The sequence below is a fragment of the Acinetobacter towneri genome (assembly GCF_001758345.1).
In the GTDB taxonomy this organism is placed as follows: Bacteria; Pseudomonadota; Gammaproteobacteria; order Pseudomonadales; family Moraxellaceae; genus Acinetobacter; species Acinetobacter towneri_A.
Genome location: NZ_MKQS01000002.1, coordinates 1 through 91856 on the forward strand (window position 1 = coordinate 1; position 91856 = coordinate 91856).

Sequence of the window (91856 nt, forward strand, 5' to 3'; positions counted from 1 at the left end):
TGATGGTTGAACGATTATGGCGGAGCGTTAAATATGAAGAGTTGTATCTGGCAGTTAATGATATTGATCACACGAAGACAAAAGCAGCTTCCCCGCAAACAAATGGTATATGTGAGCGTTTCCATAAGACGATTTTGCAGGAGTTCTATCAAATTACGTTTAGGAAGAAGCTTTATAGCTCATTGGAAGAATTACAAGTTGATCTAGACGATTGGCTGAAATTCTATAATACTGAACGGACTCATCAAGGAAAAATGTGCTGTGGTCGTACACCACTTGAAACTTTACTTGATGGAAAACGGATTTGGGCTGAGAAAAATTTAGCTCAAATTTAACCTGACAGGCACAATAAAAAATGGGTAACTGTCAGATCAGGTTTGAGCTAGTACATTTGAACAACTAAAAGCGTATTTATAAGTGATATTCCGCTCTAGTTAAGCCACCTTGTTTTGTTGGGGTAGCTGATCATAGTAAAACTCATTTGGTGTCATTTTGTCTAGACTCGAATGAGGTCGTTTCAAATTATAAAACTCAAAATATGCACTTAATTGCTTTTTCGCATCTGTGACACTGCTATAAGCTTTGAGATACACCTCTTCATATTTAACGCTCCGCCATAATCGTTCAACCATCACATTATCTACCCATCGACCTTTACCATCCATACTGATTTGAATGCCATTTGATTTCAATACATCAATAAATGCATCACTGGTAAACTGGCTGCCTTGGTCTGTATTAAATATTTCAGGTCGACCATATTTTTCAATCGCTTCATTTAAAGCCGAAATACAAAAATCCACCTCCATACTAATCGATACCCTATGCGCAAGTACCTTGCGGCTATGCCAATCAATCACAGCACATAAATAAACAAAGCCTTTTGCCATAGGGATATACGTTATATCCGTAGACCACACTTGATTACTGCGCTGAATAGCCAACCCTTTGAGCAGATATGGATATTTACGGTGAGCTTGATTAGCCTGGCTTAAATTTGGTTTGCAATATAACGCCTGAATACCCATTTTCTTCATTAAAGTACGTGTATGACGTCGTCCTATATGATGTCCTTGACGATTCAACAAATCACGCATCATACGACTGCCTGCAAAAGGATATTGCATATGTAATTCATCAATACATCGCATCAGCTTCAGATCTGATGCACTCACAGGTTTTGGGCGATAGTAATAACAACCACGGGAGACTTTCAGCAGCTTAGCTTGCTTAGATACTGAAATCTGAAGTGAGTCGTCGATTAACTTTTGTGGTTGAAGCGGCCCAGTTTCTTCAACACACCTTCTAAAAAATCAATTTCTAATGCCTGCTCACCGATTTTTGCATGTAGTTTTTTTAGATCGATGGGTGGTTCTGTTGGAGCTTTTGATTGATCGAAAGCTTGCGAGGAAGCTGAGATCAATTGATTTTTCCAGTCAATAATTTGGTTTTGATGAACATCAAACTCAGCACTCAATTCAGCAAGTGTTTTTTCTGCTTTAATCGCAGCAAGTGCTACCTTAGCTTTAAAATCATTTGAATGATTTCTTCTTGGTCTACGTGCCATAAAATACTCCATATATTGATGTTTATAACATCATTTGAGGAGCAGAATATCACTTATAGGAGTTGTTCAAATTTACGGATCCATCTCTGTTAGATCGATGGGTGGTTCTGTTGGAGCTTTTGATTGATCGAAAGCTTGCGAGGAAGCTGAGATCAATTGATTTTTCCAGTCAATAATTTGGTTTTGATGAACATCAAACTCAGCACTCAATTCAGCAAGTGTTTTTTCTGCTTTAATCGCAGCAAGTGCTACCTTAGCTTTAAAATCATTTGAATGATTTCTTCTTGGTCTACGTGCCATAAAATACTCCATATATTGATGTTTATAACATCATTTGAGGAGCAGAATATCACTTATAGGAGTTGTTCAAATTTACGGATCCATCTCTCGGTTTCGTGAGAATGATCGCCGTGTTGTTCTACTTGTCCAGTTAAATCAATTTTTTGCTGACTATACTGTGTACCAAACACCCCTTCCCAACCCGCAATAGGTTGATGAACCAACTCTAATCGAGCATCGTAGCCTTTACTTCTAAAGTTACTGATGACTTTATTTTCTTCTAATTCATCATGCTCATAATCGGTAAAGCTAGCATGCGCACGAAGTTTCTCAAAGCCTGCAAAGGGCTGATCAAGTTCAGTACGCAAATCATAACGGTGTGATTCCAAATCAATCCACGGGCCACCATGTGTATGTTCGTGTTCGTCATGTGGATCTGGTTGTGGTGCAGGGTCATGACTTCCGCAATGCAATTTATTTCCATGTGGATGGCAATCATGATACTCATGACTATGCCCTGGCAAACCATATTTGTCCTGACGGTTACTGTACGACAACCCCACAAAACCACGGTCATGAATCCATGATCCACCAATATTCACCGTTTGCCCTTCAGCAAAGGTATTGTCTACACGACGTGCTTTATCAAAATGTGTGCCTTCATCATCATGATCATGACCTGGATCATTATGTCCGTGATCATGGTCGTCATGTCCTGCTTCATCATTATGATGTTCTACCCAATAGTTTGAGGTAATGTAATCATTAGCCTTACGCTTAGAACCTTCTATACGCAGCGCAAACTGATCACCAATTGCTGCGGTCACACCCGCGCTCGCTAGCTTTTCATCGCTACACGTGTTGTAACGTAAACCTACCTGCCCTTCTAAACCATTATTTGGCATTTGAGTTGGGATTTTTTGATCGGTCACATTGACTAAACCACCAACCGTTCCCGCACCATAAAGTAATGTTGATGGGCCACGAATAATTTCAACTTGCTTGGCTAAAATTGGATCGACAGTGATGGCATGGTCAGGTGACAGTGTAGAAACATCGGCAGTTTCTGAAGCATGTTGCRGCACTTTAACTCGTGGGCCATCTTGTCCACGAATTACTGGACGGCTAGAGCCTGAGCCATATTGATTGGAATATACACCTAGCTCATCTGCCATCGCATCACCAATGGTGGTACTGCGCTCTGCCAACGTTTTCTGATCAATCACATGATCTGCCACTGCAAAGTCTGCAGCAGTTTGCACCAAAGGGTGTGCTTGTAACTGAATGGTTTCCAATTGTGTACTACTGCTTTCAGTATTGGCGAATGCTGCAGGTGCCAGCACTGAAAAAATGGAAAGTGTTATTAAATTTTTATGGAACGACATGACCCATGCTCAAATTAGCAAAAATAATTAATGTTATAATATAACATTTCATTAACATTGCAATAAAAAACATTGTTATTCTGTATTCTCAATTAAGCTATTCACCACAATTTATTTTGATTTTTTATATTCTTTACTTTGAATTGGTATGCCCTTTACGCTCTCACATGCGGTACTTGCCCCACCACTCGCCAAGCTTTCAGGACAACGTCTGCCCATCGCTGCACTCGCTATAGGTACGATGTTGCCAGATTTACACCGTCTGTTTACTTTGCGTCATGATCCCACTCCACATTTATGGTCAGCATTGCTGTATCCAAATTTATTATTGGGTCTTGTCTTTTGTGCGCTGTGGTATTTACTCTATCGCCCTGCATTGTATCGCTTTGTGGGCGTGCATCACCCGTTAAATCTAAACACGATAAAATCTGTACTTGGGTTTGTATGTGGCTTGATTCTGGCCTTACTGATTGGCAATGCCACCCATTTAATTTGGGATGGTTTAACCCATCACGACTTTCGTAGTTTTGCCTTTCAGGATTTTTTAGCGCAATCGGTACAATTAGGCACAGGTATTTATCCGATGCATCGCATACTGCAAATTGGTAGTTCTATTTTAGCCCTACCTTTTTTATTGTGGATGAGCCTGCATTATTATAAGAAGCATCAGCAAATCAAGCCTGTAAGCATCAAAGTTCGAGGCTATGCAGTTGGTCTTATTACACTATCTGTCGCTTTAGGCTGCTTCTCACATTGGGATTATGCACGGCATATTCCCGATGCACTTTGGCAGGAAGAACTGTATTACTTTACAGGGCGTGCCATCAATGAGTTTAGCCAAGGGGCATTACTCATGTTTAGTTTAGGTTGTCTGTTATTTTTGTTTTTGGATCGGCAAAGACAGATGAAATAAAGCCAATGCTCATCACTTCATCCTGAATCTTGCTGCATTATCCTGTTTCAAACACATTCCTTGTAAAAACCCACTGTTTTTGCAGCAGGTTCTTGTCGCCACATGCCCAAAGAGGCATAATCCTACCTTTGCTAAAGGCGGTGCGCTGTTTACGTATTCGCTTCCTTAACCCATATAGTTGGATTTTTAACGCTATGATGCGAACTCATTATTGCGGTTCTTTAACCGAAGCTCAAATTGATCAAACTGTTACCCTGTGTGGCTGGGTACACCGTCGTCGTGACCACGGTGGTGTAATCTTCCTAGATATGCGTGACCGTGATGGTCTTGTGCAAGTCGTGATTGACCCAGACACTCCAGAAGCATTTGCAACTGCAGACAAAGCACGTTCAGAATTTGTATTAAAAATTACAGGTCGTGTACGTCGTCGCTATGCAGGCACAGAAAATGCCAATATGGTCAGTGGACAAATTGAAGTTTTAGGCAAGGAAATTGAAGTTCTTGCAGCATCTGAAACGCCTCCGTTCCCATTGAACGACGAAAATACCAACATTTCAGAAGAAATTCGTTTGAAATACCGTTTCTTGGACATCCGCCGTCCAGAAATGTTAGATCGCTTACGTTTCCGTTCTAAAGTCACCAACCTGATTCGTAACTATTTAGACGATCATGGTTTCTTGGATGTTGAAACACCAATTTTAACACGTGCAACGCCTGAAGGTGCGCGTGACTATTTAGTACCAAGCCGTGTATCTAACGGTAGCTTCTATGCCCTGCCACAATCTCCACAATTATTTAAACAATTGTTGATGGTGGGCGGTATTGACCGTTACTACCAAATCGCTAAATGTTTCCGTGATGAAGATTTACGCGCAGACCGTCAGCCAGAATTTACTCAAATCGACATTGAAACATCGTTCATGAGTGACGATGACATTATGGATTTGATGGAAGGCATGACCGTGAAGATGTTCGATGAACTTCTAGGCGTGAAATTCGACAAATTCCAACGTATGCCATATTCGGAAGCGATGCGTGATTATGCGTCTGATAAGCCAGACCTGCGTATTCCACTGAAATTAGTAGACGTTGCAGACTTGATGCAAGACGTTGAGTTCAAAGTATTTGCTGGCCCAGCGAAAGATCCGAAAGGTCGTATTGTTGCGCTTCGTGTTCCAGGCGCGGGTTCATTGCCACGTAGTGCAATTGATGAATACACTAAATTTGTAGGCATCTATGGTGCGAAAGGTTTGGCTTACATTAAAGTCAATGAACTTGAAAAAGGTATTGAAGGCTTACAATCTCCAATCGTGAAATTTATTGAGCCAATCGTGCTTGATCTATTAAAACGTGTAGGCGCTGAAAATGGTGACATCGTATTCTTTGGTGCAGATAAAGCCAAAGTGGTAAACGATGCGATGGGTGCACTTCGTGTGAAAATTGGTCACGATTTGAACCTTGCAACTTGCGAATGGGCACCGCTTTGGGTCGTTGATTTCCCAATGTTTGAAGAAACAGATGATGGTAAATGGACTTCTGTGCATCACCCATTCACCTTGCCAAAATCAAGCGTTGAAGATGTGAAGAGCAATCCAGGTGAAGCTTTATCTGTTGCGTACGACATGGTGTTGAACGGTACTGAAATTGGTGGTGGTTCACTGCGTATTTATACCTTAGAAATGCAAAAAGCGATTTTTGAAGCTTTAGGCATTGAAGAAGAAGAAGCCGAAGAGAAGTTCAGCTTCTTACTCAATGCGTTACGTTATGGTGCGCCTCCGCATGGTGGTTTAGCATTTGGTTTAGACCGTTTAGTGATGTTAATGACAGGTGCATCGTCTATTCGTGATGTGATTGCCTTCCCGAAAACTAAGACAGCTGAATGTCCATTGACTCAAGCACCTGCACCAGTTGAAGCCACTCAATTACGTGATTTGGGTATTCGCTTACGTGAAAAACCAAAAGCAGAATCTCAAGAATAATTTTTGAAACTGTAAGAAAAACCCTGCAAATGCAGGGTTTTTTTATGAATTGAGATAAAGCTAAGCTAGTGGCATAATAGCGCTTCGTTTTGAATTTTTAGTTGAGCGTTACTATGGCTATGCGTCCTGCAGTTCGTAATCGTGGCATTATGCTAATTGTATTTGCTGTCGCTCAATGGTTATTCATGCGTTACATTTTGGCCAATAACCTATTTGCCTTAGACACCAATGACCGTATTTTGTACTTTAGCTTAAGTTCTATTGGCGGTGCATTTGTGATTTTTGTGGGGCTGATTTATATGGTGTTGGCCGGGAATGCGGAGAAATAACTATTACTATAATCAGATAACTTGATTATAGGTTTATAAATATAAGTAAATAACCTAAAAGAGGTTTAGGCTATTTACCAATCTAAATAATAGACTTCTTGCGTTAGTCAAATTTTATGCTGCTAAAAGCTATATTTTATGAGGTTTTAGCCAATTCAAAAATTAGATAAAACCATACTTTCGCAAGAGGCCTAATGCACGATGTTTATTATTTAAGCGGGTTTTCTCTTATTTCCAAATACTCTTTACCTAGTTCTTTCGCTCCAAAATAGGATAAATGATTATTATCTTTATCACGATATAATGGAATATTATTTAAACTAGTATTACAAGAAATTTGATCACACAATAATGTATTAAGATTAACAATTTCTAGCTTTGGAAATTTAATCTTTAGACGATCAATAATTTCTAAATATTGTCTATCACGCAACTTTATATCATCAACAGAAATTACACAGTTTCTAGTTAAATCAAGTGATTTAACCCTCACATCACAATTAGCTTTAACTTTATTTAACTCAGGCACATCCAATATTAAGATAACTCTATCACTTGCTTTAGAAATATTATCAAGAGCACGTACCATTCCATCTTCAAATACTTGATTATTAGCTCTACCCGTACCATCAATCAGCTTAACTTTATCCGTTAAATAAGTTGAAAAATATCCAGAAACTATAGCTATGGAATAATAATTATCTTGTAATAGTAAAGTTAAACTATCATTTCTCGTCTTAAATTGAGACTGAAGTACATATTCATGATCTGCTTTTCTTTCAAATAATTCCACAGAAGGTAGATACAGTGTCGTGCTTTGAGTTGGATCATAGCCTCTTAAATTTAAGTCCTTGGCCCAAAAATCTACAGCACCTACCAAACTATTCGCATGTGAATCGCCAAGCAATATAAAGTCAATCTTTTCCCTATTTCCATTACCTAAAACACATAATGATGAATCAGGTAAAATTGCTTTATTTTTTGGAAAATCATGACAATCTTTTCTAACTACATGTGCAGCTGACTGCAATGCCGCGACTTGAGTGTTTACATGTTCATTAAATCTTTGAGGAAAACCAGAAGTATATTTAACAATCCCTGCTATAGCAGAAAGCCCTACGCTCGGTAATAAAAAACCTATTAAAATAACTCTTTTATTAGACCATACCATCCAACTCTTTGCTGGAAGTTCAATATACCTATAGGTAAGATAAGCTAAACATATTGTCGCAACCAAAATTAAAATCTGAATGATTGGATCTTTTTCTATCAAATAAATATTACAAAAAACAATGAGAGGCCAATGCCACAAATACATAGGATAAGAAATCTTTCCAAGCCAAATAGAATAGGAATTCCCCATGATAAAACTTTTTTTATCCGCGATCTGACTTAAATAGATAATAAGTGCTGTAGCCAGACAAGGAACCAAGGCATTCAAACCAGGAAATTTGGTCTGCTGATTAAACAGCATCGCTGTTGCAAATAAGCATAAAACACCTGAGTAAATACCAATTTGTATAAATATTTCTTTTAATTTTATCTTCGGCAAAAAGCAAATCAAAGCACCTAAAAACATTTCACAGGCACGAACTGGCATTTTATAGTAGGCTTTACCGGCATTTTTCAATATTTGTTGCTCTGCATAAAATACAGACAGCATAATTAAACTTATAACAATCCATATCAGCCATTTTCCATTTATTTTTTTTATCAAGAACAATAAAAGTAAAGGCCAAAATAAATAAAACTGCTCCTCAATCCCTAATGACCATAAGTGAAGTAAAGGCACCTCCTCAACACTTGTTGAGAAATATCCGCCAACCTCTTTACGCATGTATACATTTGCCATTAAGAAAGTTGAATAAAGTACACTCTCAAAATACGAAATCAACTCATGTGGAAGCATAAGTAAAGAACTGATAATAGAAACTGCCACAAGCATAGTAAAAAATGCTGGTGCAAGTCGTATTACTCTTTTTTTGTAAAAATGGCCTAGACTAAAACGATTTTCACGCATTTCTTTATACATGATAGAAGTAATCAAATATCCAGAAATAACAAAAAAAATGTCTACTCCAATAAATCCCCCTTGAAACAAGCTGATATTAAGATGATTAAAAATTACAAAGAGGACTGCTATTGCCCTTAAGCCATCAACATCAGCATTATACCTTATACTCATATACAACTAGCCAATCAAAAATTTTTGCTTATTCTATTCGCTTGGTTACTATTTACAACAATAATTTTACCAGTGACAAATAACCTGACCTGATTAATATGCAGATAAAGTACTATTTAATCTACGATTTTTAGAATAGACTTAAAAGTAATATTTTAAAGTGTAATTTACAAAAATAATCTTGCTGATATACTAATGACAACAACCTACTATTGCTAAAAAAAATGTCAAAAATCTTGTTTATTATCGACCACTTAGGCCGTGGAGGTGCAGAAAGGATTACACTGCAACTTGCTGAATACCTGGCAAAACAAGATCATATTATTTATTTAGCTGTCCTGAATGGACAACGTAATCACTATCATTGTTCTCCCCTTGTCCACTATATGGATCTGCAAATAGCTGAATCCTTTGCTTACGGTAAAATGTGGAAAAATAAAATCTTGACATTAGCAGAACAAGACAAAATTTCTCTGTTACTAAATCACAATTTTGATCTAATTGTGACAGGTTATAATAATGGTCATTGGTTATCTCCCTATTTGAAAGGAAATGTATGGCACTGGATCCATGGCGACCTTTTAGAAGTTCGTAAATTTAATAACCGTTTGAAGCAACTGAAAGAACACTTACGTTTTTTCAAAAATAAAAGGAAATTTTCTAAATTATTCCACAATCGAAATTTAATCACTGTTAACCGTGATCTAGAAAATAAAGCTAGAGCATACTCCAATCCAAATTCCATTAAAACGATTGCGAATGGTGTAAATATTCCATCCAAATACCTCAATCGATATCCAATAACAGAAAAAAAGTGGGATGTCGTTTTTGTTGGAAGATTAGTCCCTATTAAACAAGTAGAACATGCGATCACAGCTTTTTCTATGTCTAATACAAATGGCAAAATGGCAATTGTTGGTGATGGCACAGAAAGACAAAAACTAGAAGAGTTGACCAAAGAATTAAAAATAGCCGATCGAGTTGATTTTTTAGGTTGGGTGGAAGAACCTTATACCGTAATGCTTCAAAGTAAGTGTTTAATGATGTCCTCATTATATGAAGGTAGCCCAGTTATATTAGCTGAATCAATCTTATTAGATGTACCAGTGGTTACCTATAACTCCTCACATGGTATTGAAGATTTGTTTTGTGCAAATATCATAAAAGATATTTTAGTAAGTAAACAAAATATTCAAGATTTAGCATTCTCTTTAAGTAAATGCATACAAAAACCTTATGTTTACCCAAAAATATGTAAAAATAAAGTTTCTATAAAAAATATGGCTGATCAATTTATATCGTTGATCTAATATAGTTCATTTTATTTATTATTTTCATTATATAATATTTTATAGGATTTCTTTTTTTAAACCTCTCTCTTAAGATAGTTCTATTTAATCTATAATTTACATAAGAATAATATGGCTCGTGCTTAAATTTTTCAAGTACCTTCTGCATTTCTATAGCCATTCGCAAACTATTTTTTGAAAAATTTGTATTATGAACCCTATATTTTGCAAGTTTTTCAGGAATATAAGCTAACTTATATTTCTTTTGAAGTAATCTCAATAGCAAATCCCAATCTTCAATTTTTATATTTGGATCAAACCCATCAATATCTTTTAGAACTGACAACAAATACATTTGAGTTAGTGCAGGTAAGTCATGTTTAGATTTAATGACATCCTCAAAAGTATATTCTGTAATTTGAGAGACTCTTTCACCAACAACCTCACCTTGATCATTAATAAGAAAAATCCCTCCAAATACACCTGTTATATCAGCATGATTTTCTAAGTATTTAACCTGTATAAAGGTTTTTTGAGGCAACATAAGGTCATCAGATGCAATAAAACTGACATATTTACCATGACAATGCGTTAATGCTTCATTTAAAGTTGCACACACACCCTTATTCGGACGCGTAGTAAAATAAACACTCTCAAACCGTTTTTGACATATTGGTAACATAGCTTTAATTTTAGCAACAGAAAGGTCTATTGAGCCATCATCAATAATGATGAGTTCAATACGCTCGTACGTTTGATCAATGACGCTCTGGATAGTGTCTTCAATAAAACACTCATGATTATAGCAAGGGATTACAATTGAAACTAAAGGTTGCATTAAACACCACCTTTGAGTGTAAATGCATTGCACAATTCAATCACTTTCAATGTATCTTCCAGCTTTTGCGTTGGACAAATTGGCAGACTAAGTACTTCATCATGTATCTGTTCAGAAATTGGATAATTCAAATTATTCCATTCCTTATATGCTTGTTGCTTATGTGGTGGAATTGGATAATGGATTAATGTTTGAACACCATGGTTTAATAGATACTGTTGTAAAGCTTCACGCTGATTGGTGCGAATTACAAATAAATGCCAAACATGCTGCTCATAAGATTCAGCATTAATTCCATTCAATGGGAGTTGAATTAAAGGATTTTTGATTCCATTCAAATATAAACTCGCAATATAACGTCTATGCTGAATTTCTTCATCTAAGTATTTGAGCTTAACATCTAGCATCGCCGCTTGAATTTCATCTAAACGGCTATTTACGCCTGGTACTAAATTTTTATACTTTTCATGCGAGCCATAGTTACGCAATGCTTTTAACATGGTCGCTAATTCTGCATCATTCGTTGTAACTGCACCTGCATCACCCAATGCACCTAAATTTTTTCCAGGATAAAAACTAAAACCTGAAGCATCGCCCCAGTTTCCTGCTTTTTTACCTTGTATTTGTGCCCCGTGACTTTGTGCGGAGTCTTCTAAAACCAATAAATTGTGTTGTTTGGCAATTTGCATAATTTCTGGTATTTCTGCCAATTGACCATACAAATGAACAGGTAAAATCACTTTGGTTTTAGCCGTTATTGCTTCTTTTATTTTTATAGGATCAATATTGTAGGTAGAAATATTTGGCTCAACTAAAACTGGCGTCAAGTTATTTGCTGTAATGGCAAGAATGCTAGCAATATACGTATTAGATGGAACAATAACCTCATCTCCATCTTTAAGTTTGCCTAGCTCTTTCCATGCACGTAGTGTCAGAATCAATGCATCTAAGCCGTTTGAAACACCAATTGCAAACTGTGTACCACAATATTCAGCAAAGTTCTTTTCAAAACTTTCTAACTCTTTACCATCAATATACCAACCTGAATCAATCACTCGCGTACAAGCCGTAACCAACTCTTCACGATACTGCTGATTGATATTTTTTAAATCAAGGAAAGGGATCATTCTATATAACCTTTAATAAATGCTGGATTACCAATGACTATTGCATTTTCTGGCACATCTTTAGTCACAACAGCACCAGCACCTACTAATGCATTTTTACCAATTTTTATTCCAGGCAATATAGTCGCATTTGCACCGATACTTGCACCTTCCGCAATTACTGTTTTAGCGAAAGAGTCAGGATATTGTTTCGATCTTGGTTTTTTGTCATTGGTAAAAGCCACACATGGCCCAATAAAGACATTATCTTCTAAGGTGATTCCATCCCATACATAGACACCTGATTTTATGGTGACATTGTTGCCAATGATGACATCATTTTCAATGAGGGTATGCGCACAAATATTACAATTCTCACCAATCATTGCATTCTGTAAAACGACACTAAATTGCCAAATTTTGGTTTTCTGACCAATTTTTTGGGATTTCACATCTGCCAAAGGATGAATAAACGGCTTATGTACTTCTTTTAAAAATTCTTGATAATCACGAATAATCAGATTCATCATAATGTTCGCTTGCCAGCACCAGCAATACACAATCTTCTGAAAAATCATGCATTTCTCGCCAAGTTAGAGCCTCAATATACAGGCCTTGCGTTGGTGAGCTAAGAATCACTTCTTCTCTAACATGACCATTATCTAAAATAAAACGACAACTTCCTTTGACGCACACCGCGACTTGCTTTAAATCGATATGTGCATGAAAGCCACGAGACTGATTGGTTGTATTAAAAATATAATACAAACGCTTAATCTCAAAAGGAATGGATTGATTAGACTCTATTGCAACCAATCCCCCTCGCTGATCTCCCAAACTCGGCAAATCAATTAGTTTTATTAAACTCATATTAATTCATTCACCAATGAAATTAGATATTGACCATAGTCATTTTTACTCATGCTTTGACCAATTTTTAAAACCTGTTCTTTACTCAGCCAGCCATTATTCAGCGCGATTTCTTCTAAACACGCGACTTTATAGCCTTGACGTTTTTCAATAGTCTCTACAAACTGCGCTGCCTCAAGTAAGCTCGCATGTGTCCCTGTATCCAACCATGCAAAACCACGTCCAAGTAACTCTACATTTAAATCACCACGTTCTAAATACATCTGATTGACTGTGGTAATTTCTAATTCTCCACGCTCAGAAGGCTTCACTTGTTTCGCAATTTCAATTACATCATTGTCATAAAAATACAAACCGGTGACTGCAAAGTGAGATTTAGGTTGTTTTGGCTTTTCTTCTAAAGAAATTGCGCGTTTCTGCTCATCAAATTCAACCACACCAAAACGCTCAGGGTCTTTCACCTGATAACCAAATACCGTTGCACCTTTTTGACGAGCGACGGCTTGACGGAGCATTGGGGTAAAACCTTGACCATAAAAAATATTGTCGCCAAGCACTAAGCAAACATTACTATCCCCAATAAAGCTTTCACCAATAATAAAAGCCTGTGCCAAGCCGTCTGGGCTAGGTTGGACGGCATATTCAAGCTGAATTCCAAATTGAGTGCCATCCCCCAATAAACGCTTAAATCCATCAATGTCTTCAGGAGTACTAATAATGAGTACTTCACGAATACCCGCAAGCATCAGCACTGAAAGCGGGTAATACACCATTGGCTTGTCATAAATAGGCAATAATTGCTTAGATACACCCTTAGTAATGGGATATAAACGTGTACCTGAACCGCCTGCTAAAATAATACCTTTTGTTGTATTTGACATTATGAATTTACACCTAATCTTTCGCGTTGGTAACTGCCATCTTGCACTCGATGACACCAATCTAAATTATTTAAATACCATTGCACCGTTTTACGGATTCCCGTTTCAAATGTTTCCGTAGGTGTCCAACCTAATTCATTTTGAATTTTTGTGGCATCAATTGCATAGCGCAAGTCATGCCCAGGGCGGTCTTTTACAAACGTAATCAATGACTCATACGCTTGACCGTTGGCTTGTGGTTTTAGCTCATCCAAAATTTTACAAATGGTTTTGACCACTTCAATATTCTGCTTTTCATTATGACCACCAATATTATAGGTTTCACCCACCACACCATCGGTCACCACTTTATATAAAGCACGCGCATGATCTTCTACAAATAACCAATCGCGAATTTGCTGACCATTCCCATATACTGGTAAAGGTTTAGCATCCAGTGCATTTAGAATCACCAAGGGAATTAACTTTTCAGGGAAGTGATATGGACCGTAATTATTTGAGCAGTTGGTGACTATAACAGGCAAACCATAAGTTCTGTACCAAGCACGGACTAAATGATCTGAACTGGCTTTAGAGGCAGAATAGGGAGAGCTTGGCGCGTATGAAGTTGTTTCAGTAAATAAATCTGTCGTGCCTTCTAAATCACCATAAACCTCATCAGTTGAAATATGATGAAAACGAAAATTTTGTTGAGCTTCGGCGTCAAGCCCCATCCAATACTTTCGAGCGGCTTCTAATAAAGTATAAGTTCCCACAATATTGGTTTGAATAAATGCTGCTGGGCCATCAATTGAGCGGTCTACATGCGACTCTGCAGCCAAATGCATAATTGCATTAGGTTGAAATGCATCTATTGCAGCTGTAATTTGTTCTGTATCACAAATATCGATTTGTTTGAACTCATAGTTCGGATATTGATCGATTTCTTTTAACGATTCTAAATTACCTGCATAAGTCAACTTATCGATATTTAGAACGTGGTTGTTGGTATTTTGAATAATATGGCGGATGACAGCTGAGCCAATAAATCCTGCACCGCCTGTAACTAAAATTTTCATAGCCAACCCAAATAAACCATAATGACATTATTAAATATATGTAGAATCAAGAAAAGTGATCAGCTTATCCGCGACTTTGCAAAATTGATATTCATTTTTAGCATCTTGGTGTCCAAGATGTGCAATTCTACTAATTTGCTCAGGGGATTCAATCAAAATAATTAGATTATTAACTAGATCTTGAACATCTCCGCATTTTGTCATCAAACCATTTTCACCTTGCCGAATAATTTGTTGGACACTAATATGATCACTCGCAACAACAGGTTTCCCCCAAGCAAAAGCATCTAATATAGCCAAGGGTTGGGTATCATTCATTGTAGGAACGAGTGCAATATCAATATCTTTATAAAACTTTCTTTTTTGTTCCCCACTAATCCAGCCTAAAAACTCTACTTCACCTTCCAAATTCAAATCTTTAACTTGCTGAAATAAAAACTCTTTCTGTTCACCATCCCCTGCAATCAACAACTTGACCATGTATCCTTTTTGCTTTAATTGCTCCACCGCAGAAATTGCTATGTGTGTACCCTTATATTCAACCAAGCGCGTCATAATCCCTAAGACCACAGGTTCCCCAAGTTTTTTAGCAAAAGAAGGTTCATCATCTGGCAAATGTATTAAATTTGGAATAACCGCTTGTGGTTTTTGACTCAAATCCACACCCTTCTTTTTAGCGACCTCAGCAACACACTGCGCCACATAAGGAGTAATATGAATAAATCCATCTGCACGCAATGTTCTTTTCACGTTATGACTATGATTCATCGCAATAACAGGGCATTTAATTTGTGAAAAAAACATCGCATTTTTAAATAAGTAAACAGCGCGTCCACTATGGGCGATTACAACATCAGGTCGATAAGAGCGTAACCATAAAGCTAGTTTTACTGCTGCGATCAAATCATAAAACCCAGAACTGTTGAGTAAAAACTTTGGATAATTTTCAGATTTTAACTTTTTATTTTCATCACCATACACCAAAATACCTTCATGCCCCTGACTTGCTAATGCATCAAAAGTGTTCAGCATTGCTTGCCAACGCCCACCTGAAGCATCCCCATAAACTGTGTGAACTATTTTTAATTTTTTCAAGAAAAGCCTTTTTAAAATTGCGCTAACTACTGATTAGAAAACATTTTATTATTAATCACCTAAATAGGCCACCACCTAATCTAAAATAACATACTGAATCTTGCCTTACTATAAGGTTGCTCTGACAACAGAATAGATTTTTGCTAATATACAGAGTTGATATATCAAACTTTTAAATCTTATGAAAAGCAAACCTAGCCTTGCTGTTCTCCTTATTCATGACCAACGTGCTGGGCATTTAAACCCTAGCTTAGGAGTTTACGACAATCTAGAAACCGCTTATTCAACCGCTTTATATAAAACAGTTACACCCACCTTAAAAAAGTGGCAAATCAGCCTCTTAAAAAAAATTAGTTGGTATCCGCGTTTATTCGATTTATTTACTGCTTTATTTTTTAAAAAAAATTATTTAAATCAAAATATTAACTGCATTATTTGCTCTGGAATGCCCAACTTAATCTATGGCATTTTTGTAAGCCGTAGTTTAAAAGTTCCTCTATTTTATGCAGGTGACTTACGTAAGGTAAACAGCAAACTAGTCAGCTGCACAATTACTGCACTCCCACAAAACACGCTATCAGACCAAGTTGTACTAACAACACCACCTGTTAAAAAAGAGTTTTTTAACATGCAACATGATCAACTCGATCAAACAACGGCTTTACTCGTTTTAGGAGGGGCTACAGATGAACATCCTTTTACTTATAGAGATTTTGAAAAAATCATAAGTAACTTCATTCTATTTTGTAGAAACAATCAACTTAAAGGCTTAATTACCAACTCACGTCGCACACCAAATCTAAGTGCATTTTTGAATAAAACTGATATTCCAAAAAATATCCAATTACATTTTATTCATACTGAAAAAGCTTTGTCACTAATTCAACTAATTCAACAAGCTACTTATATTTTCGTCACAGAAGACAGTACTTCCATGCTTGCCGAAACTATCCAAAGTGGACGTTTTGTCAGCTCAATATATTGCCCCAAGTCTATTTTAGAACCTTTAAATGAGAAATATCTTCAAGCTCAACTCATGCAGAGACAAATGCTCGAAGATATTTTTCAGTATCCAAATGTCAGAAATACCCAAGATTTAAACTCATCAAGCCCAATTACCCAAGCTTTTAAACGTAATTTAGGATATTAAAATGATTTCAGTCATCCTCACTCATTACAATAAAGGCCAATTACTGAATAGAACCATTGAATCACTACAACCTCAAGATGAAAATTTGCACGAAATTATTGTGGTAGATGACTGCTCTACAGACCCAGAATGGTCTAAAAACAGTAAATATCTAATAGAAACTTACCCAAAAATCAAAATCATTCAAAATGCAGACAATAAAGGCCCAGCTGTTCGTTTAAATCAAGGTGCATTTTCTGCAACTGGCGATTATCTATTTTTCATGGATGCTGATGATATTTTAGCACCTAATCGTCTCAATATGTTTTTAGCAGAAATGCAAAAGCAAAATGCCGATTTATGTTATGCAGAAAAGGTGAAAATTCACGATCTAAATGAAATTCAGAGGCATACTCTTGCAACATGGCAATCTAGCACAACACCTTTAAATTATGTACTTGAAAATAATATTATGCAGATGTGCGTTATGTGTACACGTGAATTATTTCAAAAGTCTAAAGGTTGCAATGAAAATATATTTATTCAAGATGAATCATTAGCTTTGAACTTATCCAAATATTCAAAAAAAATAATCTCTAGTGACTTACATAGTGTTTTTGTTATTTTAGATGAGACTGAAACAAAATCTATTCGTGGGGAAAACCGCCTATCCCGCCATCTAGAACAACAACACCATGATATGTTCTTCACAATTGATGATTTTATCCGAGACTATCCAGATATTGCTGAACAAAATAAAAAACTACTGATCAAAAAAGCAATTTCAACCTATTGGAAAAGTATACGCCACACACCCCAGCGAAAATTTTCAGACTTCGTCATTTACTTAACAAGTCATCTTCATCCAATTCAAACATGGAACAAACATCGGATGAAGCTTACAACTTACTTCAATCAATTAGATCATGTAAGGAAAATTAATAGCAGAGAAAGCTATTAAGCCCGCTTCCCCAATTTCATTCGTAATTTAAAAGCAAATAATGAATCTTTTCCGCTGACTTTAATCCTCTGTAACTGCATAAAATCAGGCATTTTTCCATCTATACCTTCTTGTGTTGTTACTGCATTACTATATCCTGCCTGCTCTGCTAAACGCACATCGCGCTCAGAATAAATGCCGAAAGGATAGGCAAAACTATTTACAGATTGTTGTGTTAAATGCCCTAGCTGAATTTTCGAATCAACCAACTCATGTAAACATTCTTCATCATTCAGCTTATCCAAATTGGCATGTGTTAGCGTATGAGAACCTATTTCTACCAAACCAGAATTTGCTAAAAACCAGACTTGCTCATCATTCAGCTTTGGTTCACGCGCCAACTCACCACTGTTATGGTGCGCTTTTTTATAGGTTGACCAATCTCGATCATGTCGGTCTACCACTACATAAATCGTCGCTTTACTTTGATATTTTTCTAAAATGGGAAAAGCATTTTCCAAGTTATCTAAATAGCCATCATCAAAGGTAATCGCAACTGTTTTTGCAGGATGTTCTCCCCAATTATCCTGCAGTTCCTGCATAGTTACAAAATTAAAACCCTCTGCTTTAAGCCATGCTATTTGCTTTTCAAACTCAATAGGCTTAACCCGTAATTTATTAAACTTGGCACCATTAATATGCTCACGCACCATGTGATACATTAATATACGTGGTCTATTCCAATCTACTGCTGGCTTCCACCATGCGTACTTATAACTGAATGCGGACAACAAGATAAATAAAACAATCAGAATATAAATCACGGTTAAATCACAGCTACTTGATTAAAAGATATGTTGCCACACGCTCCGCTTCTTTAAAAGCAGTCGTAGAATATAATTCAGCAATTTGTCTGGCATTCGATACAAGTTTTTGATCAAGTAAATGCTGTACCGAACGCGTAATCCGATCCTCTTTCACACGATCTATCTGAATAAGCCCTACTTTACAACCTGCGGTGAGTGCCTCGTATATCATAGATACGCTATCTTCAGTCACCCATACCGCTTCTGCTTTTTGCATTTCTTCAAAAATCCAGCCCTGCGGCGTTTCTTCAACTGGGAAAATTTGCAATTGTGAAGCAAAACTTTGCTGAGCCAATGTCGCTAAAAAATCAGCAGGTGTACGCCTAGAACTCGTCAAAATAATGTCACACTGCATATTCTGTTGCACAATCTGCTCAATCGCAGACAACACCTTATCTGCATTCCAAACATGCCGTTTAGATGAACCACCTAATGCAATCAAAATACGGTTTGCTATGTGTCGCTGCTCATTTTCAATTGGATTCAGCGCACCTTGTGTAACAATCACATTTGCCTGCTCTGGTACACCATCATGTTCAGGAATAACCACATAATCAAACCAAGACAATGGAAAATTTGGTTTCATTAAAATGACTGTTTTCGTAGATGGAAAAACTTTACCCATCAAAAAAACACGTAATTGTGTATGACTGCCTACCCCAACAATATAATCTGGTGTCTGCGATACTGCTGCAAGTTTTTGTTTCTTATATGCGGCCAACAAACTCAACAATGGTAAATGATCAATCGAAATTTCTTCAAAAGTGAGCTCAATATGTGTTTGCTTTTGCATTGCCTTAAAAAGACCTAATGCCTGAGAGCGATGACCAGCCTTGCCATCACTCACATATACAATATGCATATTCACCCACCAGATCTAAAGCAAGAATCGCATTATTTTACTCGATCAAAGCATTTAAAGTAAGCAAAGCTACATATCCTCAATGACTCGAAATATAAACTTCACCAAACCGTCATCGAGCTTGAATAAATTTTCATCACATTAAACACGTATAAATAATAAGAAATTTGATTGAATATGAAAATCGCAATTGCAGGTACAGGTTACGTCGGTTTATCTAATGCTATGATTTTTGCCCAACATCATCAAGTCGTAGCTTATGATCTTCAAGCAGAAAAAATTAAATTACTCAATCAACGCATCTCGCCCATTCGCGACCAAGAAATTTCTGAATTTTTAACAAAATCAGAATTAAATTTTCAAGCCACCCATTGCAAAATCGATGCCTATCAACATGCAGATTTTGTGATTATTGCCACCCCTACCGATTATGACCCAGAAACCAATTACTTCAATACACAAAGCGTTGAAGCAGTCATTCAAGATGTATTGTCTATTAACCCCTTAGCAACCATGGTGATTAAATCCACTGTACCTGTAGGTTTTACCCAACACATCAAACAAAAATATCATACCGAAAATATTATTTTTTCACCTGAATTTTTGCGCGAAGGTAAAGCGCTACATGACAACCTTTATCCTTCGCGGATTATTGTGGGTGAAAAATCAGAACGTGCCAAACTTTTTGCGAATATGCTGTTAGAAGGCTCAATCATAAAAGACTGTCCAGTGCTGTTTACCGAAGCTACCGAAGCCGAAGCGATTAAGCTATTCGCCAATACTTTTCTGGCGATGCGTGTCGCTTATTTCAATGAGTTAGATACCTATGCTCAAATCTACAACCTAGACACACGTCAAATTATTGATGGTGTCTGTTTAGACTCACGTATTGGTCAGTTTTACAATAACCCATCCTTCGGTTATGGCGGATATTGCTTACCCAAAGACACCAAACAATTACTGGCAAACTATGCTCAAGTTCCAAGCAACTTGATTAAAGCCGTGGTAGATGCCAATCAAACCCGTCAAGAATTTATTGCAGAATCCATTCGCAAACAGCAACCCAAAGTGGTTGGGATTTATCGCCTGACCATGAAAAGTGGTTCAGATAATTTTCGTGCCTCTGCTATACAAGGCGTGATGCAATATCTGAAAGCCTATGGCATAAAAGTGATTATTTATGAACCCGAAATAGATCAGAAAAAGTTTTTAAACTCCAAAGTGATTCACGATTTAGCCGAGTTTAAACAACGTGCCGATTTAATTGTTTGTAACCGTAAATGCTCACTGCTACATGATGTGCAAAACAAGGTTTATACGCGTGATGTATTTGGGATGGATGATTAGAATGGCAATTATTACACTTTTCTAAAATCTTATTTCAGGACGGGACAGAATGAGTTTTAAAAAAGCCGAGATCAACTCAGCATCTTTTTTGCTTATACCATTGCATGAACAATAGGCGCATGAATCACTTGCAATGGTTGATTCTTTATTTTTTCCCGAGCCTGCCACATATCATACTTAGCTTGCATCTGTAACCACAGATCAGCACGGCCACCACGCTCAATGCCCAACCATGCTTCAATACGTAACGCCATCTCAGGTGATATAGCCGCTTTCTCATTGAGTACACGCGATAATGCCGCACGAGATACACCAAGCTGTTTAGCCGCTTCAGTTACAGTTAAAGCCAGTGATGGTAAAATATCCTCTCGCAAAATTTCCGCTGGATGTGGCGGGTTAAAMATTTKTGACATAGCACACCTCTCTTAATGATAATCCTGATAATCAACTAAAATGGCATCTTCATTTTCAAACTTAAATGTTAAACGCCAGTTTCCATTCACTGATATAGAATAATGCTTCTCGACATCTTGGTTTTTAGGGTTTCTACCTGTTAGTGGGTGTAAACCCCAGCCCAGAACATCCATATCAGAGGGTGATGTAGAGGTATCTAACACCAACAATTGGCGGCGTAGTTTTTTAGCATGTGCTGGCTGTATACCTGCAGTTGAACCTGTTTCAAAAAACTTTTTCAATCCTTTATGCCGAAACGACTTAATCATGCCAATCACTCTGTCAGAATGTTTTTTATTGTATAGCGAAACGCCTCACTTATCAACAAGTCTTGGCTTATGTTGTTGTTATACAATATCGTATTCATCAATAAGAGTTTTTAAAAGCATGGTCAAGCCAAAAGTGATTTAGACAAAATCAAATTTTTTGTCCATAGAAAAGCACGTTTATATGGTCAAAATGAATATTTATATAAAAATGGGAAGCAATGCTCCCCATTTTTGTGCAAGGCACGTAACATCCTTCACTTCACTCATAAAAAAACCCTTATATACAATAAGGGTTTTTTAAAGATTAAACTAAAACTTAGTTTTTCTCTTTGTCTACGATTTTGTTTGCTTGGATCCAAGGCACGAAAGAAAAGTAAAGCACTGCTTTACTTTTCTTAAGGCGCGTAACTTAGTTTTTCTCTTTGTCTACAATCTTGTTCGCTTGAATCCAAGGCATGAGCAAGTTCAGAACACTGTTCTGAGCGAAGCGCAAGGCACGGAACATCCTTTACTTCACCCATAAAAAACCCTTATATAGAATAAGGGTTTTTTAAAGATTAAACTAAAACTTAGTTTTTCTCTTTGTCTACGATTTTGTTCGCTTGAATCCAAGGCATCATCGCACGAAGTTTATTACCCGTTACCTCGATACCATGCGCCGCATTTTGACGACGACGAGCTGTCATTGATGGGTAGTTCAACGCACCTTCTTGGATGAACATCTTCGCATATTCACCAGATTGAATACGTTTAAGTGCATTACGCATTGCTTCACGTGATTGTTCATTAATTACTTCAGTACCTGTTACATACTCGCCATATTCAGCATTGTTAGATACTGAATAGTTCATGTCAGCGATACCGCCTTCGAACATCAAATCAACGATCAATTTAAGCTCGTGTAAGCATTCGAAGTAAGCCATTTCTGGTGCATAACCCGCTTCAACAAGAGTTTCGAAGCCCATTTTAACCAATTCAACAGCACCGCCACACAGAACTGCTTGCTCACCAAAAAGGTCTGTTTCTGTTTCTTCACGGAAAGAAGTTTCGATGATACCTGTACGACCACCACCCACACCTGAAGCGTAAGAAAGCGCAACGTTACGTGCATTACCAGAAGCATCTTGATGAATCGCGATAAGATCAGGAACACCTGAACCACGTTGGAATTCAGAACGTACAGTGTGACCAGGTGCTTTAGGTGCAACCATGATGACGTCTAAGTCCGCACGTGGGACAACTTGGTTATAAAGTACAGAGAAACCGTGAGCAAATGCTAAAGTTGCGCCTTGCTTGATGTTTGGCTCAATCACGTCACGATAAAGTTGTGATTGGAACTCATCTGGAGTCAAAATCATAACTAAGTCAGCTTGAGCAACAGCAGCAGGAACTTCAGAAACTTTAAGACCCGACTTTTCAGCTTTTTTCCATGAAGCAGAACCAGCACGTAAACCTACAGTGACGTCTACACCAGAATCTTTCAGGTTAAGCGCGTGCGCGTGACCTTGTGAACCGTAACCAATGATCGCTACTTTCTTAGATTGAATGATAGATAAGTCGCAGTCTTTATCGTAAAAAATTTGCATTGCTGTCTCCGCTAAAATGCTTTGGATTCCTATCTTACTCAAGTACTTGTCTATTCAGTACTAAAGTAAGCGTTCCATCCTTAGGGATGGAATGAATTCGATGAATAAAATTAACTATAAAATTAGTTAAATGGTTAAAACTTTTTCGCCACGTGCGATTCCCGACACACCTGAACGCACAACTTCTAAAATAGTGTTTTCTGCAATCGCATCAATAAAACCATCTAATTTTTCAGTTGTACCCGCAAGCTGCACGGTATAAGTCGTTGGTGTGACATCAACAATTTGTCCACGGAAGATGTCAGCAGTGCGTTTAATTTCAGCACGTGCAGCACCCGATGCTTTAACTTTAATTAGCATCAATTCGCGTTCAATATGTGGACCTTCTGACAAGTCGACGACTTTAACCACTTCAACCAATTTATTCAGTTGTTTGGTGATTTGCTCAATTTTATGATCATCACCATAAGTCGTAAGCGTTAAGCGTGAAAGTGTTGGGTCTTCGGTTGGTGCAACATTTAAAGTCTCAATGTTATAACCACGTTGAGAGAATAAACCCACTAAACGAGAAAGCGCACCTGATTCGTTTTCAACGAGAACGGAAATAATGTGTCTCATTCTGTACGCTCCCCTTTACCTAACCACATATCTTTCATGGATTGACCTGCAATTTGCATCGGATAAACGTGCTCTGTACGGTCAACCATGACATTAATGAATACGCATTTGTCATTAATTGCCATCGCTTCTGCAAGCTTAGATTCAAGCTCATCGGCATGGTTAATTTGAATACCCACATGACCATAAGCTTCCATCAATTTAGGGAAGTCAGGCAATGAGTCAACATAAGAACTAGAGTGGCGACCTTCATAGTTCATATCTTGCCATTGTTTAACCATACCTAAAGCTTGGTTATTCAAGCATAAGATTTTTACATTTAAACCATATTGCTTACAGGTAGAAAGCTCTTGGATACACATCTGAATAGATGCTTCACCTGTAATACATACAACCTGTTGATCTGGATATGCCAGTTTAGCCGCCATTGCATACGGTAAACCTACACCCATCGTTCCTAAACCGCCAGAGTTCAACCATTGGCGTGGACGCTTGTACTTATAGTAGTTCGCGCCAAACATTTGGTGCTGACCAACGTCAGATGTAATAATTGCATCACCATTGGTCACTTTATCTAAAGCTTCAACCACTTGTTGCGGCTTCATCGTGCCATCGGTTGGTTTGTCGTATTTCAAACCATGAACCTTACGCCATTCATTGATCTGACTCCACCATGCACCAATCGCTTCAGGGTTTGGCTTAGACACATTTAATTGCTTCAATTGAACCAACATTTCCTGAAGTACAGGTTCAACTGCACCTACAATTGGAATGTGCGCCATGATGGTTTTTGAAATGGTCGCTGGGTCAATGTCAATATGAATGACTTTGGCATTTGGACAGAATTTTGCTGGATTATTGGTTACACGGTCATCAAAACGCGCACCAATACACAAAATCACATCAGCATTGTGCATGGTCATGTTAGCTTCATACGTGCCATGCATCCCCAACATACCAATAAATTGTGGATCATTACCCGGGAACGCACCCAAGCCCATCAATGTATTGGTTACAGGAAAGCCCAAGATGTGCGCAAGTTCAGTCAATTGCTCAGATGCATTGCCTTGAACCACGCCACCGCCTGAATAAATCACAGGACGTTTGGCATTTAATAATTCATCAATCGCTTTACGAATTTGACCTGAGTGACCACGATGCGGCGGTTGATACGAACGCATCTTCACTTTTTCTGGGTATTCGTACGCAAATTTTTCCGTTGGATTGGTTGCATCCTTAGGAATATCAACCACCACAGGACCTGGACGGCCTGAAGATGCAATATAGAATGCCTTCTTAATAATCGAAGGAATTTCGCTGGCATGGCGCACTTGGAAACTATGTTTTACGATTGGACGTGAAATACCCACCATATCGGTTTCTTGGAAGGCATCTTCACCAATCAAGTGACTCGCAACCTGACCAGACAAAATCACCATTGGGATTGAGTCCATATAAGCCGTTGCAATTGGAGTTACCGTGTTGGTTGCACCTGGACCTGAAGTTACAAGCACCACACCGGTTTTACCTGTTACACGCGAGTAGGCATCTGCCATATGACCAGCAGCTTGCTCATGACGCACAAGGTAATGATTAATTTTGTCTTGTTGAAAGAACGCATCGTAAATATGAAGTACTGCGCCGCCTGGGTATCCAAAAACATGTTCAACGCCTTCGTCCGCCAATGCGCGAACGAGCATTTCACCACCAGATAAAAGTTCCAACGTGATTCACCCTAGTCTTGTCACTGCAAAATGGGAGACACCTGCAATGTTTTGTTCATTAATTCCTGCACTGTTATAGCACACATATTTCATAGTTTTCATGGCAATAGGAAAAATTTCTGATCTGATTACCGTATAAGCAATATGAGATCTAAAACGTGTTGGGTTAAACACATTTTATAAGCTTTGTTCAGCTTCTCGGCTAGAGAAGTTGCCCATTGCATGACATGACACTTATTCGAAGGGTGATCGATCTAAGGCACATAAAACTAAAGTGTGCATTTTTGTAGTTTACCTGACTAAAGTCAAGTTTAAAAATCGGCTTTTTCTGCTTTATTGATAAACTGGGTATTTTTTAAGCTTTGTGTCATCCATCACAATTTAATCCAAAGTCTAATATTTCCATATAAAACAAATAACTTCAGATATTTGATGAATTTTTTATAATTTTTTCATATTACATTCATAAAAATAAAGAATGAGTTAAAAAAATATATAAAGCGCTTGGTTATGATTAACCAACGTAATTCAGCTTATTTTAACTCGCAAATAGGCAAGCCCATGCCCCAATTTTAAACAAGCACTATTGCAGATAAAAATCATCAAAAAATTGTCAATAAATCCTAGCTTCATGGGTAATTATTGCTAAAATTTAGCCAACATAATTTTTTTGTAATTGGTTTTCTGCCATTTACCTTTTTGCTCAGGACGTCCAAACATGAAAACACCAATGATCCGCTTGAGTTGTCTTTCTGCAAGCTTGATTTTAATTTTTGCCACCAGTGCCGTTTCTGCAAAACAATATTACAAGTGGGTCGATGCAAATGGTTCAACCCATTACACCACAACACCGCCACCAAAAACTGCCAAGAAAAAAGGTAAAGTCGATACCTATGGCTGGAGAAATTCAGCACCAACCGTTGCCACTCCTGCAAATCCTGCTGTGAACCCAGCACCTACTGCAACAAACCAACAAACGACACCAACTACAAATCATCCTGTAGGAAATTCACTCATGGATCAGCAACAACGTGAAGCCAATGCTGCTTTAAATCAAGCACAATAAGAATGTGCCAGTCCACAAGTTTGATATTTTAATCCATAAAATTCGACTCGCTTAAATTTTACTGCACAATCCCACGCGCAAAATTCAATTTATCTGCATTTTGCGCTATGCTGTGTGACACACTTTTTTAACCGTTTATTCCTGATTTAACCTTATGACTACTCACATTGACCCTGAATATCAAGCCAGTGCGATTGAACCTCAAGTCCAAAGCGACTGGGAATCTCGCAAAGCCTTTAAAGTTGCCGACACTGTCGAAGGTCCACGTCGTTATATCCTCTCGATGTTCCCTTACCCAAGCGGCAAACTACACATGGGTCACGTGCGTAACTATACCATCGGGGATGTAATTAGTCGTTTTCACCGTTTGAAGGGTGAAACCGTTTTACAACCAATGGGTTGGGATGCTTTTGGTTTACCTGCAGAAAATGCAGCGATTGCGCATCAGGTTGCCCCTGCTAAATGGACTTTTGAAAATATCGCTTACATGCGTGACCAATTGAAAAAATTKGGTTTGGCGGTAGATTGGGATCGTGAATTTGCCACCTGCACCCCAGAGTATTATCACTGGGAACAATGGTTATTCGTGCAACTGTATAAAAAGGGTTTAATTTATCGAAAACTCTCGACAGTCAACTGGGATCCTGTCGATCAAACAGTGTTGGCCAATGAACAGGTCGAAAATGGTCGTGGTTGGCGTTCAGGTGCATTGGTAGAAAAACGTGATATTCCAATGTACTACTTCCGCATTACCGATTATGCCCAAGAACTATTAGATGATTTAGAAACCTTAAAAAATGGTTGGCCACAGCAAGTTTTAACCATGCAACGCAACTGGATTGGTCGTTCGCAAGGGATGGAAATCACATTCCCATCGGCAAATCCAGAAGTTTATGCAGAGGGTCTGACTGTTTTTACCACGCGTGCCGACACCTTAATGGGCGCAACTTATGTGGCTGTGGCAGCAGAACATCCAATGGCGTTAAAAGCAGCAGAAAACAATGCACAATTAAAAGCCTTTATTGAAGAATGCCGTATGGGTTCTGTGGCGGAAGCTGATCTTGCCACTGCCGAAAAAAAAGGGATGGCGACTGGCTTATTTGTGAAGCATCCTATAACAGGTAAAGAACTACCTGTATGGATTGCCAACTACGTGTTGATGTCTTACGGTTCTGGCGCAGTGATGGCTGTACCTTCTCATGATGAGCGCGATTTTGAATTTGCCAATAAATTCCAATTGCCAATTATTCAAGTGATTGATGCCAAAGGTGCTGAAGATACGGGCTTTAACGCAACTCAGTGGCAAGAATGGTACGGCTCTAAAGAAGGTAAATTGGTCAATTCAGGCGAATTTGATGGTTTAGATTTCCAAGCAGCATTTGATGCACTATTGGCAAAATTAGAACCACAAGGTTTAGCCAATGTAAAAGTACAATTCCGCTTACGTGACTGGGGTGTTTCACGCCAACGTTATTGGGGTTGCCCAATTCCAATGATCAACTGTGAAAAGTGTGGCCAAGTCCCTGTTCCAGAAGATCAACTGCCTGTGATTTTACCTACCGATGTTGTGCCAGATGGCTCAGGCAACCCGTTAAATAAAATGTCTGAATTCTATCAAACCACTTGCCCATGTTGTGGTGGCGAAGCACGTCGTGAAACCGATACCCTAGATACCTTTGTAGAGTCGTCTTGGTACTATGCACGTTATGCATCTCCAGATTTTACGGGCGGTATGGTCAAGCCTGAAGCTGCACAAACTTGGTTGCCAGTCAATCAATATATTGGTGGTGTAGAACACGCCATCTTGCACTTATTGTACGCGCGTTTCTTCCACAAACTCATGCGTGATGAAGGCGTGGTACAAGGCAATGAACCATTTGCCAACTTACTGACTCAAGGCATGGTCTTGGCAGATACTTTCTATCGTGAAGCAGAAAACGGTAAAAAAACTTGGTTTAACCCTGCCGATATTGAACTTGAAAAAGACGAAAAAGGTCGTGTTCTTTCTGCCAAATATACGGGCGATGGTCAAGCTGTGATTGTTGGCGGTCAGGAAAAAATGTCGAAATCGAAAAATAATGGTATCGACCCGCAAGCCATTATTGATCAATACGGCGCAGATACTGCACGTGTGTTTATGATGTTCGCTGCACCACCCGATCAGTCTTTAGAATGGTCAGATGCAGGCGTTGAAGGTGCTAACCGCTTCTTAAAACGTGTTTGGCGTTTAGCGGCAGGATTCCTTGAAAAAGGCAGTAATGTAACTGCAATTGACAGCAGCAAACTTGCTACAGCAGCACAAGACTTACGCCGCAAAACCCATGAAACCATTCAAAAAGTAGAGGATGATATTGAGCGTCGTCATGCGTTCAACACTGCGATTGCCGCATTGATGGAGCTCTTGAATGCTTGCAACAAGTTTGAAGCACAGAGCGAACAAGACCTTGCAGTTGAACGCGAAGCGATTGTGACTTTATTAACCTTGCTTGCACCATTTGCACCTCACTTAAGCCAGACCTTATTGGCAGAGTTCGGAATTGAATTAACCGCTACTCTATTTCCCGTGGTCGATGAGTCTGCATTAACCCGCAATACTCAAACGATTGTGGTACAAGTAAATGGTAAATTACGTGGCAAGCTCGATGTCGCGATAGATGCTTCTAAAGAAGATATTCTTGCACTTGCCAAAGCCTTACCAGAAGTACAACCATTCTTGACTGGCCCAACCAAGAAAGAAATTGTGGTACCGAATAAGTTAGTGAATTTGGTGGTTTAAATCCTTAATTTCCCTATCCTTTTAGGAGAGGGCTAGGGAGAGGCAAATATATACCCCCTCATCCTAGAGGGAGAAGAAACTTTCTGAAGGATTTCACAATTTCCAAACAAAGCCCGTTGTCAGTCAACGGGCTTTGCACCTACAATCAAGATATTCTCAACTTCCACTTTAGAATTTTCGAAAATATTACAGAGGACAGCACATGCACTTTAGCCAACGTCTAGCAGTCATTGTTTTAACTTGTGGACTCAGTGCTGGCTTAGTCGGCTGTGGTTTTCATCTTAAAGGCAGCAACCCAAGTATTGCACCTGTGGCTTATTCAAAAATGAGCCTAGCTTTACCGAGCAATGCTGAAGAATTAGAAGAAAAACTTTCTATTCATCTGGGTACGGCAGGCGTACAACTCAGTAATGCCCCGAATGCCTATGTACTGCGTGTACTTGACTTTACGCCACGTCGCTTGGAATTGAATGGCAAACTGGTAGAAACCTTATTACGTTTGAGTGTGACATTCCGTATTGAAGATGCGCAAGGCAACCCGATTACCGAACCTCGTACCGTCATGGCATCGCGCAGCTATCAATACGATGTCGCAACGGTGAATACCGATGATCAGGAACAAAAATTCTTAAACGAAGTGATTATTGATGATGTGGCACAACAAATTGTGCGTCAAATTTCTTCGAACCGTTTACCTCTGGTCAATCCACCTGTGTATTCAAACCCGAAATAAGCTTCTGAGTGCTTTTTTATGAAACTTGACTATCTACAAGCTCTCAAACGTGTCGATGAAGCACGGGGCGCATGGATTTTGCATGGTCAAGAACCTCTGCTCGAACAGAACCTGCTGGATGCTTTTCGTGCCAGTTGGCAAAAACAAGAGATTGAACGCCAGCGTTATGACTTAAATAGCGTGAGCGACTGGAAAAATGTATTCAATGCTTTGAACAGTTTGTCACTGTTTTCGAGTCAATTGGCAGTTGAAGTACACGGCAATATCAAACCCGATGCCAGCACACTCAAACAACTGAAAAGTTATATTCAGCACAATGAACAAAACTTGCTATTGGTGGTGATGCCAAAACAAGATAGTAATAGCCTGAAATCTAGTTTTTTTCAGTTGATTGATGCCAATGGGGTCAATGTTGCACTCACGGCAAACTACCCTAAAGATCGGCAACAGATTTTAGCTTTAGAAGCAGAAAAGCTGGGTATTCAATTGGGCCATGATGCGTGGCAATGGCTGGAACAACATCATGAGCACAACCTTTTGGCTGCCAAAAATAGTTTGATGCGAGTCAGTGACACCTTTCCTGAAATTCAGCAGATTCAGATTGAACATCTACATGCCTGCTTACAAGATCAATCGCGTTATAGCACTTACGATTTAAATGATGCTTTACTGGCAGGAAATCTGGCGCAAGCCATGAAAATCTTTCAATACCTCATGGCTTCGGGTGAAGCCATGAGTTTAATTTTGTGGAGCATCAGCAAAGAAATGCGCCTGCTGATGCAATTATTTGAACAACCACAAAATGCTTTGCAACTGGGTATTTGGAAAAACAAAGTCAGTGTTTATCAGCAAGCTTTGCGACGTTTAAATCCAAATAGTTTCTTGCAATGGCCCGCCCTATTATTGCGTATTGACGCCGCCATTAAAGGGATGTCCAAGGAAAATCCTGAACATCTGGTGCTACAAGCCATTACAGAACTCTGTGGTAAAACGCTGTTTGCTTCTCACTCAGCTTAATTAAGCAGACCTCTTCATCAAAATAATTTTTAAAATCATCTGCTTTTCAGAGGATTAGCTAAAGAAACGCGCAAACCAACTTTTGCCTTTTTTCTGCTCCTGCGAACGCAAATAATGCAGCATATTGTCGCGTACTGCATCGACATAATCCTGATCATCATGCTGAATATGATTAATCAACCATTTAGACAACAAACGATACAAGTCTTGTTCTACCGATTCGCCATTGGCAAAACGCTGACGACAATCATTCAAACGCTTCACAAAGAGTTCATGAATACCGCGATGCGATGGTAAGTATTGATAATTGACCTGTGACAACAAGTTTTCTTCAAAGCTAAAATGCGATTGCGTATAGTCAATCAAGTCATCCAAGACTTCTTTGATTTGCTCCCGCGCACCTGTCGCTCGTATTTTTTCCAGCGCATTAATATAGTCCAGAATTTGTCGATGTTGATTGTCAATCACATCAATTCCAATATTAAATTTCTCACTCCATTCCATGATTTACCCCTCAGATTTTTTGCTTAAAGTCGTGTTTTATTGCATCGTCCCGATGCCGTATTATCCTAATGATTAAATCCATAATTATTTTATGGAATTTGATACTAGCCGCTTTTAATTTTTAAATCCATATAGAAAATAAGGTTTTTTAAGCAACTTAGACCATAGTTGTATTTTTCAGCATTTATCATAAAAATTCATAAAATTATCATAGAGATGAAACAAACTACCCCACCTCGTTAACAGATGCTATTTTCACTTTTTTTATGGATGTAATACCGTACTCAGACTGTATTAAATCTAGCTCAAACCACTAATAAATAATTCTCATTTGCAGTTTCTTCAAAAAATTCACGATTTATCCTTATTTCACTTCTATAATCCTTTTAATTTCTTTTTCTGTTTTTTGACTCATGCCAAAAATAAAATCGACCAAACTTATTGCGGGAATTATCATTGCGCTGATGCTGGCATATGCCGCTTGGTATTTTTTAAAACCCAAAGAACAACAACCGCAATACATTACTGCCGAAGTGAGCCGTGGAGATATTGAAAGTGCGGTGTTGGCAACAGGCGTACTTGAAGCCACCAAAATGGTCAGTGTTGGTGCGCAAGTTTCAGGTCAAGTCAAAAAAATGTATGTTCAGTTAGGCGATCAAGTCAAACAAGGACAGTTGATTGCCCAAATTGACTCCGTACGACAGGAAAATGAGTTTAAAACAGCGCAGGCCAGTATTAAAAACCAACAGGCACAGTTGGCGGTTCGACAAGCCAATCTCGCCAAAGTCGCAGCAGAATATCAGCGTCAACAAGCCATGTATGCGCAAGATGCGACCTCACGTGCCGAACTTGAAACTGCCTTAGCCAACTATAAAACTTCGCAAGCAGAAATTGCTGCCATTAACGCTCAAATTGAACAGTCACGCCTAACTTTAGACACGTCTAAAGAAAATTTAGGTTATACCCGTATTCTTGCCCCAATGGATGGCACTGTCGTCGCAATTGTGACCGAAGAAGGTCAAACCGTGAACGCCAATCAAAGTGCGCCCACGATTGTTAAATTAGCCAAACTTGACACCATGACTGTAAAAGCAGAAATTTCTGAAGCAGATGTGATGAAGGTCGAAGAGGGACAAACGGTCTATTTCACCACCTTGGGCAACAGTGAGAAAAAACATTACGCTACTTTACATCAGGTAGAACCTGCACCCAAATCCATCAATACCGAAAGCAATAACAACACCTCATCATCTTCAAGTTCTGCCGTGTACTACAACGCTTTATTTGATGTACCAAATGAAGACGGCAAGCTACGCATCAATATGACCGCACAAGTGTCCATTGTTTTGGCAGAGGCACGGAATGTACTGACCATTCCTGCTGCTGCAGTGCAAGGTGCAAACCGTTCACGCAGTCGTAGCAACAGCAATAATTCAGACAGCAACGCACGTACTGAACGCAACAATACCGATGCCAGCTCTGCCAAACGCCCTAGCCGTTTGGAATTGACTGCCAATGAAAAAGCCTTGGTTGATCAGGGTAAAGCCTCTTTAGGCATGGTACGCGTGCTACAAGCCGATGGTTCAGCCCGTCCACAATCGGTATTGCTTGGCTTAAACAACCGTGCAACGGTACAAGTCATTCGCGGCCTAAAACTGGGCGATCAAGTCATTATTGCCGATGGTTCTGATACCTCAAACGATTCGGCGAAGCGTGGTGGTCGTGTTGGCCCATCAGTGAGAATGTAAGATGAGTCAGTCACAACCTCTGTTAGAGGTCACCAATCTGACCCGTGAATTCCCTGCGGGTGAATCTACAGTGCAGATTCTCAAAGGCATTGATCTGAAAATTTACCCAGGTGAATTGGTTGCCATTGTAGGTCAGTCGGGTTCGGGAAAATCCACCCTCATGAATATTTTGGGCTGTCTGGATCAACCCACCACTGGCAGCTATAAAGTCAAAGGACGTGAAACCAGACAACTTGAAGCCGATGAACTGGCACAGCTCCGTCGTGAATATTTTGGTTTTATTTTCCAGCGCTATCACTTATTGGGCGATTTAAGCGCTGCGGGCAACGTCGAAGTGCCTGCAATTTATGCAGGTGTCGATGTTGAAGAACGACAAGCACGCGCGACTGCGTTGCTCAGTGACTTAGGTCTAGCCGATAAAACTCAAAACCGTCCAAGTCAGCTTTCAGGTGGACAACAACAACGTGTATCGATTGCACGTGCCTTGATGAATGGTGGTGATGTGATTCTTGCCGATGAACCCACAGGTGCACTCGACAAGAATAGCGGTATTGAAGTGATGCGGATTTTGCGTGAGCTGAATGCCAAAGGTCACACTATCATCTTGGTCACACATGACCATAATGTCGCTAAAAATGCCACACGGATTATTGAAATCAGTGATGGGCTTATTATTTCTGATCAGCCCAACACACCTGCCAATCAGGATGATATTGCTCAACAAACCTTGCAACATCCACCACAAAAAAGAACTTCAGCTTGGCGCTCTGTATTTGATCGTTTAGGTGAAGCCTTCCGCATGGCGCTACTGGCGATGAATGCACATCGCATGCGCACCTTTTTAACCATGCTCGGGATTATTATCGGGATTGCTTCAGTTGTATCTGTTGTGGCACTCGGCAATGGTTCACAGAAACAAATTCTAGAGAATATCAGCAGTTTAGGCACCAATACCATCACAGTGTTTCAGGGGCGTGGTTTTGGCGATACCTCACGCTCATCTCAGCTCCAAACCCTAATTCCTGCAGATGCCGATGCTTTGGCAGAACAACCTTATGTGGATGGGGTCAGCCCATCGGTCAATAGCAACGTCACAGTACGCTTTAAAGACACAGAAGCGTCCGCCACAGTCAATGGTGTGAGTGAAGACTTTTTCTATGTACGCGGCATGAATTTCCAGTCCGGTCAGCCTTTTGACAAACACAGCGTACTGGAACAAGCGCAAGATGTGGTGATTGATCACAATACCAAAAATACTTTCTTTAGTGATGGCAGCAACCCAGTTGGGCAAGTAATTTTATTGGGCAGTGTACCCAGCCGTATTATTGGCGTGGTCGAAGAACAAAAAAGCATGATGGGCAATGCCGACAGCTTAAATGTGTATTTGCCTTACTCTACGGTAATGAGTCGCATGCTCGGTCAAAGCCATGTGCGCAGCATTATTGTACGAGTCAAAGATGAATATCCAAGTGCTGCAGCAGAAAATGCCATTCTGAGTCTGTTGGTACAGCGTCATGGTGCGCAGGATGTATTTACTCAAAATGCCGACAGTATTCGCGAAACCATCCAACAAACTACCGCCACCATGACCTTACTGGTTTCTGCTATTGCAGTGATTTCACTGGTGGTGGGTGGAATTGGCGTAATGAACATCATGTTGGTCTCTGTCACAGAACGCACCCAAGAAATTGGGGTACGCATGGCAGTCGGCGCACGACAAAGCGATATTTTGCAGCAATTTTTAATTGAAGCCATTTTAGTGTGTATTTTAGGCGGTGTACTTGGCGTCTTGCTCGCACTCGGAATTGGGCAATTGATTAATCATGTGGCAGGTGGAACCTTTCAAATGGCGTACTCCACCACCTCGATTGTAGCCGCTTTTGTCTGTTCAAGCCTGATTGGAATTGTGTTCGGTTTTATTCCTGCACGTAATGCTGCCCAACTAAACCCTGTCGATGCGCTATCTAAAGAATAAGGAATTAGAGTAAGGAATGATGATGCGATTTAACCAGAAGTCACGACAATTCAGCCAACTCGTCACTGCGCTTTTTATTGGCAGCAGCTTAGTGGGTTGTGCAGCCATAGTCAAAACACCTTATCAGGCACCTGCTGTAAATATTCCTCAACAGTTTGAGCAGCAGCAAAAAAGCCAGCAAGTTCTTGCACAACTAAATACAGACCGTTGGTGGACACTCTTTCACGATGCTGCTTTAAATCAATTGGTTGAACAAGTCTTGGCGCGTAACAGTGACCTCGCGGTTGCAGGACTGAATTTACAACAAGCCAGATTACAAGCAAAACAAAGCCAAAGTCAGCAAGGTGTCCGGATTGGCAATGCAGGTATTTCTACAGGGCATCAATTTAGTTTAGAGGGCAACGGTGATGCAGCACGCGGAATTTCCCTGAATTATCCCGGACTGAGCTACGAATTGGACTTATTCGGTAAACTTGCCAATCAGACTGAAGCTGCACGTTGGGAAGCCTTAGCCACCGAACAAGACTTACAAGCCACCGCACAAAGCCTGATTGCAACCACTGCCAATTTATATTGGCAATTGGGTTATTTAAATGAACGCTATGTTGTCGCACAACAAAACCTTGCCAGTACGCAAAAAACGTATGAATTGGTCAGTGCGCAATATCGCGCGGGTGCAGTTTCAGGATTGGATTTAAACCAAGCCGAACAAGCCCTGCAAAGTCAAAAATCAACCTTGAGCCAAATTACACAGCAAAAAGTTGAAACACGCACCGCCTTGGCAGTTTTACTGCATCAACCTGTGCAAATGTTGAATATCAATGAACCACAGAGTTTAGCCGCTGTTCGTTTACCGAATATTACTGCTGGCTTACCTGCAGAACTGCTGTCACGTCGTCCCGACTTACGTGCAGCCGAATTACGTTTACGTAAAGCCTTGGCCAATAAAGATGCCAATCGAGCCAGTTATTACCCATCTATCAGTCTTACAGGCACGCTCAGTACAGGTGTCGGTACAGGCGCGCATACCTCTTTAAGCGATGCCCTAAAAAACCCAATTGCCACTTTAGGTGCAGGTTTAACCCTGCCATTTTTGCAATGGAATGATATGCAGCGCGATCTAAAAGTGAATGCTTTGGAATATGAAAAAGCCATTGTGCAATATCGACAAACTTTATATAAAGCCTTTGCCGATGTCGAAAATGCACTGTCAACACGAACCGCGCTGAATCAACAAGTCGCGCTGCAAAGCCGCAATTTAGCACTGGCAGAGAAAACTGAACGCTTAACTGAGGTGCGTTATCGGCATGGTGCGATTGCCTTAAAAAACCTGCTAGATGCACAAGAAACCACCCGCAATGCACGTTTAAGTTTATTGCAGACCAAGCAAAACCAATACAACGCCTATGTGACTTTATTGCAAGCGTTGGGTGGTAGTCCGATTCAAAACATTCAATAATGCAAGAGTTGATCTAAATTGATCACGATAAAAAAAGCCTGTGGATGATTTTAAACATCCACAGGCTTTTGCTTTGTGTGCATATAAACGTTGAAAATTAAGTTTTCTCAGACAATAACGCTTCTTTACTTAATACTTGATGGCCACTGGTCGCAATAGGCAAACTGACTTTAAAAGTCGTTCCCACACCTTCTTTCGATTCCACCACAATTTGCCCGTGGTTCAAATCGACAAAACGCTTACACAACACCAAACCTAAACCAATACCCTTTTCACCTGCAGTGCCTTTAAAACTAACAGTAAGTTTAGGCTCGAACAGCGTTTCGAGTTGTTGTGCAGTCATGCCCAAACCCGTATCTTGAATATAAATATCCACACTGGTTTCTGTTTGTTCTGCACGTAAAATGACTTTGCCTGTACCATCGGTTAAGGTAAATTTCAGCGCATTCGAGACCAAGTTTTGAATCACCGAGGTAATCATATTGATGTCAGCATAGACTTTAATGCCTTCTTCAACTTGATCAATGAGTTCAATATTTTTCTTAATTGCCAAACTTTTCAAAACATTACAAACAATTTTGGTCGATTGCTTTAACTCAAAATTAATAGGGTGATAAACAAAGCGTCCACCCTCTGCCATTGCCCAATTCAATAAACTTTCTAACAAGTTATAAGTCGATTGTGCTGTATCGAATAAATAATCAGCTATATTTTGAATACTAGAATCATCCAAAGTTTCGCGCTCTTGCGCCAAAACCTCGGAAAAACCCAACAATCCATGAAATGGCGCACGCAAATCATGCGCAATAATCTGGAAAAACTTGGTTTTACTAAAATTCAATGCAGACTGCTGTTCATACATTTCTTTTAAGTCAGTATAATCAACTTTTAATTCTATATAACGTACCAAACCTGCAGCAAACTCCGCCACTGTCGGCACAGCACCTAAACTAAACGCCTCTTCACGATGATCAAATAGCAGCAACTGTCCAATCGAATCACCATCAGTCTTGAGTAAATCCAGCGCAATTAAACGCGCGGCTTCTATCCCCAAACTTGCAATATGCTGCACAAACTTCGCATATTGAGAATGTTGAGGTTCAATCAGTTGCTGACCTTGAAAGAAAGCGTCTAACTGTGCGGTTGGATTGGCATGAAAAGCTTTAAAAACTTGATTGGTGGAATACCAGAAATAGGGCTCATTTTTAAAAGTTAAAATGGCATGATCGACTTGCAGCATTTGACGGGCAAACTTCAAAAAACCATCAATTTGGTTACTTGGCGTATGTACGCCCAATAATAACGAGAGTTTGCAAGCATTGAGTTGCTCCGTCTCAGGACCAATTTCCAGCAACTGTATTTTCATTTTTGCCTCGTTAATTTAAAGTGTGCTGCCTTATGAATTATTTTTTCTGCAAAACTCGTCCATTGAATTCAGAGTTAACCTACAAATTTTAACACAAAATACAAGCTTTCAAACCCATTAAAAAACTGTGCCACAAATCGGCACCTCTTCTTTCATGCTTGTTTTTTCATCTATGCATGAAAAGAGTTAAGATCATGATGAACCATGCTTTCAGAGGGATCAAACTGTGCTTCAAACCACCAAATAAAATACGCCAATTTTTGTAAAATTTAGACCTTAAAAATAGATCTAAACTTTTAAAATATCAGTCAGGCTTTTTATCTGTAGATTTGCAGCCGTTTTTAAAGAAAATCTCAACTTCTATACAAGAATTTACATTACATCATACTGTAAAAAAATAATGTAAAATATTGATAAATTTACAAAATAAATAGAATAAATATATCTACCTATCATTTTCATCGATTATTTATCAAACATACGACTTAAGTCGGACCCTCAACTGGTTAATTTATAATAAAATATACATATATTTTTGATGTCATATCTTCATCATACGATTTGATTAGTATTTCAACACTAAATACTCAAGGCGATTTTTAGGTTTAAACAGGCTCGTTTTTACATTAAGCCGTGTCTTGACTCGCACAAATGCGACACATCATTTCGTAGCGAAATGGCGTCATCACTGTAATTACGTTGACTGAAATGCATTGAGAGTCGATACTCTCAAGGTTAAATTAGGCAAATCGGTTCGCAGGGGCTGAGTCATGATCTCGCTCCTAAAAAACTCAATCAAAGCAAGGGGCTATATATGGCTGGTGGAAAGTCAAAAATCATTTATACACTGACCGATGAGGCGCCATTGTTGGCGACCTACTCTCTACTGCCGATCATTGAGACCTTTACTAAGCCTGCTGGCATCGAGATTGTCAAGAGTGATATCTCTGTCGCAGCACGTGTACTCTCTGAATTCTCGGAATACCTAAGCGAAGAACAGAAGGTAGCCGACAACCTCGCAGAGCTTGGGCGTCTCACGCAAGATCCAGATACCAATATCATCAAACTTCCAAACATCAGTGCTTCAGTTGCTCAGTTAGTTGCATGTATCAAGGAATTACAAGCAAAAGGCTATGCAATTCCTGACTATCCTGAAAATGCGGATACTGAAGAAGAGAAAGCTTTACTCGCTCGTTTTGGTAAATGCTTAGGCTCAGCAGTAAACCCTGTATTACGTGAAGGTAACTCTGACCGTCGTGCACCTGCTGCAGTGAAAAACTATGCAAAAAAACACCCTCACTCTATGGGTGAATGGAAGCAATGGTCACAAACTCACGTTTCACACATGGATGAAGGCGACTTCTACCATGGCGAAAAATCAATGACGCTTGACCGCGCACGTAATGTAAAAATGGAACTCATCACTCATTCTGGTGAAACCATTGTACTGAAAGAAAAAGTAGAGTTACTTGACGGCGAAATCATCGATTCTATGTTCATGAGCAAGAAAGCGCTTTGCGACTTCTATGAAAAAGAATTGGATGATTGTAAAGAAGCAGGCATTTTGTTCTCTTTACACGTAAAAGCGACCATGATGAAAGTTTCACACCCAATTGTATTTGGTCACTGTGTGAAAATTTACTATAAAGAAGCGTTTGAAAAACACGGTAAATTGTTTGAAGAACTTGGCATTAACGTCAACAACGGTATGGCAGGTCTTTATGAAAAGATCGAAACCTTACCAACTTCTTTACGTGAAGAAATCATCGAAGATTTACACGCATGCCAAGAACACCGCCCTGCACTTGCAATGGTGGATTCTGCAAAAGGGATCACCAACTTCCATTCTCCAAACGATGTAATTGTAGATGCTTCTATGCCTGCAATGATTCGTGGTGGCGGTAAAATGTGGGGTGCTGACGGCAAGCCTTACGACTGTAAAGCTGTAATGCCTGAGTCTACTTTCGCGCGTATTTACCAAGAAATGATCAATTTCTGTAAGTGGAATGGTAACTTCGACCCACGTACGATGGGCACTGTGCCAAACGTAGGTTTGATGGCGCAAAAAGCTGAAGAATACGGTTCACACGACAAGACTTTTGAAGTTCCTGCTGCGGGTGTTGCAAACATCACCGACATTGACACGGGTGAAGTGTTGATGACTCAAAACGTGGAAGAAGGCGATATCTGGCGTATGTGTCAGGTGAAAGACGCACCTATTCGCGACTGGGTTAAACTTGCAGTAACTCGTGCACGTAACTCTGGTATGCCTGCAATCTTCTGGTTAGACCCGTACCGTCCGCACGAAAACGAAGTGATCAAAAAAGTGCAAAAATACTTAAAAGATCACGACACGACTGGTTTAGACATTCAAATCATGTCTCAAGTGCGTGCGATGCGCTATACACTTGAGCGTGTTGTACGTGGTTTAGATACCATTTCTGTAACAGGTAACATTTTACGTGACTACCTCACTGACTTGTTCCCAATTATGGAACTTGGTACTTCTGCCAAAATGTTGTCCATCGTTCCATTAATGGCGGGTGGCGGTATGTACGAAACTGGTGCGGGTGGTTCTGCGCCTAAACACGTACAACAACTTGTTGAAGAAAACCATTTACGTTGGGATTCTTTAGGTGAGTTCCTTGCACTTGCTGCTTCTTTAGAAGAAATGGGCATTAAAGAAAACAATACGCGTGCGAAATTACTTGCATCAACCCTTGATCAAGCGACCAGCAAATTACTGGACAACGATAAGTCTCCATCACGTCGTACTGGCGAATTAGATAACCGTGGCAGCCACTTCTACTTGGCAAAATTCTGGGCCGAAGAACTTGCTGCGCAAAACGAAGATGCTGAGTTAAAAGCTAAGTTTGCACCGCTTGCACAAACTTTAGCTGCAAACGAAGACAAAATTGTTGCTGAACTTGCTGAAGTACAAGGTAAATCGGTTGATATCGGTGGTTACTACGCAGTAGATCAAGCCAAAGTGAATGCCGTAATGCGTCCAAGCCCAACATTCAATGCTGCTCTTGATGCAGCTCAATAAGTTGATGCAAAACTAACCTAAGTTAGTAATGTTAAAAACCAGCGCTTCGGCGCTGGTTTTTTTACACCCTCATTTATATAGTGTTATGACAACTATTTCATTTTATGCTTAGATCTAAATTTTATGAATATGAGTTATCAAAGGTTAGGATTTTTCATTCAACTATAGCCATAAAATAAGGAAAACCTAAAATGGCAAATTCATGGGGAATACCAAAGCACATAGAAGATGCGGTCTTGGAGCGAGACCTGTGCTGTGTATATTGCGGCAAAAAGTTTGGCACTGAAAGAGCTAATAAGAAGTCTTGGGAACACATTATCAGTGATATAAGAATTACAACCTTATCCAATATTGCATTGTGCTGTGTTGGCTGCAATGCATCTAAAGGCAATAAAGACTTAGCAACTTGGTTCCATTCTGAGAATGCTAGAAAGAGAGGCGTCACCACTGAGACAATTGCAGATATCATCAAAGTAGCTTTAGATAGTTAATAAAGCTTTTAAAATACTACAAACCCTATAAGACACCCGATCAATCACATTTGATTATTGTATTGATGTAATAATTTAAGCTTAGCATCTGATTCCACCATGAGTATCCAAACAAAGATCGGGTACTCATTTTACGAAGTGACCACCTGATATGTGGCTAATAGAATCATCGAAAATTTTCTAGGGATTTGATATAAGTTATTAATTTCAGACAATAAAAAACCCCCAAGTCTTAATATGCTTGAGGGCTTTTCCTTTATATGGTCCCGAGGGTCGGACTCGAACCGACACGTCATCTCTGACAGCGGATTTTGAGTCCGCCGCGTCTACCAATTTCACCACCTCGGGTAGGTGTTGATGGGTATCATAAACTTTTTTGACAGCTTGTCAACGCAAGTTTTTTGCAATTGCTTAAAATTAAATCAKCTGTCATTTTTTTGATTTATAATCGACCAATTTCATCTATAAAACCTAAAAAAGCATATACTAGGCGCAGTTATTCCAGTGATCTAACTTTTTTTATCATGCAGCTTTCTGACTTTAATTTTAATCTCCCCGATGAACTCATTGCTCGTTACCCGCTAGCCAGTCGTAGTGCCTCTCGCCTGCTGCATCTCGATGCTCAAGGTCAATATCATGACCACCAATTTACTGACTTACTGAATTTACTCGAAGCAGGCGATTTACTGATACTTAACGACACCAAAGTCATGAAAGCACGTCTTAAAGGTAAACGTGCCACAGGCGGTGCGGTTGAGGTCTTGGTTGAACGTCTGCAAGATCAATTTATTGCGCATTGTCATATTAAAGCCAGCAACTCGCCAAAAGCTGGTGCAGAACTGTTTATTGGGCCTGATGCTGTAAAAGTGACCATTCAAGGACGTCATGAAAACTTATTTATTGTTGAATTTTCACAGCCTATTTTAGACGTGTTAGATGCCTATGGTCAGCTGCCGATTCCGCCCTACTTTAACCGTGAAGCCGAAGCGATTGATACCGAGCGTTATCAAACCGTATTTAACGACCCAACAAAACTCGCCAGTGTTGCCGCCCCCACTGCTAGCTTGCACTTTGATGAAGCTCTACTTCAACAGTTAGAAGCTAAGGGCATTCAAAAAACCTTTGTGACGTTGCATGTGGGCGCAGGCACATTTCTGCCTGTACGTACCGAAGATATTGCCAATCACATCATGCACAGTGAATGGTGTGAGGTTTCTGAGGCTGCCGTAGCGCTGATTCGTGAAACCAAAGCACGAGGCAACAAAGTTATTTCAGTGGGTACAACTGCCACCCGTGCTGTGGAAAGTGCGGCACAAGCCCATGCAGGCGAACTTGCGGCGTGGTCGGGTGATACGCAAATTTTTATCTACCCAGGTTATCAATTTAAAGTGGTGGATCGTTTGATCACCAATTTCCACTTGCCTGAATCAACCTTATTAATGTTGGTGTCTGCGCTTTCGAGCCGTGAAAATGTCATGCGGGCGTATCAACATGCTGTGGCTGAACGCTATCGTTTCTTTAGTTATGGCGATGCCATGCTGATTGATCAAGCTCAGTCTTAATTTTCAAACTGTAAAAGATATCGCCATGCCGCTCGATACCGTGAAACACTCCATTCATATTCGACGTAAGAAGAATCAGCGGGTATTTCACAATATCGCTCGGTTATGGGATATAGGAAAAAAAGCGCAAAGCCATCAAGAAATTTTGGATGGTTTGCACCCTTGGCAAGATGACATCACCCTCAAGTTTGAAAATGTTTTGCCTATCTTGCTTGGCATTGTGGGTGTGTTGTTCTGCTTATTGCTCTTGATTCAACCGAGCAATATTTGGCTGCAATTTTGTTTACTGATTGGTGTAGTCTGTATTTTTTGGGCATTTATTACCTATGAGCAAGACGACCCCATTGAAGAAGTTATCACTTTTTTAGAACAGGAAAGCATTGCGCAGCGCTATCAACTGGCATGGCAGCAACCGCCGCAACATCTTGCCCGCACCTTACAACCCGTTTATTTGATTGCTCATTTAAAAAGTCTGTTTCCCTTATTTAATTTAGGCAATCTGTCTAATGAAATTTGCCGTTACGCCAGTACTGTTTGGCAAGATGAACAAGGCAAGCAGCATCAGGTTTTGGTGTTTGAATATCGCTATGTCAGCGAAACCCGCATTAAAGATCAAAATGGCAATGACTACAAAGTTCGTGAAGTCGTGCGCTATTTATCGGGCGTATTTGTCTTTGATGTGCAGCTACAAGGTTTAGCCGTTACGTCAAACAATAAATCCTTTGGTGCGCCTTATCATGTGCCGTGGCATACCAGTGATATTTGTCTGAATCAAAAACTCAATTTTTTTGGTAGTGATGCAATTCAACTGGCGCGTACGCTCAGCCCTGCAATGGTGTTAAAACTAGATGATTTTTTTCAGCATCAACAAGGTGATTTGTTATTTCACCCTGAGCGGAACACGCTCTGTTTTTTAGGCAATCGCAACCTGTTTGAAATTTCCAGTAAAGCAAAAAATATTCAAGATATTTCCGCATTGCGTGGACACTTACGCACTTTTAAATTACCTTATTTAGAACAATTACAGACAGATCTGGTCGATTTTCTAGACTAAGAAAATCATCTTGGGGCAAAGCATGGGTATCGCAATTTTTCTTTTGGTTGTTATCATATTGCTGATTTTAGGCATCATGATTCGTAACAATATCGTACGCCACCACAACGCTACTATCCGCGCTTGGGCAGATGTGACCAGTTTTGAGCGACAGAAATTAAAAACACTCGAAGAACTTGCACCAGTGGTCGAACAATATGCAGGCATGGAAAAAGGCACTTTAGAAAAAGTGACTGAACTGCGTCAAAATATTATGAACCTAAACATCAACAATGCCGATGTTCATCAATTACAACGTGTTGAAGCCTTAAGCAAAGAATTGATGCGCAGCTTGAATGTGGTGGTCGAAAATTATCCTGAGTTAAAAGCCGATCAACTGTATTTAAAAATGATGCATGAAATTGATGAGCAGAATGAAAATGTCGGTGCTGCAATTACTATTTATAACCGCAATGTCGAACTATTTAATAATTATATTCAGGTCTTTCCTAACAACATGATCAATACTGTAACCACAGCCAAAAAACCAGTGCGTGCCTTTCGGGACAACAGTGCAGCGCAAAGTTTTGATTATCGTCCAAACTTTTAAGTTATTTTTGACAGATCAATAATACAGCAAGCACGAAGCTTGCTGTTTTTTCCAGATTTCAACTAAACACTTGACTGTGTCAAATACTGTACCTGATTACGCCCCTTATTTTTTGCCAAATACAATAATTCATCGGCTGAGTGCAGAAAATCGACCACATTGTGATACTGCTGATTTTGATGATAGCTATTTGCGCCAATACTCACAGTGACTTGGGTGATTTCCCCAGTCTTGGTATGTGGAATTTCCAGTGCATATACCGCCTGCCTAAAGTTTTCAGCAAGTTGTACGGCATCTTCCAGCGGCGTTTCAGGCAATAGCACCACAAATTCTTCACCACCAAAGCGAGCCACAAAGTCAGATGCACGTGCAAAGTGTTGTTTAAGCAACTGCGCCACGCTAATCAAACAGTGATCACCTTGTAAATGCCCATAATTGTCGTTATAAGGCTTAAAATGGTCGATGTCGATAAACAGCATAGACAAGGCATGTTGATGACGTGAAGCACGTTTAAATTCATTCTCTATACACTCGCTGAGCGCCTTTCGATTAGCAACCAAGGTCAGCGGGTCTTGTAAGCTCAAAGCCAGATTTTTACGACTCAATGCTTCGAGTTCCAACTCCATCTGTTTACGTGCAGAAATATCAAACATAAAGCCGATAATCGCTACAGTTTCGTCATTTTCACGAATCACATGCACCACATCACGAATCCAGACATAATCACCTGTAGCGGTTAAGGCACGATAATCAGCTTCGTGGTCTGTACCTTGATCAGACAAACTCACACACATATTTACGGTCTTGTCTCGATCTTCAGGATGCATCCGATCAATCCAATCTTGTGCGGTTTTCCAACTGTCTTGCGTCCAACCCAGTAAAGACTCAATTTGTGGACCGATGTAGCTAAAAGCTTTGGTTTTCCAGTTAATCTGCCACGGAATTGCATTCGTGGTTTCCAAAAGCGTTTTATAGAATTGGTCTTCTTTGAATGCACTGTTTATTTCACTCATAGCCTACCCTATGAATTTATTTTAATTACAATGTAACAACTTAAGTGAGCTTTGACTACAATTTGTTCTGTCTTATTGACATTTTCTGCTTTAGCTTTGACACAACCATGTAGTTGAGCAAAAATAAACAAAACTTACTCAAAATGTAAAATCCAAAATAAAGTAAGCCGATAAAGAAGAAATTACCCGCATATTGAGCAATTTTACGCCATGTAAACGCAATGGATTTCAACAAAATATTTACTCGCAATTTTTACCAAGGAAAACGTATCTCAACTGGTAATTCCGTGCAGAATCTAGGAAAATAGTGCGCTTTTAGCATGAACAATCAGCGAACTGTTTTTTCGCCTTGATTTGGAACATATATGAAGTTTGAGAAATTAGGTCAGTCGGGGCGTGCCCGTCGTGGTCGTTTAACGCTTGCTCATGGTGTGGTAGAAACTCCTGTGTTTATGCCTGTGGGGACGTATGGCACAGTAAAAGGCATGCTGCCACGTGATATCGAAGAAATTCAGGCACAAATTATTTTAGGCAATACCTTCCATTTATATTTGCGTCCAGGGCTAGAAGTGATTCAGCAACACGGCGGTCTACACGAATTCATCAAATGGGATAAGCCTATTTTGACTGACTCTGGTGGCTTTCAGGTGTTTAGCTTAGGCGCAATGCGTAAAATTAAAGAAGAAGGTGTGACCTTCCGTTCGCCTATTGATGGCTCAAAGGTTTTTCTTTCGCCTGAAATCTCGATGGAAATTCAAAAAACCTTGAACTCTGACATCGTGATGATTTTTGATGAATGTACGCCTTATCCTGCAACGCATGAAGAAGCACAAAAATCGTTGCAATTATCTTTACGCTGGGCAAAACGCTGTAAAACCCATCACCATGATGAACTACAAAATAGCAACGCACTGTTTGGAATTATTCAAGGTGGTATGTATGAAGATTTACGTGATGAATCTTTAAACGGCTTACTTGAAATTGGTTTTGATGGTTATGCCATTGGCGGTCTTTCGGTGGGTGAACCGAAAGAAGAAATGATCAAAGTCCTAGATTATTTACCTACTAAAATGCCAGAAGATAAACCACGTTATTTGATGGGCGTAGGCAAGCCAGAAGATATTGTGGAAGCGATTCGTCGTGGTGTGGATATGTTCGACTGCGTGATGCCAACCCGTAATGCGCGCAATGGTCATTACTTTGTCACCGATGGCTTAGTGCGTATTCGTAACAGTAAGTATCGTCATGACCAAAGCCCGCTCGACCCACATTGCGATTGTTATACCTGTAAAAACTTTACTCGCGCCTATTTGTTCCATTTAGAAAAATGTGGCGAAATGCTCGGCTCTATGTTGGGTACCATCCACAATTTACGTTATTACCAACGTTTCACCCAAGACATCCGCAATGCCTTGGATAACGGTACTTTTGATGATTTTGTACAGGACTTTTATGCCCGCCGTGGTCTTGAAGTTCCACCTTGTCCTGAAGATTAGTCTTTTCAGTATTTGCGCTGAGTAAAAAGACAAGGTAAATTGCAGAACAAACCCAATTTATTATCAGATCACTGATCGCCAGTTTTTAGTTTAGGAAAATGAAATGAGCCTTTTTATTTCGACTGCTCACGCAGCAGGTGAAGCTGCACAACAACCAAGCCTTGTAGCCAACCTTTTAATGATTGCTGTTTTTATTGCAATCTTTTACTTCTTGATTTGGCGTCCACAATCAAAACGTGCCAAAGAACACCGTGCACTGATTGAAAGCTTAGGCGTTGGTAGTGAAGTGGTCTTTGCAGGCGGTTTGATGGGTAAAATCACGAAAATTGAAGGTGATTTTGCAGTAGTTGAATTAAGCCGTGGTGTAGAGGTTAAAGTTCAACGCGCGAGTGTCATTTCAGTTCTTCCTGAAGGCACATTAAACAATCTTTAATCAAAAAAGGGTCGTGCTCACGCACGACTTTTTCATTTTAAGAAGAAAATAAATGCGTTACCCAGCATGGAAATATCTACTCATCCTCGTAGTTCTTGTGGTGAGTACATTATATGCCCTGCCTAGCTTGTATCCAGATGAACCTGCTGTTCAAATTTCAGGTGCCAAAGCTGGTACCCAAATTGATCAAAGCATCGTACAAAAAGCAGAGCAAATTTTACAATCAGAAAATATTGCCAGTCATGACAACAGCTTTACCAACAATGCTGCATTGTTGCGTTTAGACACCTCAGAAGCACAGCTCAAAGCCAAAGAAGCTTTGCGCCGTGGTTTGGGCGATGACTACGTTGTGGCACTTAACCTTGCACCCACCACCCCAGAATGGCTACAAAAAATTGGTGCAAAACCAATGAAGTTAGGTCTGGACTTACGTGGCGGTGTTCACTTCCTGTTAGAAGTGGATATGGACAAGGCCATCAGCCAGCGTATGGAAACCTCAGCTACAGATTTACGTCGTCAGTTACGTGACAACAAGCTGAAGTTCAATAGTCTGTCACTGAACAACAACACCATTAGCTTGCAGTTTGCCAACAATGCAGACCGTGATGCGGTAATGGATTTCTTGCGCCGTAACGGCAATGAGTACACTCAACAAGCGGTAGCGACAGCAGAAGGTTCGAGTTTACGCCTGACGTATACCGATGTACGCAAACAAGAAATTCAGTCTTATGCAGTCAATCAAAACTTGACCACACTGCGTAACCGTATTAACGAACTAGGTGTAGCCGAAGCCTTGGTGCAAACTCAAGGCAGCAACCGTATTGTGGTGGAATTGCCAGGTGTTCAAGATACGGCTGAAGCGAAGCGTGTTTTAGGTCGTACTGCAAACCTAGAATTCCGTTTGGTGTCCGATCTGAATGATCAATACATTGACCCATATACAGGCCAAACCACAGGTACAGTGCCACCGGGCACCGAAGCCTTTGCTTTTGAATCCTTAGACAGCGGTCGTCAGTTACTTCTAAATCGCAGCCGTATTTTAACAGGTGAGCGTGTTCAGAATGCCTCAAGTGGCTTTAGCCAAGACACAGGCGGTGCTGAAGTAAACATCACCCTAGATGCTGCTGGCGGTAAACTCATGTCGGATGCTACCCGTAATGCGGTTGGCAAACGTATGGCGGTGTTGTTCATTGAGAACAAACAGCGCATTAGCTATGTGGCAGATGAAACAGGCACACAAACTGAAGTGCGTACCCCTTACACCGAATCTGTCGTCATTAATGCTGCAACCATTCAGGCGGTATTGGGTTCACAGTTCCGTATTACAGGTCTAGATTCTCCACAAGAAGCCTCTGAATTAGCCTTAATGCTTCGTGCAGGTGCCTTGGCAGCGCCAATGTACTTTGTCGAAGAACGTGTGATTGGTCCTAGCTTGGGTCAAGAAAACATTGATAAAGGTGTATTGTCGACTCAGATTGGCTTCATTTTGGTGGCAATCTGGATGGTGGTGTTCTTCCGCCTGTTTGGTTTGATTGCCAACTTCGCTTTAGTGTTTAACTTAGCCATGATTTTAACTGTCATGTCTTGGATTGGTGCTTCACTCACCTTACCAGGTATTGCGGGTATCGTGATCACTATTGGTATGGCGGTGGATGCCAACGTCTTGATTTGTGAGCGAATACGAGAAGAAATTAAGTGGGGCGCCTCGCCAAAACAAGCCATTGTGGCAGGTTATGACCGAGCGTATAACACTATTTTTGATTCGAACTTAACCACATTCTTGGTGGCATTCATTCTGTTTGCGATTGGTACAGGCCCAATCAAAGGCTTTGCGGTGACCCTCATGATTGGTATTGTCTGCTCGATGTTTACTGCAATTACAGTCACCCGTGCAATTGTACAAATCATTTATGGCAAAAAACGTAACTTGAAAAAGTTGAGCATTTAAGGAGATCACTGATGACTGAGAATACTCAACTGCCTTCAAAAAAATATGGTCGCCCTGATGATGAGCGCGTGATTCCGTTTATGAAGATTGCTTTGCCAGCGGCATTGCTTTCTATTCTACTTACGGTTGCCAGCATCTTCTTTATTGCCACTAAAGGTTTAAATTTAGGTTTGGACTTTACTGGCGGTATTGCGGCAGAACTTAACTATAGTAACCCTGTCAAAGCGACTGATGTATCTAATGCATTGGTCAAAGCAGGTTTTAACGACCCTGTGGTACAAACCTTGGGCTCTGACCGCGACCTCATGGTACGTATGCCTGTGCAAGAAGATGTTGAAGCAGAAGACTTAACCAAAGCAATTACTGCTGCGGTACAACTACCAAATAACACGGCAACTGTGCCAAAGGTAGATGTGGTGGGTGGTCAAGTCGGTAATGAGCTATATGTCCGTTCTGCGGGCGCTGTCGCTTTAGCGCTATTATTAATGCTGGTTTACGTCACCATTCGCTTTGAATTCAAACTGGCAATGGGTGCGGTACTGTCATTGTTCCACGATATTATTGTGACACTGGGTATTTTTGCCATGATGCAATGGCCATTTGACCTGACTGTATTGGCAGCTTTATTGGCAATTATCGGCTTCTCACTTAACGATAACATTGTTGTATCTGACCGTATTCGTGAAAACTTTCGTAAAATCCGTGGTGCAACACCGCTTGAAGTGGTGAACATTGCACTGACAGAAACTTTACGTCGTACCATTCACACCTCTATGACCCTATTATTGGTTGTAGTCGCAATGATGCTCATGGGCGGTGATGGTCTGAAATGGTTCTCGATTGCCATGTTTGTCGGTGTATTTGTCGGAACATATTCATCTATTTACATTGGTACAACCTTTGCCTTATGGCGCGGTTTGAACCGTCAGGACTTCATTGTTCAAGTTAAACCAGAATTTGAGGGTGAAGAGCAAGAAATTCCTTAATATATTTCTACTGACACCAACAAAAAAAAGCCTATCTTTGGATAGGCTTTTTTGTGGCTAGACGTTGCGACATTTGCTCTGATATTGCGATGCTAATGCCGAATAATATCAATCTGTGGAAACTGAAAGCCTGCGCAGGAGGGTGCAGCTCGCCATGCTACAGTCAGCATACAATCTGGTAAACGAAAGTTTTGATAAGCAAAATGTCCAATCTGTGGATGATGACAAAGACCGCCCTGTGCACTGGGATGCATCCGGGTATCTAACTCATTTAGGCTTAAACGAATCCCCAACCCCGATGCTTTCAGCACCGCCTCTTTGGTTGTCCAGACACGAAACCAATAATCGGCGTCATGTCCCAAATCTTGCCAGTATTTGAGTTCATTGGGATGAAACGCATGTTGCGCCAAGGCATCAAAACGCACCTTACGGTCTAGATCTTCAATGTCTATCCCAATATCTGACAACTCAAAACTGCTTGCCAATGCATAATATTGACGACTATGACTATGGTTAAATTGCAATTGAGGCAATGTCGTCAAAAATGGTTTGCCATGCACATTGCGCTGAATATCACTATTTTGAATATTCTGTGCTAAATATTTTGAGAGCAATTGATTCCGATAACGGTAAATCGCCTGCTTTTGCTGCTGAATCTTTTCTGTTCGAGAATCTGTTGCAGCAGGAACAAAAATTTTATGAATACGGCACACATCTACATGAATTTTTTTAGCTGTTTTACTCATCCCTAATATTCCTACTCCTTTCGCTTTAACCCACAGCAAATTGAAATTTACACCCCAAGCCATATAGAAAAAAACCAGCTCAATGCTGGTTTTTTTAGAAGCGATTTTGATTAACTCCCCTGCACCAAACGGCGTGCACTGATAATACCTGGTTGCTGCTCCAAACGCGCCAACAGACGAGAAAGTTGCGCCAAGCCTTTGACCTCAATCAACAATTTCATATTGGCAATTCCATCATTTTCAGAAATGGTATTCACCTGACGAATGTTAATTTGATCGGCAAAAATCACTTGAGTTAAGTCTTTGAGCAAACCACGGCGGTCGTAGGCTTCCACCACAATCTGGACGCTTTGACCGCGGGTTGGCTGCATTTCCCAGTCAGCTTCGACTGCACGTTCAGGTCCATTGCCAATCATGCGCACATAGTCTGAACACGCTACTTTATGAATACTCACGCCACGATTGAGAGTGATATACCCCGCAATTGCCTCACCATGTACTGGCTGACAGCATTGTGCGATATGCAGTTCAACGTTATCCAAACCATCAATCAAAATACCATGTGCCGATAAGGTATGGCTGGCTCGTGGATTCAAAGTCGGCTTCAACACCAGTTCAGGTTCATCCTGATCTAAGTGCATGTGACGATTGACCTGATTAATTAAAGCATGCAGGCTAATATCACCATTAACCAAACCAATCAGAATATCTTCACCAGTTTTGACATTAAAGTGATTGCAATAATCATTTAGATCAATACTTTTTGGATGAATCGCCAAACGTGAAAGCTCTTTGTTGAGTACTTCACGCCCTACTTCTAGATTTTTGCTGCGGTCCTGCTGTCTAAACCAATGACGCAGTTTATCGCGCGCACGTGCCGTTTTAATATATCCTAAAGAGTTCACCAACCAATCACGGTTCGGTTCACGGTCTTTTTTGGTCAAAATCTCGACCTGCTCCCCTGTTTTTAAGCTATAGGTGAGCGGTACATAGCGCTGATTGACCCGCGCAGCATAACATTTGTTACCCACTTCGGTATGCACATGATAGGCAAAGTCCAGCACTGTTGAGCCACGTGGTAATTCTTTAATATCACCATCACGGCTGAACACATAAATTTTTTCAAAATCTTCAAACTCTTGGATTTGTTCAAAGTTTTCAGAATCATCATCTTCTTTATGTGCACTGGCATCGTTACGTTCCTGATAGAGCTCTAAAACAGAACGCAAAGAATGTAAACGATGATTGAACGAGTGGTCTGTTGTTTTAGAACCTTCTTTATAATTGAAGTGCGAACATACCCCAAGCTCGGCTTCTTCGTGCATATCTAAAGTACGAATTTGTACTTCAAGCGACTTGTTTTCTGCAATCACTGCAGTATGCAACGAGCGATAACCATTGGCTTTTGGATTGGTAATGTAATCATCAAACTGGTGCGGAATATGCCGCCACAATTGATGTACGATACCCAACGAGTGATAGCACTCTGGAATGGTTTTCACCAAAACACGTACAGCACGAATGTCATAGAGCTGGTCAAAGCTGAGGCTTTTACTCTTCATTTTTCGATAAATCGAATAAATATGTTTCACCCGTCCACTAATTTCGGCATGAATACCGTTATTGCCTAGCTCTGTACGCAATTGCTCAATTACGCTTTGAATGTAGTTTTCACGTTCTAAACGCTTTTCATTCAACAATGTTGCAATTTCTTTATAACGGTCTGGTGCCAAATAACGGAATGCTAAATCTTCGAGTTCCCATTTCAGTTGGGCAATCCCTAAACGGTGTGCCAATGGCGAGTAAATGGTTAAAATTTCCCGCGCCACACGCTCCTGACGTTCTTTGGAAGCAGTTGCCAACTCACGTAATGAATAGGTACGTTCTGCCAGTTTAATTAACACCACGCGCACATCTTCTGTCATAGAAATCAGCATTTTATAAATGCCTGTTAAATGTTCACGCTGGTTATTATTAAAGTGGTCTTCTAAACGCTTATTTTTCTCAATCAGCTCAGACAACTTACCCATCGACAAGGTGCCTTTGATCAAGCCGTACACTGCTTCACCAAATTTTTCACGCACATCATCTAACTGTAGGACATTTTCACGCACACTACGATAGAGCACCGCTGCAGATAAAGTGTCTTCATCAACATGCAAGTGCGCCAAAATATTCGCCATCTCAATACCTGTATACAAGGTATGCGATGGGTGACTAACGTCTGTTTCTAACTCTTTTTTTAGGGTGTAATGGGCAACGCGTTCTAATTGTTCAAGTGCCGCCCCATCGTAAATCCCGCGTACTCGGTCTAGCCATTCTGCTAAATCCTGTCGGGCTTGCTCGGCATGTTCTACAGTCGTTTCCTCAGACAGTTCATTTAAACGCCCAGGAAGTTGTTCACGTACTGTGACCATACCCTTCTCCTACCTCTATGTACTTCATATTATAAATCGTTTATTTGCTTTTCTTTCTCAAACAAGGCAATGGATTCGACATGCCCCGTATGCGGAAACATATCCATCACGCCTGCTTTTTTTAATTGATAACCCTGCTTGACCAATACACCTGCATCCCTTGCGAGTGTAGCTGGATTACAGGACACATAAACGATTCTATCTGCGCCAAATTTGGGCACATAATACATCACTTCCTCTGCACCTGAACGCGGAGGATCAATTAATAATGCCTCAAATCCTTGATTTGCCCAAGAATGATGCGAAAAATCTTTTGTTAAATCTTGTGAATAAAACTTAACATTGTCTAAATCATTACGTTGCGCATTCTCTGCACCACGCTGCACCATTTGCTCTGAACCCTCTACCGCAACAACCTTTCCTGTTGCACCTACACAACGTGCAAGCGGCAAGGAAAAGTTGCCTAATCCACAAAATAGATCAAGCACCCGATCACCTGATTTCAAATTAAGCAAATCACATGCCAGCTTAACCATCTGTGGATTAATTGTAGAGTTGACTTGGGTAAAGTCTTGCGGATGAAAGCTAAAATTCACATCAAAATCATCTAAACGATAATGCAAACGCAGTGCTGCATGTGGATCATCTACCCGATGCAAACTATCAGGACCTTCAGGCTGCAAATACAATTGCCAGTGTTTGTGTAATGCAAACTGTTGTAACTCGTTGATATCGGCTGCAGATAGTTGTTCTGTATGGCGCACCACCAAAGCAATCTCTTGATCTCCCATTGCCAATTCTATATGACCAATATGGGCTTTGCCTGTTAGACTTTGGAATAGCTGCTTGATTCGTGTTAACGAACCAAAAGCCTGATCCAACACCATGCAGCGGTCAATTGAGGTCAGTTTATTGCTATTGCGCTCACGAAAACCAACCACCAATTTATCTTGATTGGCAATATAGCGCACCCCAACACGGGCTCTACGGCGATAATCTTCACGCTGTGAACGCAAAGGCGTTAACCATTCTTCAGGCTGAATTTGCGCAAAATGTTGCAGATGCGACTGCAACACCTGTTGTTTGAGATGAATCTGCTCATCCCACTGAATATGTTGCATACTGCAACCACCGCAACGCTGATAATGCGGACACGGCGGCGTAACCCGTAATACCGAAGGCTCGCTCAGCACTTCTAAACACTCGGCTTGTTCTAAGTGTTTGTTACTATGCTTAATTTTGGCGCGTACTGTTTCACCAGGCAATGCGCCTTCAATAAAAACTGTTTTCCCCTGCTTTTCTGCAGGATGACCCGACTGAGCTGTATAGTGTGCAATCCCGCGCCCTTCATGTGACAACGATTCCACCTGAAAGCAATACTCAGCCTGCTGCGTGGTACGGTTTTTACTGCGATGCTTCATATCAGTCTAAATATCGGAAGATGGGGAAGATTTAAAAGGCATCACAGGTTCATTTGAAGACGTGCTGACACTTTTTTCAGGAAAATCTATACGGGTAAATTCAGTTTGCTGCGAACTGTGCTGCCACACGCTCAAAAAGTCTGCATGCTGCGGCTGGGTATGCAAATATTGAATGGTGTGCTGTACCCATTGAGTATGCTCTTCAAGCAGTAATTGCCCTTTGAGCAGCAGCCAACGCAGGTAAATGAGCCAAGTATTTAAGACATCGCCTTCACAATAACGCGTCAGCCTCGACCATTCACCGCTTTGCATAAATGCAGGAACATGATAGCCCGCATCTACGCGTTTACCTGGAAAACCTAACAAATAGGCAACGTCATCCAACTTTTGAAAATGACGACCATTAAACATGGCCATCACATCCATTAAATCGACATGACGTTGATGGTAACGGTTTTGATAATTGTTATAGCGTTTTTGCTGATCAATCTCACCCTGATCAAATAAACTTGGTGCAGACAGCCCATGATACATGGCACGAAATAAAATTACAGGCAGATCAAACTGTGAACCATTCCAGCTCACCAAAGTCGGATGACGCTTATCAAAAATAGACAAAAACTTTTTCAGCATTGCTGCTTCGCTGTCGTGTTCACGGCTAAAGGAAAACAGCTTCATGCCGTGTTCATCAATCCATAAGCCTGAAATACACACAATTTCGTGCAAGGGCAAACGCTGAAAATCGGTTCCCGCTTCTTGGCGACGCAGTTTCATCATCGCCTGCTCAAGTTCAGCCTCAGGCAAATCCAGCTGATATAAATGCGCGCCTGACTTCAAATCGGTAACGGTTTCTATATCGAAAATCAGCACAGGTAAACGCATAAAATCTTACTCAATGGGTGATAGAAAAATGGATATCACGCGTCAGTATCTTGAACAGAGAATAAACCTGTCGATAAATAACGATCACCACGGTCACAGACAATACAAACGATGACTGCGTTTGGATTTTCTTCGGCAATTTTTAAAGCTGCCCAAACCGCCCCACCCGATGATGTGCCTGCGCTGATGCCTTCTTTTTGTGCCAGTCTGCGCATGGTTTTTTCAGCTTCAATTTGCGGAATATCAATAATACGATCAACACGGCTACGGTCAAAAATAGTCGGTAAATAGGCTTCAGGCCAGCGACGAATCCCTGCAATGCTTGAACCGTCAGAAGGCTGTAAACCAATAATTTGAATATCTGGATTTTGTTCTTTTAAATATTTAGACACGCCCATAATAGTGCCTGTGGTACCCATAGCGCTGACAAAGTGGCTAATTTTACCTCCCGTTTGCTGCCAAATTTCAGGCCCTGTGGTCAGGTAATGTGCTTCGACATTATCCGGATTCCCAAATTGGTTTAGCACCAAGCCTTTGCCTTCGCGTTGCATTTGCAAAGCCAAATCGCGCGCGCCTTCCATGCCTTGTGCTTTGGTCACTTCAATCAACTCTGCACCATAGGCACGCATGGCATCTTTACGCTCTTGGCTCATGTTGTCAGGCATAATCAGCTGCATTTTATAGCCACGCATAGCTGCAACCATCGCCAAAGCAATACCCGTATTGCCACTGGTTGCTTCAATTAAAGTATCGCCCGGTTGAATTTCACCGCGTTTTTCTGCCTGCATAATCATGTTGTAGGCAGGACGATCTTTAACAGAACCCGCAGGGTTATTGCCTTCCAGTTTTGCCAAAACCGTTGCCTGCGTATGACTTGCCAAACGCTGCAAACGCACTAAAGGGGTTTTGCCCACATAATGATCTAACAAAAATTCATCACTTTGGAAGTCTGGTTGGGTATCACGCATGCTGTGCACCAATATCAAGGTGGGCTTATTGTATGAAAATTTGCATCTTCCTGCACGTTTTTCACAGGCTTTTTATCAAAACAGCAATAGTCTGCCGACAATTTATGCATCACTCAGCGCCTACACAATTCTAGGCAGGATAAACACAATTTCACATTGTATTTTGTGGGATAAATGCAAAAAAATGCACGCCGATTGATTACAAATAACAAGATGAAGCTGCACCGCTTGCACTAAACAGATGAAAACACAGTCAGCAGAAATAAAGCATGCTAAACTGCCAAACATAGGGATTGAACTGCGTCAACCATGTCAAATATCAATAAAAAGTTATTTAAGCGCTTACATTTAAATCATGCTTATGGACAGCTGATTGCACTTATTTTTGTGCCAATTATGGTTTTGGCATGCGTCGGCACGATGCTGGTTTTATCCGAAACCTCGAATGCCGCAAAAGCACAGCAGCGACAGATGGCAATTGCGATTTTGACCCGTTTTGAGTTGCCATCTGAAGCAGCTTTGCATCAACTGGCTAGCTTTCCGTGGAAGTACGAAGAAGCTCGTTCTTATATGCAAAATATGATGAACGAAAAACACTTGATTCGTACTGCACTGATTGATGCTTCGGGTACACGGCGTTTAAGCATGGGCTTTCAGGATCAAGACGAATGGCCCCAATTCCCTAAAAATGCCGAGTTTTTTGGCCCAATTCAGTATAAAAATAATCATGTGTATGGCATGCAAATTCAGCAAGACATCAACCTACCTGCATGGTTACTAATTGAACTAGACAATCAACCGCTACAAATAGCCCGTTATCGCGTCATGATTGTATTAATTGCCACAGGCTTACTGACTTTATTGCTGTTATTGCTGTGTCTGAACTTCTATTCACGTCGCTGGATTGCGCCAATGTATGAAATTCGCATGCAACTACAACGACTAAATGCGGATACACTCGATCAACACATGGTGATTAACAGTACTGGTGAACTGCGTTTATTGCAGCGGGATATTGCCAATGTGGTAAAACGGCTGCATTCCAGCTTTTTAGAACTGAAAGAACACACCGAACAAACTGAAGATGATTTGCGTCGCACCCTCGATACTTTGGAAGTACAGAACATCACTTATCGTCAGGCACGTGACCAAGCGATTTCTGCCAACCAATCCAAATCGGTATTTTTGGCCAATATCAGTCACGAACTCAGAACCCCGCTGAACAGTATAGATGGTTTTATTCACCTGTTATTGCGTCAGGAAAACCTGAGTAATGAGCAAAATTTGTATTTACAAACCATTCGTAAGTCGTCTGCACACCTTTTGGCTTTAATTAATGATGTCTTGGATTTTTCCAAAATTGATGCCGGTAAACTGGAACTGGATAYTGCGCCTTTTGATTTAGAAGAAGCCATTTTTGATGTGATGGATATGCTCTCGCCGTTGGCCGCGCAAAAGCACATCAACATGGCTTTTTACTTTGCCGACAACGTACCACAGCATGTGTTGGGTGATGCTTTACGCTTTAAACAAATTTTAACCAACCTGATTTCCAATGCGATTAAATTCACACCCGATGGTGAAATTATTGTACGTGCGCGCGTGGAACATGACGATATTGGACAATGCCTGATTCACTTTAGCGTGCAGGATAGCGGCATTGGTTTAAGCGGCACAGACCGTAAAAAACTGTTCGAATCTTTCTCTCAGGGCGATACCTCAGTCACGCGCCAGTTTGGCGGTACAGGCTTAGGCCTTGCGATTTCCAAGCAATTGGTGCATTTAATGCAAGGTCAAATTGGCTTTGAAGACAATCAAGAGCGTGCCCCAACAGAAAAAGGCTCAACCTTCTGGTTTACTGCCTTGTTTACGGTAGATGAAGCGCATGCTCAGCAGCATCCAACTTTTAAAGAAATTCAGGTAGTGTCCTATTTGGCGCACCCTGCCACAGCCAATATCTTGCGTCATTATCTTGAAAATTATGCGGTGCGACATGTTGAAGCCGCTTCAATTCTAGATTTATTTAGCCGCTTAAAAGATGTATCTGGCCTGCAAGACAACACTTGGTTGATTGTTGACCATAGCGGCGACACCGAAGCCTTGTTAAAAGAAATTCGTACCCGTTATCAAGGCAATTTGGCGGTATATGGCTATCAAATGGCGCTAGACCCAAGCCTATTAAATGAATATCGTGCACGGGCTTTGTATCAACCGCTCAGTCGTTCAGCATTAATTGACTTACTTAACAATGAAAATAATTTTGATGAACAAGATTCTGCATCATTTGATGGTAAAGGCCTGCACGTTTTAGCGGTGGATGACCATCTACCCAACCTGATTGTGCTCGAAGCCTTGTTGGGCGAACTGAATGTGACTACTACCAAAGCGCAAAGTGGTCAGGAAGCGTTGGGGATTTTGCAGCAACGTATTGAACAGGAGCAGCAACCCTTTGACTTGATCTTTATGGATATTCAAATGCCTGTGATGTCAGGGATAGATACCACTCGCGCAATTCGTTCATTAGAGTCGACTTTAGAAAACCACAAACGCTTGCCTATTATTGCCCTCACCGCACATGCACTTGCCGATGAAAAGCAAAAATTACTCAAAGTTGGTATGGATGACTATGTCACCAAACCGATTCAGATTGAACAAATCATCCAGATTTTAACCCATTGGACCACCCAAAGTTTTAATAAACCACCTGCAATCGATAAAGCCATTGTGATTGAAGCGCTAGACCCACAGGTGTTGAATTGGCAACAAAGCCTAATGTTGGCAGCCAACAAAGAAGACCTTGCAGTGGATTTGCTGAAAATGTTGGTAGATAGCTTTGCCACAGAATTGGATGAAATTGAACAGCTGATTGAACTCGAAGATTTCCCGCAACTCGAGCATGTGTTGCATCGTCTGTATGGTGCGACCCGTTATGTTGGCACGCCAAACCTGCAAGAAGTAACAGGTTCATTTGAACAGTTTGTTTCGACATTKCGTAAAGAACGCCGTAAAGCCGATGATCTGTTTGTGCAGGAAGTACTCAATCGTTATCAGGAGTTAAAAGCATGTATCCAACAGGTGGAACATGCAGCAGAACATATTTTTGCTCAACATACAGCAACGAGTTCATAGTGAATAAAGTAGGATGAATGTCATTTCGTCCAAACAAAAATGGTATTTTTAAATATAAGTTTCACGAAGCGCATCACATAATTTTATCAATTCTTTCAGGCTGAGCCCACGGATTTGGCCGTGACTCTGCTGTCATTTATCTTGGGTCTGTGCATGCTATGCTTTGCTCAGTAAAAACAAGAGCTCACATCATGACTTTACTTCGAATCGAAAAAAATAATGGCATCGCCACAGTTTCCCTGAACCGCCCAGACAAACGCAATGCCATGAGTTTTGCCCTACTCAAAGAATTGGTGCGCACTGCAGAAAAGCTTAAAAAAGACCGCAGATTACGTTGTGTGATTTTAACAGGGGAAGCAAACGTATTTAGTGCAGGCATTGATTTGGCCGACCTCAATAACCCACAAAACCGTGCATTTGCAGCTTGGGAGTTAATTAAGCCGGGGCAAAGCCTGTTTCAAAAAGCATTTCTCGTTTGGCAACAATTGCCTGTACCTGTAATTGCTGCAATTGAAGGTTATTGTTTTGGCGCAGGAATGCAATTGGCTTTAGCTGCAGATATTCGTATCGCTCATCCTGACACGCAAATGTCGATTATGGAAAGCCGCTGGGGCTTAGTGCCTGATATGGGGCTGAGCCGCTCTTTAAAAGGTTTAATTGGCCTAGATCTTGCCAAAGAGCTGACCTTAACTGCACGTATTTTTGATGCCAACTATGCCAAAGAAATTGGCTTGGTCACGCATTTAAATGCAACACCTTTGCAAAAGGCACAAACTCTTGCCGAAGAAATTGCACAGCGCTCCCCAGATGCACTGGCTGCAGCCAAACAAGTGCTGGATGCCATGGAACATTCTCCCAATAAATCTTTACGTTTAGAAAAAATTTGGCAATTAAAATTATTGCTAGGTAAAAATAGCCAACTGGCACGTAAAAAGGACAAGAATCCTGAAGTGACCTTTGCACCGCGTCAGTTTTAATGCAGTTCAGACACAACAGACTTTGACCAAAGGCTAAATTGACATTTCAAGCCAGACTTGTACTGTAGGCAAAAATGGAGAATCAGCGCTATGCATTTTGATCGTGACACAAAAATCGCTTTTTTAGGTATGGGACTTATGGGGACACGCATGGCAACCCGCTTAGTTCAGGCAGGTTTTGAGGTCGCAGTTTGGAATCGTAGCCCTGCGGCTTGCGAACCCGTGCTCAGCTTAGGGGCGAAATCACTACAATTGAGCGAGATTGGACAATATCCAGTGATCTTGAGTTGCCTTGCCGATGATCATGCTGTCCAAGCCGTTTTTGATCAGATTGAGCCATTTTTGACTGCTCAACAAGTCATAGTCGATTTTTCCAGTTTGTCTGTAGATCAAACCCAAAAGCTAGCGCAGCAAGCCAGCCTCAAACAGGTCACATGGATTGACTCACCTGTTTCGGGAGGCACTGCGGGAGCCGAACAAGGCAGTTTGGTGATTTTTGCAGGGGGGGATGCAAACACCATCGAAAAATTAAGCCCGATTTATCATGTGCTGTCACAACGTGTGACTCGTATGGGCGAAACAGGCACAGGTCAAGCTACTAAAATCTGTAACCAACTGATTGTTGCTGCCAACAGTACCCTAATTGCCGAAGCCGTTGCTTTAGCTGGACAGGCAGGCGTAGACACCCGTTTACTTGCACCTGCTTTGGCAGGTGGTTTTGCCGACTCGAAACCGTTTCAGATTTTAACGCCACGCATGGCAACCCACAGTTTTGAGCCTGTGCAATGGAAAGTCCAAACCCTATCTAAAGATTTAAACAATGCCTTACAACTGGCAGCGCAATTTCAGCTACAGATTCCTGTGGCAGAAAAAGCCCTTTCGCAACTGCAAGCTCATCAAGCCAAGGGTTTTGCAGAAGCAGATTTAGCCACCATTATCCATCAGGTCGAAGCTTAATCGGCTTGATTCCTGATCCAATCTTTGCCTGCAAGGAGCATCTGCATGTCTAAACTGGCGGTTAATCTGTCGATGATTTTTACCGAAGTGCCGTTAATTGAACGCTTTGCCCTTGCACGGGAACATGATTTTCAGCATGTTGAAATTCAATTTCCCTATGAGCTAAGTATTGAGCAAATTCAAACCCAACTCACACTCCACCAGCTTAACCTGTGCTTAATTAATGTCCCTGCAGGTGACCTCATGCAAGGTGGCAATGGTTTGGCGGGCGTACCTGGACAAGAGATTGAATTTCATCATGCCCTAGAGTTGGCTATCCGCTATGCCACAGCGTTAAATGTCCCCCGCGTTAATATTTTGGCAGGCAAACAACCTGTCGATGCCGATTTACTACCGTGCTTAAACACACTGGCTGAAAATCTAAAACTGGCCTGCTCGATGCTCACTCAACATCATATTCAGCCTGTATTTGAAATGATTAATGGCACCGACATACCTCGTTTTTTAGTACAAAATATTGCGCAAGCTCAAGAGATACTAGAAGCGGTCAAACATCCTGCTCTTAAAATGCAATACGACTGTTATCATATGGCGATGATGGGCGAAGATGTGCTGAGCGCATTGCAAGAAAACATACAGGATATTGGTCATATCCAGTTTGCTGACAATCCAGGACGCCATGAACCTGGCTCGGGCGAGATAGACTATGCTGCTATTTTTGAATGGTTACAGCTCAGTGCTTATTCAGGTTATGTCGCTGCAGAATACCGCCCAAGTCTTACGTCAAATCAATCATTTGCATGGAAAGACAAATATTTTGCCTCGCCTTAAAATGCTTGAAATTAAACCAATTTGAAATTTCAGGCTAAAACAGCTATATTAGATGATGAATAATTTTAGGAAATTATACACTCCATGAATTTAGAACCATCGCCCGGCGCTTCTAATTCTCACGATCTTGCAATGAATACCCAAAAGCATGACGTACAAACCTGTCTTAAAGTTGTACATGAAGCTCTCCTTGATGTAAAAGCCAAAGAAATTGTTGAACTTGATGTCAGCAGCATTAGTAATGTTTCAGATGCCATTGTAATTGCTAGCGGCACTTCAACTCGCCACGTAAAATCTATTGCCGATAATGTTGCTGAAGAAGCGCGCAAAGCAGGCTTTCGCCCAATCGGTATTGAAGGTGAACGTGATGCAGAATGGATTTTGGTCGATCTTGGTATGGTAGTTGTTCACATCATGCTCCCAACAGCACGTAAATTTTACGACCTAGAAAGCTTATGGCGCAATCCTACAGATACTGACTCTGTAGCGTAAAACCCAAGATTCAAAAAAGCGACCCTCACGGTCGCTTTTTTATTGCCTGCATACGACTAGAGCAATTGATGCAAATCGGCCTCCGGATATTTCGCTTTAATCATTAGCCGAGCTTGCGCAAATACTTGATCTGAACGTTGTGGTCCATAAAACTCACACAGCACCTGATATAAACTGGTAATGGCCTTGGCATAATCTTTGGCTTGTGCACGATCCATCATCGCAAGTGTCGTGTTGTACATCGCACTGGAGTCATTCAGCAAAATACGATCTCTCAATAATTGCATTTTCAACGTATCCAAAAAGTCATCTGTATCTTGCTCAAGCACAGCATGCAGCACCTCAGCAACAAAATCGATATAGGCATGATATTGCGCTGAAACGTTGACGGTTTGTGCCTTCGTATTGGTCTGCAATAACTCATCTTTTTCAATGATGGTCAGCTCATATAATACTTGCTTGAGCATTTCTTTACGGTTTTGCTTAAGCTCTTCTGTGGTGCAAATTTCACTTAAAAATCGATTGAGCACAAAGGCTGGTTTTGCACTGTATTCCTGCTCCCAATAGCCTACCACCTGATCTAAACGTGCCCCATGAAAATAGTGTTGGAGTGCACGTTGAATGGCTAAACGACGTTGTCCAACATTCAGGACTTCTGCATTCATCTTGAATTCCCTCCTCATTTAATGGCGTTTGGTGATGTCATCAGTTTCACAGGTAATATCACGCTGAAATTCTGGATAAGACAGTTCCGCATGCTCGGTATAATCTAAACCACGCTGCTCATGCTGCGCACTGACACGTAAGCCGCCCAAGACGACATGCAAGGTTTTAAATACAATAAATGCCACTCCAAAACCCCATGCAAAGGCCGCAAACACCCCCATGGCTTGTACAAGAATAATCTCGGTATTAAACATATTGCTTTCAAAGAAGAGCCCTGCAGCGAGTGTGCCCCATGCCCCGCAAAAGCCATGCACGGTGACTGCATCGACTACATCATCCACTCGGAGTTTTTCAAGCAGTGCAGGCAAAATGCTGACCATTAACCCTGCGACCAAACCGGTCAGTACAGCGAACATCGGACTCATAGTCGCACAACCCGCAGTAATGCCGACTAAGCCCCCAAGCGATRCATTAATCGTGGTTTTGATGAGAATCGCTTTACGCATCAGGAGTGCAAATAACATATAAGCCACTGCAGCGGAACATGCTGCTAAGTGAGTATTTAAGGCAATACGCCCGATGCTGACATTGGCATTGACCGTGGAGGCAGCATTAAAGCCAAACCACGCAAGCCATAAGATAAAACCACCCAAGGCAATTAAGGGCAAGTTATGCCCAGGCAAATGATGCACTTGACCATGACGCCCAAAACGTCCAATTCGTGGGCCGAGCACGATAATGCCTGCAAGCGCGACCCATCCTCCAATCGAATGCACCACCGTAGAGCCGGCAAAATCAATAAAGCCCATGGCTTTGAGCCAACCCTCTCCTGCAAATAAGCTCCCCCACGCCCAACTGCCAAAGACCGGATAGATCAAACCATTGACCACCGCCGCACTCACCACATAGGCAACAAAGCGAATCCGTTCAGCCATTGCCCCACTGGCAATGGTGGTCGCAGTAGCAGCGAACATCATTTGAAAGAACAAAAGATTCCAATGCCAATCATCAAGCTGATTCGGTAAAAAATGCGATGTCCCTAACCAACCACTTTGGTTGACCCCAAACATCAAACCAAAACCCACAATCCAAAAGACCAGCCCACCCAAGCAGGCGTCCATATAATTTTTCATTAATACATTGACGGTGTTTTTACTACGTACCGAACCACTTTCAATCATGGCAAATCCGGCTTGCATAAAGAACACCAAAATTCCGCCCATAATCACCCACACACTATCGAGTGAAATACGAATCTCTTGAATATTTTGAATCATTTCAACTTGCTCTGCTGCATAAGCAGGTAGAGCCAATACCCCAATGAACAACGCAATATAATGATTTATTTTCATGCAACACCCCTACCTTTTAAACAGAGAAATGCAAGAACAGTGCCATTTATTACGGATTCTTCTGAGCATTTAAAAAATATATTTTTATTATTTTTCAAAAATTTAAATCACAAAAATAAAATCCAAACCTGTTTAATAGTTATTTATTTGCACGAATTCCGGCTCTCATCAAACATACCCAAAAGATGAGCTACATAAGTGAAAATATTTCAGGCATAAAAAAATCCCCCTTTGAATAAAGAGGGATTTTTTTAGAATCGAATGATTGAGAGAATTAGTGACCTGTACCATTAATGGCTTTAGTCATATCTTCCACCACTTTCTTGGCATCACCAAAGATCATCATGGTCTTGTCGTTATAGAACAAGTCGTTGTCTAGACCGGCATAACCTGTTGCCATAGAGCGCTTGATGACCATAATGGTACGTGCTTTATGCGCTTCAAGAATTGGCATACCGTAAATTGGCGAGTTTGGATCATCTTTTGCCGCAGGGTTAACTACGTCATTCGCACCAATGACCAACACCACATCTGTAGCAGGGAAATCTGAGTTGATTTCGTCCATTTCCAAGATATCTTCATACGGTACATCAGCTTCTGCAAGCAATACGTTCATGTGACCTGGCATACGACCTGCCACTGGGTGAATCGCAAAGCGAACTGTTACACCTTGCTCTTTCAACAAGTTTGCCAATTCTTTTACCGCATTCTGGGCACGACCTTGTGCCATACCATAACCAGGTACAATCACCACGCTGTCTGCATTTGACATCAAGAAGCCAGCATCATCAGCAGAACCAGAACGGTAGTTACGTTGCACTTGCGCACCCGCTGCCGCTGTTGGTGCAGCTGCACCGCCCATCGCACCACCAAACAATACGTTGATGATTGAACGGTTCATGGCTTTACACATAATGTAAGACAGAATCGCACCTGAAGAACCGACCAATGAGCCTGCAACAATCAGCATGTTATTTTCAAGCGTGAAACCAATACCTGCTGCTGCCCAACCTGAGAATGAGTTCAACAATGACACCACAACTGGCATGTCACCGCCACCCACTGGTGCAATCCATACCCAACCGAATGCCAATGCCAGACCTGTCATTGCCCAGAATGAAGTCATGTTACCGCTCAGGAAGAAGTGAATCCCGAAACCTAACATAGCAAGGAAAATTAACGCTTGAACAGGTTTTACCCATGCACCCGAAATGGTTTTTGCCCATTTCTTTGCCGCCAATTTACCGTATGCAAAAACAGATGCGGTAAAGGTAATCGCACCCACGAAACAGCCTACAAACAGTTCAAATAAATGAACACGGCTCATTTCATGGAAAGTAATGCCATTTGCAGTCAACAAGTCTGGACCCAGTTCGATCAACTTGTTGTTATGAATAATCGCAGCAATCGCAATTAAAACCGCAGCCAAACCAACTAAAGAGTGCATTAAGGCTACAGTTTCAGGCATTTGAGTCATTGGCACCGTACGTGCGCGGGCAATACCCACCACTGCACCTGCTGCCATGGCTGCCAGGATCATCCACACAACAGGATTGTCTGCCACGAAGAATGTGGTCAAGACTGCAATCGCCATTGCGATCATGCCATAACGGTTGCCCGCAATCGCAGTTTTAGGGCCAGACAAACCACGTAAAGTTAAGATAAAGAGCACAGCCCCGATTAAATAGAACCAGTCTGCATATTCACGAATAAATTCCATGCATTAGCCCTCTTTTTTCTTTGCTTTTGGTTTGAACATTTCCAGCATACGCGCAGTCACTGCAAAACCACCGAAAATATTGATGCTTGCCAAGAACACAGCAATCGCACCAAGTACACTCACCACATTAATGGTTTGGAAGTCGACACTGCCTTCTACACCCATAATTGGTAGACCGACAGTTTGAATCATCGCACCTACAATAATAATTGAAGAAAGTGCATTGGTTACTGCCATTAATGGCGTATGTAACGCAGGTGTTACCCCCCACACCACGTAGTAACCTACGAAGATGGAAAGGACAAAAATCGTAATTGTTTCAACCATGAGAGTTCTCCTTAACCACGCTTTAACAGCACTTGACCGTTATGAGTGACCAGCAATGCTTTCTGAATTTCTTCTTCTGGATTCAATGCGAAGTTCTTGTCGTTATCAAATAATGTTTCAACAAAATTGAACACATTACGCGCGTATAGTGCAGATGCCTCTGTCGATACAGTCGATGGAATATTTGGAATACCCAAAATTTTTACACCATTAGCAGTCACTACAGTTTCACCGCATTGTGAACCTTCGACGTTACCGCCCGTTTCAACCGCCATATCTAAAATCACAGAACCTGGCTTCATTTTTGCCACAGTTTCCGCTTTGATTAAGCGCGGTGCATCACGACCTGGCAATAACGCAGTAGTGATCACGATATCCGCATTAGAGACAGCTTTATCGACAATCACCGCTTGGTCTTTAATGTATTGTTCACCAGGCATCCAGCCGTAACCGTTTTTGGCAGCATCGGCAGCTTTTTGTTGTTCTTCTTCAGACATTGGTACGTCTAACCACTTACCACCTAAAGACTCCACCTGATCTTTTGCCGTTGGACGCAAGTCAGTTGCTTCTACTACAGCACCTAAACGCTTCGCCGTTGCAATGGCTTGCAAGCCCGCAACACCTACACCCATGATCACAACACGCGCAGGTTTTACAGTACCCGCTGCCGTCATTAACATTGGGAACATACGTTGATATTCTGCGGCAGCCAACAACACAGATTTATAACCTGCCAAGTTGGCTTGTGATGACAACACGTCCATATTTTGCGCACGCGACAAGGTACGTGGCAAAAGCTCTAAAGCAAATGCAGACACCTGAGCCGCAGCAAATTGGTCTAATTCAGTATTGCGGTAAGGATCAAACATCGCCACCACAGTGCTGTTCGGTGCAAGTTTTTGAATTTCTTCACCCTTTGGGGCACGAACTTTCAAAATCATTTGGCTACCGCGATAAGCATCATCTGTCATGGTCGCGCCTACTTGTTCATAAGCGCTGTCGATATAAGCGGCTTTGATGCCTGCACCACGTTCAATGACTACGCTATGACCCGCGCTAATCAACTTCTTTACTGTTTCTGGCGTCGCAGCGACACGATTTTCACCGACAACAGTTTCGGTTGGAATTCCGATCTGCATGAGCGTTCCTCAAGCTGGTTTTTCTTAAGTCAACATCGTCGATAACGATGCTTTCCCCTCAGGATAAGTTTTGTTGAATTTTTGGATTCTAATGCAACATTTTTAAATTACCACCCAATATTTATTTAATAAATACCTATATTTTGAACTGATGATTCATGAAAATATTGTTGCGAGATATAATTGATAAGTTTTGCTTCTTGAATATAAGTCTAATTATTCAGCGAAACTTCGATTTGGTGTGTCTAAAAGAAAAAAAGCGATGCTTTGAGCTTGCAGTTGACCACATTTAAATGAATTAAGCATTGATCATTCTGACACGCATTTCACTTAATTCGGAAAATCCGACTTAGCGCTAAAAGATTGCATATCTATACATTTAAGCGCTAAAAGCAAAACTTAAACACCAAATTGACTTTCTTGACAATTTTTACACTGCACAACAAGGTTCAATTTAGAAGTGTTTTGCGCAACTGAAAACCTTAGAAAAACCTACCTTTGCCTTATGAGTAAAACCGAATATTTCAAACAGTAAAACTTTTAAAAGAAGTTTAAATTTATTCAACTCAGGTCTAAGTTAGCGTTGCTATTTTTTTCATTTTTTTTGTGCGTCATTTAGTCTGATGATGGATTTTCTCTGTTTTGTAATATTTTCAGCTAATTTGCACCATTATCGTGCAAAGCCCATTTGCTCTACTTTTACAAAATTTATGCCATCTCAATCAGACCATCTGCATAAGATCGGCTATGCTTGCTCAAATACAGCACACAGCTTTATCCATGCAGTCGCATCTGTGTTTATCTATCATGCAACTTGCATTTTTGTGCGCAGCAAGTGTCACTTTTCTTACATCCGCCTTGCTCGACAGCATTTTTAGGTGAACATCTAAATGGCATACAATGGTTCAGCTAAATGCTTAATATTGTAGGCGTGATGGTTTTCACCTTGTCCAAAAACAAGTTTTCTCATTAAGCTAAAGACGGCATCCTGCCACGTATATTGAAATTGATTTTTGAGTTCAATCTTTAAGCTGCTGCAATTCCGTTTTACCATTGAAGTTAGGATAATTATGAACACTGCACCCGACATCAGCCAAGATAAAACCCTGCTCTGGTTGATGGCGATTGCCTGTGGTCTATGCGCGGGGGCGAATTATTATTGCCAACCGCTGATTTACTCGATTCATCAATCTTTCCAGATTCCGCAATCCCAAGTGGCATTGACGGTGACTTTTGCACAAGTATCTTATGCACTGGGTTTATTATTCATTGTGCCTATGGGCGATATTGTCAATAAAACCAAATTCATTCCCCTTTTAATGTTTTTGACCTCGATTGGCTTATTTTTATGTGCCTTTTCCAGCAATTTAAACATGTTATGGATTGGCACAATTATCACAGGGCTGTTTTCTGTGGCAGCACAAGTCTTAATTCCTTTTGCCACCATGACTGTAAAACCTGAAAAAATGGGTGAAGTGGTCGGTTTATTGATGAGTGGCTTACTGGTCGGTATTTTACTTTCGACCAGTTTGGCAGGTTTACTGTCCAATTTATTCCATTGGAAAGTGATTTATCTAATTAGTGGAATACTGATGCTGTGCATTGCCGCAGTCCTTAAAGCGCGCTTACCCTTTATCTCAACAAGCAAACTCAGCTATTTGGCCGTGTTTCAGTCTATGGGCAAACTCATTTTAGAAGAACGTCGTTTGGTCTATCGCGCCTTCATCGGTGCGTTTGTTTTTGCTGCAATGAGCGTATTGTTTTCTACCATCGCAGTATTACTCAAATCCAGTTTTGGCTTAGCCGACTTTATGGTGGGCATTGTGGCAATAGTGGGAGTATTCGGTGCTCTTTCGACCAAACACGTGGGAAAAATTGCAGATCGTGGCTATGTTACAGTGCTGACGTGGGGTGGTTTGGCGTTATTGGCAATCAGCTGGGTCTTTCTATATAACGGACAATTTAGCTTATGGAGTTATATTCTTGGTTTTGGCTTAATTAACCTTGGGCTTGCCACCGTACACAGCAGCAACCAAAACGTAATTTTTCGCTTACGCCCCGATGCCAAATCGCGGATTAACTCAATTTATATGACCAGTTATTTTACTGGCGGTGCTTGTGGTTCTGCCTTGGGAATCTATGCGTGGCAACACGGTGGATGGTTATGGAGTTGCTTAGTTGGTTTGTGTTTTGTTGMAGGCGCAATAAGCTTTGCCTTACTCGACTGGCAACATCAACGTCAACACGCCATGTCTTAAACGCTGCTATTACAATCAAGCAAGTCGCTTAAGACATTTGCATCACAGGATAAAATGGCTGACTCCATTCCACATTTTCTAAATTTTCCAATAAAATTTGGATAAAACACGGCATCAACGCACACAATAAAGTATTGGCATGGCTGAGTTGTTTGCGGTTGATTGCACTGTTATAGGTTGTACCACCTTGTAAAAGTTGCTGCTGTAAAGTCAGTAAGCGATTAAATAAACACGCCAAAATTGTGGCTGAATCATGGATGTGCAATGCCTGCATAATCTGCTGTTTTTCTACTTCATAATCTGCACGCCATTCGGCTTCAGTCATTTTTTGATTACGCCAATCCCAAAAACTTTGATACAAATAAGGATTGATCAGCAACACCTCTAAACTTTGTGGATATTTTTCCCAAATGATTTTCGCCATGCGCTGATCGACATCTTTTTGATACATGCGCTGCACAAATTGCTGCAAGGTCTGTTGTTGTGTATGCTCTGCTGTCTGACTTTGCGCATACAAGGCACTCAAGGCTACCCATGCTGTCATAAATTGCATATCAATATCATCATGAAAATCAATGGCTTTTTTCCACCAACTTAAACTGCGCTGCATGCGTAAATTAAATGCCGTTGAAAATTCATTTTTCTTAGTTCGATAAATTTCTTCTAACACCAACATTTTATTCTCTCTCTTATGCTGCGTTATCGTTATCTTTTCAACATACTAAAAAACGGCTACGCATACAAATACTGAGCAGTTCCGCTTTAGCATCTACGGTTGCGCTGCTGTGTTTCATAGCGAACAAAGCAAAGTTGATGCCAATGGATGTGGGTTGTGGACACTGTCGATTTTCACTTAAACCCCGTATAATGCGCGGTCTTGTGCTTTTATTTTTCAATTCAGGTGGGTTATGACACGTGCCATCCAAACTTTACAACCTCGCATTTCGGTTGCACCTATGATGGATTGGATCAACAATATTAAGTAAATATTGAATATCAAATGGTTAGTATCATTAAGAAGAAGATGTGGCGTAAATTTGGTGTAAAATTTATTGAGAATGAGACCAATAAGGCTTTTAATACTAATTAGCCCTTAATCGAACTTAGGACCACCAAATACTAATCATAAATATAGTTCCCTGTTTCTAGGATTTTGGTAGTTATTCAGATTATTTATTATAACATGTAATGGGGATCTGTTCTTAATACGGCACATGTAAAGTCTAGATCAAAAAAATTAAGAACTTCCTCGCGTAGTGCGGCCTAACGCCGCGCTTCAGCGGCGCCCGCTTGCGGGCGTCCGCTGCAAGCGCTTGTTAGGCAGCAAACGTGCGCGACAACATTGATCACGCTCGCTCTCTGGAGAAGTAGTTGACGAGACTATTCAGTGAACCATTGTTTCCGGTCTCCATGCCAGAAATCATGTCCTGACCAATGAAGGACGCAACTTGGCTGGTGCTTCTTAGCTTCGTTACGCTTCCAGACTTAGCCAGCTCAAGAGTAGTTAGTGAAGCACAGAGTCGTTTTCCATCCATCGAGATCGTCTCGCTGGAGACGATGCGGAGATTCGGGATGATTTCAAGATAGCGTGTAGTGCCGTGAATGTTTGGATTTGACTTGGAGCCGCAACGGAAGCGATCTTCACCGCCCTCTCGAAAGTCATCTTGGTCATAGATTATGGTGGCAGTGTCTGACGGCGCCCCCACGCCGACCGAATTTTCGCGCTTGCGAAAGCTGCGAATACTCTTTCGACGGTTGCTGGAATTTCGCGCTCGAACACCAATGTCGCGTGAGTTGTGTGTGCAGTGTGCTGGGAATCTTCAAAAGCCATATAGGTCCTCCGAATCGTGAGTGTGCCTCGCGCTGCGAGATGTGCTGCCTAACGTGCTAGCTCAGGGGCGCGACGCTTGCGTCGCGTCCCTTGGAGCGCAGTGTTAGACCATCTATTCATTGCATTGAATGAAGGCCAATCATATTGCCTTCGGTATCGACAACCATCGCTATAAAGCCGTGCTCACCAATAGACATCTTGCCTTTGAATATTTCTCCTCCATGTGCTGCTGCTCGTTCAGCCTCAACTGAACAATCCTCACAGGAGAAATAGACCAAAGTACTACCACCAGAAGGGCATCCTGCCATCTTCACCAGTGCTCCTGCTGCACCGGAACCTTCCATTGACATCGGAAATGCCCACATCTCCATTTCGGGGAAGCCGTTAGGGTCAGGGTTTTTCAGCTCTTCTAGTGAGCCTTGAAACACAGCCTCGTAGAACGCCTTTGCACGGGGCATGTCCTGAACGTAGAGTTCAAACCAACCGACCGGATTGCTTTTCATGGTGTTTCTCCTTTTTTGAACAAATTGTGAAGAGGGTCTAACATTTGCTTAACCTGTATTTTCGTACCCGTAGGGCTTGGCGTAAAACTTGCCGAGCGAAGCGACAAGCAAGTTTTATGACAAAGAAAATATCAGGTTGAAGCAGTTGTTAGCTTAACTCATTATTAATCATTCTATTAGTAGTATATTTTACTTAGATGCAATTACTTTTAAGTATGATATTTYGTCAGCTTTATGAGTTTTAAATTCTAGAAATATTCCAGCACTCAATACCGAACCATCACTAAGTGAAATCTTAAAATCTATAGCTCCCTTTTTTCCATGACTTATTGCATCTAATAGTTCTATTTTATTCCCGTTTAAATTATTAATATAAGTTGCAAACTTATCTATGCTATCTGCACCGTCACAACCATAAGTTAAAACCACTATGTCTTTATCAATCTGGGTTTCATACACCTCATTTGATAGTACAGTGCTTATGAAATCTTCAATAAATTTGTTTTTTGGTGCATTCCCACAGTTACTCGGTTTAACAATAGTCATACCACCTCCTGTTATATTGCAGTTTAACAAAAGTAATTGGATTTAAATGATATTATCCATAATGTTAGATGCTAGACTTGCATTTTATGATGTTTAAAGAAAGGTATCTCATCCAGTATCAATAATCCAACTATTCCTCAACGCGCCGAAGGCGTCAAGCTAACGCTTGAATTAAGCCGCGCCGTCAGGCGTCGGCTCGAATGAATGGTTAGGCTTCACTCGCTCACCTCTTACTTGGAGGTGTACTGGCGGGCCAGCGCCAGAGCGACACGGCCAATGAGCTCAATAGGCAGCGGCTCACCAAAAGGAAAAGAAAGGTTTCCTTTCTCGCCACGGTAAGGCGCGAGCTCCTTGATAAGAGCGGCATCGTTCGTGACTGGTGGATAGACGCCGATGTGCTTCTTGAAAGCAGCAAAGTAGAAGAACACTTGTTCTTGTTTGAATGCCGGCATCTTGTAGCTTATGCAGCGAGAGGCATTCGGCAACAACTCTTCGACCTTCTTCTGGATTGCCTGCAGCAAGGGGCGAGCTTCGGGCGATGCGCTTGCGAAGTATTCCTCATGGGTTGATGGGTTCATGAGCTTCTCCGTGAGGCCTAACACCTGAGTTAAGCCGCGCCGCGAAGGGGCGTCGGCTTAAATGAATTGTTAGGCGTACCTTGCCAAATTTAAGCCTCTTGGTCTGGACTGCAAAGCGACTTGCTATAAAAGCCAGATGCATCGAAACAGCAAACTCTCTTCTTGCCATGTTCGAGCATGTCGATAGCGTCACGTTCGCGCTTTCGTCTTGTCTCGGCTTGCTTGGCTGATTCCATCCAGTGAACCCAGTCGATTTTTGCTAATGGCGTGGCTTGTGCCCAAGTCGCCTGAGCAGAATCACTGGAATTCAACAATTTCTTGAATAACGGCGGCAAGTCAGGCTCGGGTTGTTCTGCGAGCAACGTGATTTGGAAATCTACGCTATCTCCCTCGGAAAGTTTTTCAGCCTTGCGAACTCTTTCCGGGATTTTGAACCAATGACCTAGCTTTCCATCAGGCTCAAATAGCGCGTCAAATGAACTTTTTCCGACAGCGACGTTTGCAGTTATTCGCCCTTTCCGAAGATGCGACTTGCTGATTACAGCGGGAACCTTTGCGAAAGCAAAGCCCGTATGCTTGTCCTCCTCATTCGCAAGTCGAACTTTGTCGCTAAAGGTAGCGGATTGGCTCTTCGTCGGCATCCGTGTTGCTCCACCAAGTACGCCTTACTACTCTTATGCGGCAGAGGTGACACATAAGATGCTAAAACTTGCTGCATAAGACGCCTATTTATAAAGTATTAAACAAAATAATATTGATTTATTTGAACTAAAAACTATCATTAAATCATAAAAATAACAAGGATAATAACATGTCAGTTCAACAACCCAAACTTCTTGATTTAGTCAGGCAGCGTATACGTTATAAGCACATGAGTTATCGGACTGAACAAGCCTATTGTGGCTGGATAAAACGCCATGTCATTTATCATCAGATGCGCCATCCACGTGACATGGGGCGGTCAGAAGTCGAGTCTTATAGGACTTACGCATTGACGGATTCAAAAAAGTATTAAAATACTTTAAAAAGTATCTGTGATCAGACGAATTAAAAATGCTTCTACAGCAACTTGTACTCTACCCATTTATATGGGCTTTCTCATGACAGAACCGAACTCTATTAGCTGCACACAACTTGCCGAGACTTATAATATCTCGCATGATAGTGTAAATCGCTTTCTAGAGCGTGAAGACTACACACCTCACGACCTATATCAAGAAGCAATTCAACATATTGATAATAACAAACTTATAGTCAGTATTGATGATACTGTTTTAGATAAACCATATAGTCAACATATGGACTTGGTTGGCTATTTTTGGTCAGGCAAACACCACCGATCCGTCAAGGGGATTAATCTCATTACCTTGTATGCGACAGATCAGAATGGTCAAAATATTCCAATTAATTTCCGAATTTATGACAAATCTGAGGGTAAAACCAAGAATGATTACTTTATGGATATGTTAAGTGAAGTACTTAGTTGGGGTGCAAAGATTCAATTTATTACAGGTGATAGTTGGTATTCATCGACTGCAAATCTAAAAACCATAAGAAAACATGGTATTCGATTTATGTTTGGTATCGACTGTAACCGTAAGGTTTCCCCAGAAAAAGGACAATGGTTTCAACTGCGTTTATTGCCGAATTTCCATCAGGGTCAAGTGGTCTGGCTCAAAGATTTTGGCTTTGTACAATTATTTAAGACTCAGTTAAAAGAACAGCAGAGGTTTTATATTGTGCATCAAGATGAAGATGATTTATTGTCCTTTGAGGGTTTTCATGAATTACATTCAAGTCATTGGAAAATAGAACAATATCACCGAGTGATTAAACAGGTTTGTCATATTGAAAAGTTTCAAGTAAGACGATCTAAACTGATTTTGAATCATATTTTTTCAGCCTTGATGGCCTACGTTGAGATACAAAAGAACCAGTTTGAGGGGATCTTTGCAAATGTATATCGTTGGCAGAAGAAATTATTTAGACCAATGATCAAAAACTTCATTGATGACTTTATTCTCGATAAAAATCATCTGCTACCACAGAGAGTCTATAAATAACAGTGCGTAAGTCCTATATATTTTAACCTGAGTTCGATATAAAAAAAGAGTAGAAAAAAAGCCCTGTTTTTGTAACATATTGGTTCTCAAGACAAAATGTTATAAAACAAGGCTTCTCAATGGATCATATTACCGAATTATTTTGTATTTTGGATGATTTCTGCAAAAAATTTAATGAATCTTTAGAGAAAGCTTTAATTTCTAATCAAAAAACCAGGTTGAAAAAGTCAGCTTTAAGCTTGTCTGAAGCAATGACCATTGTCATTTTATTTCATCAATCCGGTTTTAGATTCTTCAAATATTTTTATTGCCAAATGATCGTTCGTTCCATTCTGGAAATCTGCTTTTCCTAAACTGCTTAGCTACAACCGATTTATTGAAATCATGCCCCGTTGTTTGCAAGCTCTGAGTAGTTTCTTCCATCAGGTGAAAGGAAAAGATACGGGAATCAGTATCATTGACTCCACTAAATTGGTAGTTTGCCATAATCTTCGGATTAAAAGGCATCGTGTATTTAAAGGCTTGGCCGGTCGTGGAAAAAGTAGTACGGGTTGGTTTTATGGTTTTAAATTACATCTCGTTATCAATAATTTAGGTGAAATTATTAATCTCAAGCTGACATCGGGAAATGTTCATGATGTTGCTATATTAGAATCTTTAACTCAAGAATTAAAAGGGATCCTACTCGGAGACAAAGGCTATTTGAGCAAAGCAAAAGCCGAAGCTTTAGCAGCAAGAGGACTGAAAATATTGACTCCATCACGTCGGAATATGAAAAATAAACCCATCCAAACTGAAGAAGAAAAACAATTACTTTGCAGAAGAGGATTGATCGAAACAGTGAATGATCAATTAAAAAATTTACATCAACTTGAACATTCACGTCATCGTTCGGTAAATAACTTCATGGTGAATATCATGGCTGCTGTAGTGGCTTATTGTTTGAACCCCAATAAGCCAACTTTCCAAAATATGCTAAAAGGTTAAGTGGATTTCATCGAACTCAGGTTATTTTAATAAGGTTAGAGCATCTCTAAATTGTGTAGGCTTTGACCTGATATGAATTTTTTAATTCTATCGCGTCCAAGCATTCGACAACTGCTCAGCCTGCTTCATGACCAACTCAATCGCCTCAGCCGCTTTATCTGGTGGGTACTTCCAACGCTGCAAAGTACGACGTACAAGAATTTTAAGCTGAGCACGGACACTGTCCCTAACCTGCCAATCGACCGTCGTTGATTTCCGTAGCTTCTCTGTAATCTCTCGGGCGATCTGCTTCAGAGTATCGTCTCCAAGCTCTCTGACCGCACTTTCATTATTCGCCAAGGCATCGTAGAAAGCGATTTCATCAGGATTCAAACCAAGTGCAGCTTCACGCTGCATTTCGGCCTGAAACTCTTTTGCCATTTGAATGAGTTCTTCAATGACCTGAGAAGTTTCAATCGCTCGGTTATTGTATTTCCTCAAGGTTTCCTGCAAACGGTCAGAGAAGTGTTTTTCCTGTACCACATTGTTTCGTGTCTTTGCCTTAATGCCATCATTGAGTAACTTTTCCAACAGTTCAACTGCCAAGTTACGGTATGGCATCTGCCGTACATCTTCCAAGAACTCATCTGAAAGCAAGCCAATGTTGGGTTTATCCAAACCACACATTGCAAAGACATCTGTTACGCCATCAGCAATGACAGCATTATCCAGAATCTGTTTTAGCGTACTGTCCTTTTCCGCTTGCGACAGTTTACGATCTACAGAGGTATGCTTGCTAATGACCGCTTTAATGGCTGAGTAAAAGGCAATTTCTTTGTGCAGGTTCTTCGCTTCATCCAAGGTGCTGCATAAAGAGAAGGCTTTATTGATTGCTAAGACTAAATCAAGAAAACGCTTTTTACCATCCTTTAAGCTCAGCACATAGTTAGCTGCGGGGATAATCAGTCGGTGTGCCTGAGTTTCATAAGCACTTAAATCCATGCCTACCTGTTCATTGGTTTTGGCAAACATTCCCCGTATCGCATCCATCTTTTCAGCAAGCACTGCATAGGCTTCTTCTGCACGTAAAGTTGGCTCACCTTTCCCTTTGGCATCGGTATAGGTTTTTAAGGCTTGCTTCAATTCATTAGCAATGCCGATATAGTCAACAACTAGCCCACCCTGCTTATCTTTAAAGACACGATTCACACGTGCAATGGCCTGCATGAGGTTGTGCCCCTTCATCGGTTTGTCGATATACATGGTGTGCGTACAAGGCGCATCAAAACCTGTGAGCCACATATCGCGCACGATCACTAACTGCAAAGGATCATTCACATCTTTAAAGCGTTTCTCAAGACGTTTTTTGACTTGCTTGTTATAAATGTGTGGCTGTAACAATGGTTTATCTGAAGCTGAACCTGTCATCACAATTTTGATTTTGCCTTTTTCAGGATCAGGGTCATGCCAATCTGGGCGTAGAGCAATAATTTCATTGTACAAATGCACACAGATCTCTCGGCTCATGGTCACAATCATGCCTTTACCTGCTGTCGCTTCGGTACGGGCTTCAAAGTGTGCGACTAAATCCGCAGCAATCTGTTTCAGCCGTGGTGTGGCACCCACCAGCTTTTCTAGTCGGCTCCACTCACTTTTAGTCTTTTCTCGGTTACCAACATCTTCTTCATCTTCTACAACCTCATCGACTTGATCAGATAGCTCTTCGATTTCAGCCTGATTAATATCTAGCTTTGCCAAACGTGATTCGTAATAGATGGGTACGGTTGCCCCATCATCGACGGCATCCTGAATGTCATAGATGGAAACATAATCACCAAAGACAGCTCGGGTGTCTTTATCTTCACTCGAAATCGGAGTTCCAGTAAAGCCAATAAAAGCAGCATTCTTTAAAGCATCGCGCATGTGCTTGGCATAGCCGAACTTGTATGTGCCATCATTGTTTAGTTTTGCTTTCAAACCATATTGGCTACGATGTGCTTCATCTGACATCACCACAATATTGTGGCGTCCATTCAATAATGGATGTTCACTCTCACCATCTAGCAATGCGAACTTTTGTACCGTGGTAAAAATGATCCCACCAGACTCACGCTCAGCTAAAAACTTTCTCAGCTCATCACGGTTATTGGCTTGTACTGGCGTTTGTTTTAATAATTCTTGAGCATTACTAAAGGTTTCAAAGAGCTGTCCATCCAAGTCATTACGGTCAGTTACGATTAACAAGGTTGGGTTGTGCATGGCAGGCTGCTGTAAAAGTTTACCCGCATAGCAACACATGGAGATACTTTTACCCGAGCCTTGGGTATGCCAAACAACGCCTGCTTTCTTATCTCCACTTGGATTGGATGCCGCAATGGTCGCTTGTACGGCTTCTCTAACCGCATGGAATTGATGATAGCCTGCAATTTTCTTAATGGTCTTTTCGCCATCTGTTTCAAACAGCACAAAGAATCGGATGTAATCTAAAAACAATTCTCGGTCAAAGAAGCCTCGAACAACCGTTTCTAGCTCCCACTCTAAAGCGGGTTTGTCATCTTCATTCTTAATCGTACGCCACGGCAAAAAACGTTCCTGATTCGCTGTGAGTGAACCTACACGAGCTGTTACGCCATCACTCACTACCAAGGCTTCGTTATAAACAAATAAATCCGAGATTTCTTCTTTATAGGTTTGCAGCTGGTTAAAGGCATCCCATATATCTGCATTTTCATCGGTTGGACTTTTTAACTCCAACACCGCAAAGGGAATACCATTGATAAAGCAGATGATGTCGGGACGTCGAGGTTGTTTAGTACCTAGAATAGTAAATTGATTAATCGCCACAAATCGGTTTTTATGCACATGGTTGAAATCCACCAAGAAGGCATGGTCATGTACCCAATCATCCTGTTTCTTATAGGTGACAGGTACACCTTCCAATAACATACGGTGGAAAGCACGGTTATTAATGACTAAATCCAAACTTTCAGGCTTGCTTAGTTTTTGCCAAACCTGCTCAAAACAGCTCGCAGGCAAGTGTGGATTCAAGCGTTCAAAGGCAGCCTGTATATCACTTTCAAGTAAAACTTGTTTAAAGTCTTTGCGTAAAGGATTGCTACTGTCAGGCGCAATATCAATACCATGAACGACTTCCCAGCCATTTTCAGCGAACCAGTCTAAGCAGAGGTTTTCAAGTTGGGTTTCGTTCATGGTAAGCGTCCGCTGAACACACCTTATGAATTCATCCTATAAGCCTTAATTTAGTCCCCACTTAAAAACAAGTGGGGACTTAAATTTATGACGACAAATAATCAGACATCCATCGCATCTCTAGCGAAAAAACGAAGAACATACAGTGCTGAATTTAAACAGCAGATCGTTCAGGCTTGTAAAGCACCTGACGTTTCAATTGCTTCGGTCGCTTTGCAACATGGATTGAATACAAATCTTGTATCCAAATGGATTCGCTTATTTGATGGTAAGCCAAAGAATGATCGCTCACCACTACCGNGTAAGCGTCCGCTGAACACACCTTATGAATTCATCCTATAAGCCTTAATTTAGTCCCCACTTAAAAACAAGTGGGGACTTAAATTTATGACGACAAATAATCAGACATCCATCGCATCTCTAGCGAAAAAACGAAGAACATACAGTGCTGAATTTAAACAGCAGATCGTTCAGGCTTGTAAAGCACCTGACGTTTCAATTGCTTCGGTCGCTTTGCAACATGGATTGAATACAAATCTTGTATCCAAATGGATTCGCTTATTTGATGGTAAGCCAAAGAATGATCGCTCACCACTACCGAATAAACCTGCATTTATTGCCTTATCCTGCTCTGCACCATTAGATCCTATTTCTACTAATATGTTAACGGTTCAAATTACTTTACCTCACTCAAAAGCAGAAATTGGCTTGAAATGGCAAGTATCAGAAATATCTGCTTTAGCAGAATTACTCAAGGCACTTGCAACATGATCCGCATTGATGAAATCTGGCTTTCTACCCAGCCAATGGATATGCGTGCAGGGATGGATACTGCCATGGCTCAGGTGCTGAGAGCCTTTGGCTCGATCAAACCGCATTGCGCCTACCTGTTCTGTAATAAACGTGGCCATCGCATGAAAGTGCTGGTACATGATGGATTGGGCATCTGGCTGTGTGCCCGGCGGCTGGAACAGGGGAAATTCCACTGGGCTCAGCTTCACCAAGGTGAAACCGTAGCCCTCAGTCTAGAACAGTTACAGGCATTGATCCAGGGTTTGCCCTGGCAGCGCATTGGACGACAGCAGGTGGTGACTATGCTCTAAACCAGGCTCGTACATTCTGCCATTCTCCAAACGTTCTATTTCATTCTTCTCATGACCTCAGGCATACTGCGGTCATGAATACGCTGCCTGACTTAAGCCAACTGACCCATGAACAACTGCTGGAATTTACCCGGCAGTTGGCGATGCAGCATCAGTCTCTAGCGCAATCAAATCAAAAATTAGATGCGAAAGTTCAACATCTTGAAGCAAGCAACCAACATCTCTCCATTCTCAACCAAAAATACGAGCATGAACTCGCACTATTTAAACAGCACAAATTCGGCAGTAAAAACGAACATCTAACTGCAAAACAAATTCATCTTTGGGATGAAGCGGTCGAAGAAGATATCGCAGCCGTTGATCTGGAACTGGAACGGCTRAATGCAGATAAAACYGATGCAGCGACACAGAAAGCCAMARYCAAYAAACCTAAACGTCGACYRCTGCCAGATCATCTACACACCATCCGTATTGAGCATGAACCTGCATCAACCCAATGCRSTTGTGGCTGCCARYTMCGTCGTATCGGCGAAGATRTCAGTGAAAAACTGCATTTCAGACCGGCACAGTTCTATAAGGAACAGCATGTGCGTGGYAAATGGGTCTGTGATCAGTGYGACACCCTGACTCAGCAAGCGATGCCCGCCTATGTGATTGATAAAGGCATTGCTTCACCTGAACTGCTTAGCCATGTGCTGGTTTCCAAATACGCTGATCATTTACCCCTGTACCGTCAGCGCCTGATCTATCAGCGGGCTGGCATTGATCTGTCCAGATCCACTTTATCTGACTGGATAGGTCGCTGCGGTGTGGAACTGGAACCTCTGGCCAATGCTTTAAAAGAGGTGGTGTTACAACAGCGGGTGCTGCATGCCGATGAAACGCCGGTCACCATCATGCGGATGGGTGAGAATGAGAAAAAACCGAAGAAAGGTTATGTCTGGGCTTATGCAACAACCCAATATAATCCAATTCAAGCCGTGATTTATGACTTTCAAGACAGTCGCTCTGGTGAACATGCCGAAGCCTTTCTAAAAGATTGGCAGGGCCATCTGGTCTGTGATGATTACAGTGGCTACAAAGCACGCTTTAGATCAGGTCAGGTCATTGAGGTGGGCTGCATGGCACATGCACGTCGTAAATTCCACGAACTGCATGTGACCCAAAAAAGTCAGGTCGCTGAACAGGCATTAGTGCTGATTCAGAAACTGTATGCGATAGAAGCAGAACTCAGGAAAAAGACCGATGGTACAGCGCAACACCGCCGCGAATACCGACAACAGCATAGTCAACYGGTGATGCAACAACTATATGAATGGCTCAACCAACATYATCTGACRGTGCCRTCGAGTTCTCCAAYYGCCAAGGCKATCAATTACACTCTTAAGCGTTGGCCAGCTTTAAGTCGCTATTTGGATGATGGCAATCTACCGATTTGCAATAATTGGGTCGAGAATCAGATGCGTCCCTGGGCCTTAGGACGCAAGAACTGGCTGTTTGCAGGCTCGCTGCGCAGTGGTCAACGAGCTGCCAATATCATGACTTTAATCCAGTCAGCAAAGCTGAATGGCCTGGATCCGTATGCCTATTTAAGTGATGTGCTGAAAAGGCTGCCGACGCATAAAGTGACCCAAATAGAAGAATTACTGCCACACCGCTGGAAATCCGACCAAAATTAAAAAATAGGCATGGGATTCAGCGGACGCTTACCGTTCATGCCCATATCTACCTATTTAAAATTATAAATGGATTTGCAATGAAATAAAAAATACATATTAATCAAAGTCTTAAAATTAAAATTTAAACCACTTCGATTTGCGATGAAATAAAAATAAATTATAGAGCAGTTGATATCGCATAGTTCGCCCTTAATCTTAGACAGAGATTTTTTAAATTAGGGCTCGTTTATGATTTATCCTAATGCTCTAATTTTATCCATCCAAGATTTAAAATGGGCACACTCTTGTTCCATTCGCTCTAGCCCAACATGCTGAGCAATCCTTGGTCCATGAGTAGTTTTCTTATACTTAGGATGCAGATTATCTTCTAATCTTTTGGATGGTTTAGTTTCATAACCATTATTAATATGTTCTGGTGAATCTACTTCATCTCTCATTCTTTGCAATGTTGCGTGAGATCTTTGCCAAGTAGGTTCAATTGAACAAAGTTGATCAACATCTGAAAATAGTAAACCTTCAAATTCATAAGGTTGTATATGAGTAATAATTCTTTCAGGTCTACACTCAACAAATGCAATAAGCTCTCTATGTAGAGCCTGTTCTAAATGTTCTACACGTAAATAAACATCTTGTATTGACTGTGCTTGATTAAAATCAGGAAAACTCGTATCCAATCCATATAAGTCTAAAAATGTTGTCAGTTTTATATTTTGATTTCGTCTAATTTCATTTCTAATATTTAGTTTTAAACGGTCAAAAGTAACTGCCCCACCTTTAGCTGTAGCAGAAGTCTTCATCAACACTGGCTTTAAAAAAATCTGTTGCGAATGGAATATGGGAGCAACCACTCGTTTAATAAATACCTCTTCCGTTTGACCCTCAGCAATTACAATTACTTCTTGCATATCAGGGTCTCCCACCTAAAACATTACGCTTCCATAGCTCACCCAAGCTATAATCATCTAACCACTCCGATAACTCCTCTTGCCCAAACCGCTTAAACGTTGATTTTCCTTGTTCTTGATCCACGACAATAATATTTTCTGCTTCCATTTCATTAATGAGTTCAACAGATTGAGTTGATATAATTAATTGTTTATCTTCTGCCACTTGTTTAAAAATATCCGCAAGTACGCTAATCGCATATGGATGCAAACCTAGTTCTGGCTCATCAATGATAATGGTATCGGGCAATAATTCTTTAGGTTGCAACAATAACGTGGTTAAACAAATAAAGCGCAAACTACCATCAGATAATAGATGTGCTCTTAAAGGTGTATCTGGACGATCAACCTGAAACCATTCTAGTTCAATAAATATATCGTCATCTTCACGCTGCACAAAGTCCTTAAAGAATGGCAAAACAATTTGTATCGTTTCTACAATTCTTCGATATTCATCAGGATATTTTATTGAAAGCATTCTTAAATATGCTGCTAAATTTTCTGCATCAGGTTTTAACCTTAAATTATCATTTATTGCATGTGATCGCTTAACTTTAGCTGTATCACTGGTATCGTGAAAATGATAAATACGCCATCCTTGTATAGCTGGTCGGACATATTCAGCAAATGAATCTTTAGTTTCTTTTAATTTTGATTCTTCATGATCTGAACCAATCGTATGAGTACTTGCACCGTAATATACACCTTCAAACCACGTACATTCACGATCAAAAATCAGTCTATTATCTAATGTCGGTACTAAATCAAATTTATAGCCATTCATATAAAAATAGAATTCTGCATGAATTTTATCGGTTATATCTCTACCAAAATGCAATAGGCTATCTGGTCCACCTTGTTTTTGTACAAAACTTTGCAGACGTTGCTCATACATTTCATTCAGCAACTTAAAAATACTGATAAAATTACTTTTACCTGCGCCATTTGCACCAATCAATACATTTAAACTGCTTAACTCAAACTTATCTAAATGTTCAATTGACTTATAGCCATGTATAGTGATTTGACGTAGTGACATGATTATGCTCCCTCACCTTGCAAACCTGATACATCTAACTCACCCGACAATAATTTAGGTAACAAGGTATCTCTTATACTTGCTAGAATATTATTTTCTTCAAATTTACTCGCCGAAAGAAAGTAAAACTCTTTTATATTTTTATGGAATAAATTCAAAACTCCATCTTTATTTTCGATAGGTAAAATACAAGGTGTATTTAAAACAGTATCATAACTTACGGCAGGATAAGCTCCACCATCAGCCAAATGAGCTAAACGCTTAATATTTTCTTTATCAGTTGCCACAATGTAAATAAATTCAGCATAATTTTTATGTTTAGGCGAAAGAACAGCAAAACCTGTACTACCTGTTAAATTTTCTCGTTGAATAAAAGCATAAGAACCATTTGCAGGTCGAACTGTACCAACAATTGTATCCCCTATTTTCAATACACGTCTTGCTCGACTCGGTGCTTTTTCAAAAATAAATTCTTCCGTTTGCTGAATAACCCCCCATTTTGTATTTGATAAATCTACATAAGTTACTTTTTCAGGGCAATTTTTCTTAGTCCATGATTGAACATTCAAATCAGCAAGAATACTTAAGTCTGTTTTAAACCACCCCTTCGGCACTTCCCCTAACTCACTTTCTACCAACTCATCAGGAAATAGCGAAGCAGTTGCTCGCAATTCAGCCAAATCATCTTCAGACATTTGCTGAAGCTCTTCTTCGTTTTTACCACTAATGGCACGCATGGCAGCAAGTTCAGGGTCTTTGCCTTCCTGCTTAGCTGCAATTTTGGCACGGACAGGGTCAAAGTCGATAAACCAGCTTTTAAAGAGGGCTTGGGCAATCGATTCAAGGGTTTGGTTGATTTGGTTATTTAGATGGATTTTGTCGTCTAGTGATTTTAAAATTTTACCTATTTTTTTCCGTTTACCTTTCTCTGGTAATCGTAGATTAAATTCTGCCAATGCTTGCCAAGAAACTCTTTGTCTTCCAGAAGTTCCTTCCATTCTTGAAATTGCGTAACTTCTAAAATCAGGTAATCGTGCGAGATAGTAAACAAAATCTTCGTCGTCTTTTGACTTTGCTGACAAAACTATAAACTCTGTTGAACCGTGGGCGATACAACCTACTGGTAAATTTTCGACTTTAGCTGTTTTACCATTTTCTAAGCATGGAGTGATTCGTGCAAATAAGGTATCACCATTTTTAAATTTTGCTCCGCCACCATTAAAAACTTTATTCGAAACTTCATTAATATCTCTGCCATTTACAGGTAAAGATGCCATATCAATAAAAGGAAATTCCTTACCTTTAGATAACGGACGGCTGGGATTAAAATCCACAATATCCTTTATTGTCTCAAAACTCACACCTCACCCCCAAATTCTTTCTTAATCGCCCAATAGCCACGTGTTCCACCCACACGCTCAAGCCAACCTGCATCTTTTAAACTCTCTAAATGCTTCTGTATGGCTGACTTATGAATGCCCAATTGCTCAGTCATTTGACGATAAGAAATTTTCGGCTGTTGTTGGATTAAGCCTAATATCTGGATTTGCCGTTCAGTTAAAATATAGCTTTCGGTTGTACCACCTGACTCCGCGATTGTACCACTGACTGTACCACCTAAATCCTCGATTGTACTACTGACTGTACCATCTACCATATCACTGACAGATTCGATTACAGGGCGATACAACTTCACATCGAAGAAATCACCCGTTTCCGAAAACTCAGGTGTTGTGAGTCCTTCCACTTCACACATTTGTATAATACGCTGCAAGCCACTGCCCCAGTGCTCAATGTAGCCCAACTCTCTAAACACACGTGCCAATACCCTATTACGAATTTCCGAACGACCATACAGCAAATCATCTTCAGTTAAACCATTAGGTAAACCACCTGGGGAGAGGATATTGACCAAATCATCATAAACTGCGACTTTAATATTACGTCCAAAGTTACTGTAATCTCGATGTACATAAGCATTAATCAGTGCTTCACGAATGGCACTTTCGGGGATTTCCAAATAGTCGTAACGCTTTAAGCCACGAATTTCGGCACGCAAAGATAAATGATTTTTAATAAAAATTTCTGTTTGTTCAATTTGTGAAAACAAATCACCTATGTATTCTTTACGGTCTAAAAACACACTCATATTGGTGCCTTTAAATCGGGCGCATTGAGTCATCACATGCTCATATTGACCGAGCAAGATCAATAAACCATGACTGGCATAACGCTGTCCTTGCTCTTCAATCACCAGTTTCAGATTCAACATCTTTTCTAAAGTCAGTGTTTTATCAGCAGCTTTGAACGCTGCTTCCAAAACTGTTAAATCGAGCTTTTCCAAAGGGTATTGATAATTGGCTAAAGCATCGAAACTTACATTCAGACGCTGCAATTCTAATTGCTGAATGTTTTCTGGTGAAGCAACACGATTGCTAGCGCCTATGCGTATATACGTACCTTGCTCACGTCCCATGGGTTTAAGGTAATATGGAAATAAACTTCCTCGAGCAACCTCGACCACCAACAACTCGATACCATCTATATTCTCAACATAAATTTGTACAGCAAGTTGCGGAACGCATAACTCATAAATCATCGAGGTGATTTTATCTTGCAGGTCAAAAATATCTTCTTGAATACCTACTAATTGTCGATCATCAGTCACCCCAATAATTAACTTTCCGCCACTACTATTCGCAAAAGCAATTAATGTTTTGGCAATCTGCTGACCTTTAGGTAACTGCTGCTTAAATTCTAACGTTTTACTTTCGCCTTTCTGAATCTCAAGCAGCAAGGGTTGCTCAGAATTCATAACCTAAGCCCTTTAAATTCTTATTAATCTCTGCTTCTAAAACAGCACTTTCAGCAAACTGCTGTTTAAGTTGTCCTGTTAAGCGTGCCATTTTCTCAGCAAATGGCTCGCCATCATCTTCCTGCTCGACTGCACCGACATAACGCCCCGGAGTCAGTACGTAGTCGTGCTTTTGTATATCTTTGAGCTCAGCAGAGAAACAGAACCCTTTCTCATTTTGATACGCTTCGCCTTCAAAATTTTCGCCTTGTTGCCAAGCATGTAAAGCATTGGTGATTTTAGCAATATCTGCATCGGTAAAGTCACGCAGTACGCGATCTCTCATATAGCCCAAATTACGGGCATCGATGAACAGCGTCTTACCTTCACGGTTAGCTTTCTTTTTATCTAAAGACAATCCGTTCTTTTTGTCCTTGGTTAGAAACCAGATACAGGCTGGAATTTGCGTGTTGGTGAACAATTGTCCTGGTAATGCAACAATGCATTCCACCAGATCGGCTTCGATCAGGTTTTTACGGATCTCACCTTCATTGTTGGTATTGGAACTCATCGAACCATTGGCAAGTAATAATGCCATACTGCCCGTAGGTGATAGATGGTACAGCATGTGCTGCATCCAAGCAAAGTTGGCATTACCTTGTGGCGGTGTACCGTATTTCCAGCGTACATCACTTTCTAGCGAAGCATGCCACCAATCTTTGATATTAAAAGGTGGGTTAGCCATGACAAAATCAGCACGTAAGTCTGGATGCTGATCCTCTAAAAAGCTGTCTGCATTCTTTTTACCGAAATTAAAATCAATCCCGCGAATCGCCATGTTCATGGCGGCCAGTTTCCATGTGGTCGGGTTACTCTCCTGACCATAAATAGAAATATGCTTTTTCTGTTCGGAGGCTTTGTAATGCTTTTCCTGAGCATGTTGTTCAATAAACTTTTCACTGGATACGAAGAATCCACCTGAACCCATTGCAGGGTCATACACACGACCTTTATAAGGCTGCAACATTTCAACAATCAAGGTGACGATGCTTTTAGGCGTATAGTACTGACCACCCTGCTTGCCTTCAGCCAAGGCAAACTGTCCCAAAAAGTATTCGTAGACGTGCCCGAGGATATCTTTACTGTGCAGACTGAGTTGCTCACCGTTATATTCTGGATTAGTAAAACTGGTGTCAGAAAAAGTATTGATCAGATCAAGTAGCTTGTCATTGTCCAGCTGATACTGTCCAATACGATTCAGAATACCTTTTAGTTTTGGATTGGCTTTTTCAATTTCATCAAAAGCATTATCAATCAACCAAGATACAGAGCGTAACTTCACGTCCTGTCCTTGCTCATCCTGCCAAATGATTGAGCCAATTGGTAAAGCTGCTGCATTGCGGATACTTAACCAACGTGCTGCTTTTGGCACCCAAAATACGTTTTTTTCTTGGTAGTAATCCAGTATTTCTAGTTCATCAGCAATAGCCTGTTGGTATTCTTCTTCGCTGTCGTACTGATCACGCGGCATGTAATAGATGTTGTGATCGTCTTTTTGTGCAAACAATTCTTTGAGTTCTGATTGCCGTTCATCAAAAGCATCTGATACGTACTTTAAGAAAATCAGTCCTAAAACAATATGCTTGTAGTTAGCGGCATCCAGACTGCTGCGTAATTTATCGGCGGCTTTCCAAAGCTTGTCATCTAAGTCATTTAGAAATTTTTGTTCCAATGAATGCATTTTATTTCCTCAATCCAAGATCAACCGCTTTGGTTTTATACTTAATGTTAAACAATGTTGCTAAGTTAGCATATCTACGACCTATTAAAAGTCATGCACTTAACAAAAAAAATAGAGATTAATTAAGTCTTGTTATTTTAACGGGATAACTATAGCTAAAATAGTACTTTGACGACTCCCACGACTAATACTGTCGTAAAAAAGAGCAACCTGGAAAGCTACTCTTCTCCAACCAACCGATTAGTTGACGGGTCTGACTGATTGCTGCAACCCCTGCTGAATATCCTGCACAAACCCTTCATGCGAAGCTTGTTGCTCCACCGTTCGGTTTTGTTCTTGTTCAGGGTAGTATTCCTCCAGCACCTCTAACCCTTCCTCTATATCCGTTTCAAACCGTGCATTGGCAAAACCCTTCCTTGCGGTAAAGTCTAAAGCTTCCTGATAAAACCCCGCCTGCTTGCTCTGTTCATCAATTTGCTTCGCCTGATTAATCGCCTCATTCAAGCTAATCCCTTCTCTTAAAGTCAGATCCACGTAATAGACTGGCTGACGATAGCTCTGTGTCGTACTCTTACCACGCAATATCAACTGCAATGGGAGGCAAGATAACAAACCATTAGACGCTGCATGGTAATAACTCAGTCGCGCAGCCAAAGTGCGAATGCTGTTAAAACCAGTGGTTCTGAAAATAAAAGTCCCAAACTCATCGGCTTCGCCTAAATTGACATGCAGGCGTCCATAAGGCTTGCAATGTCCACCTTGTCCAAGTGGGCATAAGTCGGGGGATGGGCACGGATGTTGCTCTACACCTTGTGATGTCATACGCTGACACGTCTGACCATTCCCCACACAAATCGGGCGACCTGTCTGTCGGTCAAACAAGCTGTACTCGGCACGTAAGTTCAATTCAGGGTCATTGAAGATCATACGTACAGGGATGCTACGCAGCTTTTGATTCGGTGCTTGACTACGCAATTGCTCATCCAAGGGGTGTTTAATCCAACCGTCCTTACCCTGTATTTGACTGGTAATGGTGAACTGATCGTCTTTCTCAGGCAGACGCTTGCCATTCTTTTCGACTACACGACCAATACTGATCCGGCCCAAGATGGGTGGTGTGATTGCTAGACCTTTAATCACGATAATTTTCCTCTAAATAAAATTTTACTGTTGACCCTTTGTTATGTAAGCAAATACAAAACCGTTTAAAGATCAGATGAAATGCAAAGACCGCCATTGTTGGCCTACCGCTCCTTCGGGAGTCGGTAGGTCGGGGGTGGTTTTTTGCGCTTTTTTGAAGACTGGAAATATTGATGTGATGGATTCAGTCATCGGTATAGATCTGAAAACGTCGTGTCCCTGCTTTGTTTTGCGGAAACTGCTCAAGCATTTCTGGGTGAAGTTTGAGTAAGGCTTTACTGTCTAAACTGATTGAATCTTTGGATTTTGTACTAGCTCAAACCTGATCTGACAGTTACCCATTTTTTATTGTGCCTGTCAGGTTAAATTTGAGCTAAATTTTTCTCAGCCCAAATCCGTTTTCCATCAAGTAAAGTTTCAAGTGGTGTACGACCACAGCACATTTTTCCTTGATGAGTCCGTTCAGTATTATAGAATTTCAGCCAATCGTCTAGATCAACTTGTAATTCTTCCAATGAGCTATAAAGCTTCTTCCTAAACGTAATTTGATAGAACTCCTGCAAAATCGTCTTATGGAAACGCTCACATATACCATTTGTTTGCG

General features: G+C 40.9%; 76 protein-coding genes, 1 tRNA gene and 6 pseudogenes. 37 read left to right on the forward strand and 46 right to left on the reverse strand.

Features of this window, described 5'->3' with window-relative positions:
* Window positions 1-335, forward strand: a 335-nt coding sequence (locus tag BJN41_RS01950) for an integrase core domain-containing protein (protein WP_074964438.1), incomplete at its 5' end; no start/stop codon positions are given.
* A gap of 99 nt (window positions 336-434) precedes the next feature.
* On the opposite strand, the gene BJN41_RS15095 is transcribed toward BJN41_RS01950, so the two are convergent.
* From BJN41_RS15095 to BJN41_RS01970, 3 genes and pseudogenes are all read right to left on the reverse strand, one after another.
* Window positions 435-1567 (reverse strand): IS3-like element ISAba14 family transposase gene (locus BJN41_RS15095; RefSeq protein ID WP_223155595.1). Its coding sequence is split into 2 segments (ribosomal slippage): window positions 435-1315 and window positions 1315-1567, totalling 1134 coding nucleotides; the frame shifts between segments, so codons are not numbered across the junction.
* An 81-nt stretch (window positions 1568-1648) separates the two neighbouring features.
* Window positions 1649-1879: pseudogene (locus tag BJN41_RS15670) on the reverse strand (transposase); the annotation flags it as partial.
* A gap of 74 nt (window positions 1880-1953) precedes the next feature.
* Window positions 1954-3231, reverse strand: a pseudogene (locus BJN41_RS01970) (TonB-dependent receptor plug domain-containing protein); the annotation flags it as partial.
* A 148-nt stretch (window positions 3232-3379) separates the two neighbouring features.
* On the opposite strand from BJN41_RS01970, the gene BJN41_RS01975 reads away from it, so the two are divergent.
* The 3 genes from BJN41_RS01975 to BJN41_RS01985 all read left to right on the forward strand — a co-directional run bounded on the left by BJN41_RS01975 (window position 3380) and on the right by BJN41_RS01985 (window position 6452).
* Window positions 3380-4144: a DUF4184 family protein gene (locus BJN41_RS01975; RefSeq protein ID WP_019836462.1), complete on the forward strand. Its 765-nt coding sequence runs from the start codon at window positions 3380-3382 to the stop codon at window positions 4142-4144.
* Between the two features lie 194 nt (window positions 4145-4338).
* Window positions 4339-6123, forward strand: a complete 1785-nt coding sequence (aspS, locus tag BJN41_RS01980; protein ID WP_026438023.1) for an aspartate--tRNA ligase — start codon at window positions 4339-4341, stop codon at window positions 6121-6123.
* A 113-nt stretch (window positions 6124-6236) separates the two neighbouring features.
* A complete protein-coding gene (locus tag BJN41_RS01985; protein WP_019836460.1) occupies window positions 6237-6452 on the forward strand; it encodes a hypothetical protein in 216 nt (71 codons plus the stop codon).
* Window positions 6453-6660: 208 nt separating this feature from the next.
* Here the strand turns inward: BJN41_RS01985 and BJN41_RS01990 are convergent, their stop codons facing one another.
* Window positions 6661-8637, reverse strand: a complete 1977-nt coding sequence (locus tag BJN41_RS01990) for an acyltransferase family protein (protein WP_070152724.1) — start codon at window positions 8635-8637, stop codon at window positions 6661-6663.
* Window positions 8638-8861: 224 nt separating this feature from the next.
* Here BJN41_RS01990 and BJN41_RS01995 point away from each other — a divergent pair, with 224 nt between their 5' ends.
* Entirely contained in the window at window positions 8862-9947 is a 1086-nt protein-coding gene (locus BJN41_RS01995) for a glycosyltransferase (protein WP_070152727.1), read from the forward strand.
* Here BJN41_RS01995 and BJN41_RS02000 read toward each other — a convergent pair.
* The 6 genes and pseudogenes from BJN41_RS02000 to BJN41_RS02030 form a co-directional block, all read right to left on the reverse strand.
* On the reverse strand, window positions 9931-10764 hold the full coding sequence (locus BJN41_RS02000) for a glycosyltransferase family 2 protein (protein WP_070152731.1): 834 nt from the start codon (window positions 10762-10764) through the stop codon (window positions 9931-9933). The genes BJN41_RS01995 and BJN41_RS02000 overlap by 17 nt on opposite strands.
* A complete protein-coding gene (locus tag BJN41_RS02005; protein WP_070152733.1) occupies window positions 10764-11891 on the reverse strand; it encodes a DegT/DnrJ/EryC1/StrS family aminotransferase in 1128 nt (375 codons plus the stop codon). The genes BJN41_RS02000 and BJN41_RS02005 overlap by 1 nt, the downstream gene beginning before the upstream one ends.
* Window positions 11888-12740: pseudogene (locus BJN41_RS16010) on the reverse strand (WxcM-like domain-containing protein). Before BJN41_RS16010 ends, BJN41_RS02005 begins: the two are co-directional and overlap by 4 nt.
* The gene (gene rfbA, locus BJN41_RS02020; RefSeq protein WP_070152738.1) at window positions 12737-13621 is read right to left on the reverse strand and encodes a glucose-1-phosphate thymidylyltransferase RfbA; all 885 of its coding nucleotides are present in this window, start codon (window positions 13619-13621) and stop codon (window positions 12737-12739) included. Before rfbA ends, BJN41_RS16010 begins: the two are co-directional and overlap by 4 nt.
* Window positions 13621-14679 carry a dTDP-glucose 4,6-dehydratase gene (gene rfbB / locus BJN41_RS02025; protein WP_070152741.1) on the reverse strand — a complete coding sequence of 353 codons (1059 nt, stop codon included), beginning with the start codon at window positions 14677-14679 and terminating at the stop codon, window positions 13621-13623. The genes rfbA and rfbB overlap by 1 nt, the downstream gene beginning before the upstream one ends.
* A gap of 30 nt (window positions 14680-14709) precedes the next feature.
* Window positions 14710-15774: a glycosyltransferase family 4 protein gene (locus tag BJN41_RS02030; RefSeq protein WP_070152744.1), complete on the reverse strand. Its 1065-nt coding sequence runs from the start codon at window positions 15772-15774 to the stop codon at window positions 14710-14712.
* A 181-nt stretch (window positions 15775-15955) separates the two neighbouring features.
* Between BJN41_RS02030 and BJN41_RS02035 the strand changes: the two genes are divergently transcribed.
* Together BJN41_RS02035 and BJN41_RS02040 are read left to right on the forward strand one after the other, a co-directional pair.
* On the forward strand, window positions 15956-16924 hold the full coding sequence (locus tag BJN41_RS02035) for an ELM1/GtrOC1 family putative glycosyltransferase (RefSeq protein ID WP_070152747.1): 969 nt from the start codon (window positions 15956-15958) through the stop codon (window positions 16922-16924).
* Between the two features lies 1 nt (window position 16925).
* On the forward strand, window positions 16926-17864 hold the full coding sequence (locus BJN41_RS02040; RefSeq protein WP_070152750.1) for a glycosyltransferase family 2 protein: 939 nt from the start codon (window positions 16926-16928) through the stop codon (window positions 17862-17864).
* Here the strand turns inward: BJN41_RS02040 and BJN41_RS02045 are convergent.
* A complete protein-coding gene (locus BJN41_RS02045) occupies window positions 17861-18667 on the reverse strand; it encodes a polysaccharide deacetylase family protein (RefSeq protein ID WP_070152753.1) in 807 nt (268 codons plus the stop codon). The genes BJN41_RS02040 and BJN41_RS02045 overlap by 4 nt on opposite strands.
* A 13-nt stretch (window positions 18668-18680) precedes the next feature.
* Window positions 18681-19571: a mitochondrial fission ELM1 family protein gene (locus BJN41_RS02050; RefSeq protein ID WP_070152756.1), complete on the reverse strand. Its 891-nt coding sequence runs from the start codon at window positions 19569-19571 to the stop codon at window positions 18681-18683.
* 177 nt (window positions 19572-19748) lie between these two features.
* On the opposite strand from BJN41_RS02050, the gene BJN41_RS02055 reads away from it, so the two are divergent.
* On the forward strand, window positions 19749-20918 hold the full coding sequence (locus tag BJN41_RS02055; RefSeq protein ID WP_070152759.1) for a nucleotide sugar dehydrogenase: 1170 nt from the start codon (window positions 19749-19751) through the stop codon (window positions 20916-20918).
* Between the two features lie 92 nt (window positions 20919-21010).
* Here BJN41_RS02055 and BJN41_RS02060 read toward each other — a convergent pair whose 3' ends face one another.
* From BJN41_RS02060 to BJN41_RS02080, 5 genes are all read right to left on the reverse strand, one after another.
* Window positions 21011-21331 carry a HigA family addiction module antitoxin gene (locus tag BJN41_RS02060; protein WP_070152762.1) on the reverse strand — a complete coding sequence of 107 codons (321 nt, stop codon included), beginning with the start codon at window positions 21329-21331 and terminating at the stop codon, window positions 21011-21013.
* A gap of 12 nt (window positions 21332-21343) precedes the next feature.
* On the reverse strand, window positions 21344-21640 hold the full coding sequence (locus BJN41_RS02065; protein ID WP_070152902.1) for a type II toxin-antitoxin system RelE/ParE family toxin: 297 nt from the start codon (window positions 21638-21640) through the stop codon (window positions 21344-21346).
* Between the two features lie 569 nt (window positions 21641-22209).
* On the reverse strand, window positions 22210-23226 hold the full coding sequence (gene ilvC, locus BJN41_RS02070; protein ID WP_070152765.1) for a ketol-acid reductoisomerase: 1017 nt from the start codon (window positions 23224-23226) through the stop codon (window positions 22210-22212).
* Window positions 23227-23352: 126 nt separating this feature from the next.
* Window positions 23353-23844 (reverse strand): acetolactate synthase small subunit, encoded by a 492-nt coding sequence (gene ilvN, locus BJN41_RS02075; RefSeq protein WP_004974986.1) that lies wholly within the window; start codon window positions 23842-23844, stop codon window positions 23353-23355.
* A complete protein-coding gene (locus tag BJN41_RS02080) occupies window positions 23841-25568 on the reverse strand; it encodes an acetolactate synthase 3 large subunit (RefSeq protein ID WP_070152768.1) in 1728 nt (575 codons plus the stop codon). The genes ilvN and BJN41_RS02080 overlap by 4 nt, the downstream gene beginning before the upstream one ends.
* A 730-nt stretch (window positions 25569-26298) precedes the next feature.
* Here BJN41_RS02080 and BJN41_RS02085 point away from each other — a divergent pair.
* The 4 genes from BJN41_RS02085 to holA all read left to right on the forward strand — a co-directional run bounded on the left by BJN41_RS02085 (window position 26299) and on the right by holA (window position 31160).
* Window positions 26299-26634 carry a DUF4124 domain-containing protein gene (locus tag BJN41_RS02085; RefSeq protein WP_394804452.1) on the forward strand — a complete coding sequence of 112 codons (336 nt, stop codon included), beginning with the start codon at window positions 26299-26301 and terminating at the stop codon, window positions 26632-26634.
* A 154-nt stretch (window positions 26635-26788) separates the two neighbouring features.
* The gene (gene leuS, locus BJN41_RS02090) at window positions 26789-29410 is read left to right on the forward strand and encodes a leucine--tRNA ligase (protein ID WP_070152774.1); all 2622 of its coding nucleotides are present in this window, start codon (window positions 26789-26791) and stop codon (window positions 29408-29410) included.
* Window positions 29411-29612: 202 nt separating this feature from the next.
* Window positions 29613-30143 (forward strand): LPS assembly lipoprotein LptE, encoded by a 531-nt coding sequence (lptE, locus tag BJN41_RS02095; protein WP_070152777.1) that lies wholly within the window; start codon window positions 29613-29615, stop codon window positions 30141-30143.
* An 18-nt stretch (window positions 30144-30161) separates the two neighbouring features.
* On the forward strand, window positions 30162-31160 hold the full coding sequence (holA, locus tag BJN41_RS02100) for a DNA polymerase III subunit delta (RefSeq protein WP_070152780.1): 999 nt from the start codon (window positions 30162-30164) through the stop codon (window positions 31158-31160).
* Window positions 31161-31214: 54 nt separating this feature from the next.
* Here the strand turns inward: holA and BJN41_RS02105 are convergent, their stop codons facing one another.
* Complete coding sequence (locus tag BJN41_RS02105) at window positions 31215-31664, reverse strand: bacteriohemerythrin (protein ID WP_070152783.1); 450 nt, start codon at window positions 31662-31664, stop codon at window positions 31215-31217.
* A gap of 413 nt (window positions 31665-32077) precedes the next feature.
* On the opposite strand from BJN41_RS02105, the gene BJN41_RS02110 reads away from it, so the two are divergent.
* The 3 genes from BJN41_RS02110 to BJN41_RS02120 are packed head-to-tail and all read left to right on the forward strand — an operon-like array spanning window position 32078 to window position 36846.
* Window positions 32078-33412: an efflux RND transporter periplasmic adaptor subunit gene (locus BJN41_RS02110; protein ID WP_070152786.1), complete on the forward strand. Its 1335-nt coding sequence runs from the start codon at window positions 32078-32080 to the stop codon at window positions 33410-33412.
* Window position 33413: 1 nt separating this feature from the next.
* Window positions 33414-35387, forward strand: a complete 1974-nt coding sequence (locus BJN41_RS02115; protein WP_070152789.1) for a MacB family efflux pump subunit — start codon at window positions 33414-33416, stop codon at window positions 35385-35387.
* Between the two features lie 22 nt (window positions 35388-35409).
* Complete coding sequence (locus BJN41_RS02120) at window positions 35410-36846, forward strand: efflux transporter outer membrane subunit (protein WP_070152792.1); 1437 nt, start codon at window positions 35410-35412, stop codon at window positions 36844-36846.
* Between the two features lie 97 nt (window positions 36847-36943).
* Here the strand turns inward: BJN41_RS02120 and BJN41_RS02125 are convergent, their stop codons facing one another.
* Window positions 36944-38212 (reverse strand): sensor histidine kinase, encoded by a 1269-nt coding sequence (locus BJN41_RS02125; RefSeq protein ID WP_070152794.1) that lies wholly within the window; start codon window positions 38210-38212, stop codon window positions 36944-36946.
* Window positions 38213-39026: 814 nt separating this feature from the next.
* Between BJN41_RS02125 and BJN41_RS02130 the strand changes: the two genes are divergently transcribed.
* Together BJN41_RS02130 and BJN41_RS02135 are read left to right on the forward strand one after the other, a co-directional pair.
* A complete protein-coding gene (locus BJN41_RS02130; protein ID WP_019836434.1) occupies window positions 39027-41261 on the forward strand; it encodes an NADP-dependent isocitrate dehydrogenase in 2235 nt (744 codons plus the stop codon).
* Between the two features lie 191 nt (window positions 41262-41452).
* Window positions 41453-41752 carry an HNH endonuclease gene (locus tag BJN41_RS02135; RefSeq protein WP_070152797.1) on the forward strand — a complete coding sequence of 100 codons (300 nt, stop codon included), beginning with the start codon at window positions 41453-41455 and terminating at the stop codon, window positions 41750-41752.
* A gap of 261 nt (window positions 41753-42013) precedes the next feature.
* Here BJN41_RS02135 and BJN41_RS02140 read toward each other — a convergent pair.
* Window positions 42014-42100: transfer RNA gene (locus tag BJN41_RS02140), tRNA-Leu, on the reverse strand.
* A 176-nt stretch (window positions 42101-42276) separates the two neighbouring features.
* Here BJN41_RS02140 and queA point away from each other — a divergent pair.
* From queA to BJN41_RS02155, 3 genes are read left to right on the forward strand one after another with little or no spacing between them, the layout of a single operon-like run.
* A complete protein-coding gene (queA, locus tag BJN41_RS02145; RefSeq protein ID WP_070152800.1) occupies window positions 42277-43314 on the forward strand; it encodes a tRNA preQ1(34) S-adenosylmethionine ribosyltransferase-isomerase QueA in 1038 nt (345 codons plus the stop codon).
* Window positions 43315-43339: 25 nt separating this feature from the next.
* Entirely contained in the window at window positions 43340-44368 is a 1029-nt protein-coding gene (locus tag BJN41_RS02150) for a hypothetical protein (protein WP_070152905.1), read from the forward strand.
* A gap of 22 nt (window positions 44369-44390) precedes the next feature.
* A complete protein-coding gene (locus tag BJN41_RS02155; protein WP_070152803.1) occupies window positions 44391-44957 on the forward strand; it encodes a LemA family protein in 567 nt (188 codons plus the stop codon).
* A 62-nt stretch (window positions 44958-45019) separates the two neighbouring features.
* Here the strand turns inward: BJN41_RS02155 and BJN41_RS02160 are convergent, their stop codons facing one another.
* Complete coding sequence (locus BJN41_RS02160) at window positions 45020-45970, reverse strand: sensor domain-containing diguanylate cyclase (protein WP_070152807.1); 951 nt, start codon at window positions 45968-45970, stop codon at window positions 45020-45022.
* Window positions 45971-46335: 365 nt separating this feature from the next.
* On the opposite strand from BJN41_RS02160, the gene tgt reads away from it, so the two are divergent.
* The 4 genes from tgt to secF all read left to right on the forward strand — a co-directional run bounded on the left by tgt (window position 46336) and on the right by secF (window position 50833).
* Window positions 46336-47466: a tRNA guanosine(34) transglycosylase Tgt gene (gene tgt, locus BJN41_RS02165; protein WP_070152810.1), complete on the forward strand. Its 1131-nt coding sequence runs from the start codon at window positions 46336-46338 to the stop codon at window positions 47464-47466.
* Window positions 47467-47569: 103 nt separating this feature from the next.
* Window positions 47570-47899: a preprotein translocase subunit YajC gene (gene yajC / locus BJN41_RS02170; RefSeq protein WP_070152813.1), complete on the forward strand. Its 330-nt coding sequence runs from the start codon at window positions 47570-47572 to the stop codon at window positions 47897-47899.
* A gap of 52 nt (window positions 47900-47951) precedes the next feature.
* Window positions 47952-49847, forward strand: a complete 1896-nt coding sequence (gene secD, locus BJN41_RS02175; RefSeq protein WP_070152816.1) for a protein translocase subunit SecD — start codon at window positions 47952-47954, stop codon at window positions 49845-49847.
* 8 nt (window positions 49848-49855) lie between these two features.
* Window positions 49856-50833 carry a protein translocase subunit SecF gene (secF, locus tag BJN41_RS02180; protein WP_171257408.1) on the forward strand — a complete coding sequence of 326 codons (978 nt, stop codon included), beginning with the start codon at window positions 49856-49858 and terminating at the stop codon, window positions 50831-50833.
* Between the two features lie 92 nt (window positions 50834-50925).
* Here secF and BJN41_RS02185 read toward each other — a convergent pair whose 3' ends face one another.
* The 5 genes from BJN41_RS02185 to cysM form a co-directional block, all read right to left on the reverse strand.
* A complete protein-coding gene (locus tag BJN41_RS02185) occupies window positions 50926-51579 on the reverse strand; it encodes a 4'-phosphopantetheinyl transferase family protein (RefSeq protein ID WP_070152822.1) in 654 nt (217 codons plus the stop codon).
* A 110-nt stretch (window positions 51580-51689) separates the two neighbouring features.
* Window positions 51690-53996, reverse strand: coding sequence for a RelA/SpoT family protein (locus BJN41_RS02190; protein WP_070152824.1), 2307 nt, complete (start codon window positions 53994-53996; stop codon window positions 51690-51692).
* A 29-nt stretch (window positions 53997-54025) separates the two neighbouring features.
* Window positions 54026-55417: a 23S rRNA (uracil(1939)-C(5))-methyltransferase RlmD gene (rlmD, locus tag BJN41_RS02195; protein ID WP_070152827.1), complete on the reverse strand. Its 1392-nt coding sequence runs from the start codon at window positions 55415-55417 to the stop codon at window positions 54026-54028.
* Window positions 55418-55423: 6 nt separating this feature from the next.
* A complete protein-coding gene (locus BJN41_RS02200; protein WP_070152830.1) occupies window positions 55424-56299 on the reverse strand; it encodes a 3'-5' exonuclease in 876 nt (291 codons plus the stop codon).
* 35 nt (window positions 56300-56334) lie between these two features.
* Window positions 56335-57267, reverse strand: coding sequence for a cysteine synthase CysM (gene cysM / locus BJN41_RS02205; protein WP_070152832.1), 933 nt, complete (start codon window positions 57265-57267; stop codon window positions 56335-56337).
* A gap of 309 nt (window positions 57268-57576) precedes the next feature.
* Between cysM and BJN41_RS02215 the strand changes: the two genes are divergently transcribed.
* The 5 genes from BJN41_RS02215 to rsfS all read left to right on the forward strand — a co-directional run bounded on the left by BJN41_RS02215 (window position 57577) and on the right by rsfS (window position 63653).
* Window positions 57577-60396, forward strand: coding sequence for an ATP-binding protein (locus tag BJN41_RS02215; protein WP_070152837.1), 2820 nt, complete (start codon window positions 57577-57579; stop codon window positions 60394-60396).
* 191 nt (window positions 60397-60587) lie between these two features.
* The gene (locus BJN41_RS02220; protein WP_070152840.1) at window positions 60588-61373 is read left to right on the forward strand and encodes a crotonase/enoyl-CoA hydratase family protein; all 786 of its coding nucleotides are present in this window, start codon (window positions 60588-60590) and stop codon (window positions 61371-61373) included.
* 90 nt (window positions 61374-61463) lie between these two features.
* The gene (locus BJN41_RS02225; protein ID WP_019836716.1) at window positions 61464-62330 is read left to right on the forward strand and encodes an NAD(P)-dependent oxidoreductase; all 867 of its coding nucleotides are present in this window, start codon (window positions 61464-61466) and stop codon (window positions 62328-62330) included.
* A gap of 45 nt (window positions 62331-62375) precedes the next feature.
* Window positions 62376-63161 (forward strand): hydroxypyruvate isomerase family protein, encoded by a 786-nt coding sequence (locus BJN41_RS02230; protein WP_070152843.1) that lies wholly within the window; start codon window positions 62376-62378, stop codon window positions 63159-63161.
* 84 nt (window positions 63162-63245) lie between these two features.
* Entirely contained in the window at window positions 63246-63653 is a 408-nt protein-coding gene (rsfS, locus tag BJN41_RS02235; protein WP_019836714.1) for a ribosome silencing factor, read from the forward strand.
* Window positions 63654-63709: 56 nt separating this feature from the next.
* On the opposite strand, the gene BJN41_RS02240 is transcribed toward rsfS, so the two are convergent.
* The 5 genes from BJN41_RS02240 to BJN41_RS02260 all read right to left on the reverse strand — a co-directional run bounded on the left by BJN41_RS02240 (window position 63710) and on the right by BJN41_RS02260 (window position 68857).
* A complete protein-coding gene (locus BJN41_RS02240; protein WP_070152846.1) occupies window positions 63710-64318 on the reverse strand; it encodes a hypothetical protein in 609 nt (202 codons plus the stop codon).
* 18 nt (window positions 64319-64336) lie between these two features.
* Window positions 64337-65596 carry an ammonium transporter gene (locus tag BJN41_RS02245; protein ID WP_413772605.1) on the reverse strand — a complete coding sequence of 420 codons (1260 nt, stop codon included), beginning with the start codon at window positions 65594-65596 and terminating at the stop codon, window positions 64337-64339.
* 349 nt (window positions 65597-65945) lie between these two features.
* Entirely contained in the window at window positions 65946-67391 is a 1446-nt protein-coding gene (locus BJN41_RS02250) for an NAD(P)(+) transhydrogenase (Re/Si-specific) subunit beta (protein ID WP_070152853.1), read from the reverse strand.
* A gap of 3 nt (window positions 67392-67394) precedes the next feature.
* Complete coding sequence (locus tag BJN41_RS02255) at window positions 67395-67718, reverse strand: proton-translocating transhydrogenase family protein (protein ID WP_070152856.1); 324 nt, start codon at window positions 67716-67718, stop codon at window positions 67395-67397.
* Window positions 67719-67729: 11 nt separating this feature from the next.
* Window positions 67730-68857: a Re/Si-specific NAD(P)(+) transhydrogenase subunit alpha gene (locus BJN41_RS02260; RefSeq protein WP_019836710.1), complete on the reverse strand. Its 1128-nt coding sequence runs from the start codon at window positions 68855-68857 to the stop codon at window positions 67730-67732.
* Between the two features lie 1070 nt (window positions 68858-69927).
* Here BJN41_RS02260 and BJN41_RS02265 point away from each other — a divergent pair.
* Window positions 69928-71115 carry an MFS transporter gene (locus tag BJN41_RS02265; RefSeq protein ID WP_070152859.1) on the forward strand — a complete coding sequence of 396 codons (1188 nt, stop codon included), beginning with the start codon at window positions 69928-69930 and terminating at the stop codon, window positions 71113-71115.
* Window positions 71116-71143: 28 nt separating this feature from the next.
* Here the strand turns inward: BJN41_RS02265 and BJN41_RS02270 are convergent, their stop codons facing one another.
* From BJN41_RS02270 to BJN41_RS02290, 6 genes are all read right to left on the reverse strand, one after another.
* Complete coding sequence (locus BJN41_RS02270; RefSeq protein WP_070152862.1) at window positions 71144-71791, reverse strand: hypothetical protein; 648 nt, start codon at window positions 71789-71791, stop codon at window positions 71144-71146.
* 670 nt (window positions 71792-72461) lie between these two features.
* Window positions 72462-72821: an SRPBCC domain-containing protein gene (locus BJN41_RS16055; RefSeq protein WP_074964439.1), complete on the reverse strand. Its 360-nt coding sequence runs from the start codon at window positions 72819-72821 to the stop codon at window positions 72462-72464.
* A 241-nt stretch (window positions 72822-73062) separates the two neighbouring features.
* Window positions 73063-73449: a VOC family protein gene (locus BJN41_RS02275; RefSeq protein ID WP_070152865.1), complete on the reverse strand. Its 387-nt coding sequence runs from the start codon at window positions 73447-73449 to the stop codon at window positions 73063-73065.
* Window positions 73450-73638: 189 nt separating this feature from the next.
* Entirely contained in the window at window positions 73639-73995 is a 357-nt protein-coding gene (locus tag BJN41_RS02280; protein ID WP_070152868.1) for a hypothetical protein, read from the reverse strand.
* Window positions 73996-74225: 230 nt separating this feature from the next.
* Window positions 74226-74573, reverse strand: coding sequence for an iron chaperone (locus BJN41_RS02285; RefSeq protein ID WP_070152870.1), 348 nt, complete (start codon window positions 74571-74573; stop codon window positions 74226-74228).
* Window positions 74574-74662: 89 nt separating this feature from the next.
* Complete coding sequence (locus tag BJN41_RS02290) at window positions 74663-75214, reverse strand: YdeI/OmpD-associated family protein (protein WP_070152873.1); 552 nt, start codon at window positions 75212-75214, stop codon at window positions 74663-74665.
* A 170-nt stretch (window positions 75215-75384) separates the two neighbouring features.
* On the opposite strand from BJN41_RS02290, the gene BJN41_RS14560 reads away from it, so the two are divergent.
* The 3 genes and pseudogenes from BJN41_RS14560 (at window position 75385) to BJN41_RS02300 (ending at window position 77623) form a co-directional block, all read left to right on the forward strand.
* Window positions 75385-75588, forward strand: coding sequence for a phage integrase N-terminal SAM-like domain-containing protein (locus tag BJN41_RS14560; RefSeq protein ID WP_074964440.1), 204 nt, complete (start codon window positions 75385-75387; stop codon window positions 75586-75588).
* Between the two features lie 19 nt (window positions 75589-75607).
* Complete coding sequence (locus BJN41_RS02295) at window positions 75608-76636, forward strand: transposase (RefSeq protein ID WP_074964441.1); 1029 nt, start codon at window positions 75608-75610, stop codon at window positions 76634-76636.
* 119 nt (window positions 76637-76755) lie between these two features.
* A pseudogene (locus BJN41_RS02300) lies at window positions 76756-77623 on the forward strand (IS982 family transposase).
* 87 nt (window positions 77624-77710) lie between these two features.
* Here BJN41_RS02300 and BJN41_RS02305 read toward each other — a convergent pair.
* Entirely contained in the window at window positions 77711-80812 is a 3102-nt protein-coding gene (locus BJN41_RS02305) for a type I restriction endonuclease subunit R (RefSeq protein ID WP_070152878.1), read from the reverse strand.
* An 87-nt stretch (window positions 80813-80899) separates the two neighbouring features.
* Between BJN41_RS02305 and BJN41_RS02310 the strand changes: the two are divergent.
* From BJN41_RS02310 to tnpC, 4 genes and pseudogenes are all read left to right on the forward strand, one after another.
* Window positions 80900-81076 (forward strand): annotated as a pseudogene (locus BJN41_RS02310) (transposase); the annotation flags it as partial.
* 123 nt (window positions 81077-81199) lie between these two features.
* A complete protein-coding gene (tnpA, locus tag BJN41_RS02315; protein ID WP_019837527.1) occupies window positions 81200-81583 on the forward strand; it encodes an IS66-like element accessory protein TnpA in 384 nt (127 codons plus the stop codon).
* Entirely contained in the window at window positions 81580-81915 is a 336-nt protein-coding gene (gene tnpB / locus BJN41_RS02320; protein WP_019838498.1) for an IS66 family insertion sequence element accessory protein TnpB, read from the forward strand. Before tnpA ends, tnpB begins: the two co-directional genes overlap by 4 nt.
* A gap of 74 nt (window positions 81916-81989) precedes the next feature.
* A complete protein-coding gene (gene tnpC / locus BJN41_RS02325; protein ID WP_070152884.1) occupies window positions 81990-83594 on the forward strand; it encodes an IS66 family transposase in 1605 nt (534 codons plus the stop codon).
* A 233-nt stretch (window positions 83595-83827) separates the two neighbouring features.
* Here the strand turns inward: tnpC and BJN41_RS02330 are convergent, their stop codons facing one another.
* The 8 genes and pseudogenes from BJN41_RS02330 to BJN41_RS02360 all read right to left on the reverse strand — a co-directional run.
* A complete protein-coding gene (locus BJN41_RS02330) occupies window positions 83828-84499 on the reverse strand; it encodes a DUF4276 family protein (protein ID WP_034681908.1) in 672 nt (223 codons plus the stop codon).
* Window position 84500: 1 nt separating this feature from the next.
* Window positions 84501-85577 (reverse strand): AAA family ATPase, encoded by a 1077-nt coding sequence (locus BJN41_RS02335; RefSeq protein WP_034681910.1) that lies wholly within the window; start codon window positions 85575-85577, stop codon window positions 84501-84503.
* A 2-nt stretch (window positions 85578-85579) separates the two neighbouring features.
* Window positions 85580-86938, reverse strand: coding sequence for a restriction endonuclease subunit S (locus BJN41_RS02340; RefSeq protein WP_070152887.1), 1359 nt, complete (start codon window positions 86936-86938; stop codon window positions 85580-85582).
* Window positions 86935-88392 (reverse strand): helix-turn-helix domain-containing protein, encoded by a 1458-nt coding sequence (locus BJN41_RS02345; protein ID WP_070152890.1) that lies wholly within the window; start codon window positions 88390-88392, stop codon window positions 86935-86937. The genes BJN41_RS02340 and BJN41_RS02345 overlap by 4 nt, the downstream gene beginning before the upstream one ends.
* Complete coding sequence (locus BJN41_RS02350) at window positions 88382-90112, reverse strand: type I restriction-modification system subunit M (protein WP_070152893.1); 1731 nt, start codon at window positions 90110-90112, stop codon at window positions 88382-88384. Before BJN41_RS02350 ends, BJN41_RS02345 begins: the two co-directional genes overlap by 11 nt.
* A gap of 240 nt (window positions 90113-90352) precedes the next feature.
* Window positions 90353-91252 carry a hydrolase or metal-binding protein gene (locus BJN41_RS02355; protein ID WP_070152896.1) on the reverse strand — a complete coding sequence of 300 codons (900 nt, stop codon included), beginning with the start codon at window positions 91250-91252 and terminating at the stop codon, window positions 90353-90355.
* Between the two features lie 184 nt (window positions 91253-91436).
* Window positions 91437-91559 (reverse strand): annotated as a pseudogene (locus BJN41_RS15270) (YqaJ-like viral recombinase); the annotation flags it as partial.
* Between the two features lie 55 nt (window positions 91560-91614).
* On the reverse strand, window positions 91615-91856 hold a 242-nt coding region (locus BJN41_RS02360; protein ID WP_141730354.1), incomplete at its 5' end, for an integrase core domain-containing protein.

Bases quoted from the DNA above. Each gene is read 5' to 3' on its own strand.
- ilvN (WP_004974986.1), bottom strand. From the start codon at position 23,844: ATGAGACACATTATTTCCGTTCTCGTTGAAAACGAATCAGGTGCGCTT.
- BJN41_RS02275 (WP_070152865.1), bottom strand. From the start codon at position 73,449: ATGAAAAGCAATCCGGTCGGTTGGTTTGAACTCTACGTTCAGGACATG.
- BJN41_RS02035 (WP_070152747.1), top strand. From the start codon at position 15,956: ATGAAAAGCAAACCTAGCCTTGCTGTTCTCCTTATTCATGACCAACGT.
- BJN41_RS02105 (WP_070152783.1), bottom strand. From the start codon at position 31,664: ATGGAATGGAGTGAGAAATTTAATATTGGAATTGATGTGATTGACAAT.
- BJN41_RS01990 (WP_070152724.1), bottom strand. From the start codon at position 8,637: ATGAGTATAAGGTATAATGCTGATGTTGATGGCTTAAGGGCAATAGCA.
- BJN41_RS02200 (WP_070152830.1), bottom strand. From the start codon at position 56,299: ATGCGTTTACCTGTGCTGATTTTCGATATAGAAACCGTTACCGATTTG.
- BJN41_RS02125 (WP_070152794.1), bottom strand. From the start codon at position 38,212: ATGAAAATACAGTTGCTGGAAATTGGTCCTGAGACGGAGCAACTCAAT.
- BJN41_RS02135 (WP_070152797.1), top strand. From the start codon at position 41,453: ATGGCAAATTCATGGGGAATACCAAAGCACATAGAAGATGCGGTCTTG.
- secD (WP_070152816.1), top strand. From the start codon at position 47,952: ATGCGTTACCCAGCATGGAAATATCTACTCATCCTCGTAGTTCTTGTG.
- BJN41_RS02260 (WP_019836710.1), bottom strand. From the start codon at position 68,857: ATGCAGATCGGAATTCCAACCGAAACTGTTGTCGGTGAAAATCGTGTC.
- BJN41_RS02290 (WP_070152873.1), bottom strand. From the start codon at position 75,214: ATGCCGACGAAGAGCCAATCCGCTACCTTTAGCGACAAAGTTCGACTT.
- yajC (WP_070152813.1), top strand. From the start codon at position 47,570: ATGAGCCTTTTTATTTCGACTGCTCACGCAGCAGGTGAAGCTGCACAA.
- BJN41_RS02305 (WP_070152878.1), bottom strand. From the start codon at position 80,812: ATGAACGAAACCCAACTTGAAAACCTCTGCTTAGACTGGTTCGCTGAA.
- rlmD (WP_070152827.1), bottom strand. From the start codon at position 55,417: ATGAAGCATCGCAGTAAAAACCGTACCACGCAGCAGGCTGAGTATTGC.
- lptE (WP_070152777.1), top strand. From the start codon at position 29,613: ATGCACTTTAGCCAACGTCTAGCAGTCATTGTTTTAACTTGTGGACTC.
- BJN41_RS01975 (WP_019836462.1), top strand. From the start codon at position 3,380: ATGCCCTTTACGCTCTCACATGCGGTACTTGCCCCACCACTCGCCAAG.
- BJN41_RS02345 (WP_070152890.1), bottom strand. From the start codon at position 88,392: ATGAATTCTGAGCAACCCTTGCTGCTTGAGATTCAGAAAGGCGAAAGT.
- BJN41_RS02350 (WP_070152893.1), bottom strand. From the start codon at position 90,112: ATGCATTCATTGGAACAAAAATTTCTAAATGACTTAGATGACAAGCTT.
- BJN41_RS02285 (WP_070152870.1), bottom strand. From the start codon at position 74,573: ATGAACCCATCAACCCATGAGGAATACTTCGCAAGCGCATCGCCCGAA.
- BJN41_RS02330 (WP_034681908.1), bottom strand. From the start codon at position 84,499: ATGCAAGAAGTAATTGTAATTGCTGAGGGTCAAACGGAAGAGGTATTT.
- tnpB (WP_019838498.1), top strand. From the start codon at position 81,580: ATGATCCGCATTGATGAAATCTGGCTTTCTACCCAGCCAATGGATATG.
- BJN41_RS02160 (WP_070152807.1), bottom strand. From the start codon at position 45,970: ATGAGTGAAATAAACAGTGCATTCAAAGAAGACCAATTCTATAAAACG.
- BJN41_RS02055 (WP_070152759.1), top strand. From the start codon at position 19,749: ATGAAAATCGCAATTGCAGGTACAGGTTACGTCGGTTTATCTAATGCT.
- BJN41_RS02005 (WP_070152733.1), bottom strand. From the start codon at position 11,891: ATGATCCCTTTCCTTGATTTAAAAAATATCAATCAGCAGTATCGTGAA.
- ilvC (WP_070152765.1), bottom strand. From the start codon at position 23,226: ATGCAAATTTTTTACGATAAAGACTGCGACTTATCTATCATTCAATCT.
- rsfS (WP_019836714.1), top strand. From the start codon at position 63,246: ATGAATTTAGAACCATCGCCCGGCGCTTCTAATTCTCACGATCTTGCA.
- cysM (WP_070152832.1), bottom strand. From the start codon at position 57,267: ATGCGTGATACCCAACCAGACTTCCAAAGTGATGAATTTTTGTTAGAT.
- BJN41_RS02230 (WP_070152843.1), top strand. From the start codon at position 62,376: ATGTCTAAACTGGCGGTTAATCTGTCGATGATTTTTACCGAAGTGCCG.
- BJN41_RS01985 (WP_019836460.1), top strand. From the start codon at position 6,237: ATGGCTATGCGTCCTGCAGTTCGTAATCGTGGCATTATGCTAATTGTA.
- BJN41_RS02270 (WP_070152862.1), bottom strand. From the start codon at position 71,791: ATGTTGGTGTTAGAAGAAATTTATCGAACTAAGAAAAATGAATTTTCA.
- BJN41_RS02190 (WP_070152824.1), bottom strand. From the start codon at position 53,996: ATGGTCACAGTACGTGAACAACTTCCTGGGCGTTTAAATGAACTGTCT.
- BJN41_RS02225 (WP_019836716.1), top strand. From the start codon at position 61,464: ATGCATTTTGATCGTGACACAAAAATCGCTTTTTTAGGTATGGGACTT.
- BJN41_RS02150 (WP_070152905.1), top strand. From the start codon at position 43,340: ATGCCGCTCGATACCGTGAAACACTCCATTCATATTCGACGTAAGAAG.
- BJN41_RS02085 (WP_394804452.1), top strand. From the start codon at position 26,299: ATGATCCGCTTGAGTTGTCTTTCTGCAAGCTTGATTTTAATTTTTGCC.
- BJN41_RS02250 (WP_070152853.1), bottom strand. From the start codon at position 67,391: ATGGAATTTATTCGTGAATATGCAGACTGGTTCTATTTAATCGGGGCT.
- BJN41_RS02000 (WP_070152731.1), bottom strand. From the start codon at position 10,764: ATGCAACCTTTAGTTTCAATTGTAATCCCTTGCTATAATCATGAGTGT.
- queA (WP_070152800.1), top strand. From the start codon at position 42,277: ATGCAGCTTTCTGACTTTAATTTTAATCTCCCCGATGAACTCATTGCT.
- BJN41_RS02110 (WP_070152786.1), top strand. From the start codon at position 32,078: ATGCCAAAAATAAAATCGACCAAACTTATTGCGGGAATTATCATTGCG.
- BJN41_RS14560 (WP_074964440.1), top strand. From the start codon at position 75,385: ATGTCAGTTCAACAACCCAAACTTCTTGATTTAGTCAGGCAGCGTATA.
- BJN41_RS02120 (WP_070152792.1), top strand. From the start codon at position 35,410: ATGCGATTTAACCAGAAGTCACGACAATTCAGCCAACTCGTCACTGCG.
- BJN41_RS02115 (WP_070152789.1), top strand. From the start codon at position 33,414: ATGAGTCAGTCACAACCTCTGTTAGAGGTCACCAATCTGACCCGTGAA.
- aspS (WP_026438023.1), top strand. From the start codon at position 4,339: ATGATGCGAACTCATTATTGCGGTTCTTTAACCGAAGCTCAAATTGAT.
- BJN41_RS02040 (WP_070152750.1), top strand. From the start codon at position 16,926: ATGATTTCAGTCATCCTCACTCATTACAATAAAGGCCAATTACTGAAT.
- tnpA (WP_019837527.1), top strand. From the start codon at position 81,200: ATGACGACAAATAATCAGACATCCATCGCATCTCTAGCGAAAAAACGA.
- BJN41_RS02130 (WP_019836434.1), top strand. From the start codon at position 39,027: ATGGCTGGTGGAAAGTCAAAAATCATTTATACACTGACCGATGAGGCG.
- rfbB (WP_070152741.1), bottom strand. From the start codon at position 14,679: ATGAAAATTTTAGTTACAGGCGGTGCAGGATTTATTGGCTCAGCTGTC.
- BJN41_RS01995 (WP_070152727.1), top strand. From the start codon at position 8,862: ATGTCAAAAATCTTGTTTATTATCGACCACTTAGGCCGTGGAGGTGCA.
- holA (WP_070152780.1), top strand. From the start codon at position 30,162: ATGAAACTTGACTATCTACAAGCTCTCAAACGTGTCGATGAAGCACGG.
- BJN41_RS02155 (WP_070152803.1), top strand. From the start codon at position 44,391: ATGGGTATCGCAATTTTTCTTTTGGTTGTTATCATATTGCTGATTTTA.
- tgt (WP_070152810.1), top strand. From the start codon at position 46,336: ATGAAGTTTGAGAAATTAGGTCAGTCGGGGCGTGCCCGTCGTGGTCGT.
- BJN41_RS02220 (WP_070152840.1), top strand. From the start codon at position 60,588: ATGACTTTACTTCGAATCGAAAAAAATAATGGCATCGCCACAGTTTCC.
- BJN41_RS02335 (WP_034681910.1), bottom strand. From the start codon at position 85,577: ATGTCACTACGTCAAATCACTATACATGGCTATAAGTCAATTGAACAT.
- BJN41_RS02185 (WP_070152822.1), bottom strand. From the start codon at position 51,579: ATGAGTAAAACAGCTAAAAAAATTCATGTAGATGTGTGCCGTATTCAT.
- BJN41_RS02255 (WP_070152856.1), bottom strand. From the start codon at position 67,718: ATGGTTGAAACAATTACGATTTTTGTCCTTTCCATCTTCGTAGGTTAC.
- BJN41_RS02240 (WP_070152846.1), bottom strand. From the start codon at position 64,318: ATGAATGCAGAAGTCCTGAATGTTGGACAACGTCGTTTAGCCATTCAA.
- BJN41_RS02050 (WP_070152756.1), bottom strand. From the start codon at position 19,571: ATGCATATTGTATATGTGAGTGATGGCAAGGCTGGTCATCGCTCTCAG.
- BJN41_RS02065 (WP_070152902.1), bottom strand. From the start codon at position 21,640: ATGATTAAGTCGTTTCGGCATAAAGGATTGAAAAAGTTTTTTGAAACA.
- rfbA (WP_070152738.1), bottom strand. From the start codon at position 13,621: ATGTCAAATACAACAAAAGGTATTATTTTAGCAGGCGGTTCAGGTACA.